This is a genomic window from Alkaliphilus transvaalensis ATCC 700919, from assembly GCF_000621485.1.
GTDB lineage: Bacteria > Bacillota > Clostridia > Peptostreptococcales > Natronincolaceae > Alkaliphilus > Alkaliphilus transvaalensis.
This window is the reverse complement of sequence record NZ_KK211286.1, coordinates 57,672-173,014: the sequence shown is the minus strand read 5'-3', so window position 1 is coordinate 173,014 and position 115,343 is coordinate 57,672. Positions and strand designations below refer to the sequence as shown.

At 33.3% G+C, this 115,343-nt stretch carries 99 protein-coding genes (2 of these 99 cut by a window edge); 13 read left to right on the top strand and 86 right to left on the bottom strand.

What is annotated here, in order from left to right; all coding sequences use genetic code 11:
* The 3 genes from vorB to buk form a co-directional block, all read right to left on the bottom strand.
* On the bottom strand, positions 1 to 838 hold the 5' portion of the coding sequence (vorB, locus tag T335_RS0116230) for a 3-methyl-2-oxobutanoate dehydrogenase subunit VorB (RefSeq protein WP_026478473.1). The gene continues 233 nt to the left of window position 1, outside the view; only the first 838 of its 1,071 coding nucleotides appear in the window; it begins with the start codon at positions 836 to 838; its stop codon lies beyond the left edge, outside the window.
* 28 nt (positions 839 to 866) lie between these two features.
* Positions 867 to 1,070, bottom strand: a complete 204-nt coding sequence (locus T335_RS0116225; protein ID WP_026478472.1) for an indolepyruvate ferredoxin oxidoreductase subunit alpha — start codon at positions 1,068 to 1,070, stop codon at positions 867 to 869.
* A gap of 74 nt (positions 1,071 to 1,144) precedes the next feature.
* Positions 1,145 to 2,221: a butyrate kinase gene (buk, locus tag T335_RS0116220; protein WP_026478471.1), complete on the bottom strand. Its 1,077-nt coding sequence runs from the start codon at positions 2,219 to 2,221 to the stop codon at positions 1,145 to 1,147.
* Positions 2,222 to 2,433: 212 nt separating this feature from the next.
* Between buk and T335_RS0116215 the strand changes: the two genes are divergently transcribed.
* Positions 2,434 to 3,336 (top strand): LysR family transcriptional regulator, encoded by a 903-nt coding sequence (locus T335_RS0116215; RefSeq protein ID WP_026478470.1) that lies wholly within the window; start codon positions 2,434 to 2,436, stop codon positions 3,334 to 3,336.
* A gap of 243 nt (positions 3,337 to 3,579) precedes the next feature.
* Here T335_RS0116215 and T335_RS0116210 read toward each other — a convergent pair whose 3' ends face one another.
* From T335_RS0116210 to T335_RS0116095, 23 genes are all read right to left on the bottom strand, one after another.
* The gene (locus T335_RS0116210; RefSeq protein ID WP_026478469.1) at positions 3,580 to 3,978 is read right to left on the bottom strand and encodes an FMN-binding protein; all 399 of its coding nucleotides are present in this window, start codon (positions 3,976 to 3,978) and stop codon (positions 3,580 to 3,582) included.
* Between the two features lie 8 nt (positions 3,979 to 3,986).
* On the bottom strand, positions 3,987 to 4,580 hold the full coding sequence (locus T335_RS0116205) for a TetR/AcrR family transcriptional regulator (protein WP_026478468.1): 594 nt from the start codon (positions 4,578 to 4,580) through the stop codon (positions 3,987 to 3,989).
* Entirely contained in the window at positions 4,573 to 5,070 is a 498-nt protein-coding gene (locus tag T335_RS0116200; RefSeq protein WP_026478467.1) for a flavodoxin domain-containing protein, read from the bottom strand. The genes T335_RS0116205 and T335_RS0116200 overlap by 8 nt, the downstream gene beginning before the upstream one ends.
* Positions 5,071 to 5,358: 288 nt before the next feature.
* Positions 5,359 to 6,207 carry a homocysteine S-methyltransferase family protein gene (locus tag T335_RS0116195; RefSeq protein ID WP_026478466.1) on the bottom strand — a complete coding sequence of 283 codons (849 nt, stop codon included), beginning with the start codon at positions 6,205 to 6,207 and terminating at the stop codon, positions 5,359 to 5,361.
* A gap of 54 nt (positions 6,208 to 6,261) precedes the next feature.
* Complete coding sequence (locus T335_RS0116190) at positions 6,262 to 7,002, bottom strand: hypothetical protein (protein ID WP_026478465.1); 741 nt, start codon at positions 7,000 to 7,002, stop codon at positions 6,262 to 6,264.
* Positions 7,003 to 7,238: 236 nt separating this feature from the next.
* Positions 7,239 to 9,119, bottom strand: coding sequence for an ABC transporter ATP-binding protein (locus tag T335_RS0116185; protein WP_026478464.1), 1,881 nt, complete (start codon positions 9,117 to 9,119; stop codon positions 7,239 to 7,241).
* Positions 9,116 to 10,843 (bottom strand): ABC transporter ATP-binding protein, encoded by a 1,728-nt coding sequence (locus T335_RS0116180; protein ID WP_026478463.1) that lies wholly within the window; start codon positions 10,841 to 10,843, stop codon positions 9,116 to 9,118. The genes T335_RS0116185 and T335_RS0116180 overlap by 4 nt, the downstream gene beginning before the upstream one ends.
* A 112-nt stretch (positions 10,844 to 10,955) precedes the next feature.
* A complete protein-coding gene (locus tag T335_RS0116175; protein WP_026478462.1) occupies positions 10,956 to 15,251 on the bottom strand; it encodes a 2-hydroxyacyl-CoA dehydratase in 4,296 nt (1,431 codons plus the stop codon).
* A 125-nt stretch (positions 15,252 to 15,376) separates the two neighbouring features.
* On the bottom strand, positions 15,377 to 16,012 hold the full coding sequence (locus T335_RS0116170; protein ID WP_026478461.1) for a TetR/AcrR family transcriptional regulator: 636 nt from the start codon (positions 16,010 to 16,012) through the stop codon (positions 15,377 to 15,379).
* A 246-nt stretch (positions 16,013 to 16,258) separates the two neighbouring features.
* Positions 16,259 to 16,723, bottom strand: coding sequence for a hypothetical protein (locus tag T335_RS0116165; protein WP_026478460.1), 465 nt, complete (start codon positions 16,721 to 16,723; stop codon positions 16,259 to 16,261).
* A 458-nt stretch (positions 16,724 to 17,181) separates the two neighbouring features.
* Entirely contained in the window at positions 17,182 to 17,748 is a 567-nt protein-coding gene (locus tag T335_RS0116155; protein WP_156943709.1) for a hypothetical protein, read from the bottom strand.
* 68 nt (positions 17,749 to 17,816) lie between these two features.
* The gene (locus T335_RS0116150) at positions 17,817 to 18,335 is read right to left on the bottom strand and encodes a hypothetical protein (protein ID WP_026478458.1); all 519 of its coding nucleotides are present in this window, start codon (positions 18,333 to 18,335) and stop codon (positions 17,817 to 17,819) included.
* Positions 18,336 to 18,371: 36 nt separating this feature from the next.
* Positions 18,372 to 18,872: a GNAT family N-acetyltransferase gene (locus tag T335_RS21050; RefSeq protein WP_051569357.1), complete on the bottom strand. Its 501-nt coding sequence runs from the start codon at positions 18,870 to 18,872 to the stop codon at positions 18,372 to 18,374.
* 170 nt (positions 18,873 to 19,042) lie between these two features.
* Positions 19,043 to 19,426, bottom strand: a complete 384-nt coding sequence (gloA, locus tag T335_RS0116140) for a lactoylglutathione lyase (RefSeq protein ID WP_026478457.1) — start codon at positions 19,424 to 19,426, stop codon at positions 19,043 to 19,045.
* Between the two features lie 194 nt (positions 19,427 to 19,620).
* The gene (locus T335_RS0116135; RefSeq protein ID WP_026478456.1) at positions 19,621 to 20,472 is read right to left on the bottom strand and encodes a GNAT family N-acetyltransferase; all 852 of its coding nucleotides are present in this window, start codon (positions 20,470 to 20,472) and stop codon (positions 19,621 to 19,623) included.
* A gap of 20 nt (positions 20,473 to 20,492) precedes the next feature.
* On the bottom strand, positions 20,493 to 21,611 hold the full coding sequence (locus tag T335_RS0116130) for a nucleotidyltransferase domain-containing protein (RefSeq protein WP_156943708.1): 1,119 nt from the start codon (positions 21,609 to 21,611) through the stop codon (positions 20,493 to 20,495).
* Between the two features lie 498 nt (positions 21,612 to 22,109).
* Positions 22,110 to 23,474, bottom strand: a complete 1,365-nt coding sequence (locus T335_RS0116125; protein ID WP_026478454.1) for a B12-binding domain-containing radical SAM protein — start codon at positions 23,472 to 23,474, stop codon at positions 22,110 to 22,112.
* Positions 23,475 to 23,677: 203 nt separating this feature from the next.
* Positions 23,678 to 24,994, bottom strand: coding sequence for a B12-binding domain-containing radical SAM protein (locus T335_RS0116120; RefSeq protein ID WP_026478453.1), 1,317 nt, complete (start codon positions 24,992 to 24,994; stop codon positions 23,678 to 23,680).
* Position 24,995: 1 nt separating this feature from the next.
* Entirely contained in the window at positions 24,996 to 26,366 is a 1,371-nt protein-coding gene (locus T335_RS0116115; RefSeq protein ID WP_026478452.1) for a B12-binding domain-containing radical SAM protein, read from the bottom strand.
* Positions 26,332 to 26,994: a class I SAM-dependent methyltransferase gene (locus tag T335_RS21045; protein ID WP_051569356.1), complete on the bottom strand. Its 663-nt coding sequence runs from the start codon at positions 26,992 to 26,994 to the stop codon at positions 26,332 to 26,334. The genes T335_RS0116115 and T335_RS21045 overlap by 35 nt, the downstream gene beginning before the upstream one ends.
* The gene (locus T335_RS21040) at positions 26,987 to 28,312 is read right to left on the bottom strand and encodes a B12-binding domain-containing radical SAM protein (protein WP_051569355.1); all 1,326 of its coding nucleotides are present in this window, start codon (positions 28,310 to 28,312) and stop codon (positions 26,987 to 26,989) included. The genes T335_RS21045 and T335_RS21040 overlap by 8 nt, the downstream gene beginning before the upstream one ends.
* A gap of 10 nt (positions 28,313 to 28,322) precedes the next feature.
* Positions 28,323 to 29,303, bottom strand: a complete 981-nt coding sequence (locus T335_RS0116100; protein ID WP_026478451.1) for a GNAT family N-acetyltransferase — start codon at positions 29,301 to 29,303, stop codon at positions 28,323 to 28,325.
* A 13-nt stretch (positions 29,304 to 29,316) separates the two neighbouring features.
* A complete protein-coding gene (locus tag T335_RS0116095) occupies positions 29,317 to 30,393 on the bottom strand; it encodes a hypothetical protein (protein WP_026478450.1) in 1,077 nt (358 codons plus the stop codon).
* Between the two features lie 269 nt (positions 30,394 to 30,662).
* Between T335_RS0116095 and T335_RS0116090 the strand changes: the two genes are divergently transcribed.
* From T335_RS0116090 to T335_RS0116075, 4 genes are all read left to right on the top strand, one after another.
* A complete protein-coding gene (locus T335_RS0116090) occupies positions 30,663 to 31,640 on the top strand; it encodes an ABC transporter ATP-binding protein (protein WP_026478449.1) in 978 nt (325 codons plus the stop codon).
* A complete protein-coding gene (locus T335_RS0116085; protein WP_026478448.1) occupies positions 31,637 to 32,440 on the top strand; it encodes an ABC transporter permease in 804 nt (267 codons plus the stop codon). Before T335_RS0116090 ends, T335_RS0116085 begins: the two co-directional genes overlap by 4 nt.
* A gap of 4 nt (positions 32,441 to 32,444) precedes the next feature.
* On the top strand, positions 32,445 to 33,227 hold the full coding sequence (locus T335_RS0116080) for an ABC transporter permease (RefSeq protein WP_026478447.1): 783 nt from the start codon (positions 32,445 to 32,447) through the stop codon (positions 33,225 to 33,227).
* Positions 33,228 to 33,467: 240 nt separating this feature from the next.
* The gene (locus T335_RS0116075) at positions 33,468 to 34,985 is read left to right on the top strand and encodes a bifunctional metallophosphatase/5'-nucleotidase (protein WP_026478446.1); all 1,518 of its coding nucleotides are present in this window, start codon (positions 33,468 to 33,470) and stop codon (positions 34,983 to 34,985) included.
* Positions 34,986 to 35,066: 81 nt separating this feature from the next.
* Here the strand turns inward: T335_RS0116075 and phnE (T335_RS0116070) are convergent, their stop codons facing one another.
* From phnE (T335_RS0116070) to T335_RS21030, 17 genes are all read right to left on the bottom strand, one after another.
* Positions 35,067 to 35,927: a phosphonate ABC transporter, permease protein PhnE gene (gene phnE / locus T335_RS0116070; protein ID WP_330371264.1), complete on the bottom strand. Its 861-nt coding sequence runs from the start codon at positions 35,925 to 35,927 to the stop codon at positions 35,067 to 35,069.
* Between the two features lies 1 nt (position 35,928).
* Positions 35,929 to 36,774, bottom strand: coding sequence for a phosphonate ABC transporter, permease protein PhnE (phnE, locus tag T335_RS0116065; RefSeq protein WP_330371263.1), 846 nt, complete (start codon positions 36,772 to 36,774; stop codon positions 35,929 to 35,931).
* Between the two features lies 1 nt (position 36,775).
* Complete coding sequence (gene phnC / locus T335_RS0116060; protein WP_026478443.1) at positions 36,776 to 37,540, bottom strand: phosphonate ABC transporter ATP-binding protein; 765 nt, start codon at positions 37,538 to 37,540, stop codon at positions 36,776 to 36,778.
* Between the two features lie 196 nt (positions 37,541 to 37,736).
* Complete coding sequence (locus T335_RS0116055) at positions 37,737 to 38,783, bottom strand: phosphate/phosphite/phosphonate ABC transporter substrate-binding protein (RefSeq protein ID WP_026478442.1); 1,047 nt, start codon at positions 38,781 to 38,783, stop codon at positions 37,737 to 37,739.
* A 238-nt stretch (positions 38,784 to 39,021) separates the two neighbouring features.
* Positions 39,022 to 39,954 (bottom strand): YfbR-like 5'-deoxynucleotidase, encoded by a 933-nt coding sequence (locus tag T335_RS0116050; protein ID WP_156943707.1) that lies wholly within the window; start codon positions 39,952 to 39,954, stop codon positions 39,022 to 39,024.
* 91 nt (positions 39,955 to 40,045) lie between these two features.
* A complete protein-coding gene (locus tag T335_RS0116045; protein WP_026478440.1) occupies positions 40,046 to 42,010 on the bottom strand; it encodes an elongation factor G in 1,965 nt (654 codons plus the stop codon).
* 356 nt (positions 42,011 to 42,366) lie between these two features.
* Positions 42,367 to 43,002, bottom strand: a complete 636-nt coding sequence (locus T335_RS0116040) for an HAD-IA family hydrolase (protein WP_026478439.1) — start codon at positions 43,000 to 43,002, stop codon at positions 42,367 to 42,369.
* Positions 43,003 to 43,233: 231 nt separating this feature from the next.
* Positions 43,234 to 45,063, bottom strand: a complete 1,830-nt coding sequence (gene recQ / locus T335_RS21035) for a DNA helicase RecQ (protein WP_034328779.1) — start codon at positions 45,061 to 45,063, stop codon at positions 43,234 to 43,236.
* A gap of 164 nt (positions 45,064 to 45,227) precedes the next feature.
* The gene (locus T335_RS0116030) at positions 45,228 to 46,736 is read right to left on the bottom strand and encodes a DUF1846 domain-containing protein (RefSeq protein WP_026478438.1); all 1,509 of its coding nucleotides are present in this window, start codon (positions 46,734 to 46,736) and stop codon (positions 45,228 to 45,230) included.
* A gap of 176 nt (positions 46,737 to 46,912) precedes the next feature.
* Positions 46,913 to 47,230, bottom strand: coding sequence for a YbjQ family protein (locus T335_RS0116025; RefSeq protein ID WP_026478437.1), 318 nt, complete (start codon positions 47,228 to 47,230; stop codon positions 46,913 to 46,915).
* Complete coding sequence (locus T335_RS0116020; RefSeq protein ID WP_026478436.1) at positions 47,211 to 47,438, bottom strand: hypothetical protein; 228 nt, start codon at positions 47,436 to 47,438, stop codon at positions 47,211 to 47,213. The genes T335_RS0116025 and T335_RS0116020 overlap by 20 nt, the downstream gene beginning before the upstream one ends.
* A gap of 158 nt (positions 47,439 to 47,596) precedes the next feature.
* Positions 47,597 to 47,989, bottom strand: a complete 393-nt coding sequence (locus T335_RS0116015) for an OsmC family protein (RefSeq protein ID WP_026478435.1) — start codon at positions 47,987 to 47,989, stop codon at positions 47,597 to 47,599.
* Positions 47,990 to 48,325: 336 nt separating this feature from the next.
* Positions 48,326 to 48,748: a PPC domain-containing DNA-binding protein gene (locus T335_RS0116010; RefSeq protein ID WP_026478434.1), complete on the bottom strand. Its 423-nt coding sequence runs from the start codon at positions 48,746 to 48,748 to the stop codon at positions 48,326 to 48,328.
* Positions 48,749 to 49,108: 360 nt separating this feature from the next.
* Entirely contained in the window at positions 49,109 to 49,957 is an 849-nt protein-coding gene (locus T335_RS0116005) for a GNAT family N-acetyltransferase (RefSeq protein WP_026478433.1), read from the bottom strand.
* Between the two features lie 245 nt (positions 49,958 to 50,202).
* Positions 50,203 to 50,361, bottom strand: coding sequence for a hypothetical protein (locus tag T335_RS22355; RefSeq protein WP_156943706.1), 159 nt, complete (start codon positions 50,359 to 50,361; stop codon positions 50,203 to 50,205).
* Between the two features lie 668 nt (positions 50,362 to 51,029).
* Complete coding sequence (locus T335_RS0115990) at positions 51,030 to 51,866, bottom strand: sugar phosphate isomerase/epimerase family protein (RefSeq protein ID WP_026478432.1); 837 nt, start codon at positions 51,864 to 51,866, stop codon at positions 51,030 to 51,032.
* A 121-nt stretch (positions 51,867 to 51,987) separates the two neighbouring features.
* On the bottom strand, positions 51,988 to 53,382 hold the full coding sequence (locus tag T335_RS21030; RefSeq protein WP_034328777.1) for an MATE family efflux transporter: 1,395 nt from the start codon (positions 53,380 to 53,382) through the stop codon (positions 51,988 to 51,990).
* 196 nt (positions 53,383 to 53,578) lie between these two features.
* Here T335_RS21030 and T335_RS21025 point away from each other — a divergent pair, with 196 nt between their 5' ends.
* Positions 53,579 to 54,424 (top strand): AraC family transcriptional regulator, encoded by an 846-nt coding sequence (locus T335_RS21025; protein WP_051569354.1) that lies wholly within the window; start codon positions 53,579 to 53,581, stop codon positions 54,422 to 54,424.
* A gap of 47 nt (positions 54,425 to 54,471) precedes the next feature.
* On the opposite strand, the gene T335_RS0115975 is transcribed toward T335_RS21025, so the two are convergent.
* From T335_RS0115975 to T335_RS0115895, 17 genes are all read right to left on the bottom strand, one after another.
* Positions 54,472 to 55,959, bottom strand: coding sequence for a UxaA family hydrolase (locus T335_RS0115975; protein ID WP_026478431.1), 1,488 nt, complete (start codon positions 55,957 to 55,959; stop codon positions 54,472 to 54,474).
* The gene (locus T335_RS0115970) at positions 55,959 to 57,407 is read right to left on the bottom strand and encodes a tagaturonate reductase (protein WP_026478430.1); all 1,449 of its coding nucleotides are present in this window, start codon (positions 57,405 to 57,407) and stop codon (positions 55,959 to 55,961) included. Before T335_RS0115970 ends, T335_RS0115975 begins: the two co-directional genes overlap by 1 nt.
* Positions 57,408 to 57,807: 400 nt before the next feature.
* Positions 57,808 to 58,815, bottom strand: a complete 1,008-nt coding sequence (locus tag T335_RS0115965; RefSeq protein ID WP_026478429.1) for a LacI family DNA-binding transcriptional regulator — start codon at positions 58,813 to 58,815, stop codon at positions 57,808 to 57,810.
* A 300-nt stretch (positions 58,816 to 59,115) separates the two neighbouring features.
* Positions 59,116 to 59,499 carry a VOC family protein gene (locus tag T335_RS0115960; RefSeq protein WP_026478428.1) on the bottom strand — a complete coding sequence of 128 codons (384 nt, stop codon included), beginning with the start codon at positions 59,497 to 59,499 and terminating at the stop codon, positions 59,116 to 59,118.
* An 11-nt stretch (positions 59,500 to 59,510) separates the two neighbouring features.
* Entirely contained in the window at positions 59,511 to 60,473 is a 963-nt protein-coding gene (locus T335_RS0115955; protein WP_278246906.1) for a sugar kinase, read from the bottom strand.
* Complete coding sequence (locus T335_RS0115950) at positions 60,460 to 61,482, bottom strand: sugar kinase (RefSeq protein ID WP_026478426.1); 1,023 nt, start codon at positions 61,480 to 61,482, stop codon at positions 60,460 to 60,462. The genes T335_RS0115955 and T335_RS0115950 overlap by 14 nt, the downstream gene beginning before the upstream one ends.
* A 383-nt stretch (positions 61,483 to 61,865) precedes the next feature.
* Positions 61,866 to 62,642, bottom strand: coding sequence for a 2-dehydro-3-deoxy-D-gluconate 5-dehydrogenase KduD (gene kduD / locus T335_RS0115945; protein WP_026478425.1), 777 nt, complete (start codon positions 62,640 to 62,642; stop codon positions 61,866 to 61,868).
* Between the two features lie 17 nt (positions 62,643 to 62,659).
* Entirely contained in the window at positions 62,660 to 63,493 is an 834-nt protein-coding gene (gene kduI / locus T335_RS0115940; protein ID WP_026478424.1) for a 5-dehydro-4-deoxy-D-glucuronate isomerase, read from the bottom strand.
* A 35-nt stretch (positions 63,494 to 63,528) separates the two neighbouring features.
* Positions 63,529 to 65,088, bottom strand: coding sequence for a glycoside hydrolase family 28 protein (locus T335_RS0115935; protein ID WP_026478423.1), 1,560 nt, complete (start codon positions 65,086 to 65,088; stop codon positions 63,529 to 63,531).
* 55 nt (positions 65,089 to 65,143) lie between these two features.
* Entirely contained in the window at positions 65,144 to 66,067 is a 924-nt protein-coding gene (locus T335_RS0115930; RefSeq protein WP_026478422.1) for a carbohydrate ABC transporter permease, read from the bottom strand.
* Positions 66,067 to 66,942 carry a carbohydrate ABC transporter permease gene (locus tag T335_RS0115925; protein WP_026478421.1) on the bottom strand — a complete coding sequence of 292 codons (876 nt, stop codon included), beginning with the start codon at positions 66,940 to 66,942 and terminating at the stop codon, positions 66,067 to 66,069. The genes T335_RS0115930 and T335_RS0115925 overlap by 1 nt, the downstream gene beginning before the upstream one ends.
* Positions 66,943 to 67,109: 167 nt before the next feature.
* A complete protein-coding gene (locus tag T335_RS0115920) occupies positions 67,110 to 68,414 on the bottom strand; it encodes an ABC transporter substrate-binding protein (RefSeq protein ID WP_242837315.1) in 1,305 nt (434 codons plus the stop codon).
* 223 nt (positions 68,415 to 68,637) lie between these two features.
* Positions 68,638 to 69,711: a glycoside hydrolase family 88/105 protein gene (locus tag T335_RS0115915; protein ID WP_026478419.1), complete on the bottom strand. Its 1,074-nt coding sequence runs from the start codon at positions 69,709 to 69,711 to the stop codon at positions 68,638 to 68,640.
* Positions 69,712 to 69,742: 31 nt separating this feature from the next.
* Positions 69,743 to 70,867 (bottom strand): ABC transporter ATP-binding protein, encoded by a 1,125-nt coding sequence (locus T335_RS0115910; protein ID WP_026478418.1) that lies wholly within the window; start codon positions 70,865 to 70,867, stop codon positions 69,743 to 69,745.
* Between the two features lie 31 nt (positions 70,868 to 70,898).
* The gene (locus T335_RS0115905) at positions 70,899 to 71,543 is read right to left on the bottom strand and encodes a bifunctional 4-hydroxy-2-oxoglutarate aldolase/2-dehydro-3-deoxy-phosphogluconate aldolase (RefSeq protein WP_026478417.1); all 645 of its coding nucleotides are present in this window, start codon (positions 71,541 to 71,543) and stop codon (positions 70,899 to 70,901) included.
* A gap of 482 nt (positions 71,544 to 72,025) precedes the next feature.
* On the bottom strand, positions 72,026 to 72,787 hold the full coding sequence (locus T335_RS0115900) for an IclR family transcriptional regulator (RefSeq protein WP_026478416.1): 762 nt from the start codon (positions 72,785 to 72,787) through the stop codon (positions 72,026 to 72,028).
* Positions 72,788 to 72,905: 118 nt separating this feature from the next.
* Positions 72,906 to 73,169 (bottom strand): hypothetical protein, encoded by a 264-nt coding sequence (locus T335_RS0115895; RefSeq protein ID WP_026478415.1) that lies wholly within the window; start codon positions 73,167 to 73,169, stop codon positions 72,906 to 72,908.
* Positions 73,170 to 73,329: 160 nt separating this feature from the next.
* Between T335_RS0115895 and T335_RS0115890 the strand changes: the two genes are divergently transcribed.
* From T335_RS0115890 to T335_RS0115870, 5 genes are all read left to right on the top strand, one after another.
* Entirely contained in the window at positions 73,330 to 73,797 is a 468-nt protein-coding gene (locus tag T335_RS0115890; RefSeq protein WP_026478414.1) for an MFS transporter, read from the top strand.
* A 319-nt stretch (positions 73,798 to 74,116) separates the two neighbouring features.
* A complete protein-coding gene (locus T335_RS0115885; RefSeq protein ID WP_026478413.1) occupies positions 74,117 to 74,425 on the top strand; it encodes a hypothetical protein in 309 nt (102 codons plus the stop codon).
* 315 nt (positions 74,426 to 74,740) lie between these two features.
* A complete protein-coding gene (locus T335_RS0115880; protein WP_207640685.1) occupies positions 74,741 to 76,249 on the top strand; it encodes a spore germination protein in 1,509 nt (502 codons plus the stop codon).
* A gap of 6 nt (positions 76,250 to 76,255) precedes the next feature.
* Positions 76,256 to 77,341 (top strand): GerAB/ArcD/ProY family transporter, encoded by a 1,086-nt coding sequence (locus tag T335_RS0115875; RefSeq protein ID WP_026478411.1) that lies wholly within the window; start codon positions 76,256 to 76,258, stop codon positions 77,339 to 77,341.
* Positions 77,338 to 78,438 (top strand): Ger(x)C family spore germination protein, encoded by a 1,101-nt coding sequence (locus tag T335_RS0115870; protein WP_026478410.1) that lies wholly within the window; start codon positions 77,338 to 77,340, stop codon positions 78,436 to 78,438. Before T335_RS0115875 ends, T335_RS0115870 begins: the two co-directional genes overlap by 4 nt.
* Before the next feature lie 72 nt (positions 78,439 to 78,510).
* Here the strand turns inward: T335_RS0115870 and T335_RS0115865 are convergent, their stop codons facing one another.
* The 4 genes from T335_RS0115865 to T335_RS0115850 form a co-directional block, all read right to left on the bottom strand.
* A complete protein-coding gene (locus T335_RS0115865; RefSeq protein ID WP_026478409.1) occupies positions 78,511 to 79,920 on the bottom strand; it encodes an MATE family efflux transporter in 1,410 nt (469 codons plus the stop codon).
* Positions 79,921 to 80,080: 160 nt separating this feature from the next.
* On the bottom strand, positions 80,081 to 81,163 hold the full coding sequence (locus tag T335_RS21020; protein ID WP_034328772.1) for an FAD:protein FMN transferase: 1,083 nt from the start codon (positions 81,161 to 81,163) through the stop codon (positions 80,081 to 80,083).
* A 317-nt stretch (positions 81,164 to 81,480) separates the two neighbouring features.
* On the bottom strand, positions 81,481 to 82,587 hold the full coding sequence (locus T335_RS0115855; protein ID WP_026478408.1) for a hypothetical protein: 1,107 nt from the start codon (positions 82,585 to 82,587) through the stop codon (positions 81,481 to 81,483).
* A 334-nt stretch (positions 82,588 to 82,921) separates the two neighbouring features.
* On the bottom strand, positions 82,922 to 83,710 hold the full coding sequence (locus T335_RS0115850) for an EFR1 family ferrodoxin (RefSeq protein ID WP_026478407.1): 789 nt from the start codon (positions 83,708 to 83,710) through the stop codon (positions 82,922 to 82,924).
* A 307-nt stretch (positions 83,711 to 84,017) separates the two neighbouring features.
* Here T335_RS0115850 and T335_RS0115845 point away from each other — a divergent pair, with 307 nt between their 5' ends.
* Entirely contained in the window at positions 84,018 to 84,737 is a 720-nt protein-coding gene (locus T335_RS0115845; RefSeq protein ID WP_026478406.1) for a phosphatase, read from the top strand.
* A 140-nt stretch (positions 84,738 to 84,877) separates the two neighbouring features.
* On the opposite strand, the gene T335_RS0115840 is transcribed toward T335_RS0115845, so the two are convergent.
* The 3 genes from T335_RS0115840 to T335_RS0115830 all read right to left on the bottom strand — a co-directional run bounded on the left by T335_RS0115840 (position 84,878) and on the right by T335_RS0115830 (position 88,816).
* Positions 84,878 to 86,041 carry a metallophosphoesterase gene (locus T335_RS0115840; RefSeq protein ID WP_051569353.1) on the bottom strand — a complete coding sequence of 388 codons (1,164 nt, stop codon included), beginning with the start codon at positions 86,039 to 86,041 and terminating at the stop codon, positions 84,878 to 84,880.
* Between the two features lie 305 nt (positions 86,042 to 86,346).
* Positions 86,347 to 86,862, bottom strand: coding sequence for a hypothetical protein (locus T335_RS0115835; RefSeq protein ID WP_026478404.1), 516 nt, complete (start codon positions 86,860 to 86,862; stop codon positions 86,347 to 86,349).
* A 151-nt stretch (positions 86,863 to 87,013) separates the two neighbouring features.
* Complete coding sequence (locus tag T335_RS0115830; RefSeq protein ID WP_026478403.1) at positions 87,014 to 88,816, bottom strand: flavocytochrome c; 1,803 nt, start codon at positions 88,814 to 88,816, stop codon at positions 87,014 to 87,016.
* Positions 88,817 to 89,083: 267 nt separating this feature from the next.
* On the opposite strand from T335_RS0115830, the gene T335_RS0115825 reads away from it, so the two are divergent.
* Positions 89,084 to 89,668 carry a TetR/AcrR family transcriptional regulator gene (locus T335_RS0115825; RefSeq protein ID WP_026478402.1) on the top strand — a complete coding sequence of 195 codons (585 nt, stop codon included), beginning with the start codon at positions 89,084 to 89,086 and terminating at the stop codon, positions 89,666 to 89,668.
* 127 nt (positions 89,669 to 89,795) lie between these two features.
* On the opposite strand, the gene T335_RS0115820 is transcribed toward T335_RS0115825, so the two are convergent.
* The 19 genes from T335_RS0115820 to T335_RS0115725 all read right to left on the bottom strand — a co-directional run.
* Positions 89,796 to 90,467 (bottom strand): SurA N-terminal domain-containing protein, encoded by a 672-nt coding sequence (locus T335_RS0115820; RefSeq protein WP_026478401.1) that lies wholly within the window; start codon positions 90,465 to 90,467, stop codon positions 89,796 to 89,798.
* Between the two features lie 360 nt (positions 90,468 to 90,827).
* Positions 90,828 to 91,712, bottom strand: coding sequence for an aminoglycoside 6'-N-acetyltransferase (gene aac(6'), locus T335_RS22070; RefSeq protein ID WP_084281421.1), 885 nt, complete (start codon positions 91,710 to 91,712; stop codon positions 90,828 to 90,830).
* A 54-nt stretch (positions 91,713 to 91,766) separates the two neighbouring features.
* Positions 91,767 to 93,092: a helix-turn-helix domain-containing protein gene (locus tag T335_RS0115810; RefSeq protein WP_026478399.1), complete on the bottom strand. Its 1,326-nt coding sequence runs from the start codon at positions 93,090 to 93,092 to the stop codon at positions 91,767 to 91,769.
* 302 nt (positions 93,093 to 93,394) lie between these two features.
* On the bottom strand, positions 93,395 to 93,688 hold the full coding sequence (locus T335_RS0115805) for a hypothetical protein (RefSeq protein ID WP_026478398.1): 294 nt from the start codon (positions 93,686 to 93,688) through the stop codon (positions 93,395 to 93,397).
* 69 nt (positions 93,689 to 93,757) lie between these two features.
* Entirely contained in the window at positions 93,758 to 94,255 is a 498-nt protein-coding gene (locus tag T335_RS0115800) for a prepilin peptidase (protein WP_026478397.1), read from the bottom strand.
* Between the two features lie 134 nt (positions 94,256 to 94,389).
* Positions 94,390 to 97,239 (bottom strand): CARDB domain-containing protein, encoded by a 2,850-nt coding sequence (locus T335_RS0115795; protein WP_026478396.1) that lies wholly within the window; start codon positions 97,237 to 97,239, stop codon positions 94,390 to 94,392.
* Between the two features lie 27 nt (positions 97,240 to 97,266).
* Complete coding sequence (locus tag T335_RS0115790; RefSeq protein ID WP_026478395.1) at positions 97,267 to 98,061, bottom strand: stalk domain-containing protein; 795 nt, start codon at positions 98,059 to 98,061, stop codon at positions 97,267 to 97,269.
* A gap of 28 nt (positions 98,062 to 98,089) precedes the next feature.
* Positions 98,090 to 99,142, bottom strand: coding sequence for a hypothetical protein (locus T335_RS0115785; protein ID WP_026478394.1), 1,053 nt, complete (start codon positions 99,140 to 99,142; stop codon positions 98,090 to 98,092).
* Between the two features lie 12 nt (positions 99,143 to 99,154).
* On the bottom strand, positions 99,155 to 100,093 hold the full coding sequence (locus T335_RS21760) for a copper amine oxidase N-terminal domain-containing protein (RefSeq protein WP_051569352.1): 939 nt from the start codon (positions 100,091 to 100,093) through the stop codon (positions 99,155 to 99,157).
* Entirely contained in the window at positions 100,090 to 100,329 is a 240-nt protein-coding gene (locus T335_RS0115775) for a TIGR04540 family protein (protein WP_026478393.1), read from the bottom strand. The genes T335_RS21760 and T335_RS0115775 overlap by 4 nt, the downstream gene beginning before the upstream one ends.
* Positions 100,330 to 100,511: 182 nt before the next feature.
* The gene (locus T335_RS0115770) at positions 100,512 to 106,733 is read right to left on the bottom strand and encodes an S-layer homology domain-containing protein (protein WP_026478392.1); all 6,222 of its coding nucleotides are present in this window, start codon (positions 106,731 to 106,733) and stop codon (positions 100,512 to 100,514) included.
* Positions 106,734 to 106,756: 23 nt separating this feature from the next.
* Positions 106,757 to 107,701 carry a radical SAM protein gene (locus T335_RS0115765; RefSeq protein WP_026478391.1) on the bottom strand — a complete coding sequence of 315 codons (945 nt, stop codon included), beginning with the start codon at positions 107,699 to 107,701 and terminating at the stop codon, positions 106,757 to 106,759.
* Positions 107,701 to 108,537: a hypothetical protein gene (locus tag T335_RS0115760; protein WP_026478390.1), complete on the bottom strand. Its 837-nt coding sequence runs from the start codon at positions 108,535 to 108,537 to the stop codon at positions 107,701 to 107,703. Before T335_RS0115760 ends, T335_RS0115765 begins: the two co-directional genes overlap by 1 nt.
* 1 nt (position 108,538) lies before the next feature.
* Positions 108,539 to 109,552 carry a radical SAM protein gene (locus T335_RS0115755; RefSeq protein ID WP_026478389.1) on the bottom strand — a complete coding sequence of 338 codons (1,014 nt, stop codon included), beginning with the start codon at positions 109,550 to 109,552 and terminating at the stop codon, positions 108,539 to 108,541.
* Positions 109,533 to 109,733, bottom strand: coding sequence for a hypothetical protein (locus T335_RS0115750; RefSeq protein WP_026478388.1), 201 nt, complete (start codon positions 109,731 to 109,733; stop codon positions 109,533 to 109,535). Before T335_RS0115750 ends, T335_RS0115755 begins: the two co-directional genes overlap by 20 nt.
* On the bottom strand, positions 109,734 to 111,161 hold the full coding sequence (locus T335_RS0115745) for a radical SAM/SPASM domain-containing protein (RefSeq protein WP_026478387.1): 1,428 nt from the start codon (positions 111,159 to 111,161) through the stop codon (positions 109,734 to 109,736). It lies immediately after the preceding gene.
* Complete coding sequence (locus tag T335_RS0115740) at positions 111,161 to 112,228, bottom strand: radical SAM protein (RefSeq protein WP_026478386.1); 1,068 nt, start codon at positions 112,226 to 112,228, stop codon at positions 111,161 to 111,163. The genes T335_RS0115745 and T335_RS0115740 overlap by 1 nt, the downstream gene beginning before the upstream one ends.
* The gene (locus T335_RS0115735) at positions 112,225 to 114,525 is read right to left on the bottom strand and encodes a preprotein translocase subunit SecA (protein WP_026478385.1); all 2,301 of its coding nucleotides are present in this window, start codon (positions 114,523 to 114,525) and stop codon (positions 112,225 to 112,227) included. Before T335_RS0115735 ends, T335_RS0115740 begins: the two co-directional genes overlap by 4 nt.
* A 449-nt stretch (positions 114,526 to 114,974) precedes the next feature.
* Positions 114,975 to 115,343, bottom strand: partial view of a hypothetical protein gene (locus T335_RS0115725; protein ID WP_026478384.1) — the 3' portion only. The gene runs 174 nt beyond the window's last position; only the last 369 of its 543 coding nucleotides appear in the window; its start codon lies off the right edge, out of view — the gene reads right to left on this strand; the stop codon is at positions 114,975 to 114,977.

Below are 115,343 nucleotides of genomic sequence, written 5' to 3'. Positions count from 1 at the left end.
TTGGACGGATTAATCCTAATTTAATACCTTTTTTACGGGCATTTAATACAGTACTCTTACAAATTCTCGCTGTTGTACCAAAACTTACTAATAGGTACTCTGCATCTTCTGTATGGAATTCTTCCCATCTTTGTTCAGTTTCTTGGATATGCTTGTATTTAGCTTCCCAACGAAGGTTGTTAGCTTCACCAATTTCATTTGTTAATGAGTAGCTAGCAAGGATTCTTTTCTTTCTTCCTTTTGCGCCATCAACTACCCAGCTTCTGTCTGTTTCTGGAGCTTCTGGTCTTTCCTTTAATACTACTGGCTCCATCGTTTGTCCTAAGAAACCATCTGTGTGTAGTAACACTGGTAGACGGTGCTTATCAGCTAAGTCGAAAGCTAACATTGTATAGTCATAAAGCTCTTGCGCTTTTGAAGGTGCTAAAACGATTGTACGGTAGTCCCCATGACCACCACCTCTTGTTGATTGGTAGTAATCAGATTGAGCTGGCCCTAATCCACCTAATCCTGGACCACATCTGTTAACGTTTACAATTACCATAGGTAGTCCAACTGCAGCACTAAAGGAGATTCCCTCTTGCTTTAAACTTACCCCAGGACTTGATGATGCAGTCATAACTCTTGAACCTGTACAGGCAGCGCCATAACACATATTGATCGCACCAATTTCGTCTTCAGCTTGTAAAACTGTCCCTCCAACTTTAGGGAATTGTGCAGATAGATATTCTACTATCTCTGTTGATGGTGTAATCGGATAACCGAAGAATAATCTACATCCTGAACGTATTGCTGCTTCTCCTATTACTTCATTACCTTTTAATAATACTTTTTCCATCTAATTTTCAACTCCTTTCATAGGACTATTATTTATAAACCTCGATTGCCACATCTGGACAGACAGTTGCACATAAAGTACATCCGATACATTTATCTTGGTCTGTACAAACAACTGTAAAGTAACCTTTTTCGTTTGATTTATCTCCGATGGCTAGAATCTTTTTAGGACAAATATCGATACAAAGTCCACAGCTCTTACAATACTTACTTATTATATTTACCTTTGCCATATTGAGCCCTCCTTTAATAATTTTCTCTTCCTTAAAAGATATATATAAACTTATTTAGTGAGTTAATCACTAAATTAGCTATAAATCACAGCTTCTTCTTCCCCTCGAATAACCCTTAAAGCACCGAAGGCTAAAGATTCTAATTCCTCTTCTCCCGGTACAATTTCAACAGGAGCAATGAATTTTACACGTTTAATTATATCATTAACAATTCTTTTTGAATAGGCAATTCCACCCGTTAAAATAATTCTATCTACTTCACCTTCTAAAACTGCCGCCATAGCACCAATTTCCTTGGCTACTTGATAAGCTAGAGCATCTAACACAATATCCGCCTTTTGGTTGCCTTCAGCTGCCATTGCTTCTACTTCTCTAGCATCTTTTGTTCCAAAATAGGAATAGAAACCACCTTTACTGCTAAGCATTTCCTTTAATTCACCTTCAGAATATTTTCCTGAAAAGCAAAGTTTAACTAATTGATCTGCTGGTAATCCACCACAACGATCTGGAGAGAAAGGACCCTCTGCCTTAGCATTATTTACATCTATCATTTTGCCATTCTTGTGGGGAGTAACTGAAACTCCTGTCCCTAAATGCACTACTACGAAATTTACTTCTTCATATTTTTTACCCATTTCCTTAGCAACTTTTCTAGCTACTGCCTTCATGTTTAACGCATGGGATAAACTGATTCTTTCTAAATCAGCTAAACCAGATATTTTAGCTACTGGTTCCATTTCGTCAACAGAAACGGGGTCTACAATAAAGGAGGGAATACCTAATTGGCTTGCTAGATTATAAGCCATAACAGCTCCTAGGTTAGAGGCATGTTCGCCACGCTCTGCTCTTTGTAGATCACTAACCATCTTTTCATTTACTTGATAAGTTCCTCCAGCCAATGGCTTAAGTAAGCCACCTCGACCTACGATTGCTGATAAAGAACCTAATTCAGTATTTTCTTCTTCTAGGGCTTGTAGCACTAAATCTAGTCGGTATTGGTACTGATCAAACACTTTTGGGAACAATTCTAAGTCGTATACGGAATGCTCAACAGTCTTTTTGAATAGCAAAGCTTCATTTTCATATACTGCTATTTTAGTAGATGTTGCACCCGGGTTGATTGCTAAAACTCGTTTTTGCGATTGCAGCATTTGGATACCTCCTTTAATAATATAAAGTATTGTTACTTTTTTTTAAGTAATAAAAGTTTTTATGTCTATACTAATAGAATACAGAATATTACCCTGATTGTGAAATATTAGAATGCTATATCAGTAATAAGTAAAAGTGATAACATTTGATATAATTCTTACTAAATGTTATTATTAATACATAATAAATTTTAATTACTGGGGGAATTCCTATGGATATTAGACAGCTTCGTTACTTTATTTCTGTTGCTGAACATTTAAATTTTACTGAAGCAGCTAAACATCTCTTTGTAGCTCAATCTGCTGTTAGTCAACAAATTGCAGACTTAGAGAAGAAATTAGGAGTTCAATTATTTATTAGAAATAAACGGCAAGTTAAATTGACTAATGCTGGGGCAGTACTATTAAAGGAAGCTAGATATTTAGTAGATAAATCTGAGGAGCTTATTGAAAAAACCCGCCATGCTGATCTTGGCATTATTGGAGATCTTAAAATTGGTTTTTTAGGTTATACAGAAAGAGACTTCTTACCTCAACTGATTCGTCAGTTTCGCCGCAATTATCCTAAGATAGATTTGCATTTAAATCAATATAATCACGGAATGCTCATTGAATCTTTAAATACTGAAGCATTAGATATCATCTTTACTCTTTCTTTTGGGTTAAATAATATTGGTGGTTTAACAAAAAAGAAGGTTCTAACAGAGAAAATCTCAATTGTAATGCACTGCGAACATCCTTTTGCAAACAGGCAATGCATTAATATTAAAGACTTAGCCAACGAGAGATTTATTGCCCTTGATAAAAGAGAATCGCCCCAAGGTTTTAATAAAACATTGTTAATGTGTGCTAATAGTGGATTCACACCCAACATTGTCAGCGAACCAAGGTTAATTCAAACTGTATTGTTATTGGTAGATGCAGGTATAGGTATAGCGATTCTTCCTAAAAGTCTGCAGGCCAACGCTAGCCCAAGTCTTAGATTCATTGATATCGAAGGGGAACAAGCCGAAGATGAATTAGTAGTAGCTTGGAAGAAGGCAAATTCTAACCCATCTATTCCTTTATTTTTAGAGGAACTTGATAAAGTAGAATCACATAGACTAAAACGTTAAAATAATCATCTTTTAAAAATCAAATCTATAGAAATTGATTTATAAAAAATTTCCATAAAAATTCCCCTTCTATTAAGGAAGGGGATCATTTCTATTATGTACATTATCTTTATTATGGAGTATTGTATATTATTAAATTTAATCAAATTATATTATAATTTTCCACATTACTTATTTACTTTATAAGTTAATTGAAGTTTTCATTTTGCATTAATATAAATATAAATTAATTATGCAATTTCACTATTTAACAAAAGCACTCTCGATGGCTTTTAATAGCACTTTACTACTTCCTGTAGCACCACTAACAACATCAACATTAAGACTTTGATAATCTATTACTTGACTAAAAATTTCCTCTGCCTTTCCACCTAATCCATACTGATGTTCTATTACACTAATATTAGCTATCCGGTTATCCAGTATAGATATTTTTAGAGTAGCTCCTAGCATTTCATTGATATGGTACTCTCCAATATAGTCACCATCTTCAAACTCTGAAAAATTTATTTCATTAACAGCTAATTGGGCAATTTCTTTACTAAAATTCTGTAACTGCCTATAAATGAAAGTACCAAAGACCAAAATCAAAACAATAAAACCTATTAAGAACCCTTTTAAAATCCTTTTTTTACTTTTCATTTTAGTTCCTACCTTTCAATATTTAGCAAATATCGCATTTCATTTCTAATTGACATAATAATATTATCTACATTCTCTGTATTTCGGCCCTTAACATAAAATAATAATTTACCATGAATTGTCGAAGTGATGAGTTCTGCTAAAAGGTCTATATTCTCATTTTTTATATATCCCTTTAATGCGCATTCCTCTAATAGATTTTTTAATAATAGGGCAATAGATGGCACTACAGGTCTCTCTTCATCATTCTGGGGTAATCCTTCTAAAGTTTCTAGAAAAATTAGTTGAAACATTTGAGGATTCTTTACAAAAAACTTAAAATACTCTGTACCACAATCAATCACTTGATCTCTTAAGTCATCCTCTACATTCCTAAGATTCATGACATGTTTATAACAATCTTCTAAAAAATCTAATACACAATGTATTGATAGGCAATTTAAATCACTAAAGTAATTATATATAGTAGCATAGGAATAGCCTGCTTTGTTGCCAACCTTTCTAGCAGTTAAGTTCTTCACGCCTTCTTCTAAAATGATTTCCTTAGCTGCATTTATGAAATATTCCCTCATACGTTGCCTTTGTATTTCTTTACTATCCATTTGCTACATCCATTTCATTAATAATGTTTGATACCCTTTTGATTCCTTCAAGATTGATTTGTGAATAACTTTCTTTTACCTTTAATATTCTCTTTAATAAGAACCTTTCAAAGAAATTCATCTTATCAAATTTTACTTCGTGGCCTAGATACTCCTTAATAAAAGCTTTTTTAATCATTTCTTCAGGTAAGTTTAACTTTAAGTATTCAGTAATCTTTTCAGGATTTTCTTCTTTACAACAGACAAACACGCCAATATTTTTATTCATGATTTGATCCTTATACGTTGTTGTAAATTTACTTATTTCTCCCTGCATTCTTCCTGCATAAATTGAACTGGCTAATAACACTGTATCAAATTCTTCAATAGTTGATGGAATCTCTTCTTTTAAGTTTATCAGCTTTACTTCTCCCTTAAGTTGTTCTGCCATCAGTTTAGCGGCTTTTTCTGTTGCTCCATATTTTGATGCATATAATAGTACTACTTTCATATAATCATCCTCCAATATTTATTTCTCTTAACTTTATTTTACGCAATAATTTCTCATTACTAATAAAATTACCAGCTTTATGTATTTAACTTAGTTAATAATATTAACAATGTTAATACTATTATATACCCCCTATAAAATAAGTCAAGAAAATTTTACCATATCTTATTCAAAAAATCCTGAACCAATAATTTATATTACTTCAGGATTCATAGCAATTTAGGTATTTTGTATTCGGAGCTTCCTTAGACCACCGTAACCAGTTGATCAATGTTAAATCTTTAAGCCTTAGTCTTTTATCGCTGTAATTAGTGCATGTATGTGGGCAGGGGTAGTTCCACAACAACCACCAAGAATCCTTACACCTAATTCCTTCATCCTGCTACCGTAAAAACCAAAGGTCTCGGGATCTATAGTGTATTGGGTAGTTCCCTCCACTTTTGTTGGTAGTCCAGCATTTGCTTGTACCATAACAGGAATTTTTACACCCTTCATGAAGTTTGGCAGAATGTGCAAAATCTCCTTAGGCCCTAAGGAACAATTGATCCCTAACGCATCGACACCTAAACTTTGAAGCTGATTTGCTATGTGGCCAGCCTCTTCCCCAGATAAGATTCTACCCTTTTGATCAAATGTCATCGTACAGAAAATTGGTAAATTACTATGATCCTTTGCAGCTAAAATTGCTGCTTCTACTTCCTTTAAATTGAAAAAGGTTTCAAGCAAAATACAATCGACACCTATTTTAGCCCCAACAGTTACCTGTTTTTTAAAAATACTATAGGCTTCATAAAAGGATAGATTTCCCATTGGCTCAACTTTTCCTATGGGCCCAATATCCTGAGCAACATATTGACTGCCGCAAGCCTTAGCTAATTTAATTCCTGCTTCAATGACCGCTTCAATAGAATAACCATAGTCTTTCAATCTTAGTTCATTAGCTTGAAAAGTATTCGTTGTGATTACTTGCGCTCCTGCTTCTACATAGCTTCGGTGGATTTTTTCCACCCTAAGAGGGTCTTCTATATTGCATACATCTAAGGGTTTTTCAAGGTTCATGCCCGACTTCAATAACATAGTGCCCATTGCACCATCAAAAAATACTAATCCTTTTTCTATAGCTTTTAATAGCTTCATATTGCCTTCCTCCCCCACGTCCACAAAAGATGTTTTATATTAATTATGTAATTTCTATTTATTAAAATAAGTGTCTATTATATTTGTCATTCTTTCTTTGCCTTCCTTAAACTGTTTTAAACGATGTCCATTTGCCCCCGAAGGATGAGGAAAACCTACTAAACATTGTTCTCGATCAATTTTACCTTCCCCAATTAAGGATAATAGTACCTCCTCAACAGCCCTTCCCAAAGGAACAATTAAGGGTCTTTTTAAAGGCTTCAGGTCTTTTTCAACTGTCAAATTAACATATTTCATAAGAAACTTAGAATTAATTATTTTAGGTGAATGTCCTGTATAGTTCTTTCGATTAACAAAGACAGGATAGGGAATTAAGGATACCGTATGAAGATATGGACAATGGTCGTTAAAAAGTTCTTTATTATTTTTCATTCCTAAATATTCATGTAACCTTAGTTCGTCTAACATATTTATGATGTTCATCCTCATTGTACCATAGAACCGACTTTCCTTTTTACATATTCTAGCTGTTTCTTCAAGGGACCGTCCTTCTATTAGGCACTTTCTTGCAGTACGAATGGACTTTTCCATCTGAACCCAACCTGGAGTTATCCCTATAATTAATATTTTAGCTTCGATATTAATGAATTCATTATGGGTAGCATAATAAATTTGCAACTTCCCCTCTTCTTCTATTAATAAATCTGGAATCAGTAAATCTGATAATAGGTATTGATCTTTCTCTGGCAAGCTAGTAATGATTCTTTCGTAGTCTTTTAGTAAGTGTTTTCTCATAGAAACCCCCAGCATCTTTTTTCTAATTTTCCCTTATCACCTACCACTATACGCCTTGACTTTATATAAAGGGCTATTTTACCATGCCATATAGTAGAAACACATATTCTTGCTGCAGATTTAGCAGGGTTAAGGGATTACTAAAATAAGTTTTTCCTATTCTGCCAAAAAATTAACCGTAGGGAGGTTAAACTCCAATACGGTTAAGATGATTAGTTTTGATAATTAATAAAGATTTATCCTGCATCCTTCATGGTGTTATCAGTAGAAGCTTGCCCCACAGTAAATTGACTATTATAAAGGTCTGCATAGAAGCCCTTCTGTTCAAGCAGTTGTTGATGATTTCCTTGTTCAATAATATCCCCATGATTCATCACTAGAATCATGTCTGCATCACGAATCGTAGAAAGTCTGTGGGCAATTACGAAATTAGTTCTGCCTTCCATTAGTTTAAGCATTGCATTCTGTATATAGGCTTCGGTTCTTGTATCGACATTACTTGTAGCCTCATCTAAAATAAGAATGGTTGGGTCTGCTAATATTGCCCGTGCAATAGTTAAAAGCTGTTTTTGCCCTTGGGATATGTTTGAAGCCTCTTCATCAAGAATCGTATCATATCCATCTGGTAATGTTCTGATGAAATGATCTGCATGGGCAGCTTTAGCAGCTTCAACTATTTCCTCTTCTGTTGCCCCCATCCGACCATAGGCTATATTATCCCTAATGGTCCCGTTAAATAACCATGTATCCTGCAATACCATTCCAAACATACTGCGGAGATTTTCTCTTTTAACCTTTCTAATATCTACTCCATCTATTGTAATTACTCCATCATTAATTTCGTAGAATCTCATCAACAAATTAACTAAAGTTGTTTTGCCTGCACCTGTTGGTCCTACAATTGCAACTGTTTGTCCCTTTTTAACTTCAATGTTCATGTTTTTGATTATCATTTCATCTTCATGATATCCAAATTTAACCTTATCAAATTTGACATTTCCTTTAGGCATATTAATAACAGTTGCATCAATAGCATTTGATATTTCTTCTGTTTCATCTAATAATTCAAAAACCCTTTCTGCTGAAGCAACAGTTGACTGTATGATATTTGATATATTGGCAGTTTGTACAATAGGTTGTGTAAACTGTCTTGCATATTGAATAAAGGCTTGAATGTCTCCAATTTGAATTCTTTGCATTGTAACAAAAATACCACCAACAACACAAATTAAGACGTAACCTATATTACTTACAAAGTTTAAAAGAGGCATAATGATCCCAGAAATAAAGTCTGCCTTCCACCCAGTTTCATATAGTTGATTATTAATATCATCAAACTTTCCAACAGATTTTTTCTCATGTCCAAAGGCCTTTACTACCCGATGTCCTGTATACATCTCTTCTACATGTCCATTTAAATCCCCTAAAATTGCCTGTCTCTTTTTAAATAATACTTGAGACTTTGATGCAATTGTCATCGTAACGATTGCTGAAAGGGGTACCGTTATCACTGCGATTAAAGTCAAGGAAGGACTTATGGTAAGCATCATAATCATGATCCCCAACAATGTAACAATAGAGGAAATTAACTGGGTCAAACTCTGCTGCAACGTATTTGCTACATTATCTAAGTCATTGGTAATACGACTTAGGATTTCTCCATGGGTTCGACCATCAAAAAACTTAAGGGGTAACTTAGATAATTTAACATTTACATCTTTTCTCATTACATATACTGTTTTTTGGGCAACCCCCGACATAATATACCCTGTTGCCAAATTGAAAAAGGCACTTAAAACATAAAGTATAATTAGAGTGACAATAATCTGTTCTACGGCGTTAAAATTAATCCCCACTGTAGGATTTGTTAGACCCGCCACTAGTTCATTAGTTGCTTGCCCCATAACCTTAGGACTAAAAATATTAAAGGTTGTACTTAAGATTGCCAAAAAGAATACAAAAATTAATTTTAATTTTTGAGGCCTCAAGTAACCAATTATCCTTTTTAGTGTTCCTTTAAAATCCTTTGCTTTTTCAACAGGTCTTCCTATGGCCATTCCTGCACCGGGACCTTTGGGAGGAGTATTAGACCGTTTGTTTTTATCTTCTTTCTTCATGCTAATTCCTCCTCACTAAGTTGAGAAGCAACAATTTCTCTATAGACTTGACAAGAATCAAGTAACTCTCTGTGCTTCCCTAACCCTACAATTTTTCCTTCATCTAATACAATAATTCGGTCGGCATCCATGACTGTTGTTACTCTCTGAGCTACTATTAATACTGAAGACTCTAAGGTTTCCTTTTTAAGGGCTGTTCTTAACCTAACATCGGTTTTAACATCTAAGGCAGAGAAGCTATCATCAAAGATATAGATTTCTGGTCTTCTAACCAATGCTCTAGCAATGGCAAGTCGCTGTCTTTGTCCTCCAGAGACATTGGTTCCACCTTGGGCTATAGTATAATCATAACCCTCCTTCATCCCATTTATAAATTCTGTAGCTTGGGCAATTTCCGCCGCCTTTTTAATTTCTTCCTCACTGGCATCTTCCTTACCAAACCTAATGTTTTCAGCTATACTTCCAGAAAAAAGATAAGCTTTTTGTGGCACAAACCCAATTTTAGAACGAAGGGCCTCCTGTTTCATTTCTCTAACATCTACTCCATCAATTTCTATAGCTCCCGACTGAATATCATAAAAACGAGGGATTAAATTAATTAATGTAGATTTACCCGAACCTGTTCCTCCAATGATAGCTGTCACTTCTCCTGGTTTTGTAGTAAAGGAGACATTATTTAAAACTGGCTTTTCTGCACCTGGATAACTAAAGGTGACATTTTTAAACGCCAACATACCTCTAGTAGACTCTTGAAGTTTTTCCTTTTCAGGGTCTACAATTTCTGCTTCAACATCTAAAATCTCGTTAATCCTAGTTGCCGATGCCTGTGCCCTTGGAAGAAATGAGAACATCATAGACATCATAATAAGTGACATCATAATCTGCATCGCATACTGTAGAAAAGCCATCATATCACCCACTTGTAAACTTCCCATATCAATCCGCTTACTTCCAAACCAAATAATAGCTACACTGGTTAAGTTCATAATAATCATCATCATAGGCATTAAAGTAGCCATAATTTTATTAGCTTTAATTGCTGTACTTGTTAAGTCAGCATTGGCTTCATCAAAACGCTTTGCTTCCTTATCAATCCGATTAAAGGCTCTAACTACCCTTATACCCGTTAGGTTTTCTCTGGCTACTAGGTTTAATTGATCTACCTTTTTCTGAATCGATTTAAAGATAGGTAGTATGTGACGTGCCACAATACCTATCCCTATGGCTAAAACCGGAAGAGAAACGGCTAAAATCATAGCCAACTCACGATCTTTAGAGATAGCCATAATCATTCCTCCAATTCCCATCATGGGGGCCATAATCATCATTCTAAGCATCATCATTACAACATTTTGAATTTGGGTAATATCATTGGTGGTTCTAGTAATTAACGATGCAGTACCAATTTTATCAAATTCATGCAAGCTAAAATCCTCTACCTTTGAAAACACACGACTACGGAGATCTCTTCCATAGGCCATTGCTATTCTAGACCCTAAATACGAAGCAGTTACGGCAGCTACAACACCTCCAGCTGCCACCAGTAGCATCATACTACCAACCCGCCAAATATAACCTGTGTTTCCCACTAACATTCCATTGTTTACTATATCTGCCATAAGGGTAGGCAAATATAGATCTCCAATAGATTGTAGGAAAACAAGCACTAAAACTGCTACAATAACTAATGCATAGGGCTTTAGATACTTAAATAATTTTATCATTTGTTCATCTCCTATCAGTCAAAACTTATGACTAGCTTCAAGCTATCAAACAGCTAAATTTAGATTAAGAACTTCCATAGTAAGGATACAGTCTAATTAACGTGCACTTTCATTAGGACACACTCTCATCTGCCAATTTTTTATAGATTTCTTCTGTGTCTTGCTGTTTTGGCGTTTTAACTTCCTCTAGCTGATCGAAGGCAACAGAAAGCATTAGTTTAATTCTATTCAGTTGATTTACTTCACTAGCCCCTGGATCATAGTCAATTGCTACTATATTTGCACCAGGATAAATTCGCTTTAACTCCTTCATCATTCCCTTACCAGTTACATGGTTAGGTAAACAAGCAAAGGGTTGCATACATACTATATTTTTCACACCACTCTCGATAAGCTCTACCATTTCTCCTGTTAAGAGCCAACCTTCCCCTGTTTGATGCCCTAAAGAAACCACCTTAGATGCCCCCTCAGCTGTTTCTTTAATGGACTGAAGGTGCCCAAACCTTTTACTACTACCAACGGCTTCTCTGTAGGCTTTTCTGAAGAATTCTATTGCAGAAATAATAACATCACCTATTATTTTAGACTTTCTACTACCTGATAAATATCGGTATTTAAAATCATTTGTATACATGCTATACAAAATAAAATCTGTAAGGTCTGGTACTACAGCTTCTGCTCCTTCTGCCTCAATAATATCGACAATGTTATTGTTAGCAATTGGATGGAACTTTACCAATATTTCTCCAACTAAACCAACCCTTGGTTTCACTTCATCAGTAAGCTCCAACTTATCAAATTCTTTAACAATACTCCTTATATTACGATTAAAGGTTTTTCGACTGGCAGACTTAAGGGAGTCTATACAAACCTGATTCCATTTTTCATATAACTGATTAGCCGAACCCTTTACCTTTTCATAGGGCCTTACACGATACAATACCCTCATTAGTAGGTCCCCATAAATTAATGCCATAAAGCTTCTGTTTAAGAGTTGGAGACTTAAGGTAAACCCAGGGTTTTTCTCAAAGCCTTGAGCACTTAATGATATCGTTGGTATATGGCTAAAACCAGCATCGACTAAAGCCTTTCGTAAAAAGCCAATATAGTTGGTGGCTCTACAACCTCCTCCTGTTTGACTAATAATGACTGAGGTATTATTTAAGTCATATTTTCCAGACTTTAAGGCTTCAATTAATTGACCTAAGACGATGATTGCTGGATAACAAGCATCATTATTTATATATTTAAGACCTTCATCAACTGCCTTTTTATCGTTGCTAGGAAGTACAACTAGGTTATAACCTGATAATCTAAAGGCCTCTTGTACTATCTTAAAATGGATTGGAGACATTTCTGGGGCTAAAATCGTATGGTTTTTCTTCATTTCCTTTGTAAAAGGAATTTTAACATACTTTCTTTCTACTCCCTTTGGTATATGAGCACCATTGTTTTCCCTTTCGAGAACAGCCGCCTTTAAAGAACGTAGACGTATTCTTACTGCCCCTAAATTATTACCTTCATCAATCTTTAAACAAGTATAGACTTTAAATTTATTCTTTAAGATCTCTTCGACTTGGTCGGTGGTAACGGCATCTAGCCCACAACCAAATGAGTTTAATTGAACTAATTCGATATCCTTTTGTAGGGCAACATAACTGGCTGCTGCATATAATCTCGAATGATAGGCCCATTGATCCACTACCCTAAGGGGTCTTTCTACTTCCCCAAGATGAGCAACAGAATCTTCTGTTAATACTGCCATCCCTAGACTATTAATTAATTCTGGAATACCATGGTTAATCTCTGGATCAATATGGTAGGGTCTGCCGGCTAAAATAACACCCTTTAATCCTTGTTCTCTTATTTGAGAAACCGTCTCTTCCCCCATTTTTCTAATATCTTGTTTAAAATCCTCTAGTTCCTTCCATCCTTTATCTACAGCCTCAATAACCTCCTTCTCTGTAACCATAAATTGACCCATCTCTTCATATAATCTTTTCGCTAAGCGTTTTTTATTATTAAAGGGTAAAAAGGGTTTTAAGAAGGTAATATTTTCCTCTCTTAATTGGTCAACATTATTTTTAATTACCTCTGGATAGGAGGTTACAATTGGGCAATTGAAGTGATTATCAGCTCCCTCTTGTTCCCGTTGCTCATGGGTTATAGAAGGGTAGAAGATCACCTTCACGCCCCTTTCAATTAGGCTTATCACATGGCCATGAACTAGTTTTCCAGGATAGCATACTGACTCTGAGGGGATGGTTTCAATCCCTTTTTCATAAACCAGCTTAGAAGAACGTTCTGATAGCTCTACACTAAAACCTAGTTCTGTTAAGAAGGTAAACCAAAAAGGATAATTTTCATACATATTTAACACTCTAGGGATTCCTATTAAACCCCTCTTAGCTTTACTTTTTTCCAATGGTTGATATTGAAACAACCTATCATACTTATATTGATAAAGGTTTGGAAGAGTCAGTTGGTCTTTAGACTTGCCTGCTCCCCGCTCACATCTGTTTCCAGAAATAAACTTTTCTTTATTTCCAAACTTGTTGATGGTTAACAAACAATTATTTAAACATAGGCCACATCTAACCATCCCCGTTTGGATTTGAAGATCATCAAGTTCTCCTACCTTAAGAAGAGTTGTTTTATAACCATCGATATATCTTTCTCTTGCGATTAAGGCTGCTCCAAAGGCCCCCATAATCCCTGCTATATCGGGCCTTACAACTTCCTTTCCAGATAGTATTTCGAAGCTTCTTAGAACTGCATCGTTATAGAAGGTTCCACCTTGTACAACTACATTATTTCCTAACTCTTCTGGTGTTCTAACTTTAATTACTTTATAAAGGGCATTTTTGATGACTGAATAGGAAAGACCAGCAGAAATATCTCCAACTGTAGCCCCTTCCTTTTGAGCCTGTTTTACCCTAGAGTTCATAAAAACAGTACATCTAGAACCTAAATCAACAGGTTTTGAAGCAGTAATGGCTTCCTTTGCAAAGGCTTCTATTGTCATGTCTAAAGATTTAGCAAAGGTTTCTAAAAAAGAACCACAACCAGAAGAACATGCTTCATTTAATAGAATACTGTCCATTATCCCTTCGTTGATTCTAAGGCACTTCATATCCTGCCCACCGATATCTAGAATAAAGTCTACCCCTGGACTAAAGAAGGCAGCAGCTTTATAATGGGCCACCGTTTCAATTTCTCCAATATCCACCTTAAGACCAGCTTTTAGCAACCCTTCTCCGTAACCTGTTACTGTAGAGTTGACTAAATGAGCCTTAGGTGGCATTTTACCATAGAGCTCCTTTAATACCCTTATGGTAGACTTAAGAGGGCTCCCCTCATTACTTCCATAATAGGTATAAAGTACTGCTCCTTCATCATCTATTAAAGCTGCCTTTGTAGTTGTAGAGCCGGCATCAATACCTAAGTAGCAACGGCCCTCAAAGGTAGCTAAATCTCTTCTCACAACTGAATGTTTGCTATGTCTTAATCTAAATTCTTCTAACTCCCCTGGGTTAGAAAATAGTGGACTTAGCCGTTCAGATTCGTCAATGGAAATTTGTTTTACTGTCTCTAGCAGGTTAATTAACTTTGTAATGGTAAAACCCTCTTCTTCAACAGATGCAAGGGCAGCACCTACAGCGTTAAAAACCTCAGAATGTTCAGGGAAAATCACTTCATCCTGCATTAAATCCAAAGTTTCAATAAATCTTTTTCTAAGCTCCGATAAAAAATATAGAGGTCCTCCTAAAAAAGCAACCTTTCCTCTTATTGGTCTTCCACAAGCTAATCCGCTAATGGTTTGGATCACCACCGACTGAAAAACTGAAGCTGCTATATCCTCCTTCGCTGCGCCTTCATTTAAAAGAGGTTGAATATCTGTTTTAGCAAAAACCCCACATCTGGCAGCGATTGGGTAAATTGTTTTAAATCCCTTTGCCAACTCATTTAAACCTTGGGCATCGGTTTGTAATAATACTGCCATTTGATCAATGAAGGAACCTGTCCCCCCAGCGCAAGTACCATTCATCCTCTGGTCTAATCCATCCTTTAGATAGGTTATTTTAGCATCTTCGCCACCTAATTCGATGGCAACATCAGCTTCTGGATAAAATCGATTAATCGCTTTAGTACCTGCTATTACCTCTTGAATAAAGGAAACCCCCAAACTATTAGCTATTGAGATTCCCCCTGAGCCAGTAACCATTAAAGTAATTGCACTTTCTTTAAAGGATCTATTGGCTTCTTTAAGAAGCTCGGCTACGGTTTTCTTTATATCTGAAAAGTGCCTTTGATATTTACTATAAACCACCTTCATTTCTCGATTTAATACTACAACTTTAACTGTAGTAGAACCAACATCAATTCCCATATGCAATAATTGGCCCATATAAATTCCCCCATTTGATTAGAATATTCCTCATATATTTTAGATCCTTCGACATTCTGAAGGTTTATTTGCGGATATTACATTATTCAAATATAATTTCATTGGAATAGTATTATGCAATTTCCTCAGTTATTTGAATGACGATTATTTTCACTGGAAATACCTTTTTTAATCATATCGATTTCAATTTTATATATTTTTATGGCTTCTTCAAAGGATAGATTCTTTGCAAAAATTTGAATTAAATTATGCATCGTAATGGCCATCATGATTTGAAGAACGTAGGGTACTTCCTCCTTGCTATTTATATTTAGTTTACTTAGATCAACTAAGCTTAAAAACTCTCTTCTTTGTTCCATTGCCTTTTCTTTACATATATTAGGCGTAAAGGTTTTTTCTATTCTGTGATTCATATTCAAAAATGTATTTTTGAAAAAGTCAGCATTTCCTTTGTCTTTAAAGCACATTAAAAGATGTTTGAACATCTCTTCAAAAGCACAAAATAAATCTCCATTAAATTCTTTTAAACCATATATAAGTTGTTGTCTTATATCCATCGAAGAATCCGAAAGAACAAACAAAAATAAATCTTCTAAGTCCTCAAAGTATTGATAAAAGCTCCCCCTTGGAATCTCTGCTGTCTTTATGATATTCGAAATGGAAGCTTTATACAATGGAACCCTAGAAAATTCTTTTTTCGCTGCAGTAATCAAATTTTCCTTCTTTTCTTGGGGTAAATTAAAAAAAGTTTGCTTAGGCATCTTCTTCCTCCATAATCATAGTTTATGACAGCATGTCATATCTTATTTTATCGTGACACTGTGTCATATGTCAATATCACTCTAGTAAAGTTAATAATAAATTAATCTTTATTAAATAATAGTTAATATTATTCTTAGTTTTGTTGATTCATTACTAAATAGTTGGCATTAGGGCTCCCTTAAGAAAAATCAAAAAATAGAATAAAAACCAAGTTTGAAACCTATCTAATCCTTGGTTTTTATATATTATCTTTCCTTATTAATTAATTTATTTATACTTGATGCTTGTAGCCCTTCGCTAATTAGTATTTTAATGTTGAAACCTGTTTTACCATAACTTAATCGATACCAGTAATAATTGATTAGCTCAATAAGGGCGAATACATATATTAGTATTGCAATTACAAGATCCTTTAAGTCTCTCTTGACTATTAACATACTGATTACAACAACGACACTAATGACTAGGTTAAGTTGTTTAGCTAGCTTCAAAATTTTTATAGCACCATTACTAGGGGGTCTTCTTGCCACAATTAATTTATATCGATATAACCAGTAAGTACTTCCTTGTAATAGTAAAAATATAAGAAATGCAAAGGCACCAAGGCTTGCAGGGCCCAGATTAAATGTTCTGAAGGCATAAATAAAGACCATGATGGCTGCAAACTCGCCTATTGCTAGATTTAAGAATTGTTTTTTAAGATTTTTCATTTTTTATGCTCCTGTATGTATCTATCTATGTATGTATGTTTTTAAGGGCTGATTTAGCTTTCATGCTTCTTTAATAACAGAAGCATTTCATTCAATAATTGATTATTCTTCTTTAAATAAAGTGTATAGTCTGATTTATTAATTGCCAGTACAATTATATTATATAGTACAATGCAAATAATTAAAAAGGCAATGATATACATAATTTTCTTCCTTCCTTAGCTCTAGGCTTTTATGTAAAGGTTATAACTATTATCAAGAAATAGGATTAACATTATAACAATAAGCATTCGATGGTATAATTGCTCTCTATAGCTTTTGTTCTTTTTACTTATATAATAAATATTGCCTGCTGATATGATCATAAAAACTATTGACTGTGGGCTAATCTTAAGCAACAAACTCACTTGCCTAATACAAAGAATATCAAGATTATATCTAGTTATTAATTTGTAATCTTATTGGATTAATTGGGTTTTATATAGTAAATTTACATTTTCAGCACGCAATATAACTTCTTCAAAATAGTCTGCTTCAAGATTATACCTTCCTTGTTTTGGATCAAAAATGATCGTATCTGAAATAAGTTCCCCAAAATCATTTAAATGTATAACTATAGCCTGAAGAAAAGCCTGCATTTCTAAATCTAAAGCAAGTCCATCTAAGGATTCATTTCGTTTATTATAGGATATATTACTTGACGATTCAATGCTTGAAATGAGATTAGTTACTTCCGAAATAGCTCTGGTTAATTCATTAAGCTTTCTCTCTTTTGAGTTTATTGGCATTTTTATTAATTGAAGATTCGATACTAATTCATATGCTACTAAATTCCATTTGTTTAACTGATGGTGATGATAATTAAATGATTCATTTTCTTTTTTCATTAAACCATCTAGATCTTCACTATAGTTGCTTATATAGCCTCCTAACCTCATCATGTTGTAGTAATTATGTTGTATTTGTGCTTTTCTAATTTGATAATAATTAACTGTAGAAACTAACATTACTATAAATATCAGCATGATTAAACTTCTTCTTAAATTAGTTTTCATATTTGCTCTCTCCGTAAAATATAGGTATCGTTTATAAATTAATCTATCTCATTTCTACCTGTCATTTTAATAATTATATCCCTAGCTTCTTTTCCATTGTTTGCAGGCGCCGTAAAAAATATCGAATTATCCCCATAGGCTTTTCTCAATTCCTTTGAATACCCATATAGACTTTTAAAGTCCTCCGTAATATTTATCACAGCAATTGTTTCAGCACTGCTCCCTTTATACTTTATTTCACTTAAGTACAATTGTTTTATTCCATTATTTAATCCCTTTTTCTTTTTAAAAAATCTACCTACACTAATATCTGATTTTGGTGACTGTACCGACATTATTATATCGTCTAAAATTACTTCCCCTTTAAAAGTCCTCTCAGAAAATAGATTTCTAGATAACTCACCTATTATTTGTATTTTTGATGAATCCTCTATATTTTCATTATCATAAGAAAGAATATACCCATCATAGAAGGTGATATCTATTTTTATTGGTCTATAAAAGAAAATTGCCATTAATAATATGAAAAATATAAGAATTATTTTTACATACCTCAAGCAACCACTCCCATTTTAAATAACTTAAAAAGCAAGTTAGCTAATTTGATAAACACCCAAATAAATTTTCTCTACCACTTCTTTTTCCTCTCCTAATCCTATCAACTTGGGATAAGACATCAATTTCATTTCTACCGGATCTTTGCCGTTTCCATAAGAAGGCTGTAGATAATCAAAGGCATTTAATTGAAAACCTAGCTTTTCATAGAACTTAATTCTTTTTTTACTGATTTCATCTGTAGGAGGTTCCACCTCTAGAAGAAAATAATACTCTTTAAAGCTTTCCATGAGCTCCTTCATCATTTTCCCTCCATAGCCACCTCCCCTTTGGGACTTCTCTATAGCTAAATGTTCAATAAAAAGAATTTTACCCAAGTCCCAATAGGTAATAAACCCTACCAGACCATTCTCTCCATAAAAAGTCTTAAGGTAGTATTCTTCCCTCTCCATTATTTTTAATTGAGCCTCTATGTCCCGTCGTTCATCAGGTGGAAAGGCTTCTTCATATATAGTCCAAAAGTCATCGAAACTCATCATATCCCCTCAATCTCCTTATCTCTAAATTGTCCCCAAATTATTATGAATAACAGAGAAAGATCCATTATACTACATTGGTCTTAACTTTTAATTTCATCTATTATCATTTATCTAGATAAAAACAAAACACCCCAAGGCGAAGTGTTTTGTTTTTTTGCTATTTTGCTATATTAGCTGGCCCTAATAACCTCTACATCATATCCATCTGGATCTGTTACAAAGTAGTATCTTGGCGGACTACCAGGTAACCCCATTAGTTTTGTTACCTCATAACCCATTTCCATATGCCTTTCTCTTGAAGCTTCTAAATCTTCAACAGATACTGCTATGTGGCTAAATCCGTTTCCTATTACATAGGGTTTTTCTGGATTATAATTGTAAGTTAATTCAACTTCATAATGGCCATCTTCATCACTTAAGTAAACTAATGTAAATTCATGTTCTGGAAAATCTTTTCTTCTAGTTTCCTTAAGACCAAGGGCTTCTGTGTAAAACCTTAATGATTTTTCTAAATCCATCACTCTAATACAGGTATGTAACATTTTGAATTTCAACTAAACCACTCCTTTGATAAGATTTATAATATGTTAATTATATCAAATTCAAAAGGAAATATCCATAAACTAGTAATTTTTATTAAACTAAATTTAGTAAAGATAATTTAAGAACAATCTATATCTAGTTTTACCCAAATGAATGTTCTACTATCAAAATAATGAATAATAGTAACTTAAAGTTAAATTCTTTACTAAGTCCTAATCAGTCTTGGTATGATATAATTTTTGTCTAGATCAATACCACCTCTAACAAATAAGGTCGAATTTTCTACTTTAACATCCTCAAAGGAACATTCTAAATCTAACCATTCTGGATTAAAACCAAATTTAATAGTATCTACTCCTTCGAAGGAAAGATGAGTTAATATTTCTGAGAAGTCAACAGGTTTTTCCCCTATAATATCATAAATCATTAAAGTTCTCTCCATCTGCTTAATCACCAGCATAAGGTCCAGTTCTGGTATTTCATAAATGTCCTTATGATGTATGTTGATTAAATGAAACCAATTTATTGCAAAGTGATTTTTACAATCTAGAACATTAGAGAATCGCTTTTTATTTTTTAAATAATCATTAATTTTAGAATCAGTTATCTCCATTCTAATCAAAGATTTATTGTTCCTTTGAAGATTCACTTTTATATAAGGCTGTTTTTCAGAGGTTGGGACAAAATCAAATTTAGGATAAAAATTTAAAACACTGTCATTTGCCCATAGCCATGCAGGTGTATTAGGGTAAATTTTAAAGATATGCTCCATAATTTTTCTAGATAAGCCTTTTCCACGATCCTCTATTCTAGTAGCAACTGCTCCAATTTGAATAAACTCCTTATCTATGCCATTTACAATCATCTTCATTTTGTATACACCAACATTTGAAATGATTCTTTCCTCTTGAAAAATTGAGTAAACCTCATAGTTTTCATCCCAAACATTTAGTTCGAACCATTTTTCAAAACTAAATCCAAATACCTCTAACACTAAATCGTTATATTGCCTCTTAAATTCTTCCGTTGCTGTTAAACCATTATTCATTTTAATCATTATATTGACCCCTTCATAACTTAATAATTCTCCCTTAAATGTAATCCATAGTCTTCTACATTATTAAAGCGATTAACTTTTAACCCGTTCTTAATTAATAGTTCTACAAAAGCACTTTCAAACCTACAAACCCCTTCTTTTATTTCATCATAATTATTCGGATAACAGATTTCAATCAAATTGGGAAGTCCATATTGAATCATAACATCTTGATATGTACGATAGGTATTTAACGAATCAAACCTACAGATTCCTTGTGCCTCTAATAGAAAACTTGCGACTTCCTTTTGTAAATTTACGGTGGCAAAAAACACAGTAGGATAGTCTTCTTCATCACAAGCTCTTATAATCTTATTAAAATAAGATTTCATTTCTTCATAATAACCATTAAACCCATTAAAACTGATTTCATTTGTTGATAATATCTCTTCTTCTTCAATCAATAATTCCTTAGTATTTTCTACTAAAGTTTTACAGTAATCAACCATCGTTTCGCTACATGTTTCCCTTATAATTGCATCAATCAAATCTTTAAAACCCTTTGGCTTTTTTTCAAAGGTTAATATTTGCTCTAGGTTTTTACCCCATCCCTTTTTCAAATAGCTTTGGTTTAAAAGGGCAACGGTTTCACTTACTGTTGTAACTATATTAAATGCCTCAACCCTTTCAGCAGTAATATCCTTACTATACTTAAGTTCTTCTAAGTAATATAGACTTTTACAGACTCGATTAAATACTTCTAGGGCTTTATTAATTGCTACCTTCCTATTTTCTTCCTTAGAGAAAAGGTTTATTTTTTCCCTTAAGGCATCGAATCTAGCTAAATCTTCCTCCGAAGCAGCATACAATACTTTACTATCTGCTATAACCGAGACAATTACTTCATTAAAGGCAGCAATATTCTCAGCTCGCTTCCAGCTTATAGGAAATAGATCAATCCCTACATCCTCTATTATGAAAGAGTGGCCTAGCCCTCTTCCTTTTTCAGTATTAGGAATAAAGAAAATGTCTAGGTCTGACTTTTCCCTTTGGCTACCGTCAGCATAAGACCCATAGTAACCTATAATAGCTACATCCTGTGGATAATCCTGTTTAACCTTTTCTACAAATAATTCTGCAACTCTAAATAAGTTTTCCATAATTTTTAGTCCCCCTTGGTCTGTTATCACTCTTTTCCCCTAGTATTTATTCTTTTTTAGTACTTCTTCTTAAAACTCCATAAAATAACAAAAACTGTAAAAGAATATAGTCCTTCTACAGTTCTAAAAGTCAATTTTAATTATACTAATTAAATAGGTACAAAAACATAACCTATTTTGTTGGACAGATTTGGGTATCGTTAATAAGCCAATAGATGGCGAGGATATCCCCCTTATCTTTAGCATAATTCTTTTAATTTGAGTTTTAGTTTAAAAAACGACTATTTCTACCTACTAAGTCAAAAGAAGTACGTCAAAAAAACCTAAATAACCAGGGTGTAATCACTTCTTTTGTTCAATTTTCACTTAGAAAATTAAATTAGCAAGTAGTTGTCATCATTTTCTAAACCTCCCTTACGTTTCTTTATTCAATTATACCCAAAAAATGAAGGTTAAACAAGATTTTTTCATTAACATTCTAAAAATTTAAAGATTTCTTTACTTTTCCTTCATTAGCTTAAGATACCTAATCATAAGTTTAATAGACCCTTTAGAGAGTCTCAAAATTGTCGAAAGACCAAAACGTTTTACCATATATATTAGATCGTTACCAAATAAGTTTATATATAAGTGGGTCTTTAATATTTCGTAATAGTAACGTCTTAAACTCATTTTCGAAGGTCTTATAGTTACCTGCCCAAAACTCCATTGTTCGTAGTTTTCCTTCTCAACCAAAAGCCTTTCTTTATAAGCCCCATATAAAGGTAGGTTAGGAAAGGGGGTTAGAGGTGAAAATGTGGATATTTCTGGGTCTAGCTTTGTTAAGTATTTTCTAAAACTTTTGAAGTCTTCTTTGCTCCAATCGGGATGCAGCATAAAAGAAGCCCAAACATCCAATTTGATTTCTTTAAGAAAACGACTAGCTTCAAAATTGTCTTCAACACTAGATTTTTTCTGATATTTTTTCAATTCCTCTTCTTTAAAGGTTTCATACCCCACTAATACTGCCGACAACCCTAGTTCTTTAAAACGTTTTATTTCTTTTCGATTATTAATAATACTATCAACACTGGCATAACAGATAAATCTTTTTCTAATATTCTCTCCTTCTAAGAAATTGCAAAGTTCTTCAAGACGTTCCCCATTATGAAGAAAGTCATTATCGATAATCATAATTGTCTCTTCTTTGATGTTTTTGATCTCTTCCTTTACGAATTCCATTGGGAAATAATGTTCTTTATGACCCTCCATACGCCATCTTAAACAAAATCCACATGTTTTAGAACAACCTTGGGCTGTTCCAATGATGGCAGCTGGCCTATAGCCAAAATAAGAATATTGATGTCTATACTTTGCTGTGGATTCTCTATTAGGTCTAATATATTCGTTTCTTCCACAGACATTTGTTGTTTGATAATCATTTACCCTACTATAAATTCCATCAATTATTGTAGGGTCTTCTCCCTTTTCTAGATACTCAAATAGTTCTATCATATTCTTACTAGTAGTAAATTTCATGATATGATCTATTTCATCAATAAAGAAGGCTTCATGATTAAAGTAAGCTTGAGTACCCCCTACTAGGGTAATGATACTAGGGTCATATTTCTTAACATCTTTGGCCAAAGCATTTACAGCCAATACATCGATACACAAGGAAGTAATGCCTACCACTTGTGGTTGAAATTCCTTCAATTTTTCTTCTATATTTGTCTCTTCAGACATCATATCAAAAATTTCTACTTGATGATCCTTCTCTAAAAGTGTATAGACCATTTCCAACCCGAGGGGTTCACTATACATAAATTCACCAAGGGTAATGGCTTGTTTTATTCTAGCTGTTCTAACTAATAGTACCTTCATATTTGTCTCCTTATTTAACGAGGAAATGCATATTATCATCTTAAGACTTAAATATTCCATTTAGTCATATCCAAGCTGATCCTCCATTTATTGTTCAATGACTTATCTCTTATCATCTTAAATCTATTTCCATTAACCATTTAGAATAGATGTTTTTTATTTGCATGACTATAAATCTATAAGCAAATATTTAATTTCCTCTTTTATATAATATTAGGGGTAATTTTTCGCTTTATTTGGTATCGATAATATAAATTAATCACTAAATAAAAAAAATAACGGTCAAATTTCCTGAAAATTTCTTTATGAAAAAGAGTTCTTTTGAATATAGATTTTAATGAAAACACCTCATTGTACAGTTCCCAATAGGCAACCGTCAATTCTTCTGGTGTCATATTTTTTGGTAGATGGACAGCTTCACTACCGTTGTAGGAATACATATCTTCAACATAGATTCTACCCTCTGCCTTCATTTCATCATAGTACTTTGTTCCTGGGATAGGGGTTAATATATAAAACCTTGGTACAACTATCCTATTATCTTCAATAAACTTGGCTGTAGCCATTATAGACTGTAGGGTATCACCATCAGCCCCTACCACCATCTCTGTCGATACATCGATACCAGCCTCTTGTATTTTTTTAATCAACCGAGGGTATTGATCTACCCTTCCCCAAGATTTATCCATAGATTGCAAACTTTCTTGAGAGATGCTCTCTAACCCAAAACTTAAAGCTGTACATCCGCTCTCTGCCACAATCTGAAGTAGTTCTGGGTCATCTGCTATACTAATAGAACATTGGGAGGTCCAACTCATCTTTAACTTTTTGATTTCTTTACAAAGGGTAATCATATAATCTCGATCCGCTATAATATTATCATCTAATAATAGAAACTTTTTAAAACCTAATTCCTTCACTTGAATAATATCTCTAACAACCTCAGAAATTTCCCGTTTTAAATATTTACTTTTATATAAACAAGATACTGAGCAAAAACTACAGACATTGGGGCAACCCCTTCCTGCTTGTACAGGTAAAAAATCTCCGATTTTTTTATTCATAATCAAGTCAAAACGAGGTAAAGGAGTCGATAAGTAATGCACTTCTTCTTGGTAGAAATCCTTTAGCTCACCAGCTTCGTAGTCAGCCAGTACCTTATGCCAAACTTCTTCGGCATCACCAATAACAACACTATGGCAATATTTCTTAGCTTCTTCTGCCATTAGACTTACCATATAGCCCCCTAAAATTACTTTTTTACCCCTTCTTCTAAATTCCTTTGCAATATCTATAGAGCGGATTACAGCATGTCCCATACTACCAATGGCAATTAGGTCAGCATCAGTATCAAAGGGAATATCCTCTATTGTTTCAAGAATAATCTCTACTTCCCAATTTGAAGGAGTTAATGCCGCTAACAAAGGGAGTCCTAACCCGACAAAATAAAGTTTACTCTTTTTAATGGGCTTCCTGTTTGAATCATAGGGGGTCGATTGTATTAATAATAGCTTTTTCACCTTATTCACCCCTTATCATTTTGATAAAATATTGTTGAGTTACTCGACTACTACCGACAGAAAGCTTTAGGACTTCCCTCAGTCCATACTTCCTAATAAGCTTTACAACATTTTTGGGTCTCATGGTAATTTTATAATATAATTTAATCATTTCAAAATAGTAACGCCTTATGGTCATCTTTTGAGGTTGTAATACTAGATGGGCTAAGTCCCATTTTTCATACTCATCCTTAGAAATAATAAAATCCTTTTTATAGGCATCATAAATTTCTGTCCCGTCTAAGGGTGTTAAAGGTTGAAGATTCACAAAAGTTAAATCTAGGTTTTTTAACCAAGTATATAGGTTTTTAAAATCTGCTACCGAAAAGTCCATATCTAATATTAGTGTTGCATAGGGTTCTATACCATATTTTTGAAGGATCTTGATGGCCTGCTCATTCTCTAGTATACTTGTCTTTTTATTATATTTATTTAAATTTTCTTCTTTATAGGATTCAAGCCCTACGATTACAGAACGTAAACCATGGTCTCGAAAGCTTTTGATGATGTCCTCATTCTTACAGATAAAATCGGCCCTACCATAGACAAGAAATTTCTTTTTTAAGTCGTTTTCCTTAAGTTTTTGACAAAATTCTAAAATACGATCTCTATTAAAGAGAAAATCATCATCTACAATGTAGATTTCTTCTTCAGGGATTCCCCTTAGTTCTTCTATTACCGAGTCAATACTTCTAGTATAATACTTGCCATCGGTAATCTCTTTACAAAAACAAAAGCTACAACTATAAGGGCAACCAAAGGAGGTTTTGATTAAAGCACAGGGATTATGAAACATATAATAGTATCTGTCTCGATATCGGGCAACTTTGCTTCTGTCGGGGATTTTGTAGCTAAAGGAGTTTTCCTTTAGGCTTTTCTTTCCCCTTCGATAGGTCCCTTCTAACTCCATTGGATCACTGGGAGAAAAACTACCCTTTAGGGCTTCAATAATCCGATTAAAGGTTTTAATGCCATTTGCTTCTATAATATAATCTATGTTTTGATCGACAAAGTCTTGGGGCATCACTTCTGCATGGACACCCCCTACAGCAATTTTACAATCATCTTTTACCCTCTTTATTTTTGATGCATATTCTTTAATGACATTAACATGGGTAATATATCCGCTCATTCCAACTAAGTCAGGTTGGTATTTTAGAATAAAGTCCTCTAAGGTTTTTTTCTCAAGAATCATATCAATTATTTCAACTTCCACATCACTACAGTCAATATTACCCGCAATATACTCTAACTCTAGAGGTTCACAAACCATCACGTGCTGTAAACCGATGGTTTCTTTATGGGGTCTTGGTCTGATAAGTAGAATCTTCATGGTGGTCTCCCTTCAGTAAAAATAAATAGATTGAGGGCATAAAAAACCTTTCCTTTATTCGTATCGTATCTTCGATACTAAATTGACTTGAAACCATTTGACTTATTTCTTTTACACTGGGGTACTTAGCTTTACCTGTAGTAAATTTTACAAAAAACATTGCTATCTGATCGTAGAAATTATTTTGGGAAGCTTGGGCCAAAATTAGAGATCCATCTCCCTTTAAAAGTTGTTTAAAATCAGTAATAGCCCCTTCTTGGTTTTCATAATAGGGAAAAGAATGGGTACAAATAATAATATCAAAGGAACTATCTAAAGTATCAATTTCATTTACATCTAGATGATGATAAACAATTGTATCCCTCGACACCTTGGCCCTTTCAATCATTTCCTTAGAAAAATCTACCCCCACCAGTTCTAAATCAAACCCTTCAAAGTGATCTTTTATTTCCCTTAAAAGCTGACCAATACCACAGCCAACATCTAGTATTTTATACTGATTACCCTTCTTTAAGATACCCTCTAAAAGTTTTATTACTTCCCTTCTGGTTGGTGTCAATGATACTTTTTGAACCCACAATTTCTCATAATGCAAAGCCCAGAAGTCCCATAATTTTTGTCTACTCAAGGTGTCCTCCCCCTTTAAACATTTCCTTAATGTTCTTTAATACAAATCGTCTAATATACTTACTTCTAAAAAACTGTTCCACATAAATATAATAAAATTCCATATAGAATCGTAATTTGCTGATTTTTTCAGGCTTTAGGGTTAGATGTAAAAAGTCTATTTTGTGATAATCCTTTACCTGTATTTTTTCTTCATAGTCCTTATATTGAGACGTCCCCTTAATGGGAGTAAAAATCGACACTGTATAGCTTTCCAATGCCATTTCTTTTATCCATCTTCTCATATTTCTAAAATCCGATGAAGTAAAATTGATCCCTGCAATAAATAAGGCTGTTAGGGTAATGTTATGTTTCTTTAGAATCTCTACCGTTCTAATATTTTCATAGGCAGAGGCATTTTTATTAAAGTTTTCTAGTTGGCAGTCCTCTACTGCCTCCATACCGACAATTACTTCTATTACTCCGATACTGGCTAGCTTTTCTATTAGATCTTCATTATTAGCAACAAAGTCTACCCTCGAATAAACAATATACTTCTTTTTAACTTCCTTTAGCTTAACCATCCCAATAAACTGAAGAATCCGATTTCTATCCAGTAAAAAACTGTCATCTACAATCCAAACATAGGGTGCATCTATTTTTTCAATTTCTTCTACAACCGCTTCAATACTTCTAGTGGAGTATATTCCTTGATTCAACATTTTGCAATAGCAAAAATTGCACTGATAAGGGCAGGAAAGGGCTGTTTTAACAATTGCTAAAGGGCTATAATTCATATATTTTGTTCTATGTTTATACTTATTAAAATAGCTTCGGTCTGGCAGGGGAATTTCGGCTGTATTAGTCACTCTTTTTTCATTTACCTGCCATTGGTCTTTCTTTTTAAAGGCAATCCCCTTAATCATCACTGCCTGTTCTAGATCAAAATTAATATTTAGTAGCTGCTGCAATCCATTTAATCCATCCGAATGGACAATGAAATCTATTGTATCAGCAAAAAAATCTTGATAATTAACCTCGGCGTGGACCCCACCTACAACCACTTTAACTTTAGGGTTCTTGTCTTTGGCATATCTAGAATGAGCAATGATAACCTCAACAGCAGTAATGTAGCCGGTAAGAATTAGAACATCAGGTAAATATTCATGAAATACTTCATGAAAGGATTTGCCTTCAAGTAGCTGGTCATAAATACGATAGTTTATTCTATCCTTGTTAAGAATTGTGGCTAGATATTCTAGTTCAAGCGGTTCTGTGATAATCGGTTCTATTTTTGAGAATATGGTTTTTTTATGACACTTCACCAATAATACTTTCATTTTCTATCCCCTACTCTTTAAATACTCGATGCTTAACATCATATTCCATATAAGAAAAAATCCCCACCAATCTTTTTAAAAAAACATTTACAAACCTGTTACTATGATGCAAATACATCAATTTATGTTGTTGTTCAGACCCCAATTTAAGCTTGGTTTCTTCCGCTGTTTGACCAAAATCAATATATTTAAAGTTTCTATTAACTGCATATTTAATTATTTCCAGCAGCATATTCATATATAGGTCGTACTGTCTATTAAGCTGGTCTTCAAACCCTCCGAAAAGAAAAACCAATGTGTCTTTATGTTCATATAGCTGTATAAAGGCTACCCTATCTCCATGAATGGAAAAGGTCATAATCTTAGCGGGAAAACGACGAAAAAAATCGATGGTAAGCTTCTCTAATTTTTCTTTAGAATTATCATATACCTTCTCATATAACTGGTACAGTCCTTCGTCAAAATCCTTATTATCGACTAATTCTTTAACTTCAATTAAAGCTCCTTTTTCTAGGGCTTTTCTAACCCGATACCGATAGTGACTCCTCAAACTGTTTATATAAGCCTCTAGAGAATTCCACCTTACTTCAAATCTACAATTGGGTAAGGTATTTCCTTTTACTAAGGGCAACCGATGGTCACAGTTTAACATAAGATAAAATCCCTTTAAAGATTTAATATACTTAGTAATCTCATTTATTTCTCCCTCTTGATTACCTATTGCATAGCCTCGGTAGGATACAGACATAGGGATTCCTATAATTTTTATGGGTAGCTTTAGAGAGTAAAAGCTAGTAAAAGAAAAAAGGTCAATCTTTAGTTGATAGGAGACAAGTAGCATCCTTCCATCCAAATTGATGTGGTAACTCTGCTGACAGGGGTTAACCTCCTCCAACATCTTTAAAGTTTCCCTTTTAAGAAATGGCTGGTTTTCAGCAATTTCATCCCATAATTGAGGTATATGGTCCACTTTTTTATATACCTGAAACATTCATTCAGTCCCCCTAAAGGTTTATTAAAAATACCTTATATTGTTTGTACTCTTCATCGGCCCATCGAATTCCAAAACCTTTTGAAGCGTAGTTCTCTTCAAGAATCCATCCTGCTTCACAATACTGATATCGTCCCTTTGTTAGCCCATGGCAGAAGAGAAATAGGGATAAAACTGCCCCTGTTTTCTGATACTCTGGCAACACTCCTATTTCTACAATTTTGAATCGGTTAATTTTATTAGCAAATAATTTACTTTTAATTAGGGTTTTTAGTCCAATACTTTCCTGTGGCTTCATCAGCTGATTAAAATCGGGATACCATAGCATAAAGCCGATGGCCTCGCCATTATACTCTAAAAACAAGAGATTTTCTTCTTTTAAAAACAGCTTAAATTCTTGAAAGAGTTCTAAATCTTCTGCTAGCCTTCTTTCGTAATAAAATCTATGGTTTTTAAAGGCACGATTATTGATCTCAGTATAAATAGCAGCTTCTCTTTTCAAATCTTTAAAATTTGCTTTTCTTACTTGATATTTTGCTGTTACCTTATTTAATAGGCGTTCTTTTATTTTAAAGTCTAAATTTTTCATTTCTTTTAAATAGGACATTAACTTGATTTCTTCGTGGGCATATTTAGAAAAATAATCTATATAATAGGGTGGATTATAGGCGCTTCCAAAACTCTGTAATTCATCATACGAACTTGCCAAAAGACCTAAGCCGTAATTAACATGGAAATTTAGCCCCACTAAAATTTGATTTATTTGATGCTTTAATGCAACTTTCTTACCATATTCCATTATAAAATCAACAGCCTGCTCCTGCTTTTCTAAGGCTTCGAAATAGGCTATTTGTAATACATCCTTCATACGATCAACTATTGCAAAGGTACAGACAGCAACAATACGGCCAGATTCAATTACCATAATAGGTTCAATGGTTGTACTTTTGCAGATTTCTGCTTTACCTAGTAAAATTTCCTTAAGGGTACCACTCATAATATCTCTATAGTTTTCATTGTCTTGATAAATACCTTTACAAAAGTCTATATAGTCTTTGACAGTTGTTTTATCAACTATTTTAATTTCCATAGTTCACCTCATTAATCAACTTATCTATTGAATGATTATGTTTAATTGTTCATTATCATTATATCACATGATGTATTAATAAAAGGTAACCTTTGTTAATAATAGAATTTAGTTAAATTTTTAACGAATAACTGGTATAAAAAATTGTTTAAGAACTATATTGACACCCCTATTAACAAGAGATATAATTTATATCTACGCATATTTTGGTTTTTATATCAAATTTTTCCTCTTAAAACTAAATACTGACCTTTCAAAGGAGTGATTTCATGATTGAAGTAGAATCCCTATCTAAAAGCTTCAAGGTGGCAAAAAGAAGTGCTGGCATTGGATCGGCAGTAAAATCCTTATTTAATCCCCAATATTCAGTTGTTAATGCTTTAGAAGACATCTCTTTTCAAATTGATGAAGGTGAAATTGTAGGCTACATTGGTCCCAACGGTGCAGGAAAGTCTACAACCATTAAGATCATTAGTGGGGTTTTAGTTCCTGACAGCGGTAAATGTAAGATTTTAGGCAATACGCCATGGGAAAACCGAATCAAACATGTTAAAAATATTGGTGTTGTTTTTGGACAACGTTCACAGCTTTGGTGGGACCTACCAGTAATAGATTCCTTTAATCTATTAAGGGATATCTATAGGGTTCCTGAAGGAGAATACCGAAAAACCCTCAACCTACTAATCTCAATCTTAGACATCTCTTCTCTCTTAACTACTCCAGTTCGTCAATTAAGTCTTGGTCAAAGAATGAGATGTGAAATAGCCGCTTCTCTACTCCATAATCCGAAAATCCTTTTTTTAGATGAACCAACAATTGGACTTGATGCTGTTTCGAAAATTGCAGTTAGGAACTTTATAAAAACCATTAATCAAGAAAGAAAGCTGACAGTAATTTTAACTACCCATGATATGAATGATATAGAAGCGCTGGCAGAGCGAATTATATTAATAGGTAAAGGCCAAATCCTTTTAGATGGTACCTTAACTGACCTTAAAAAACGCTTTGCAAGCCATAAAATCGTGAAGGTTGACTTCACTGAAAACACTAAATCAATTAATATCGAAGGTGTAAAAATTTTAAACCGATCCAAAGAAAGCATGGCTTTATCGGTGGATTTAGATGTCATTAAGGTTTCCGATGCCATCGGTTTTCTAGCTAAAGATTTAGATATTCTAGACGTTTCGGTCCATAGTCGCCCAGTTGAAGAAATTATTGTAGATTTATATAAGGTGTATCAAATATGAGGGCCTATTATTCTTTATTCAAAATGAGGGTTCTTAAAGGATTGCAATACCGAACAGCCGCCATAGCAGGAGTTTGCACTCAATTCTTTTGGGGAATTATGTACATTATGATCTTTGAAGCCTTTTATAAGTCTTCAACTACACCTCAACCCATCACATATAACCAATTGGTTCAAGTAATTTGGCTTCAACAAAGTTTTTTAGTTTTGTTTATGCTGTGGTATCGAGATAGTGAACTATTTAATCAGATCACTAATGGAGATATTGCCTACGAACTCTGTAGACCTTCAGACTTATATGGTCTTTGGTACGCTAAATTAATTGGACAACGGCTTTCAGGTGCTATTTTAAGATGTTTTCCTATTATATTGATTGCAGCCTTTTTACCTAAGCCCTATAGATTTTCTTTACCAGCAGATGGTATTTCTTTTATTCTTTTTCTAATTACTATTACCCTAGCTTTACTATTAATTGTTGCAATATCTATGTTAATCTACATTTCCACCTTCTACACGATGTCCCCTACAGGCTCTTTATTAATGATCGCTGTTGCGGGAGAATTTTTTTCAGGTTTAATCATTCCTGTTCCCCTAATGCCCTCAATCTTAAGAAAAATAGTTTATCTACTACCCTTTAGATATACCTCTGATCTTCCCTTCCGTCTTTATGCAGGAAATATTGGGTTAAAGGAAGGACTTCTCAGCATAGGGGTACAATTAGTGTGGATTCTTATTTTAGTTTGGCTGGGAAGATTCTTAATGAAGAGAGCCTTTAAAAAAATCGTAGTACAGGGAGGTTGATGGCATGAAACTCTATCTTCGTTATGTATCAGTCTTGCTCAAAAGTCAAATGCAATACCGTACTTCCTTCATATTAGTAACAGTAGGTCAATTTTTCATACCATTCTTTATGTTTATTTCAGTTTTATTGCTATTTCAACGATTCTCTACTATTGCTGGCTGGACCCTTTATGAGGTAGCCCTATGTTATGCAGTAATCAACATCTCCTCATCCCTAAGTGAGTGTTTTGCAAGGGGTTTTGATACCTTCTCAATGCTGATTGTCAGGGGAGAGTTTGATCGAATTTTAGTAAGGCCCAGAACAACTTTATTACAAATCTTTGGTACTAAATTTGAGTTTTCTAGAATAGGGCGTCTAAGTCAGGGTTTTATTGCATTAATCTTTTCCTTAATGTATCTGGATGTTTCATGGGATTTATATCGTGTTTTAACCCTTCTACTTATGATTTTAAGTGGTACTTTTATATTCACTGGTCTATATATATTAGGGGCAACCCTTTGTTTTTGGACAGTTGAAGGACTTGAAGTTGTTAATATCCTGACTGATGGTGGAAGAAACTTTGCCCAATATCCCCTTAGTATTTATCAAGAATGGGTAAAGAAGTTTTTTACCTATGTTATTCCTTTTGCTTCTGTTAACTACCTCCCCCTTCAATATCTGTTAAACAAAGCTAATGGTAACCTTCTAGCTCATATGCTGGCCCCCATTTTAGGAATCTTGTTTATTATTCCCTGTATCTTAATTTGGAATTTTGGCGTTAAGCATTATAAGTCAACAGGTTCTTGATGGTTAAAACCCTAAAACCCTTGTAATTACCCCTCTATACCTTTTGAGAGGGGTTTACAATTTCCAATAAATATCATAAAATTAGATAATAGTTGCAAAGTATTTTATTAGTATTATGAACACTAACCGATTATGATCTTATCTAGGTTTAGTTATTGCTAAGGAATCTTTATTATAGAGATTTCCATCAGGGTAATAGGGTAATAAAGATACATAATAAATTTTTCTTGGAGGTATTTTATGAAGAACTTAAAAATTTACTTTACTTCGGATATTCATGCCTATGTCTTCCCAACAGATTATCGTGACCGTCAGGAAAAACCCGTTGGGTTATTAAATATGATGTCGGAATTTACTAAAGATGAAAACACCTTAATTATTGACGGTGGTGATACCATTCAAGGGTCTTCCTTTGCATCTTACCTTTCAAATAATGGAATTGGAAATGAAATTATCGCTGAAATTATGAATGAAGCGGGCTATGACTATATTACTTTAGGTAACCATGACTTTAATTATGGCTATGACTATTTAAAAAACTATATTAACCATTTTCAAGGTAAATGTTTATGTACCAACGTAACAGACCATACAAACGGCATTAAAATTTTGCCCTACGATATTAAAACCTTAGGTAATGGCCTAGTTGTTGGTGTTATTGGCTTTACAACAGACTTTATAACAACATGGGAAAAGAAGGAGCATTTAGAGAACTTTACAATAGATAACACCTACGCCTCTGTTGTTGAAACTTATCAATTATTAAAACCACAAGTAGATGTTTTAATCGGGATTTATCACGGTGGGTTCGAATACGATCTTCATAGTCATAAAAAACTTAGCCCCACATCAGAAAATATCGCCTATACAATTTGTAAAGACTTCGAATTTGATATTCTTTTAACCGGACATCAACATATGGAGATTTCAGGACAGGACCTTCATGGTACCTTTATCGCCCAGACTCCTGAAAATGGGAAGAAGTATATTGAAATGGAAGTTCTTTTTGAGGGAAGTAAAATTAAAGAGATTAGATCGGAGTTAAAAACACCAAAGATTAATCCTAATAAAAAGTTATATGAGAAACTTTTACCTATTGAAAATCAAATTCAAAATTGGTTAGACCAACCAGTGGGGTTTTTAGATGTTCCACTACAACCTAAAAGCCATATAGAAATGGCCCTAGAGGGTTCTTATATTGTAAATTTTGCAAATCAAGTTTCTTTAGAGGTCAGTGGTGCCGACCTAGCCTGCTCCTCATTAGGTAATTCGGTAAAGGGTTTTCATCAAGAAGTGTCTATACGAGATATCGTTTCAACCTACATTTACCCAAACACCTTAGTGGTGCTAGAAGTAACGGGAAAACAACTGTTATTAGCCCTCGAGAGATGTGGAAGTTATTTTGCCCTAGAAGATGGTAAGCCTACTGTTTCAGAGTTATTCTTAAAACCCAAGGTAGAGCATTATAACTATGATTTCTTTTCAAATCTATTTTATAGCTTTGATTTAAGAAAAGAGGCTGGAAATAGAGTAACTTCTGCTAAATTCAAGGGAAGGGATATTGAAGCTGAAAAAACCTATACCTTAGTCATGAATAATTACCGTGCAACTGGTGCAGGTGGCTATGACTTCTATAAAGAAGCTAAGATTGTTAAAGAGATTCAAGTAGAAACTGCCGAGTTAATTATCGACTATTTTAAAAAGAATCCCAATGTAGTTGTTGATAAAACTAAGTATATCGAAGATGTTATCTACTAGAGCACGAGGCCCTTCACCGGAAGAATGTTTGGTAGGCTATGTATTATAAAAAAACAAGGATGAAAATCTCATCCTTGTTTTTTATCCTCTAGCTAGTTTTGTTCTAATAGCTGTTGAGAAGTATTCTACGATTAAAACTAAAATAATTAGTCCTACTAATATAGCGCCTACTTCCCTCCATCTGTAAGCACTCATGGCAAAGATCAATGGAGCACCAATCCCACCAGCCCCTACAAGACCTAGAATAGAAGCATTTTTAATATTAATTTCATAACGATAAATTACTGTCGAAACGAAATTTGTCATTAGCTGAGGTAAAATACCATACCTAATTTTCTCTATCGTATTACATCCTGATGCATCAAGGGATTCTAATATTTTTTTATCTATATCCTCTATTGCTTCGATATACAGTTTAGCGATCATCCCTATTGATGTAATGGCTAATGTTAAAACCCCTGCAAATGGCCCTGGCCCAGTTACACGAATAAACATGATTCCGTAGACAAAGGGTGGGAAAGTTCTAATTGCAGCAATAATAAATACCCCTAACCAAGTAAAGTGTTTAGATACCATATTACTTGCGGAAATAAAGGCTAAAGGAATTGCTAAAATTGCCCCAATAAAGGTACCTAAAAATGCAATGGCTAGGGTTTCCATTAGTACAAAGGGAATCCCTTGTCTAGTCAAATTAAGCAACAAAGACCAATCGGGGTTAATTAACCCTGTAAAAATATTTTTAGCAATGACTACCCCATTACTCTGAATACCTCTAAAATTAATAGCCCCTTTAGACCAATACATAATTGCTAAAACAATAAATGTTGCAATAAGGTGAATGATCCATACCTTAGGTTCATTAGCTAAAGTGTCCATGATAATTTTATTAGGTTTTGATTCTATCATTTCTTGTTTTGATAATTTTTTAGTAGAAGTTTTCATATTATGCCAACCTCTCTCTTAAATACCGACTTATACTTTCAATAACAACTACCGTAATAAATAAGGTAAATAATATTACCCCTGCTCGATCATAGGCTCTCCAACCAAATTGTTCATCTAAGATTAGCCCTAGCCCCCCTGCTCCAACATAACCTAATATTGCAGCGTTACGAACGTTAATTTCAAAATTATAAAGGGAAATTGATAAATATGAAGGCAATACCTGGGGAACAATGGCACTTGCAAAAGCCTGTATCTTATTGGCACCTAAAGCTTCCATTGCAACAAAGGGTTCCATATCTACTGTCTCAATTTGCTCATAAAGCATTTTAGAAACAATACCAAAAGTAAATATGGTGATTGCTACTGTACCCGCAAATGTACCTATATCGAAAATATAGGTGGCAATTAGGGCAATAATTAGTGTTGGCATTGTTCTTACAATACTTAAAAATACCCTTGTAATATTCAAAGTAATCTTTGAACTATTAATGTTTGTTGAAGAAACAATTGCAAAGGGAATCGCTAATGCACATCCAATAATTGATCCTAATACTGACATTTTTATTGTGTCAAATAATGGCTTCCATACCCTTGGCATAAAGGCCCAATCGGGGGGATACATTCTTCTTAGTATAACAAGAAATTGATTTCCCCGTTGTATAATTGTAGAGAATTTAAAACCTGTCAACTCTACAGAGAAATATGTTACTATAATAAGTGCAATAACAATGTAAGGTGTAATTGGCTTTGGTGGTTTTACAACCTTACCGTTGCTTAACTTAATATCATTAGGAATAAATATACTTAAGACGGGTTGAAAAATGTTTTTAAGAATATTCATCATTTTACGCCCCCATTAATTCATCTTCTGATATTTTTCGGCCATAAATTTGAGTTAGTATTTCTTCGGTCACTTCTGTTGCTGGACCATCATAAATAATTTCACCTGCTCTAATTCCTACTACTCTCTCTGCATATTTCAGTGCTAAATCAACATGATGAATATTGATAATAACAGAGATGTTCATTTCTTTATTAATTCTTTTGAAGTCGTCCATTACTTGCCCAGCCGTAACCGGATCTAGGGCCGCTACTGGCTCATCTGCTAAAATAATCTCTGGGTTTTGGGCTAAAGTACGGGCTAAGGCCACCCTCTGTTGTTGTCCACCAGAGAGTTGATCTGCTCTAATATAGGCCTTTTCTAAAATACCCACTTTATCTAAGGCTTCTAAAGCAATGATCTTATCCTGCTTAGAATACAAGCCTATAAGTGACTTCCATAGTGGTAGGTCTGGTACTCTCGAAGTTAATACATTTTTAATTACTGTAATACGAGGCACTAAATTAAAGGATTGAAATACCATTCCGATTTTCCTTCTAAACCTTCTTAAAGCTTTACCATTTAGTTTGTTTACCTCATGACCATTTACAGTTAATGAACCCGATGAAATATCATGCATTCTATTGATTGTTCTTAATAGGGTTGATTTACCAGCACCCGACAATCCAATGATGGCAACAAATTCACCCTGTTCTATTTTTAAGGATACATCCTTCAGGGCTTGAACACCGTTGGGATATACTTTAGATACTTTATTAAAGTTGATCAAGTTATACCTCCGTTCAATAGCAAGTTAATATAAACAAATCTCTACTTCCATATCAAAATCTTCCTTTAAAAGATATAAAGACTGACTTTATCTTTAGATAAAGAAACTAAAAAATGAAATTAACATATAGGAGAGGGTTTCCCCCCTCCTATAAAATTAATTTCTATTAATCTTGTCTATGTTCAAACTAATTAAATTAATTAAAGCTTCTTAAAATTCTTTGTGCTTCACGCTCATTGTCATAATCTGAGCTTTTAGCAGGCTTATAACCTTCATGACTGTAGATTGCAATTACTTCTTTACCTTCTTCTGTAGCTGCAATATTAATGAAGGCATTTTGTAATGCTTTAATTAAGTCTGCATCCATTATATCAGCAGATTTACTTACAGAAATTGTATCATTATAGATTCCTGGTGTAACAGCAATTACATTTGTTTCATCCCAAATAGATTCTGTACGTCCATATTCAGTAACCCAGTTATTTTCATAGTCACGACGTGCATCTGCGAAAATTACACCAACGTCGATTTGTCCAGAAGCTAAACGAGCCATTGTACTTCCGTAAGAATCAGTCTGAACTATGTTAGATAGATCTGTAAGGGCTGCCCCATAATTTTGTTGTAACCAAATTGATGGATAAATATATCCTGCTGAAGAAGATGATGAACGAACTCCCCAGTTTAGAGCATCTAAATCTTCTAAAGTGATTTCTTCGCCATTATTTACTTTAGCAGAAATTGCTTGACCTTTTTCAGAAGGACCTGCAACTAATATAGAGCGGTAATAGGTTACTTGATCAGTAGTTCCTTGTGTTGGTTGACCATCATTCCAGTCTATAGCTTTTTCAGAATCTTTATTAAGACCTGCACGAGTCGCTGTTAAGATTACTTCTGCACTATCATCATATAATACATAAGTTCCTCCAGGAATGAATCCTACATGGGCAGTACCAGCACCTAGTGCCTCTCCCACTGCTTCATAACTTGTTCCTACTTCAATAATGATATCATCAAAATTATAACCTTCTTCTAATAATGCATCTTGTAATAAATCTTTAAGGGGACCTGTTGCAGCAATAATTTCTGATGGTTCTCTTGAAGGTACAAAATATACTACCAATGTTTCATGATTAATAATACCGTCTTCATCCTTCTCTCCACTTGTATTGTTGCTACTTCCACAACCTGCTAATAGAGAAACAACTAACAGAATAGACATTGCAAGAATCAACATTTTTTTCATCTCTCATTCTCCCATCCTTTAAATTTAATAACATAATAAAAATACCATTATTTAGTGAAACATTCAAGTAAAAAATACGTAAAATTATTGATATTTCTGCTATACATTTTGGTTACACTTCCACAAACCTCTAAATTACAATCATTAGAGTTATTAGCAAATGTTACAATCTATGAACAGATTTGCCAGCGAAAATTTATCCTTTTAGCCTTTTGTTATTTTATTGTTAATTCTTTGTTCAACCCTTGAATATACTATAGTTTTCATCCCTAGCAATTTTACTACCATTAACTTTAAAAATTGTTCGATCTAAGGGATTAACAAATAATTCCAAGGATATCACTTCCTCTTCAGATAGTAACTTATTCGTCTTCAAACACATAATTTTAATGTTATCAGAATTGTTTTTCAACTCTTTAATGTTCGTGTTTTTGTCATAACCTATTACCTTTATAACTTCTACTTCTTCTGGAACTGAATTTGCATTTTCAAAAATAATCTCATCATAATGTAAATCTGCAATATACCCTTTAAATGATTCGGAATAGTATTGATGTAAATTTAAATCATTAAGAGGATACTTAAGAAAATACTTACAACTTTCTAAGTCAATAGACATCAGTTTTTCTAAAGAACTTATTAATATCTTCTCAAATGGATCTTTGTTGTGCCTAATCACTTCCTCTCTACACTCAAAAATGACATCTAAGGTGTCTGCTGCTTCCAGAATTTTTCCTTCTATCGTGTCATCTTTAGGATTCAAGACAAATTGTCTTAACTCCCCAAGCCATGAAGTAGGTATGTCCTTCCTCATTCCACTCTCAAAAAAGCTCTCTTCTGTTAATCTGACAGCCTCCATCATTTCCGGCACTGTTCTCTTAGTATAGGACAAAATATCCCCTGTCCAGGCCTCTATTCCATCATGAAAAGTACAACCATAGAGTTTTTTCCAGTTTACTCTATTTCCAAACTTTCTTTCCTCCCACTTAGCTAATACATAACATAATTTCATCACAAAATCACTATGTTCTGCAACGCTCCTTGGCACTAAGTTTCTTTCCACTTGATAACGTTTAATATTTTCTGCTTTCTTTAACTTTAACAAAAGCTGTCCTATCGGCATAACCATTATCCCCTTTGTACAACCAATATTAGTTCGTTTTTTGTTCAATTCAAGTATCTACAGTAAAATATGATGCTAAGTAAATAATTATACTGAAAAGTCTTCAATATCCTAATTTTTGTATATTTTTACAAATGGTTTATGGTCTTTTAGTGCAATGGAGATGATCTTCTACCTCCTGCCATTCTACCCTGTAACCTTGCCCCTTCGAACAAAAAATTGATGTTGAAGAATACTCTGGATCTTTGTTTTTATCATAATTAGTCTCTTCTATCACCTCCTCTTCATTATGACAGGGGTAATATCCTGCATAAATTAAGTTAATACTACCTTTTCCTTGAGTAAAGGCGGCTAGTTCCATACTATAGCTCATAATTGTCTTAACCGGCGCTTTTCCTGTCACTACTGCTTTATTACCTGATATATTTGGTGGATCAAATGTTCCATAAAAGCTTTGTAGGTCGGAAAGCACTCTACCTATATGGTCAATATCAACTTTAATTGTAAAGTAATAGTAGGGCTCTAAAATAAGGTTATTAGCCTTCTCAAGTCCTTGTCGAAGGCCTCTGTAGGTAGCTTCTCTAAAATCCCCACCACTTGTATGCTTATTATGGGCCCTTCCTGTTAAAAGGGTTATTTTAATATCTGTAAGGCTACCACCAATTAAAATTCCCCTATGACTTCTTTCAAAAATATGATGCTTAATTAAATTCTGGTGACCTATAGTAAGATCATCGGCGTGACACTTATTTACGAAGCTAATCCCACTATTTCTTTCTCCAGGCTCCAGCTTCAAATGAACCTCAGCATAATGCCCTAGAGGTTCAAAATGCCCATAACCTTCTACTGTATTTTCAATTGTTTCTTTATAAATTATTTTAGGTTCTCCAAAGGAAATTTTGACCTTAAATCGATCCATTACTAGTTTTTCTAATACTTCCAGTTGAATAACCCCCATAACATGAAGATGAATTTCTTGAAGTCCTTCTTCCCAGGTAACGTTAAGGGAGGGGTCTTCTGCCTCTAAAATTCTAAAGACCTTCAACACATCTTTAATATTAAGGGTACTATCAAAAATGACTTTTGTTCGTAGAGTAGGGATCAAATCATAATCAATTTTTTCCCTTAAGCCACCTATACCTGTTCCCACCTTAGCTTTTGATATGCCCACTACAGCAAATAACTCTCCAGCTGATACGTGGTCCACAAGTTGATACTTATTACCATTATAGCGACGTATTTGGGTTATTCTTTCGCTAGTTTCCTTACCATCATCATCTAAATAACTGATAAACTCCCTTAGCTTGGTTGTTCCTTGTAATGCTTTAATATAGGTTATTCTTACTTCATTTTCATCATAGCGTATTTTATAAACCCTACCAGCAAATTGACTACTATTCTTATAGCTTGTCTCAGTTAATTTGTCTAGTTTCTCTAAAAACTCAATAATACCCTTTCCTTGTAATGCAGAACCATTGCAGCATGGGAACACAATCCGCTTAGTAATCATCTCCCTCATTTTATTTACCCATAATGTCTTCTCATAACCAACATTCATATATGTTTCTAGTAGAAATTCATCTCTTTCTGCTATTGACTCAATTAGCTCTTCTGTTAGCATACTGTCCCTAAAAGAATTATTGATATCGATGACATCTGCCGTAAGATTAACACGAATATCTTCTAATACTTGCACAACATCAGCACCAACCCGATCTATTTTATTGATGAAAAAGAAGGTTGGTACCTTATGTTTCTGCAAAAGTTGCCAAACTGTTTCAGTATGTCCTTGAATCCCTTCTACTGCACTTATTATTATAATTGCATAATCCATTATTTGAATTGCTCTTTCCATCTCAGGTGAAAAATCCACATGACCAGGAGTATCCACCAAATAGTATTGTGAGCCATTGTATGTAAATGAGGCTTCATCTGAAAAAACTGTTATCCCCCGCTCTTTTTCTATATGGTGACTATCTAAAAAAGCATCTTTATGATCTACCCTACCTTTTTGTCGAATACTCTTTGTAATATATAATAATTCCTCTGCAAAGGTGGTTTTCCCTGCATCAACATGGGCTAATATACCTATGGTTTTTTTCATTTCTTCACCCCTATATTTCTATTAGGTCTATTATATCAAAAATATTTATAGACTTTCTTCTAGTAAGTAAAACTTTTCTAATGGTTTTTCCACTTTCCCCTATGGTCATTGATCAATGTTCTAACAAAGCAAATTCTTCTTTTTGAAAGATTTATAGGTTGACTTTAGATGAAGAAACTGTAAGCTTACACAATTTAATCCAATTAAACTAGTTATCTCCTTATGTTGAAACTATGTTGAAACTCATTACATAAAGTTCCCTTATTTTAAAATAATTTAAGTGTAGCATTCCTATTCATTAAAAAAGCCCTTATAGCAAGCAGTTATTAACTTAATCTGTTTGCTATAAGGGAGTTCTATACATTTAGTGTTTTTACAATATCAAAAATTTCTTGAGGTTTTTCAACAACATAGTCAGGACCACCACTCTTCAACAACTCTGATAAATCATAACCCCATGTAACTGCAATCATTTTAACCGATACTCGTTTACATGCTTCAACATCTCGAAGTTCATCACCTACATAAACAATTTCATCTGCTTTAAGGTTTGTTTGCTTAAGATACTTCTTTATGGTTTTATCTTTACCAAAAAGATTATTAGAAGAGATAATTCTATCGAAAACATCAATTTCATTATTTCTTAAAAAAACCTCAATGTTTTCTACCGAATTAGAAGATATAATAGAGGTACTAAGACCATCTTTTTTTAGATTAGCTACCAGTTCTAGTATATGATCAAATACCTTAATATTACCAATTAATTGTCTATATTTTACCGTACACTCTAGTAGAATTTTAGGCACCTTATAAAAGGGAATTCCTACTTTCTTTAGCCTTTGTTTAATCGGAAGATTCATGAGACCTTTTAATTCCTCCATAGTTACTTGTCTATAATGATATTTTTGTGAGTATTCATTATAAATTTCAAAAGCTAACCCCAAAGAATCTGCAATTGTACCATCAAAATCAAATACAACATGTTTTATCAAAACATTTCCCCCTAATTACAATCTATAAATATACAAATTTCCTTTAGCTTAAAAATAATTTAATCATTTTTCTGTCACAAAGTCAATTACATTATTTAATTATTCTACAATAATTTTTATCTGCAATATTATCTATTTAATCAGTTAAAAAATCCACATATAAATGTTAAAAATATAGAAAAAAATGTATATTATATCTAGTCAGCTGAGAGATCACACTAACCCTATTATCTAAGTTATTTTATTTTTACTACAGTAATCCTCAATAAGCTGGATAAATCGATTTCCATAGTTCTCAAACTTCTTTAACCCTACTCCATCAATTGTCAGTAGGGATTCTTTTGTCTTAGGGAACACAGCTGCCATTTCCTTTAGTGACTTATCATGAAATATCATAAAAGGTGGTAGTTTTTTTTCCTTAGAGAGTTCTCCCCTTAACTCCTTTAAAAGGTGATATAAATCTTCATTGTAATCTTCTATAGGTCCTTTAACTCCTGTAGCTTTTTTCTTAGCAGAATTCATTGTCTTAGCTTCAACTAGTGCTTTTTTATGCATCACCTTAACATCACCTTGTAATACTTCTCGGCATTTAGCTGTAAGCTTCAATACGGGAAATTGATCTGCGGTAACATGAATATAGCCTCTAGAAACTAAAGTCATAATTATTTCCCTTACTGCCTCTTCACTGTATTCCTTCATGATTCCGTAGGTAGAAACTAGGTCTAATCCCTGCTGAGTCAATTTTTTACTCTTTGAACCCCTTAAGACCTGTATTACAATATTTATACCATAGCGCTGCTTAACTCGATAAATACAAGATAGGACTTTTTGTGCTTCTAAGGTAATATCCACCATCTCTGACTGATCTAAGCAGTTACTACAATTTCCACAGTATTCCTCCATTACCACTTCATCAAAATATGTTAATATCTTATTTCTTAAACAATCATTGGTATGGCAAAAATCAATTAAATATTGAAGATTTTTATATTGTAGTGCTAGTCTTTCTGGTAATATGTATTCACTTTCCATAATTAATTTTTGCTTTACTACATCAGATGGTGAATACATTAAAATACACTGACTATCCTCACCATCTCTTCCAGCCCTTCCTGCTTCTTGATAATAGGCCTCCATATTTTTTGGCATATTAAAATGAATTACAAACCTTACATCAGGTTTATCGATTCCCATACCAAAGGCATTGGTTGCAACTATCAATCGAGCTCTATTATACATGAAGTCTTCTTGGGTTCTTTCCCTACTTTCAGCATCCATCCCCCCGTGATAACCCCTAACTGAAAATCCACTTTCCTGTAGCTTTGATACTAGGGATTCAACTGTTTTTCTAGTAGCACAATAAATAATACCTGGATCATTTTGATAATTTTCCTTTAAATAATTTATTAAATAACTATTTTTGTTCCCTACTTTAACTACTCGGTAGAATAAATTAGGTCGGTCAAATCCCGTTGTAATCTCTAGTGGATTAATTAAACCAATTAGTTTCTTAATTTCTAATGTTATTTCTTGGGTTGCCGTAGCAGTAAAGGCGGCTACAACAGGCCTAGAGGTAAGACTTTTAATAAATTTAGGAATTTCACTATAACTTGGTCTAAAATCATGGCCCCATTGACTAATACAATGGGCTTCATCTATGGCAATAAAGGATACTTCAATCCCTTTGATGATATCAAGAAACATTTTAGTATTTAGTCGTTCTGGAGCAACGAATATAATCTTATATTGATTTAACTTAATTTCATTTATTCTCTGAATAAAAGAATCTTGATCTAAGGTACTATTTAAACTTGTGACTGGTATACCTATTTCATTTAAGGAGTCTACTTGATCCTTCATGAGGGAAATGAGGGGCGAGATAACAATTGTTATTCCCGTCATCATAACTGCAGGTAATTGATAGCACAAAGACTTACCACCACCAGTTGGCATAATTCCTAAAACATCTTTTCCCTTTAGTATCCACTTCACAATTTCCTCTTGTCCCTGCCTAAAGGTATCATACCCGAAGTACCTTCTTAATTCATCTTGTATATTCATGGTTTCTCCTCACTTTAAATCTGCATTTATTCAACATAAATTGTTATCCGACTCTAAAATAACTTATCATATAATAAAAGAAAAAGCAAAAACCAAAAGAAGAAAAACAGCAGCACAACGTCTAATTAGTACGTGGCGCTACTGTTTATAATTGGAGAAAAAATCTAATTATTATAGTATAAATTTTCTGTTGAATAGTAAGGATCACTAGTAATATCTATGCCTAAGTTTCTAAATGTTTCTTCGTCACTTAAACTTAAGATAGTTGTTGAATGGGCCTTACAATCTTTAAGGAATGCCAGCTTGTCCATCGCTACTTGAGCGGTAGGGTTTGTTGCAGCACAGATACTTAAAGCAATTAATATCTCTTCGCAATTCAATGCTGGACTTTTACTTCCTAAAGTCTTAGACTTTAATTTTTTAATAGGTTCTAGAATTACTGGTGATAAAAGGTGGATCTCATCTGAAATATTAGCAAGATACTTTACTGCGTTTAATACTACAGCTGCTGTAGCAGTCATCAAATCTGAACCTTTTCCAGTTAAAATTGTTCCATCATGAAGTTCAATAGCTAAAGCAGGGCAAACTTCGGTTTTAGTAGACTCTTCTTTTAGTTTAACCGCTCTATCTCTAGCTGGTACAACAACTTTACGATCTTCTTGCTTCAGATTCAGTTCTTCCATAATAAGTTTTACTCTTTCAAAGGTATCTTTATCTACATAACCTTTTTTATATTCGCATTCTGTTTTAAAATATCTTCTAATAATTTCTTGTCTTGAAGCTTCTTTAACAAGTTCATCATCGGTAATTCCAAATCCTACTCTATTGACTCCCATATCTGTTGGAGACTTATAGATAGATTCTTTGCCAGTAATTTTTTCTAAAATTCTTTTAAGTAACGGAAACGTTTCAATATCTCTATTATAGTTAACAGTAATTTCATTATATGCATCTACATGAAAGGAATCTATCATATTAACATCTTTTAAATCTACTGTTGCAGCTTCATAGGCAATATTTAATGGGTGTTTTAATGGTACATTCCAAACAGGGAAGGTTTCAAACTTTGAATATCCAGCTACGTTACCACGCTTGTGCTCATGGTAGAGCTGACTAAAACAAGTTGCTAATTTACCACTACCTGGACCTGGAGCGGTTACAACAACAATTGGTTTGGAGGTTTCGATATATGGGTTCATACCGTATCCTTCGTCACTGACAATTGTATCAACATCGGATGGGTACCCCTTGGTTGCACGATGGGTATAAACTTTAATTCCTCTTCTTTCAAGTTTATTAATGAAGACAGTAGTTGCTGGTTGTCCATCATATCTGGTGATAACTACACTGTTAATGTCAAGCTCGAAAGATCTTAGATCATCTATAAGTCTTAGGGTATCTACATCGTATGTAATCCCAAAGTCTCCTCTTATCTTGTTTCTTTCGATATCACCTGCATATACGCAAATAATTACTTCAACTTTTTCTTTTAGCTTGTGTAAAAGCTTGATTTTAGCATTTTCGTCAAAGCCCGGTAAAACCCTTTTTGCATGTAAGTCGAACATTAACTTGCCACCAAACTCTAAATATAACTTATCATAGTGATTAACTCTCTCTAAAATATACTTCGACTGTTCTTCTAAATACTTTTCATGGTCAAATCCTATTTGCATATTAACTCCTCACTTTTTCAAATCATTTTTGATCACTTTTTAATGTATATAGTAACGATTTTATCGATTAAACCAATACATCTTAAAAATTCACGACTCTTTATTATGCCATATTTTCACCCTAAAGTAAATAGTAAAGACCCCCAAATACGGAGGTCTTGCTTTAATTTTTCTTTCTATTTATTAATAAACTTTACTGCAGTACCATAAGCCATTACCTCAGCTGCACCTTGAGCAACTGCCGTTGAAGCATACCTAATATTCACGATACCGTCAGCACCCATCGTTGCTGCTTCTTCAACCATTCTTTTTGTAGCCTTTGCTCTAGCTTCGTTTATCATTTCAGAATAACCCTTAAGTTCTCCACCAACTAATCCCTTAAATGCACTAGCTATATCCTTTCCAACATGTTTAGCCTGAATAGTTGAACCCTTTACCAGTCCTAAAGTTTCTAGTTCTTTTCCACTAATGTAATCAGTATTTACTAAGATCATCATCATCTTCCTCCTTGATTTCTTTTATTCTTTCAATATAAACTTTAATAAAGGTTATTAAAACAATCAATATCCCGCCACCAATTAAAATTCTTAATAGGATAAAAAGCTGGGAATAGCCTGGGATAAATAATACAGCCAATCCATAGATCGATAAGAATATAATTACTAAGAGTGCTATGATTGTTACCGCAATATATTTTCTCATTTTCTTCACCCCTTATATATTATATTACCTTATTTTCAGTATATTTCAACAAAAAAGAAAAGCATTTAAAAGAAACTTAAAAGCCCCATATAAAAATATGGAGCTCCCTATATAGAGAAGGTATTATACTAAATCAAATTAGTATTTATTGATTAGCACTAAATTGTTTTAACAGTAATCTCTGGCGGAGTCATCATATGCTTCTTTACTGCACATAAGTTAATTGAACGCAATATTGCTTCTTTATATTTAATCGGGAATCCATCTGGTAATGTTAGTTTTAAGTCGATATCGCTAATTAAACCTGTATCGGGGTTTTGCTGGATATCCATTTCCAACTTTAATCCTTCTGTATCTAACCCTTTGTTCTGACAAAATCCAAGGGCATAAATACCTGCACAGGTGGCGATGGATGATAAGAATAAGTCAAATGGAGTTGGCGCTGCCCCTTCACCACCACTATAGACTGGTTGATCTGTTTCAATGTTAAAACCCTTCATATGGGCATCTACTCGTTTTCCTCCTGGAAAACTTACTTCTATTAAAGCCATCTTCAATTCACTCCTTATTTTTACATTATGGTCATTTAGTCTTTCTTAATTATATTATATCACCCCTCCCCCACAGGGGAAAGGGTTTTGTAACTTTTTTTAAAATTTTATAGCTTTCTTCGGGAGATTTATAGGATGACAATAGGCAAAGATACTAAGCCACTTACACAATTAAACTCAATTAAAATGGTTATCTGCTTGTGTTGAAACCCATTATCTAAGTTCTCTTATTCTAATATAATTAAATTTGCCCTTCTAAATGTTAGAGCAGAAAAAAAACCACTATTCTATCATAGTGGCATTAAAAATTAAAATGAAGGATAATTGAAGGAAGATCTAATCAAAATGATAAAGGTTTAATCCAGCCTCTTCATTAAAAGCACGTTCTACAGTTCCTTCTATTGATTCTATTAAAAATTCTCCTGTTGCACTAATTACCCCTTCGTTAAGGTGTCCCCCATAGGTTTTGTATTCATTGTCGGATATATTGATATGAAGGTGTAGATAAACCTCTCCCTTCATAGTACTGATATTTCCTAATAAGCTGGTAATTTCAAAGTCTCCTTCTAATATCGTTGAATGATAGGCTTTAATTGCTGTCTCAAATAACCCTATCTTTACTCGATTAACTGCTCCAATTCCCTTTACCCAACCAAGGGTAATATTTTGATCTTGGCAAAACTTTTTTAGGGTTGCTACAATTTCTTCTGATTTGTCTAATCTTAAGATATACTTATTGCCAAATTGCTTAAATTCCATATTCTCACCCCATGTTTTAATTATTATACTCTATCTAAAATTAAACATTAATAATAGATTTCCTTCTAAAAATCATTAAAATAATGTTAATGTAATGCTTACCTATAGACTTGAGGAAATTACATAATACCATAACAATGAATTTATATTCGATTTATGCAAAAAATAAAAACTAAGTTGCCAATTGTGAAAAGCAGATGGCCGAAATCTTAGATTTCGAGGCAGTCGCTTTGTTATAAACTTTAATACTAATTACAAATGTTTATAATATTGAACTGTTAGTATAAAAGTTTCTAACATCATTTATATTACTCGTTGAACACTAAGCAGCGAAGTTTTTATTTTAGACCCATTAGATCACTAAAGAGTTAAGTACATTTCATACTGTGCAATTTTTTCTTTTTTAAAGTTAATGTGTTTAGCAAAACCTGCTAAGCTAGAATTGTTAGGAAAACTAATATTTAGTTTGTCTAGCCCTAGTTCCAATAGAGCCTTTACTAGTAAACTTTTGCCTATACCTCTATGTCTTTCACAGGGTTTAGTCCATAGAAAATATATCTTCCCACTGTTACTTATACTTATTCCACCTAGTAAGTTAGTCCCCTGATAGGCTCCTAGATGAAGTAATCCTTCCAGTTTTTTTATATAATCTATATCGTTCTGCCAATTCACATGGGTGTCTTTCATTTGATCTAGTTCTTCTATTTCCTTTATTGTTATTTCTTCTATCTTGATTGATTCATTTACAGTTTTACTTATATCTCCACTCGCCTCATAAGAATAGTAACTAATATCATATATTTTTTCGTATCCAAGGGATGTATAGAACCTAATTGCCCTATCATTGCCCACAATAACTTCTAAAAACATTTGTTTGCAATGGTTAGCATGGGCTACTTCCTTATGTAGTCGGTAGAGCTCTTGACTGATCCCCTTACCCCTATATTCTGGATGTACACATAAAACACCACATCTTAAGGTTTTTACACCCTCATAGTTTTTAATTCCTCCTAAAATGACCCCCACCGGATTGTTTTCATCTAAAGCTATATAGGAATATTTAAGCTCATTACCCTCTGGGCCAAAAAATCTCTTTATAAATACTTCCTTAGACATCTCTAATTTAATCATATAGTCAGAAAATCCAATTTTAAAGGCTTCATAGACTTCATCGATACTTACCTTATCACAATTTTCATATTTTATCATTACAATCTCCCTTTTCGATCTACTTTAGGATCATTTAGTGTAGTTTTTTATCCCGCTGAAATCAGTTCTGCATAACAAAATTGAGGCATTAACTAAATTTAGTATTGATGATACAATTTTCTTAGTTAGCAATCATCTTAACCAGATATTATGTAGTTAATTATCAAGGACTGGAATGTCATTAATTATTCGTTTTTTCATATCCTCAATGATTTTTCTTTTTTGGTCACTAAATAGATTAATGTCTAAGTGATTAAAACATACTCTTTTCCATCAACTCTTGTCTCAAAAACATTATCATTAAATCCGCCTAGCAATTTAATACTAGAACAATCGCCAATAGTCAATTTCATAGCTTTATCAACAACAATATTGCTAATCAGTCCAATCAACTCCTTTAACATTCCTACCTTTATCTATTGCCCCAAATTTCCTTTTATTTAATTTTTATTATTAGTAAGAAGGACATAATATTAATTTGAGGAAACCTTTACCTTTAACTAATTTTCAAAATATTTTCAGTATTGTATATATATTACCTAAGTTTTACTGACATAGCAACACTTTTAATATTTTTGATATTTTACTTTTACCTACTATCTACCGAGGTAATTGCATGATTAATGCGCATGCTAATTCTAATATTAATTTTAATTTTAATTAATGGAAAATAAAACTACCTTACTTGCCTTAAAAGATTAGTATAGTAATACTATAGTAGTTGGCAATTACTCACTCCTTATGGAGGAATTCCACTTACAATTTATATATAGAGGGACTATAATTCTGAGGTATGGGAGTATGGGTATGAAATTTCCACAATCATGCTTGTGGATAAAAAATGAAAAACTAAAAATAATGATAAGAAAATCCGCTGAGGGGGTTCAGCGGATTATTATAACTTTTGCTTGTTTATTTTCTTTTTTTATTTATCTTTATTATATCTTTTTATCTTTTTGACTACCTTTTATTTTTTTATTCATCTTTTTATTTTTTATTCTTTAATTTTTATCTTATAATATCTTTTAATTACTTTTAATTACTTTTAATTATCTTTTATATTTTATAATGATTATACCCTAGCATAGATATCTTCAATATACTTTTTACTTGCTTGTGCAGTATCTTCTGTTGCATTTTCTAGCAATACTTGGATATAGGGCTTTTGTACCTTCGTAAGCTTAATTAGTAGCTCATAATTTAACAGACCCTTACCAGTTTCAACTGTAACCATTTTTCCATCTTCAATGATGAAATCTTTGGCATGTAAAATTACAATTCGATCACCAAATAGTTCAAAGGATTCTTTAATAATCTCATCTTGATTTTGATAGTTTTCAATTGAAAGGAAGTTTACTGGGTCAAAAATTACCTGTAGGTTATTTGATTGTATTGTATCTAAAACCCGCTTCATTTTTTGAGGTGTAGAAACTGAATGTGAAGTTACACCTTCAATACATACTAGCACGCCAAACTTTTCTGCTTCTTCAACAAGTTCCTTCACACTTTCAATAAGGATTTGAAGGGCTTCTTCACTATGGGTTGCAGGGTTATAAGAGAAATCAGCATTCATAGAACCAGTTTCTGTACCAACGATACTACAACCAAAGTCTCTGGCATATCTGATATGCTCTTTAAAACGGTCTAAAGATTTTCTTCTTTCTACTGGATCAGGATGTATTGGGTTAATATAGCAACCCATTACTGCTACATGTATGTTTTCTTTATATAGGGTTTCTCTAATATAGTTAGCCATTCCTGGATTAAGCTTTCCTAAACTAGAATCTATGCCAGCAACTGCTTTACCTAGTGCTAATTGAATACAAGGAAATCCTTTGTTTCCAATTTTCTTAGCTAAATCTTCAATATTTTGTTTTCCAAAATCATGGGCTCTTACACCAATAATCATAAATATACACCACCTGTTAGTTTTTATTATTTCTATTTAGATATCTTTGTTATAAAGTAGTTTAATTATTCAGTTCTTCAACAGTCTTATAAATCCTTTAATCACTAGCAAACTTCTTTTTTTAGTTATCTGCAACTAAAGAAACATAGGCCTTCTTACCTTCTCTTTTCAATTTATGAATTACTACAAAACCAACTATTAAGGAGGTTACCCCCACCATTGCATTACTTACCATCATGGCAACACCTACACTTTCACTTCCCAAATTGGTGAAGTTTTGCATAATATAAAGGGTTGGAATTCTAAAGGCAAATAATCTTAGAAAGTTAATTACTAGTGTCAATCGGGTATATCCAAAGCCATATAGTAACCCCATAACTGCCGATGATACAGTGAGGGTCACCAATGCATAAATTTCATAGCTTAAAATCCCTTTTATCACTTTTGCAAACTCTTGGTCTCCAGATACAAATATACCGATCATCTGATCCATAAAAAAGACAGTAACCACTAAACCAAATATTCCTAACCCAATAGTGATGTAGAGGGTTTTTTTAAAGGCATCAATAGCTCTATCAATATTGTTATTCCCCAAGTTCTGACTTATAATTGCAGCCTCTCCATCTTGAAAGCCGTTGGCTGTACTGGTAATTATGCCTGCAATGTTATTTGATACCCCCAAGGCTCCCACCACCATACTTCCATAAAAAGCGCTCATGGAATTTACAATAACTTTCCCAAAGCTAAAGGAGAACTTCTCAAAGAAAATAGGTGAAGCTAAGGTGATAATCGGCATGACAGTCTCTTTTGATAAGTCTATACTTCTATAGGAAAGTCTAAACTCTCCAACAGTAGTCATCATATTATACAAGCCTATTACTGTTAATAAAGTATGGGCAATTAATGTTGCAACTGCCATCATTGTGATGCCATAATTAAATACATATACAAATAAAGCCGTTAAGATCAGCTTAACTAAAATTACTAGCATATTTAGCTTAAGGATAATCTTAGTATTTCCCTTCGCCTTTTCTATGGCTATATAGACATTATTAATAAAAATCGTGACAATCGTAAGTATTTCTACGATAAAGTAACTGGTCCCTACATTAATCAACTCTTCTGGAGTATTTGCAAGCCTTAGTATTGGTCTTGCAAAGGGTAATAGTACCACCAACAATAAGACCCCTATCCCAATTGCTAGGAATAAGACTGTATTAACATATTTTTTGACGTTCTTACTATCACCTGCTCCATAGAACCTTGCTATAATGATGCCCCCTGCCACAGCTAGCCCTGCTCCTACAGCTACAATCATTGTTTTTATTTGTGATAAATAGGCAACTGCAGAAACAACATCAGAACTGATGTGGGCTGCCATCATGGTATCCAGAAAGCTAAATAAATGGTTAAAGGTATTATAGATGGCTAGAGGCAAAGAAATTGATAAAACAACCTTCCAAATACTCCCCTCCAACACAAAACGTCTTCTTTTACTGTTTAAAATTGTACTCATATTATGTCCATCCTCGCTATTTTTTTTTATGTCCCTCACCCTTGCCGATTATGGATCGACCCTAAAGAACTACTATCCCAATTATACATTACCCTCCCGTTACATTCTGCACATTTATTGCCTATTAAGTAAATTTATATGCATATTTTGCTCTAAGCAGATATTCTTATGATATAATTATAGGGAGGTGATAATAATGAAAGAAAATAATATAGAATTTTCTTATCCTGATAATAGTTTTTACTTTTCCCATCGGGAAGTATATGGCCACTTTAACATGCTCTCCCACCATTTTCATAATACTTTTGAAGTATACTACCTATTATCGGGGGAACGATATTATTTCATAAAGGACAGGGTTTTTCATATTAAGCCTGGTAATTTAGTATTAATTAACGAGAATGATCTTCATAAAACCACTGATGCAGATACAAAGGATCACACTAGAATCCTCTTGAACTTTAGTAGAGACTACCTTATGTCAAATAGTCAAACAAACATACTATTAAAGGATCTCTTTACACAGAATATAAATGTAATTCCTCTTCTTCCTACAGATCAGCAGCATGTGGAGGCTCTGTTATATCGAATGAACCATGAAATTCAGCAAAAAACTATCGGTTACGAGATCTCTTTACAGTCACTATTGTTAGAGCTTTTAGTCTATACTAGACGTACAATAAAAGAAGACAATATCAACGGGTTAGATCATCCAAGCCCCATGCATGAGAAAATCTCTGAGATTGTTCAATTCATCAATAGAAACTATAGTAACCCCTTAACCCTGCTGTCTATCTCAAAACAGTTCTATGTTAGTCAATATTATTTAAGTCGAGCCTTCAAACAAGTAACAGGGTTTACTTTTATAGAATATTTGAATAGTGTACGCATACGGGAAGCTCAACTTCTTCTTCGACAATCTAACGAGAAGGTAATTAATATTGGTGAAAAGGTTGGTTTCCAAAATAACTCTCATTTCGGTAGAGTTTTCAAGGAAATTACTAATCTATCACCTCTTCAATATAGAAAGCTTAATAAGTGAAAAAAATGCTGTTATCGATCTCCTTCGAGAACAGCATTTTTTCATTTTTACAAGGTTACACCTGTTTTAAATATTGATATCTCTCTAAAGTTTTGCTTTTCATTATTTACATACTCACCACTAGCAACAGATATAACATACTGAACAAAATCGTCTAAAACTTCTTCCATTGTATGATCCTCCAATAATACACCTGCATTAAAGTCAATCCAATGGGGCTTTAAGTTATATAACTGAGAGTTTGTAGAAATTTTCATTGTAGGAACAAAACTTCCAAATGGTGTCCCTCTACCTGTAGTGAATAATACCATATGGCAACCAGCTGAACCTAAGGCTGTTGCAGCAACAAGGTCGTTTCCTGGTGCATTTAATAGATTTAATCCTTTTTTCTTAATTCTTTCACCATACTTTAATACATCTACAACAGTAGCTTCTCCACCTTTTTGAGTACAACCTAAAGATTTTTCTTCTAATGTACTGATCCCACCAGCTTTATTTCCTGGGGAAGGATTTTCATAGATAGGTTGCTCATGTTTGATAAAGTACTCTTTAAAATCATTAACTAAATTAACGATATTTTCAAATACTGTATCATCTTCAGCTCTATTCATTAGAATTGTTTCTGCACCAAACATCTCTGGTACTTCCGTTAAGATTGTTGTACCGCCTTCTGATATTAAGAAGTCAGAAAAAACGCCTAATAATGGATTTGCAGTGATTCCAGAAAAACCATCAGAACCGCCACATTTTAATCCAATTTTTAATTCTGAAATTGAAACATCTTCTCTTTGATCTTTCTTCATTGCTTCATATAACTCTTTTAGGTATTTAACCCCTTCTTCAATTTCGTCAGAAACCTCTTGAGAAATTAAGAACCTTACTCTTTCTTCCCTAAAATCACCAAGGGCCTTACGGAAGTCTTCCATATGGTTATTTTCACAACCTAACCCTAAAACTAGAACCCCACCACCGTTAGGGTGATTTACAACATCAGTTAAGATTGTTCTAGTATTTATATGGTCATCTCCTAATTGAGAGCAGCCATAGTTATGCTTAAAAACTTCAATAGCATCTATTCCCTCTGGCTGTACTTCTGCCTTAAATCTTTCAATAATTCTTTCAGCTATTCCATTAACGCATCCAACAGTTGGTACAATCCAAAGTTCGTTACGAATACCAACTTCACCGTTTTCTCTTCTATATCCTTTAAAGGTTAAGTTTTTATTTCTCACTTCTAGATCTTTAAGTTGTTGGCTAAATTGATATTCTATTGTACCAGAAAGGTTTGTTTTAATGTTATGGGCATGAACCCAAGCACCAGCTTTTATTTCTTCAACGGCATGACCAATAGGATATCCATACTTAATAACATTTTCACTTTTTCCTAAGTCTACAAGGGCAATTTTATGTCCTCGTTTAACATCCTCAAGAAGTACAAGTTCTTGGTCATCAATATTAATCATTTCACCTTTAGCTAAATCCACTAAAGCTACTACAACATTATCATTCTGATTAATTTTAATATATTTTTTCATTACATCATCTCCTGTAATGCTATTTTTAAGCCAGATTTTTCGATCTTAACTAATTGACTTGCAATTGCATCTGTTAGACCTTCTACTTCATTTAAATCCATTTTCCAGATTCTTTCTGCCCCTAAAACCTCCTTTGTAAGATTATATAGGGCTTCTTCAGAACCATCATTATTGTTCCAAAGCGTAGCAAACATTTCTAAAATATCTTGATCATCTGATAAAGCAATTGGAACCCCGTCTCTTTCTCCCTTATAGAAGGAAATTAAGGATGCCAATGAAAAAACTAATTTTTGAGGTAGCGCATTTTTTCTCTTCTTATATTCTAGTATAGATGGTAATACTCTAGTTTCAAACTTACTCATTGAATTTAAAGCAATACTCATTAAATAGTGCTTAATAAAAGGATTTCTAAAACGATCTAACACATCATTGGCAAATACATCTAATTCTTCTTTTGATAAGTCTAAAGTTGGAATAATCTCTTGGAATATTGCTTCTTTAATATATTTACCAATTACTTCATCTTCTACAGATTCTTTTACTGTTTCGCAACCATATAAATAAGCAACTGGCACCATAGTTGTATGGGCTCCGTTAAGAATTCTTACTTTTCTAGTTCTATATGGGGTCATATCATCAACTACTAAAACATTTAATCCAATCTTATGGGCAGGGAATATATCTTTAATCCATTGGGGTCCTTCAATTACCCAAAGATGGAATTGCTCTGCCTCTACTACAAAGTCATCTACGTATCCTAATTCCTTCGTAATCTCTTCCATTCTTTCCTTTGGTTTACCAGGAACAATTCTATCTACTAAACTATTACAGAAGGTATTTGCTTCATTAATCCAGCTGATAAAACCTTCTTCAAGATTCCATAACTTAGCCAATTTTAAGATGATATCTTTTAATTTTTCTCCGTTTTTATCTATAAGCTCACATGGTATAAAAACCATCCCCTTTGATGGATCTCCATTAAAGGTTCTATATCTATGGTATAAAAATGCAGTTAATTTTCCAGGGAAACTCTGTTGAGGTCGATCCTCTAATTTATCATTCTCATTAAATTCGATACCTGCCTCTGTAGTATTAGAAAATACTAGTTTAAGTTCTGGATTTTCTGCAGCAGCAAGATACAGATCATAGTTTGAAAAAGTATTAATTCCTCTAGTGATAGCGTTGTTTACAGATACTTCACTTAATACCTTTCCATCTTTTATTCCATTCATATAAAGGGTATAAAGTCCATCCTGACCATTAAGTCTTTCTGCTGAAGACCCATTACGAGGTTGGATTACTAAGACACCACTATCAAACCCTGCTTCTTTGTTTAACTTATCCACCATCCAATCAGCAAATCCTCTTAAGAAATTACCTTCACCAAATTGAAGTATCCTCTCTGGGTACTTTTTAAATTCTTTGTAAACACTTTGATTTAACTTCATTAATTTTTCCTCCTTGGGTCTTAAGTATTGTTAACGTGTGCAATTTTGTTAAAATCCCACAATAGATGTAATCTTAAAATGAGATTTTATTTAGGAAATTGCATCTTACCATGGTACTTTAAAAAATATTCTACTTTCTCTCAATACCAGTGCTTCAATAATGAGGCAATCTCCTATTAGTGTTCTATATATCTATTCATTTTTTGATTTTGTATATTTTTCAATATGTTTTTTAATATACTTTTTAATATATTATTTTATATATTTTTATGTTTTTTCAATGTTTTTTTATATTCTTTTATATATATTCTTTTATATAAATACACTTTTTTATATGCTTTTTTATAAATTCTTTTTTTATATTCTTTTATATATTCTTTTGAATATAACTTTACTTTCTTTACCTAACTAATAAATCTTTAACAGAATCTCTCACCTGTAACTCTGTTTTAATATAGATAGCTTCGTCACTTAATGATTTCCCATTAATTAAGTCTATTAATCTTTTAGCCCCTTCTTGACTAATTTTTTCAATTGGTCTTTTAATCGTTGTTAAGGCAGGTGTTAAAAAGGCAGAAAAAACGTTATCATCGAAACCGACAATTGATATATCTTGAGGTACGCTTATTTTCTTCTCTCCTAAAGCCTTCATTGCCCCCACCGCCATATCATCATTGGAACAAAAAACTGCAGTTGGTAATTCTTCTAAGTTAAGAAGTTGTTTCATTGCTTTATAACCACTCTCTAAATCATAGTTTCCTCTAACAAGATACTTTCTATCAAGGGAAATTTGATAATCCATTAAGGCTTCTAAATATCCTTCTCTTCTTTCATGGGTGGATTTAAACCCTTCTTGACCCTCAATAATTGCTATTTTTCTATGGCCCTTTTCAATTAAATGCTTAACGGCATTATAGGCCCCTCTTTTATCATCAGATAATATATTAACAATTTTTTCTTCATCAACTTCTCTGTTAAGAACAACAAGGGGAATATTTTTCTTTAAGACACTATAGATAAAGCTTTTGTCCTTCGTACTTTGACTCATCACGATGATCCCGTCAAAGGTATTTTTATTAATCTGGTTAAAATCTTGATAATCATCAATCCCTTTAACAACTAGGTTATATTGATCTTTAATAACCTCATTAACTCCCTTAACAACCTCATGAAAAAAATGTGATGAGGTTCCTTGTGTTATAGTGGAAAAAAATAGTCCAATATGGTATGATTTATCTAGTACAAGGCTTTTTGCATTGTAGTTAGGCGTATAGTTCAATTCCTTAGCAATAATTTTAATCTTTTCTTTTGTTTCAGAATTGATTAGTGGGCTATCGTTTAATGCTCTTGATACAGTCGTATGGGATACGTTCGCTATTTTAGCAATATCCTTTATCGTAACACTCATTAGTATCACCTCTAACTCTATCTTATCATACCCTGCACACGTTAACAATGCCTTTTTTATAGGTTTTTTATAATACATAGGAAATTATGGTTTTTTAATAGTTACAATCGTCTCAATTTTCCGTAATGCATCTCAACCCAAGCCTACCACTTAATCTTTGTAGGAAAAGCTTTGTTCCATTTTTGAGCACGGAGAAAGCCTGTTAACTTAGCGCGATTAACAGGCTTTTATAGAGTAAATGTTTAGGGGTTTGCAAATAAATAAATCTGAATTTTACACTTAATTTGTATTAATTTTTCTTTATATTAAGCTTTCAGGTCTTTGAATAAAGTGAATAATGTTACCTTCTGGATCCTTAAAGAAGGCTGTCTTAATCCCTTTAGGATTAGACTTAAGTTCATCTATAATTTCTACACCATGATCTAAAAGATTTTGATACTCTTTTTCGATATTATCGGTGGAGAAGGCTAAATGTCTAATACCTTGGTGTTTATTATCTACCGATTCTACTGAAGTCTCCGCTGGATAGATTTCTATCATATTGTTGTCTTCCATCAGTAAAAAATAGGTAGGTTGTTCTTTTTGATTATCATAAACAATTTTGAAATTGAAAAGTTTTATATACCAATCCTTTAATGCCACTGTGTCTTTAGCACATATTCCCACATGTTCTAATCCTAGCACATTCATCATCCTTATCTATCGATATATTGGTTAACTCCCATAAATTCTTTAACCTGAGTTAAGGTTGGAAAGCCCTCCATGTCTCCTCTTACTAGAGTAGCCATTGCCCCGACTGCATTAGCCAGTTTTGCACATCCATGTAAGCTGTCTCCCCTAAGAAGACCCGATAAAAATCCAGCAGCGAATCCATCACCTGCACCTACTGTATCTTCAGGTTTTTCTATTACATATCCTTCAACAAAGGTCTTTTCCTTTTGATTTGAAACGTAACATCCGTCTTTACCAAGTTTGGTAGCTATGGTTTTACATCCCATCCCATGAAAGGCTTCTGTTATTTCGATTGGATCTTCAAGTCCTAATAAAATACGTCCTTCGTCAATTCCAGGGAAAATGATATCTGCTTTTTTTGCTATATCTAGAAGTACTTCCTTTGCTTCATCAATAGACCAAAGTTTTAGACGAATATTAGGGTCAAATGAAACTAGAACATTATTTTTCTTTGCTATTTCTATTGCTTTATACACAGCTTCCCTTGCAGAAGCAGATAAAGCAGGGGTAATTCCTGTAATATGAAAAATTTTGGCTGATGAAATATAGTTATAATCTAGATCTTCTATTTTAAAAAGGCTTGCAGCAGAATGCTTGCGGTAGTAATAAATATTAGGATTAACATGGGCAAATCTTTCTTTGAAGAGTAACCCAGTACTTGCAGTTGAATCCGTTACTACTCTAGATACGTCTACTCCTTCACCTCTTATTACAGATTGAATATATCTACCAAATTCATCATCCCCTAGTTTTGAAAACCAACCCACTTGATGACCTAATCTTGCAAGGGCAATGGCCACATTTGACTCTGCCCCTGCAATAGACTTACTAAAATGATGGGCATATCTCAATGGTCCTGTTGTATCTGGATTAAATAAGACCATTGTTTCCCCAAAGGTGATCACTTCTCTATTATCGTTGTACACGACCTGAACCATCACCTTGTGCTAAAGTCATAACTTCTTCTACTGAAACAAGGTTTGCATCACCAGGGATTGTGTGTTTTAATGCAGATGCTGCTACTGCAAATTCTAATGCATCTTGTAAAGGCATTTCTGTAACTAATCCATAAATTAAACCTGAAGCAAAGGAATCTCCTCCACCAACACGGTCTACAATTCTTACATCATATTTTTTAGATAAATATGATTTTTCACCATCATATAATAATGCTGACCAACCATTATCTGATGCTGAGTAACTTTCTCTTAAAGTAGAAGCTACATATTTGAAACCAAATCTTTCAATTAACTTCTTAGCAACGTCTTCGTATGCAGCGTGGTTAATTTCGCCTTTAGTGATATCTGTATCTTCAGCATGAATACCAAATACCATTTCTGCATCTTCTTCATTTCCAATACATACGTCAACGTATTCCATTAATGAAGCCATAACTTCACCAGCTTTTTCTGGTGTCCAAAGTTTTTTACGGTAGTTTAAGTCCACAGAAACTGTTACTCCCATTTCTTTAGCAGCTTTACATGCTTCAAGGGTAACTGCAGCAGCCTTATCACTTAAGGCAGGTGTAATTCCTGTAAAGTGGAACCAATCTGCTCCATCAAATATTTCTTTCCAGTTAAAATCACTTGTATCAGCTTCAGCGATTGCTGCATGGGCTCTATCATAAATTACTTTTGAAGCCCTTTGAGAAGCTCCAGTTTCAAGGAAGTAGATACCTAAACGATCTCCACCTCTAGCAATATAATCTGTATCTACACCATATTTTCTTAAAGCATTAACTGCGCATTGACCAATTTCATGCTTTGGTACTTTAGTTACAAATCTTGCATCTAATCCATAGTTAGATAAAGAAACACAAACGTTTGCTTCTCCACCACCGTAACATGCATCGAAAGAATCTGCTTGAACAAATCTTGTATATCCTGGAGATGATAACCTTAACATTATTTCTCCTAAAGTTACAACCTTTTTCATTTGATAGCCTCCCTTAATTATTGGTAATATAACATTATTAATTATTAATTATTTGATATATTTCTAGTTATTGATTATTAAATAAATTTCTAATTATTGATTATTGCTGAATAATAACACGATAACATTATGTTTATAGTTTCATTATATGAAATTACGTTTCATAATTCAAAACCTAAAAAAAAGACAATAACATGAATGAGTCTCACTTTCTATGGTTTTTCATCATTTTTCTAGCTTTTTCTCAGTATTTATGTTTTTTTATATTGTATCTTCTCACAAAAGTTATTAAGGGCTTAGGGGGAATTAGACCCACTAATTTTCACCCCCTTAACCCTTAACTAAAATGGGGGAAAAAAATATATATCAAAATGATAAACGAATTATCTTACTAACCAACCGCCATCAACTGCTAAAATGTGACCGTTCATGTAGTTAGAAGCATTAGAAGCTAAGAAAACTGCTGCTGCAGCCAAATCTTCTGGTTGACCCCATCTAGCTGCTGGAATTCGTCCTAAGATTTCGGAATTTCTCTTTTCATCTGCTCTAATAGGTGCAGTATTGGCTGTTTCGATATATCCTGGTGCAATTGCATTAATTTGAATATTTTTCTCTGCTAATTCATTAGCAAAGGCTTTAGTTAAACCCGCAACACCATGCTTTGATGCTGTGTAGGAAGGAACAAACTTCCCACCTTGGAAGGATAACATAGATGCTATGTTGATAATCTTTCCAGATCCTTGTTCAGCCATGTATTTTCCTGCAACTTTTGAAATATAGTAAATAGAGTTTAGGTTAAGATCAATTACCTTTTTCCAAGCATCATTATCACCTTCTAATAATGGTGCACGGTGAATTGTACCTGCATTATTTACTAAGATATCAATTTTGCCATAGGCTTCAACACACTTTTCAACTGCTCCCATTGCATCTGCTTCTTCATCTAGGTTTCCTTGACCGAAGGCAATTTTTACTCCTAAAGCTTCTACTTCTTGTCTCATTTCTTCTACACCACGGTTAGAATGGGTGTAGATAAACAAATCAGCTCCTGCCTGAGCAAGACCTAATGCAATTCCTTTTCCAATCCCAGAGTTTCCTCCAGTAACCATTGCTACTTTACCCTTTAACCCAAAATTGTGATTAACGTAATTATTTTCCATAGTATCCCTCCTAAAGACTATAATAAATCTTTATTGTTAATAAAGTCCATATCAGTAAAGGTTTGATTTTCACCTACCATACCCCAAATAAAGGTATATTTCTTAGTACCTACTCCAGAGTGAATTGACCAAGATGGTGAAATTACCGCTTCTTCATTTCTCATAATAATATGTCTTGTTTCTTTAGGCTCTCCCATCATATGGAATACCATTGCATCTTCATCCATATCAAAATAGAAGTATACTTCCATTCTACGGTCATGGGTATGGGATGGCATTGTGTTCCATACTGACCCTTCTTCTAATAGCGTCATTCCCATTACTAATTGGCAAGACTTGCAAACATTTGGATGTACATACTGATAAATAGTTCTTTGATTAAGTTCAGCAGCTGTTCCTAAAACAACAGGGTTAGCATCTTTAATATTGATTTTAACTGTTGGATAAGATGTATGGGCAGGAGCTGAATTAATATAAAACTTAGCTGGTGTTTTTCCATCTACTGATTTAAAAGAAACTTCCTTTACTCCCATACCAACATATAATCCATCTCTTTTATCCATTTCATACTCTTGTCCATCAAGAATTACGATCCCTTTTCCACCAATATTAATGATTCCTAATTCTCTTCTTTCTAAGAAATACTCTGCACCAATTTCTTTTCCTGCTTCTAACTTTAATTCCTTCTCTACTGGGCACACAGAACCAGCAATCATTCGATCATAATGGGTATATACCATTTTGATTTCATCTGCTTGGAATAAACCTCCCACGTGGAATTCTTCTCTTAATCTCTCAGTATCATAATGCTTAGCATCTTTATTGCTTGATGCATATCTAATCTCTAGCATATTACTCCCTCCTAAATTTTAAATAATATATCTACTTAATTATTCAGCTGATCTACCTCTACATATGTAAAGGCTTCGCCAATAACATCATCTATAGAAACATTCTTTATTGTCACATTTGTGGCATTGCCAATGAAAAAGCCTGCTTTTACTTGCTTATCTAAGAAGCTCATCATTGCGGGGAAATCTTCTTTTGCATCTTCTGCAAAAGTAATTTCAATGTTTTCTAAGTGGATATTTTCAATTTTTCTCTCAGGTAATCCGTAGAAAAACCCTGCAGCGACTTCACTGTCTTCACATTTAATATCTTTATAATAGATATTTCTAATCGTTGGAGTGCCATCATCTACTGGTAGCTTTTCTTTACTCCATACATATTCTGTTTTACCATCTGGATCACAGAAGTAGAAGGCGTTAATAACAAATGGTGTTAAAACCTTTTTCATAAGGATATTTTCTGCAAAAAGACCATTAATAATACCGTCTTTGCCTCTTCCTCTTCGTGTTTTGACACGAATTCCTCTATCAGTTTCCTCAAATATACATTGACTAGCTACAATGTTCTTTATTCCACCTGCCATTTCACTACCAATAACAATAGCACCATGGCCAAATTTCATATGACTGTTTCTGATAATAATATTTTCTGACGGTGTTTTTAGTTTTCTTCCAAGATAAATTTTTCCTGATTTGATGGCAATACAGTCATCACCAACAGAAAAGTCTACACCAAGAATTAAGACATTCTTGCATGACTCAGGATTAATTCCATCGGTATTTGGTGAGTCTTTTGGGTTGATTACATTTAGATTAATAAATTTAATGTCTTGACAAAATAATGGATGCACTGTCCATGACGGAGAATTCTGTACTGTAACTCCTTCAACAAGTACATTTTTACAATCCCTTAGGAAAAGTAATCTAGGGCGCCATGCGATACGCTTAACTTTAGCATCCTCCCACCAATTTTCAAAGGAAGCATTACCATCAATCGTACCTTCCCCTGTTATAATTACATTTTCTACGTTAATTCCAGTAAGTAAGCTGGCAAAGCAATCCATAGGATCACCTTCCCAAGAACCAAGATAAAATTCATCTGTTCCATCATTTGTTTCAGTTAGTCCTGGTAATATAGGGTAATGCTCTCTTACAGTACTTCCCAGTAAGGTTGCTCCCTTTTGAATTTCTAAAGTCATATTGCTCTTTAAGAAGATGGGGGTCGATAGATACTTTCCTTCGGGGATCACTACCCTACCATTTGCTGGACAAGATAGTATTGCGGCTTGAATAGCCGCAGTATCATAGACTTCCCCATTACCTACAGCACCAAAATCCTTTACATTTAAAGTTACATATTCTTGATTAGTTCTAAAAACTTTGATATTACTAGTTGTAGTATCATCTAGAGCCTTAACGTATACTTCATATTCTTTGTTAGGCTCTAGATCATATATAGTGACAACATTATTTCTAGTAACCTTTGCAACTTGATTATTAACATATACTTCAAAATCTTTTACAGCATATACACACTGATTATTAGCTAATTCAATGGTTACGCTTCGGGATGTGACAGTTATAATTTCAAATTTCATTTTTTACCTTTCACCTCGATAGTAGTTTTTTCAGCAGTTATATGCTAATACTCTATTATCCCTTCATACCTGTAGTTGTTATACCATCTACAAAGTGCTTTTGTGCTAAGAAGAATACCACTAGTGAAGGAATTAATGCGATTACTGACATGGCAATAATTTGATTCCAATTTACTAGTGCACTGGCATCCATTGACATCTTCAATGCAATAGATACTGGGTATTTCTCAACACTAGATAAATAAATAAGTGGGCCTAAGAAATCATTCATTGTCCACATGAACTGGAATAATGCAACTGAAATCATTGCTGGTTTTAGCATTGGTATTAAGATATATACTAATACCTGGAAGGAATTACATCCATCAATTACAGCTGCTTCTTCAAGATCCTTTGGTAGACCTCTCATGAACTGAATCATCATAAATACGAAGAAAGCATCTACAGCAAAGGCTGCTGGCACAACTAGTGGTTTATAGCTATTTAACCACCCAAATTCCCTAAACATTAAATATTGAGGAATTCTTAATACAACATTCGGTAATAATAATGTTGCGATCAAAATTGAAAATAAATATTTTTTACCAGGAATTTTAAACCTTGCAAATCCATAGGCTGTTAACGTAGTTGAAATTACAGTTAAAATAACCTTAGGAATTACAATTTTGAAGGTATTTGCAAAATAAGTTGTAAAAGTATATTGAGTTGAAGTATTCCAACCTCTAACATAGCCAGAAAAATCAAAGCTACTTGGAAGGAAACCAATAGACGTAAATATTTCTGCATTTGTTTTAAAGGATGCACCAATTAACCATACTAAAGGATAAAGCATGAATAATCCAACAATAGCTAAAATAGTATATCTAAGGGCAGCATTTATTTTATTACGTCTAATTCTTCTCTTTCTTAAAATTAGATCATTTTCAGGTAGATTACTTAAATCAACATTAGATTTTTTTTGTTTAATTTCTGTTTTCATTATTCATCTCCCCCATCATAGTGAACCCAGTACTTTTCAGATTTAAAGGTAATTAGTGTAAATACCATGATAATTGCGAATAGGAACCAAGAAAGAGCACTACCATAACCCATTCTAAAATATTTAAAGGAGTTATCATAAATATATAATGGGAATAAATAGGTTGAATTTAAAGGTCCACCACCAGTAATGATATATGGTCCATTAAACTCTTGGAATGCCTGAACTAACTGCATAATAAAGTTAAAGAATACAATTGGTGTAATTAATGGTAACGTGATCTTAAAGAAGATATGAGTTTTTGATGCACCATCAATTCTTGCAGCTTCATATAATGATTCTGGAATATTCTTTAATGCTGCTAAGAAGATAACCATCGGTGAACCAAATTGCCATACCCTCAATAAACTGATGGTAAAGATGGCATACCTCGGGTTTCCTAACCAGCTGATTGGATCTACTCCGAAATTTCCGATAATCATGTTAATTAAACCTGTATCTGCAAATAAAAATCTCCATAAAACAGCGATAGCAACACTTCCTCCTAAAATAGAAGGTAAATAATATGCTGTTCTAAAGAAGTTAACACCCTTTAGTTTAAAGTTTAAGATATATGCTATAAATAAGGCAAAAGATAATTTTAATGGAACAGTAACAAATACATATATGAAAGTAGTTCTTAATGACTTCCAAAACAATGGTGTATCCATCATTGTTCTATAGTTACTTAAGCCAACAAAGCTTGGCGAAGAGATTAAGTTATAATCCGTAAAGCTTAAAACAAAAGATGCTATAAATGGAAATGCAGTAAATGCAATGATTCCTATAAGCCATGGTAAAATATAAAGTATTCCTACGTGCTTTTTAAGCTTCATAAATGCCTCCTTCTAGTATTAACAAAGTCTACCTAAGGACAATTTAAAGGGATGACTTTGTTGAAACTCATTACGTAAAGTTCTTTAACTTAAAATCATTAAAGTAGAACTTTCCTATTCGTTATAAATAAGGGAGAGAAATCTCTCCCCTATTTTAATTTACCTACTTATTTTGCTAATTCTGCTACTAAACGATTAACAGTGGTGATGATTTTTTCAGCTGCTTGTTGAGCATTGATTTGTCCATAACCATATTCTTCAATAACTTGTCTGTAGAATGCTTGTAATTCAGCATCTTCGAAGTATGGGCTGATACCAACTCCTAAGTTATCGATAACTTTTACGTTACCTTCATAACCTAAACCAGAAAGTAAACCTAAGTCTTGAAGTGTATCTTTAGCTGCTAAGTTAGCAGGAATTCCTCTTGTAGTTCCTAAGATTTCAGAAGCTTCTTTATCAGAAACTAAGAAGTTTAGGAATTTAGCTGCTGCTTCAGGATGCTTAGTGTTTTTGTTAATAGAGTATGCCATAGATACTTTTGCTAAAGCTGATGGATGAGATCCAATACCTGTTAAGAAGTCTCCTGTAACAATTTTTTGGTCTCCTTCAAGTGCTGCTTGGAACTTATCTATAGCACTATCCCACTCGTAAGTTCCACCATATCTACCTTGGATCCAACTTGGAGTTTGGTCAACTGGAACGTTACCTGCAGCTCCTCTAGATTCCATAGAAGGTGTAACCCCTGCTTCTACCATGCTGTTGTAGTATTCTAAAGCTTCAACTAATTGAGCTTCAGTATAAGCTACTTTGTTATCAACGATAAATGGCTTACCAGTTTGTTGCTCTAAATAATATAATAACATTAAAAATGCTCCGTATTGATCTAAATCAATTGGGTAGTAATCGTTTCCTAAAGTTGCTTGGAATACTTCTGCTGCTGCAAATAAATCATCAAATGTTTGAGGAATTTCTACACCAGCTTTTTCATAAGTTGATCCATTCCAGTAGAATACTTTACCACCAATACCAACTGGAAGACCATTTACTTTACCATTAATAGTTGTTTGGTCTAAGATCGCTGACTCGTAGTTGTCTAAGTTAATGTCTGCTAGAGTGCTTAAGTCATAGAAACCGTTACCATCTTTAGAGAAGATATATAACCAGTTCCAGTTTACTTGTAGAACATCAGGAGCTGTATTACCAACCATTTGAGTTGTTACTTTCTCCTGATGACCTTGCCAACCACCATACTCTGCTTCAATCTTAATGTTTGGATACTTTTCTTCGAATAATGCAATTGCTTCTAAAGTTGCCTCATGTCTAGCGTCTCCACCCCACCATGAGAATCTTAGTGTTACTTGCTCTTCTCCATCTGCGTTTGTTGCAGGCTTATTACCAGCACAAGCTGTTAATAACATTACTAATGTTAGTAATACTGCTACTACCTTTGCCATTTTTTTCATGTTTTTCATGTCCTCCCTTTATATATTCTTTATTCCCTTTTTAATAGCTTATATCTTTTTTCTTTTTTACCGCTATTAAATTAGGGTATAAAAAACTTGATTATTGGATAAATACTCCTACTAATGCAGTTATTACAGAGGCTCCACAGCATTTAGCTGAGTATTTACCATAACATCTAATGATGTTTATGGCAAGAGTCCAAATAACGGTAAAGCCTCATTTAATCTGTAATTAAGCCAATCTTAGAAATTCGCTGTAGGCCATTAGGAATGCCCCTACACCTTTAGGATCATTTGGAACTATTTTTTCTGAGATATAGTATTCGTAGCTTCCATCTCGATAAGGAACATTTCCTAAACCAGCAACGCCACAAATACCCCCAAGTTCGTTATTTACAGTATCTAGGTACTTATCCATGGTAGTTTTTAATGCTTTAACACCATTCTCCTTCATACTTTGTGGCAAATAACCTAATCTAACTCCCTTTAAAATAGAATAAGCAATCATTAATGTGCCAGATGTCTCTAGGTAGTTTCCTTCACGGTTACCTTGGTCTAAAACTTGATACCACATTCCACTATTTCCATCTTGGTATTTTACTAAACCTTCAATTGCTTCTACTAACATAGCTTGTAGATCTTTTCCAATATTAGAATCAGAACCTACTATTTCTAAAGTATCAACTAGTGCCATAACAAACCAACCCATAGCTCTACCCCAGAAGTTTTCTGACAAACCAGTTTCAGGATTACTCCATCTTTCTGACTTAGTTTCATCATAACCATGGTAGTATAATTCTTTACTTGCATCCCAAATTCTCTTCTTAACTGTTAAGAATTGTTGATGGATATCATCTAATCCTTTTGAACTATTGAAATCCTTTTCATACTTTGCGTAAAAAGGCATTGCCATATATAATCCATCTAACCAAACTTGATTTGGGTATATTTTCTTATGCCAGAAATTTTTCTCTTGAGTTCTTGGATGTTGTTCAAGTTGCTCTCTTAGAAGCTCTACTGCTTTTTTGTATTTATCCTCGCCAGTAGTCTCATAAACATCAAATAGCACTTTTCCAGCATTAACATTATCTATATTGAATTCATCTATTTCGTAGTTATTGATGTTACCATCTTCTGCAATAAATTCAGCTAACTTTCTAATGATAAAGTCAAAATAATATTTTTCGCCAGTTACTTTGTATAAATCTAAAGCGCCTTTATAAATACATCCATCTTCATAATTCCATTTTTCTTTATAGGCTGTATAATTGTCTAAATAGTTTTCTATAAATGTTTTAACACTCATGTTTAATCTCCTTAAATTTTATTTCTTTCTATTATAAAGAAATATTTTCTTCCGTTTCAAAATCAAATATATGACACTTATTTAAATCGAACCAGAATTTATAATCTTTACCTAAAGCAATTCTACTAATTTTCTCTGGGTTTAAACGAGAAATATATTGCTCTTCACCTACATTGAAATAAACAAACTCTTCATTACCCATTTGTTCTACTACAGTTACTGAACCATTTACGTAGTTTTCATTTTCTGATGGGTGAGTTTCAGCAGATCTAACATGTTCTGGTCTTATACCAAACCAGATCTTCTTACCTACATAATCTTTAACCTTCTTAGCTTTTTCCTCAGGTAAAATTAAAGTTTGACCACTTACTTTAACAACTACCTTGCCATTTTCAGAAACTAGTTCTCCTGGAGCAATATTCATCGCTGGTGCCCCAATAAAGGAAGCAACAAACTTATTAGCCGGCTTGTTATATAAGTTTAATGGTGTATCAACCTGCATGATTCTACCAAACTTTAACACACAAATTCTATCTCCCATTGTCATAGCCTCTACCTGGTCATGGGTTACATAGATCATTGTAGCTGGTTGACCTTCTGCCTTTAACTGTTGGTGTAGCTGGTTTATTCTAACCCTCATTGATACCCTTAATTTAGCATCTAAGTTTGATAAAGGCTCGTCAAACAAGAACACTTCTGGTTTTCTAACGATCGCTCTACCAACTGCTACCCTTTGTCTTTGTCCACCAGACATTTCTTTAGGTTTTCTGTCTAAAAGGTCAGTTATTTCTAACTTTTCAGCAGCATCTCTAACTCTTTTATCAATTTCATCCTTTGGTGTCTTCTGAAACTTAAGACCAAAAGCCATATTGTCATATACAGTCATATGGGGATATAGAGCGTAGTTTTGGAAAACCATTGCAATTCCTCTATCTTTAGGTGGCACTTCATTAACACACTTGTCACCAATCCAAATTTCTCCACCAGTTATATCTTCAAGACCAGCAATCATTCTTAGGGTAGTTGATTTTGAACATCCTGATGGTCCAACAAATACCATGAACTCACCATCTTTAATTTCTAAATCAATACCATGAACTGCTTTAAATCCATTAGGATATTCCTTTTCTACTTTTTTTAATATTACCTCAGCCATATTCTCGCTCCTTTTAACTTTGGTTTTTATGTTAAGGTCTAACCTCTTTCACTTTCTTTACAAATGCTTTTGCTGTTTCAGTTACTAATTCATAATTCCCAGTTTTTGCTCCAGCTGTAAGTTCTCCACCTACACCTACTGCTATACAACCATTTTTAATCCATTCCCCTACATTGTCTAGGTTAACTCCACCTGTTGGCATTAATACCGATTGAGGTAGTGGTCCTTTTACTGCTTTAATAAAATCTGGACCATATACACTTCCTGGGAATACTTTAACTACATCTGCGCCAGCTTCCATCGCCTTAACGATTTCAGTAATTGTCATACAACCTGGCATATATAAAACTTGATAACGATTGCACAATTTTGCAGTTTCTAAATCAAAGGCCGGACTTACAATAAATTCTGCTCCTGCCAAGATGGCAATTCTCGCAGTTTCGCTATCTAAAACTGTTCCTGCTCCTAAAATCAACTCATCAGATGTAAACGTTTCTTTAAGAGAAGCGATTACCTTATCTGCGCCTGGCACTGTAAAGGTAATTTCGATCCCAGGGATTCCACCATCTATACAAGCTTTAGCGATTTTTTTAGCCGTTTCTGCATTCTCTGCTCTAACTACTGCAACTACACCAGTATCAGCGATTCTTTTTAGGTTATTTATCTTAGGTATCACCCAAAACCCTCCTTCAATTTGTTTCAAATTATAAACTATAGTTTCATTATACGAAATTAAGTTTCAGAATACAATATGAATTTTAGCTAAATATCGTTATTATTCTTAATTTTTATAACCATACTTACTTTTTCATTATATTTCATTATTTTTCATATTTTTTTGGAAAATTACTCAAGTGAGTTATAATCTCATTTTAGCCCTGTAATAGTTTTTGTTGATAGCTAATTTCATATGTATTGATATAGATTTTTTCTTTTATATAGATTTTTTTCTTTGCGAATTAGTTTAAATTAGTTTAAAAAAATTCTTCCTTCTGAAGATTTAGATGATGACTTTAGGTGAATAAACTATATCACTTACACAATTTATCCATTGAATTGATTATCTGCTTATGTTGAAAATCATTACGTAAAGTTTTCTTATTTTAAAAATAATTAAAGACATACTTTCCTATTGGTATAAAAAAAAGCTTAGTTACACTAACCTCTGTAACCAAGCTCTTTTGAAATCAAACCACAATATTGAATTAATAACTTTGAGAAGGGCTCAACTTTATCTTTAGTCACCCTGATGGTAGGGCCAGAAATACTAATAGCACCAGCAATTTCTCCCGTGTGATTTAACACTGCACTACCTATACATCTTACTCCTAGTTCGTTTTCCTGTTCATCGATGGCATATCCCTGTTGCCTAACTTTTCGAAGCTCTGTCTCCATATCCTCAAAGCTTGTAATCGTGTATTCTGTATACTTTTTAATATCACTGGATTCCCAAATTTTCTTAATTTCCTCTTGGGGAAGGTATGACATTATAGCCTTTCCTACAGCAGTACAATACATGGAACTTCTTCTTCCAATTCTCGAGACCATTCTAATTGTATTATCAGACTCCATTTTATCAATGTAAACAATTTCATTCCCATCCCTAATTACAAGATGAATCACTTCATTGGTTTCATTTCTTAGCTCCTTAAGATAGGGTTTAGCCACACTGAAAATATCCATGGTTTCAATTCTTTTATTTCCTAGCTCGAATAGTTTAATTGTAATATGATATTTATTTGAATTAGGGTCTTGATACACATAACCTTTATGAATTAAAGTTGACAATAGACGATGAACTGTGCTTTTGTGTAGTTTTATTTTTGCACTTAATTCTGTAATCCCTAATCCTTCTTCGTAATCTGAAAGTACTTCTAATATTGTTAATGTTCTGTCTACTGACTGAACTATATCACTCATTTATGTAATCCCCTTTCAACGACCATTGAATATTTTCCTTTCTATATTAACACAAATAATTTTTAATATAAACATTTTTTTATTTCATGTTAATTTTACCCCTACTAAAACCAACAGTTTACCCCCTCAATTTCTTGATTTGACTCTGTATCGACTTCATATCATAATTTTTAAAATGTTTTTTCCCATTTATGATAATAGCTTGATCATCAATTCTGTGCTTAAGGGTAAAATATCTTTTCTCTGACACTTCCAATTCTTCATCAGTATTTGTTTTAAACTCTTCTATTTTCCATTTTCGACCTTCTTGCCAAACAACAAAGCTTTTGACACCTTCTTCAAGATCATTTTGTATCATTTCTACTAGTTCTTGTAGCTTCATAGCTGTTCCTCCTTCTTAGGTACATATTAGTTCTATCATTTCTAAATGATTTATATTAAATTATCTCCTTTAATTTACCATAACAAACTAGGATAAGCAAAGCTTTTATAAAACTACTATATTATTTATGATAAACCATGATTAAAACGAGATGACAGAATTGAAGAAAAAACTAACTCCAAAGCTATTTATTATTTTATTTTCTGGCATTACATCATTATCCTTCACATTAATTTTTACAGTAAGTAGTATTTATTATATTGAAGTTATCAAATTAGACCCTCTCCAATTGATTTTAGTAGGGACTTTATTGGAATCTGTCTATTTTTTATTTAAGATCCCTACTGGCATTATTGCTGATGTATATAGTAGAAGGCTATCCATTATTATAGGTACAGTATTAATTGGTGTTGCCTTTTTATTTGAGGGAATTATCCCCCTATATTTAGTTGTTCTTTTGTCACAATTTTTATGGGGAATCGGTGCAACTTTCTTAAGTGGTACAACTGAAGCATGGATCGCTGATTTTATTGATGACTATCAAATTGAAGTTAGGAGGTCTACAACCTATTTCATGGTTCGGGATCATCAATGCAGTCGGCGTAATTCTAAGTGCCCTACTCGTTAAACAAGTCGATCCCTCTGTCCTATCTACGGTACAATCAACAGAAGGTCAACTAAACTCATTGGGACAGATAATTGGAGAACCTATTATTGGATTAGTGGCTGCATAGGATCTATCTCTTCTGGTATAAAAGCTTCTAGTTTTCTTATGTTTCCTAGTTTGATATCATATTTAATAATTTACAGAAAAAATGCCTTTAGCAATGTATTAAGCAAAAATTAGTTCAACAAAGTTCTTTCTTATTAAAGGAAATAGGGATAAATTATTTTTTTCTAGTTAATATAATTCTATAGACTAAACCTATAGAAAGGATGTATATCAAATGAAATTACACCAAGAAATCACTTGCCCCCAATGTTTAAATAATGGCTTTACAGCTAAATACGAATCTACCTATGTTTATTCCTATAAGATAGAGGAACACAACCAAGGAAAGAAAAGTGAAGATGATGTACTCCCATTTTTATTTGATAATCGAGAACAAAAGGACGCTAAGCAGTATATCGAATGTGGCCATTGTCATGCCCAATATCCCTGTCGATTTACTTTAGATTCTAATCGGATTGACTTTACGATAGTTCAAAAGGCCCTTAGGGGAGATTATGCTAAAGAACCAGAGTTTTTTGGTTAATAGTAGGATGCTAAAGATTATTGAAGAAATTGCGTAATTGATATTATATTTATATTAATACAAAATAAAAACTTCGCTGCTTAGTGTTCAACGAGTGATATCAATGATGTTAGAAACTTTCATACTAACAGTTCAATATTATAAACATTTGTAATTAGTATTAAAGTTTATAACAAAGCGACTGCCTCGAAATCTAAGATTTCGGCCATCTGCTTTTCACAATGGGCGACTTAGTTTTTATTTTTGCATAAATCGAATATAAATTCATTGTATGGTATAATGCAATTTCCTCTATTATTATAAGGAGGAGAACTATTGGATCTAAGAAGAATATTAAAGAATTATTTTGCCAGCAAAAGCAACCCCCCTATAATAGAAGAAGATTTTTTATTACCTGAGTCTAAAGGTCCAATTACTAAAGAAAATATCATAAAGGAACTAATAGACTTAGATGATGCAGTAATCAAAGATATCACTGTTGCAGATGAGTCTGTGACTATTATCTATATGCATTCCTTAGTAGATTTATCTGTTTTACAACAGATTGTATTAGACCCTCTTTATAGGCAGGGGATCGAGTCTCTTGAATTAACTTTTCAGACTGCAAAAAAAATTAGTAATCAAGAACTTCCAACTTTAATTTTAGAGGTCTTAAAGGGTTCTACTATCCTTATTAACCTCAAAAGGAATCTTATTTTAAGTATCAATACCCTAAGTGCTCCAAATAGGGAACCTTCAGAACCAGAATCAGAAACAACGGTTTTGGGTCCACAATATGGATTTGTTGAGTCTCTTAATATAAATCTTTCTTTAATAAGAAGGGCAATTTGTAACCCCGCTTTGAAAAGTAAAATATTTCCACTTGGAACAGAAACTCGTAATGAGGTTTCTATTCTATATATGGAGAATATCGCTAACCCTGAAAATGTCGAGCGGGTGTTTTATCGTGTAAAGAATATAGAATTTCAAGGTTTTTTTGGATTGGGTGTACTTAAACAGATGTTGGAGGACAAACCCTATTCTCCGTTTCCTCAATTTGGTATTACCCAAAGAGTAGATGCCGCAGTTAGTGCTCTTTTAGATGGAAGGATTTTAGTTTTTTTAAATGGTAGCCCAGAAGCAGCTATATGTCCTACCTGTTTTACAGAAATGTTTATATCAACTGAGGATTATTATAATCGTTGGACAACTGGCTCTCTCCTTAGACTCCTTAGAATCTTAGGTTTTTTTGCAACAATCCTTTTGACACCCACCTATATTTCTATTTTAACTTTTCATCCTGAAGTATTACCGATAGAACTGATGACATTACTGACAGAGTCTCGGGCAAGAGTTCCTTTCCCTCCGTTGTGGGAGGTTTTAATTATAGAGTTAGTTATTGAAATTTTACGGGAAGCTGGGGCTAGAATGCCTAGTAAAGTAGGACAAACTTTAGGGATTGTAGGTGGTATTGTTATTGGTACAGCAGCAGTAGAGGCTGGTCTTGCTAGTAACATTCTTATTGTTCTTGTAGCCATATCTGCTCTACTTTCATTTATGCCACCAAACTTTTTAATGAGTAACGCCAGCCGTTTTGTACGATACATATTTATATTTGCAGCTGGTATCCTTGGCTTTTTAGGACAAACCCTAGCTTTTGCCTTTATGATAAACCACCTATTAAATATTACTTCTTTAGGGACACCCTACATGACCCCCTTTATCCCTAGATCAGGTACCGATTTATTTGATGGTCTTGTTAGAGCTCCGATTGGTTTTTTTACCAATCGCAAAGGATTTTCAAGGGCAAAAAAATCTTTTACCCGACCTTTAGATGAGGAGTGATATTAATTGGATCGAGGGAAATTAAAAAAATTAAATGGCTACCATGTTGTTTTTCTGGTTCAAAGTGCTATGGCCGGAATAGGTGTTCTGTCTTTACCTAATAGTCTTAGCCCAGTTGGCTATAATCAATGGATCATCGTTTTAATAATGGGAGTAATTGCTTCAATCACTTTATTTCCCATGGTTGCTTTGTGCTTAAAGTATCCAGAAGATACATTATTTACTATTCATAAAAAACTTTTAGGAAAGTGGTTCGGAAAGCTTGCAACTTTTATATGGATAATCTATGGTATTTTGGGTTTAGCTAGAGTGTCAAGGCATTATAGCTTTCTAGCACAAGCTGTTTTGCTACCAGAAAAAAGTATACTACTACCTCTGTTTTTGATATATACTGTATCCCTTTATATCGTTTTAGGTGGTATTAAATCTGTAGCAAGATTTTCTATTGCAAGCTTTTTTCTAACAGTATGGCTTACTTATTATTCCCAATGGCCTTTAGGACTAGGTAATTTTTATCATTTATTACCTTCTTTCGATTTTTCCTTTAAAGAATTTATAAATGCCCTCTTCAGTGGATATGATGCTATGTTGGGCTATGGTTTCATAATGATTTATTTTCCTTATATTATTAACCAAAAGAAAACCTTCAAGCATGGGTTATTGGGGGTATGGATTACAACAATTTTATACCTTCTCACGAGTGTTGCTAGTGTCGTATATTTTAGCAAGTGGCAACTAATAAATCTAACTTTCCCTCTTCTTAATCTATTAAAGGCTATTCAGTTATCTTTTGTTCAACGGATTGATACCCTTCTAGTAGGATTATGGGTTCTTTTAGTTCTTTCCACTATGGCTCCCTATCTTTGGGTAACTAAAAAAGCCTTTGATGTAGTACTAGGAAGTAAACGAAATTTACATTTATATGGAGCTGCTAGTATTTCATTCTTTATTTCCGTAGGACCAATAGCAGAAAAAGTTCGCGATATATTATTAGAACAAGTTAGTATTAATTTAGGGTATAGCATCTTACTTTGGCCCCTACCTTTGCTAGTGATTCACAGCATAAAACGGAGAAAGGAAAGAAAACAATGAATAAAAAACTGTTAATTCCATTAGCAATAATTATATTACTGGGGAATGGTTGTATTAGTCAGACTCGCCATCCAGCTATGGAGAACTTAGGCTTAGTAAGGGTTATTGGATTTGATCTAGAACCTTCAGGTAAAATGAAAGCTACCCTTGCCTTTCCACGGATGAAGTTGGACGAAATTCAGATCCACTCAGCGGTTGTAGATATTACACAGGAGGCAATTTGGAGTGCTTCAATGCATTCTAATAATGTAGTATCTTTTTCTCATTTGTCAGTAGTATTATTTAGTGAAGCCTTTGCTAGAGAAAGAGGTTTAAAAAAAGTTCTCATGGATCTCTACAGAAATGGCCGAGTTTCAGATAATGTCTTTCTTGCCATAGTTGCTGATTCTGCTGAAGAAGCTATTACAACCAACTATCCACGCAAGCCAGTATCCAGTCAATATATTTTTGAATTATTAAGACCTATGGGAGATCATAAATTTAATCCCTTTACTACAATTCACGGATTTATCTTTAACTTAACTGATGAAGTATCAGACCCAGTTGTACCTTACTTAGATCAAAGCGATCAACACTTAGGTCTTACAAAATTTGCTTTATTTAAAGATGACAAAATGATTGATGTAACAACTACCCAAGATGCAATCTTATTGGAAGGCTTAAGAAAAGAAAAAGATCTACCTGGTATAAAGTTTGAAACAGATGAGAAGGATGCAGATGGTAATCCGATTTATGCTTCTCTAGAATTTGTTCAATCTAAGTTAAAAATTACTAACAATAAAGATATCAATAATCCTAAGTTCGTAGTAGAAATGAGTCTAGCTGGAAGATTATTAAGCTACACTGGAGATAGGAACACCGAAAACACAAAAGAGCGTTTAGAGTTAGAAAAATTAGCCAGTACCCATGTGACTGATAATTTAAGTCAGCTTTTGTCTAAATTTCAATCATTGGAAATTGATCCAATTGGGATGGGAGAAACCCTAAGAATATATCATCGTGATTGGTCTAAAGCAGAATGGAATAAAACACTATCAAATGCAGAAATCCAAATTAAAGTAAACACAAACATTACAACAGCAGGTCCCTTAAAATAGCACTTTACTGCCTAAAGCTAAAAACCCTATGGACAGTTCTAAACTTGTCAGTATTGTCTATAGGGTTACAAATTAAGCTCCTTGTTTTTGGCTCTCTAATTTTACATACTTCCATGTTCCTCTCTTAAAGAGGTAATAGGTCATTAACCCAGAAATAATTGTTGATACACTAATTGCAATCCATACCCCTGTAGATTGTAGATTGAATACTAACGCCAAAAGATATGATAAAGTGACTTTTATAAAGAGCCAACAAATTACTGTAATGACAAAAGGATATTTAGTATACCCAGCCCCCTGCATAGTACGTGAATAAATAATTGTCATACCATGAAAGGGCTCAGATAATGCAATAATAAATAGATAAGCTTTTCCTATTCTTAACACATCCCCATTCGGTTGATCTAAAAAGAACTTGATTAAAGGCTCTGAGAAAACCACCGCTAATGCTGAGAAGGATGCCATTAAAATAGCACCTAAAATCGTACAAACTTTACCACTTTTTTCTGCTCTTTCTAATTTTTTTGCGCCAATATTCATTCCTGAAAGGGTCGCTGCTGCTGTTCCTATTGCTAGCCCAGGCATAAGGGCATATTGATTAAGATTTGTACCTATTACAAAGGCAGGTACTGCTGCTTCAGCCATCATCGTTCTTGCTAAAATTGCAAAGATAAAAAATGTACTAGCATTTCTTGTTAGTCCCTGTAAAGCAGCTGGAATACCTATTTTTATGATCTGCTTGGATTGTTCCCACTTGGGTTTAATCATATGGGAAAGGTTAACATGAAGAACAAACCTGCCACTAAGTAGTGCTCCCCATCCTATAGACGCACCTACAAATCTAGATATGGCAGTTCCTATAGCCGCTCCCATTACTCCCAATTCTGGAAAGATCCAAAATCCGAAAATAAATACATAATTAAAAACTACATTTACAATATTCATTAAAATATCTATTAATAAGGGGGTTTTAGTATCCCCCGCCCCTTGAAAGATAGCCCTTGCAATAAAATTAAGTAAAAACAAAGGTATCGTAATAAAAAAGACTGTCATATACCCTTGCGCTAAACTTAAAACATTTTCACCGACACCCAGAAGCTGTAAAACTTTAGTATTTGTTAACAGACCTAATGGAACCATAAATGCTGCTGCTAATAGACAAAGAAAAAAGGATTGACCAGCGCTTATGGATGCCCCTTCACGATCTCCCTTACCAATCGACCGAGCCACCATTGCAGTTGTCCCAGTTGAAATCCCTATTACTAAAACCATAATAATCATAACAACATTTCGCCCAGAGCCGACAGCAGAGATAGCATCTACCCCTAATGATCCTACCATTTTCATGTCTATTGTTCCGATTGAAACCTGTAATAATGATTGAATAACTACTGGCCATGCTAAATATATAACATTTTGATATAAATTATCATTATTTAAAAGAAAATCTCTTTGTTTGCTATAGGATACCCTACTTGCCATTAATATGCCCCCCCTTTTAACCTATTATAACATTTCGATATCCATATATCTAGGTTTACGAAATATGTTTATTGTTATAAATCTTCAAGAAAAAAAGATCAGTAAAAAATACTGACCTTATTATACCATAATTATTCTCATATTATTTTTATATTTCCTTTTATTTCTTATTTGTTGCACCATAACTCCCCAAGATTTCCTTCATTCCTTCCGAAATCTCTACTGACCCATCGGGCATAACCCATAATGCTTCCGCTTCTGTAATTTCTTCAATTAATTCCTTCCCTTCTTCAAAGGGTTTTAAAAATATTGCTGTTGATAAAAAATCTGCTAAACCAGAATCCTCAGCAACAATAGTTACTGCACGGTAATAATTTGCTGGCATAAGGGTTTTAGGATCAATGATATGATGAATTAATTCATCCCCCACATAATAGTATCTTTGATAGTCTCCACTGCTAACTACCGACCCATTATTAACAAATACACTATCTAAATTCTCATCTGAAAATATAGAAGCTCTAGGGTCTTGGATCCCTATTACCCATTGTTCTCTAACTCCGTCTAGAGGTTTTCCAATCGTTCGAATATTACCTCCAGCACTAATTACCCCTGAAATCATACCTTCTGCCATTATTTCTTGGGCTACCATTTCCGTTGCATAACCTTTGGCTATTGCTCCTACATCAAGACTCATTCTACTATCTTCTAAAAAAACAGTGTTATTTTCTACATCAATAATCACTTTATCAATATCTGTATGTTTCACTGCTTCTTCTAGTACTTCTATAGGTGGTAACTTAGACAGATTAGGATTATCGATTCCCTCTGTTCTATATTGATGCCATATTTTTAGAACTGAACCGAAGGCCACATTTGTGTCACCTCCGGTACGCTGACTCCACTCTCTTGCGTATAAAAGGAGATCTATTATTCTTTGGTCCACTTTTATTGGTTTGATACCAGCATGATCATTAATTGTTTTGACATTGTTTATCCCCTCATAATCATTGTATATATCATATAATTTATGATATTCCCCATAGCTTGTTTTAATTTTATTAAAATAGCCTTCAAATTCTTCTTCACTTTCAGTATATCCTACAACCACTATTAGTGTATTAAAGGTATCAAAAAAGCTATCGGTATATCTGGTATATTGGTTATTGTCTTGATTTGTTTTAAATTGACAACCAGTAATAACAATCATAATTGCCAATGCAAGTATCGTGATCTTTTTCATGTCAAATAACTCCTTAAGAATTATTAATATAAAACTCCATATATTAATTATACTTTTTTTCATTAATCAAAGAAATGAACATTTAAGAAAATGGTGGTTAAGATAATATTGGATTTATATAAATATAAAATAAATTTTGAGCTATATAAGTCATTTGCACAATTAATTTAATTACATATAATATATTAAGGCTCCTATAACTACTTTATGTTATAGTTATGATTTAACTAAGAAAGCCAGCATTTTACGCATTTCTACGCTATATTAGCTGGCTTTCTTACATTAATTCCTTAAAATTGATTTTTAGTTATTTCTTTTTATCTAGCTGTATTGTAAGCTTCCTCTACGGCAGCTACATAATCTTGAATTGTGATGGTTACTGATGATGTAAGCTCTGGAATATCTGGTACAGCTGGGTGGGCTGCATCTACTTCCTTAACTTTCATCCCTTTAATTTCTGCTACAGTTTTTCCTACCATCCATTTTTCTAGTTCTTCCATTTGTTCAAACCATTCTTTGCCAATACCCGATACTCTTGCCATTCCATAGTCATTACCTAATTCAGATTTTGTCTTAATTGTAGCAGATAAGTCATTTGTTATAGTACCTTCTGCATCAAAATTAATTCTAACCTGAGCGTTGTCAATTTGCGTTCCTACAACCTTTCCATCTTTGTCAAAGGCAGTAGCAGCCATTACTGTATCTACTTGTGCCAAAGGTAAGACTTCACTACCATCTTTATTGCTATATCCTTTAGATTTAGCAATTGAAACTTGATGTCCTAATCCTAATTTGTCAAAGCCTTCTACTTCGACTGCGTTATTATATGCCTTCTCTAGAGCTGCAACATAGTCTTGGATTGTTATTGTTACTAGAGAAGTAAGCTCTGGAACATCTGGTACTGCAGGATGAGCTGCATCTACTTCTTTTACTTTCATAGCTTTAATTTCAGCTACAGTTTTACCTACCATCCATTTCTCTAATTCAGCAATTTGCTCAAACCATTCTTTACCAATTCCAGATACTCTTGCCATACCATAGTCTCCTAGAAGCTCGGCTTTTGTTTTGATCTCAGCTGACAGATCGTTGGTGATTTGCATTTCATTATCGAAGTTTACTCTTGTTTGGGCATTATCAATAATGACACTTACAACTTTACCATCTTGATCAAAGGCTGCAGCAGCAATTACTGTATCAACTTGACCTAGCGCAAGGGTCTCTTTATCTCCCTCAAGGCTATAACTTTTAGATTTAGCAATTGAGTTAACTGTTCCAAGACCAACTTTAATTGATTCTTCACTCGGTGCACTTACATTGTTGTCTTCATCAACAGGGTCAACTTCTACATTAGTATTATTTGTACAACCTGCTAATAAGGAAAAAATTAATAATAAAGATAGTAAAACTGCAAAACTCTTTTTCAAAATAATCCCTCCCAAATTTATTTAGGTTAATTTATCTATGCAGGAATATATTAGCATATTGTTAAATAATATACAATACTGTTTTCTATATTTTTTTACCACCACTCCCTTTAGCTACTGTTATTACTCTGTTTCAATCTGTTGTCTTATATGTAAAATCCTGTATTTTTACTCATTCCAAGGGAATTATTACTTATTAGTTACTAAATTATTAACAATTTTTAATAAATAGAATCTATTAAGATTTACTCTATATTAATGACAAAAAGATACTTATTTGTAGTTAATCCCCCCACAAAAAGTATCCCTTAAAAATCATATTTCTATCTACTCGCTACATACTTAAATCTTTTATACTTACATTTGGATTGCGGTACCTTCCCTTTTTTATTGTTCCTTTACCATATTCAATTGCATTGACTGGACATAAATTAATACATGCTAAACATTGACTACACCCATTACCCCATCTAGGTTGATCAGTAACCTTAATTATTTTGGCATTACACACCTTTTCACAAATTCCACAGGAAGTACAATTTTCTTTTGCATAGAATTTTTTGGTATTCATCCCAAATTTCATTAAAAGCGGGTTTACAATTGGCGTTATGATAGTAGGTAGCAAACCCTTTTCTACCTGAAACACCTTTCTTTTTTCAGCTTTAACAACTGAAACAAAGTTTTCAACAATGGTATCCACTTTCCTTAACTTCTCATCGGCTTCTTCTCTTGTATCTACATCCATGCCCATTATCATATAATTATTTGGCATTTTGATAGAAAACCCACTATCTAACTTCAACATTTTCTTTTTCAAGTAATGATTTAACTGCTCCATAGTACCACCAATATTTTCACCACAGGTAGCAATACAATAAATAAAATGGTTTTTATAGTTAACAAGATCTAACTTTAAGATGAAATCTAAAACCATTTTGGGCGCCCCCCAAGCATATACCGGAAAAACAAAGCCAATTTTTTCTCCATCTTCTAAATAATACTCATATCCCCCCCCATCCTTTACGATAAATGAAGAGATCGATTCAATTTTGTCATTAAGTTGATGAGCCATCTTTTTTGCTATCTCTAAAGAGTTTCCTGTACCTGAAAAATAAAATATCATTCCTTATTCCTCCAATACTATAATTTATATTATACTGAACTATTGCAAGTATCTACTCATATACTTATGAGATGGCATAATTAATTTTAGATTTATATTATTGCAAAATGAAAACTTCGCTGTTTAGTGTTCAATGTACAACTCAGACTTCATCTTTGCATAAAACGTATTTAAATTTAGATTTATGCTATTATGCAATTTCCTACCTTAAATAGATAAGTCAATCCTACATTCATAGGCTATTATTTAACTAATAAAAAATATGTTATAATTGAAAAGATAATGTTTTTAGGAAAGGATTGACAAAATGAAAGAGTTAATAGATCTACACTGTCATACAATTTCCAGTGGCCATGCCTATAGCAGCATGGAGGAAATGATTAGGCAAGCACAAAATAAAAACTTGAGAGTTATCGGATTCTCTGACCATGGACCTGAAATGCCAGGCAGTTGTCATTTGTACCACTTTTTTAACTTATCCGTTGTACCAAGAGAAATTAACGGTACCATCATCTTAAAGGGTGTAGAGGCTAACATTCTAGACTATAATGGTACTATTGATATTCCTAAAGAGGCTTTGGAAAGATTAGATTATGCAATTGCTAGCCTACATCCCCCTTGTTTTAAATCTGGTACCATAGATGAAAACACAAATGCAATAATTAAAGTAATGGAAAACCCCTATGTTAAGGTCATCGGACATCCCGATGATTCTAGATATCCCCTTAATTATGAAAAGGTTGTTATGGCAGCTAAAAAAAACAATGTCGCCCTCGAAGTTAATAACTCTTCTTTAAGATCAGAAAGTTTTCGAGAGGGTGCGCAAGAAAACATAAGAAAGTTTCTAACCCTATGTAAAAATTATGGTGTTAAAGCTATTCTTGGCAGTGATGCCCATATCTCTTTCTCTGTAGGTGATTTTTCAAATTGCAAAAGAATTATAAATGAATTGAATTTTCCCGAAGAATTAATAGTTAATTATAGTAAAGATGCCATCAACGAATTATTGGAGATGGAAATCTTGTAAAAATAATTATAGTATAACTTTTCTATTCAATACATAAAAGACTCCCTTTATTTCTTCAATAAATTATTACTATAAAGGGAGCTCTTTTATTACCTATTTTGTCTATTACTGATGTGGTTTATATTATATTGTAAAGGTAGTTATTGAAATTTTATGCTTATACTTAGGATTTCTGATCTATGGCCTACACGAAGAGGTGGACCCCATGTCCCTGCACCTGATGTTACAATTACATGCAAATCTTGAAAGGTTTCATAACCCCAATCTACTTGAAAGAGTTTGCGTGTAAAAATTCTAAAGGGGAACAACTGCCCTCTATGGGTATGACCAGATAACTGAAGGTCAACACCAGATTCCATTGCTTCCTCAATATCTACTGGCTGATGATCAAGCATGATTATCGGTTTACTATTATCAACATTTTCTAATATTTCTGCTAGGCTTTTTCGACGGGTTCCTTGAAATCGTTCGAAGGACTTGTCTTCCCTTCCAACAATATAAAATTGCTCTTCAATTTTTATATGTTCATCCCTAAGTACATTTATACCTGCTTCATTAAAATATTTCTCTGCCTTTTCTATTTGTCCACCAATATATTCGTGATTTCCCATTGAAGCATATATTCCTAAATTAGATTTTAGTTTTCTAAATACTGACATCATATCTTGTTGTACAAAAGCATCAATGCGATCATCAATGATATCACCTGGCATCAAAATTAGATCCGCTTCTAGTTGGTTAATTTGATCCACAATTTTTTCCAATTGCTTTCGATTAACCAATCTACCCAAATGTAAATCTGATAGCATTACAATTTTTAATTCTTCATGTTCCTCTACTATCTTATCTAACTGGACTTCATAATGGATTATATGGGGGTTTCGAGCATTCCAGCTACCTACAAGTAAAATAATCAAAACCAAGGAAATAGCAATAACCCCTGATATAATAGAGAAATTTGGTTGATCTATTAATCCCGCTGGAATAAATTGAAGCCTTCTGTTTACAAGTAAAAGTATCTTGCCAATAAATAAAATCATCGTTAAATACGTCATGATTCCTAACCAATAAGCTCCAACAAGCTCTAATGAGTGACTTAACCAACTGGGCAACCATCGGTCTGCTCCCCTTGCAATAAAAAATGCAAATGCAATAAGACCCACTATAATCCAATAAATAATTGCAGAAGGGTTAAAACCAGCAGCAGTAAAAAAACGTAACCCCGCTAACCCAATAGAATAAGTTAAACCACCATAAACTAGTAATACGATAACGATCATAGCGATTATAAAAATAATATTCATATAGTTTCTCCTCTTACATCATGAAATTTAATAACTTTTTATTGGCGAAACCTAAGTAATCCCACCTGTATTACATTATATAGTAATATTAAAGTTATCGCTAGGTTCTAACCCCTATCAAAATTCTTAATTTTTTATAAAGTAAATAATCTTTTCCTAGTAAGATTTTATTTAATCAAAATAGTAGTCTGCATATCTTAAAACATATTTATATAAAGTTTTTTTACTCTTTTTAATTAAGGATGCCATTTCCCATTCATTATAAAAAAGCCTTAGTCAATTTGGGTAGACTTAGACTTCTATCATTATGCGCTTCTTTTATTATCTATTAGCTTATCTATCAATATTTTCTTTATGTTTCCTTCTAAAACCCCAATAATTGTTCCTTGAATTTCAACATATTGTTTTGGAAAATAAATCTTTAGCTGTCTCTTTAGATTTTCAAAATTTGTTACTTCATTTGTCAGATACAGGTAATCACCATTTTTCATGAAAATATGAATAACATTATGTATTTTTAGTCTTTGCCTATGGTTAACATTGAATATGTATTCGATCTCCTCTTTTTTATACTTCTTACTTTTACTACAATAATCAAAAGAAAATTCTATCTCATCATCTCTAATTACGATAAATTTACTTCGATACAGTTGTATTTTGTTCCAATACCAATCTATAAACAAGTAACACAATGCAATGTACCCTATATAAAAAATCCAATTTACACCTATATCATACAATAGATATACTCCATAAAAAGATATCAAAATAAAAAACACCATCCCTCCAATCCACTCTCTATAGGGATAAATATATTTCATCCTATCTCTTCCTCTCCTGATTTATTCTTTATTAAGTTAGTGTTAACAAAAGAATATTGAATATACCTAATGGAAAAGAAAAAAGGAATAACATATTATAAATTCATATAATAGTCATTCCTTCTTTTATTATAAACTTAATTTTTTATTTCTACTTTTTAGCTGCTGCACTTTCTCCTGCAATTCTTCCGAATACAGCAATATCAGCAAGGGCATTTCCACCTAGACGGTTACTTCCATGAATACCACCTGTAACTTCTCCTGCAGCATATAGACCTGGAATAATCTTTCCATTAACATCTAATACTTGGGCACTTGTATTGATTTCTATACCTCCCATTGTATGATGTACTGTCGGTACACGGGCACCTGCATAGTAAGGAGGACTATCAATTTTATCTGCAAATAAGGTTCTACCAAAGGCATCAGTTCCGCCCTTCTCTACAGTCTTATTAAATTCTTCAACTGCATTGATTAAATTATTTGCATCTACGCCTATTTCATTTGCAAGCTCCTCTAGGGTATCCCCTTTAAAGGCTCTTCCTTGGGCGATTAACTCGTCAATAGATTCATTAAAGTTGTTCTTCACATCTCCTGATGGATAAGAATGGGAATCTAAAACAACCCACATAAAGGCATCCTGTTGTTCAAGTAAAGCTTTTGTCATAACGTCTCTTCTTGCGCCTTCATCAACAAAACGATTACCATCTTTATTTACAAAAATACGATTTTCAACACCCTGTTCTATGTTACCACTTAAACTTCCTGTTTTAGGGTCTCCCATAGGTAATAATTGAATGTGTTCTAAGTCAATTAGATTTGCTCCAACCGCATCTGCCATAGCTATTCCATCACCCGTTGCACCAGGATGATTAGTTGTTTTAATCTGGGTAAGGGCTGGCCAGTTTTTATTGTATTGATCTCTCATTTCAACATTTGCACCGAATCCACCTGTTGCTATCACTACACCATTATTAGCATGTACAATTATTTCACCATTTAAGCCATTAGCCTTAACACCTACAACTCTTCCATCACTCATTAATAACTCAGTTACTTCTGCATCTAGTAAAATTTCAACACCTTCATTGGCATTAATATATGCTTCATATGTGTCAATAAATCCTGTTCCTAATGGGGTAGACGGCTTATGGGCTCTTGGCCAAAGTCCCCCTAAAACAGTAAATACTTCATCATTAAATTTCATTCCTAAGCTTTCAAGCCATTCTACTGCTGGGTAAGCATTCTCTACAAAGGTTCTAATTAAATCAGTATTACCTACTTTATCTCCACCTTCGTAGGTTTGAGTAAAGTGTTTATCAACTGAATCTTCAATACCTTGCTTAGTTTGTCTCACTGGATCAACTGCATTTAATGCTCCACCAGAAAGAATGGTATTTCCACCAAGTCTAGGCATTTTTTCAAGAAGAATAACTTCTGCTCCATTCTGATGAGCCGATACTGCTGCTGCAAGACCTGCACCACCACCACCAATAACAACAACATCAGTTGTATATTCAACAGTTTCTCTAGCTGTGTTTTCTCCTGCTTTTTTCTCACTTAATGCTTTAATATCTCCGCCAGCTAATTTAATTGCCTCTGTCACTGCAAGGATGATTGCATCACTAGTGATGGTTGCTCCAGAAATAGCATCTACAGCTAAGGTTTGTCCATCTATAATAGCCTTTGGTATTCTATCAATAGCAGGATCAGCAATACCTGGACTTTCGTTGTGTTCTAAAATTTTAATATCCTTAATTTCCATTTCATCAACTGTTACTTCTACTTTTATATCGCCATTATGACCAAGGGCTGTAGCTGTATACGTACCAGCTTTAAACATAGCATCTTCTGACGTTTCAGAAGTTTTACTTTGACAACCCACAACCGAAATAATTAAAATCATACATAACATAAAAGATAATACTCTTTTACTATTTAGTAATTGCTTCATCTTATACTCCTCCAATATTCTCTTTGATTTTCTTGGGGTTTACTTGGGATTTACTTCATTCAGCTATCGGCGCCATAATAGCTGTTATTTCATATCTGGTTTCGTAGAACGCATTCACCGAATATGTTCATTATATATTTCTGTTAATAAATTATCAACAAAGATTTTAAAGATGTTTATTTTTTTATTCCATTTCCCCATAATTTACTTTGAAATTTTAATTTGGTATAATTTATGTATATCTACAAAAGACAGGGGAGTTATCTAATGAACAAAAAACTGACAAGCCGACAAATACAAGCCCAAAATACTCAAGATAAAATCTATAAAGTTGCAGTAGATTTAATACAGAAAAAGGGGTTTCAAAATATAACTGTTGATGAAATATGTAAGGCTGCCGGTGTGTCGGTGGGGTCTTTTTATAATAGTTTTAGATCTAAAAACCAAATTCTTGATAGAATTTTCAAGTTGGCAGATGATTATTTTCAAGATGTTGTTGCCGTCAGCATAGTAGAAGGCCCAGCAAGAGATCGAATTGTTAAATTCTTTGATTATTATGCAACTTATAATCTCGAAAGAGGACTTGATTTTGTGAAACAGCTCTATACAGTTAAAAACAACCTATTTGCCACTAAAGGGCGTCATATGCAATCAGTACTAGAAAAGGTAATTGAGGAAGGACAACAAAGGGGTGAACTCTCAACTGAAATGACCCCTAATGAAACAGTTATTTTTCTTTTTATTGCTGTTAGAGGAGTTGTTTATGATTGGTGTTTGCATGATGGCAAATATGACTTATCTAAAGCTATTAACAGTTATGTTACTAAGCTATTGAAAGCTATTGTGATTTAATTACCTAATATAATTAATGCAGATAATTCTTGGGATTCTCTTATCATTTGAGAACCCTTTTTTTCTTCCTCTATATTTAGTAGTTATACAATAAAAAAACCCCACAATCTGTAGGGCCATACATTCATTATATTAATATTTCTATCTCGCTTTCATCCATTAATCTTTCAAGCAAGTCTTCTAAACCCATCATATATTTTTCGTATCTAACTTCATCAGCTAATTGATCCTTTACTTCATCAAACTCTGGCATATCTTCGACAAATTCACTATACTCATCATAAATTGCTAAAAGTTCCTCATCTGTTACTGTTAATTCTCCAATTTCTTCATGAATATAACGGGAAATAATGTTGTCATTATAAATCATGATCTCTAATTCTTCTAAAGTTAATTGATTTAGCTCTAATAGCTTTTCAAATTCTTCTTCGCCCTCTAATTCAGCCTTTAACTGTTCAATCTCAAAGGCTACATCTTCTTTTGTGTAATCAAAGGTTCTTTCAGAAGCCTTTTGTAAAAGTAATTCTTCTTGAATTAAATTATATAGCGCTTCTTCTTCTGCTACTTCCAACATATCTGCATGTTCTTCATTGTCAAAATCAATACCATATTGTAGATAGTTATTTTTTATACTCATTAATGCTCTATCAAAATCTTTTCGCATTATCTCCTTACTATTTACAATTGCTACTACATCATCTGGAGACTCATTTGTTAATGGTTCATTATTAGATGAACATGCTACAATAGAAAACAACAACATTGCTACCATTAAAACTAAAATTAATTTTTTAATCATTTTATAACCCCCTTCAATAATCACTACTTTTGTCTTTCTAGTACTTTTTATCGTCTTCATGTTACCACCAATATAGTATATCAGCTTTATGTGTATTCTAGGTGAACAAAATCTTAAATATTTCTTAAATAATCGTAATGCTTAATTTTACATCTATTTTTTATATTTATTGCCAATAAAATCCCTAGATATAACTCTAAGGATTTATTTTATCTTAGCTATTATATAAACACACATTATAATAACAATTGATATTTGAGGAAATTATATAATTTTTTGAGAAAATTGTATAATTAATTGTTATTATCATCAGCAGATTTAAATTCAAAGTTATGGTATTATGCAATTATCTCTTAAATTTTATAAATCTTTTATAAAGCAAATTAATTTGTTAGCCTCTTTAAAACCGACATTTGTATGAAAAACGTAACTTAATTCATTATGATATTCAATGTCCGAACCTATTTGAGTACAACCATTTTCCCTTGCCCACGCCTCGCCTTTTTCTAGTAGGGACTTAGCTATGTAATTTTTACGAAAGCTAGGTTCCACATAAATTCCTTCAAGATAACCAACTGGACTAGAGCTAGAACCTTCAACATAGTCACTTCGTAAGGAAAGGTTGATAAAACCAATATATTCTTCATCCTTTTTATATAAAAATGCCTTATTCTTAGGCAATTTCATCAATTGTCTAAACTCATCTTCCATATCTTCCCCTTTATTCGCTGGCCAAAGCTTAAGGCAAAGTGTAACCCACTCATGAAAATTCTCATCCTTCACTTCAACAATAGATCCATCAGTGCCAGATATACTATTTTTTAAATCTTCCTCTATTGTCACATCATGAATTAATTGATTCCAATCCCACTTAACCATTTTCGACTTAAAACAATCATACAACTGCTCAAAGGAATCTCTGTCAGCTGGTATCCAACGATATGCATCATGTTCATGAGAAAGTTTGATCTTCCCCTCCTTTAAGCTACATAAATATATTATTCCAGTAATCTGCCGATCCTCCCTTACTAAATTCCAAGTATCAAGGATCTTAACTGGCTCCACCACTAACCCCGTTTCTTCTTCTATCTCCCTTACTACTGTCATTTCTGCAGTTTCTCCAAACTCCATACGTCCACCTGGTAATTCCCATTGATGATCGTCTCCCTTTTTATGCATTACAAGGAAATGTTTATTTTTAATGATTAAACCTTTAACTGCAAACTCTATTACTCTCTTTCCCACCACTTGTCCCCCTTCATCAATTTACCTACTCTAATACATTCTCTAATGCACTAATTATGGTACTAGGTAGTTTTTAGAACGTATCATTTTACTGTATTCTCTAGCTTTTTTACGATCTCCAATTTCTATATAGTAATCAATATAGTATGAATTTAACTCACTAACTCTATTTTTAAGTTCCTTTTTAAAGATAATTTTCTCTACTTCATTTAGGTAAGTTTCAACTTTACAAAAATCCTTATACTGCATAAAAGCTTCAATTAATGCAAAGTGTATATCTACAATGAGGTGTTTATTCGGTACTCTTTCAACCAATTTTACTGCAAATTCCAATAATTCAAATACCTTTTTATGTTTCTCAAGTAAATTATAACATCTTGCTTCGTATAATAACAGAGCAGATTGTTGACTAATATCTATTTGCTCTTTTAAATTCTTTGCTTTAGCATTATATTCTAACCCTTTTTGTGCATTCCCTTCTTCCAATGCTAGCAATGTATAGTTTTGATATATTAAAAACATAGTCTCTAAATCTAATCCTTTTGCTTCTAAAAGCTTATCATAAATTGCAGCTGCTCTTATATAGTTACCAATGACTCTATAGGTATTAGCTTCTATCAATTCTAACCTGTCACTAAAAATTTTAAATTCAGGATCGTTCCAGTTTAGTTTTCTAAAACTATTTATATGGCTAAATATTAAGTCATGTCTTCTTTTGATTTCATAACAAATAACAAGATTAAAATTTGAATATGCCTTAATTTTTTCACTATCATATGATTCATTAATACAAGTAATATCAAGAGACTTAATAAAATGTATGATGGCAGTATCCACTAACGACTGCATTTTGTATGTTTTACCTATTAGAATATGAAGCCAAGCAACTTTATTGAAAGCTTTTATTTCATTAGCATAACTTAATGCATCTAAATAGTCTTTTAAAGCTTCTTGGTACTGATCATTATTATAAAAAAATGTCCCCCTTAATATTTTAAATTCCATCAACTCATCTTTAAAATTGAATTTAATTATACTCTCAGCCAATTGTTTAAAATTATGATGAATTAATTTTTCATCTAAAGCTCCTGTTTTGACAGCCTCTTTTAGTTCATCTATATTTTTCCTTATATCTTGTCTTGCATCATCTTCTTCAGCCCTCATAAGATACTCTGGTGTGATGTTTTGTCCTAATGTAGCGTAATATTTATTAAGATTTCTAGCTATTATATAGGCTGTTTTCCATGTCAAATTTCTTTTATTTGACTCAATCATACTTATTAGACTCTTAGTAATTTCATCACTTGTTAAATCATCTTGTTTTAAGTCCATTGCCTTTCGAAGCTGTCTAATTTTTTCTCCTGAATTTAAGTATGTCATAGCAACTATCCTCCCATAACAGAATTCTATCTTTATAAATTTAAACTTATATCTAAATTACAAAGATGCACTACATTTAGATTTTTTTAATACTTATTAGAACAATTTTGCAGTATAATTTCACAGCCTTATATTATCATAATAACAACAATAACTAAATTGTTAGACGCTTTTCCTCATTTTACCTGTATCATTATTTATTCTCCCATCCCCCTGTATGGCCTTAAGGGAAGATTAAAATCAATAAATTAATAATACCTATGCCAGTTGACACTATGTTCAAATACAACTATCAAAGATTATCATGATGCCTCATTTATGTACTCATAACGATAGATTCCTAAAATTATATCTGATTTGGAATAACACATAGAGTACGAGTAGTTTTTTCCTGTTACAATTAACTTCATTAACTTATCATTTGAACAACTAACAAATACCCCCTTAACTTTTTCAATTTTTTCATTCCCCAGTTTATCCCTCTGGTATATAAGCAATAACTTATTCAATTTTGGTAGTGGATATTTTCTTGTTGCAGCAATAGGTCTTATCTTTTTATGCCTATATTTATAACAATTATCCATGACTTCTTCCATAAAATGATCCTCCCTTTTTTACTAAACTTCCCATTGTAATTAATGTCTAAATATGTGTGAAAAGACAGATTATCTGGCAATTAAAAAATATATAACCGATATACTTATAAATAATCCATATGGAATTGTACTATCCTCCGACAGTATTTTTTTTATATAACTTACTAAAATACCAAATATCGTTGCAATTATAACTACCTTATAGATGGTGCTATATCCCAAAAACAAACCAAGTGCTAGTAATAATTTAAAATCTCCGCCTCCTGTTTCTCCATGGGTAAAAAGTACTGAGAAGACGAATAAAGCTATCATCAATAGAAGGCCTGTTAGATGATTAAATAAACTTACTTTTCCTATTATTAAATTCAATACACTAAATAATAGCAACAGTAAATTAAGTTGATTTGGTATCTTTCTGTATCGTAGATCTACTATAGCCACCAAAACTAATAGGATCGTCACTATTCCATATAATAGACTAGTAGCAAAAGATACTTGTCTGAATCCAACCATAAGTGCTAAATAAATTGATAATAGGTATGTAGTTAAATAAGTTTTTCTACCCAATCTGTACTCCAAAGACTGGAGAAAATAAAGTAGAAAATATATTGCAAATAAATATATAATTGTTAAAGTTAATTTCATATTCAACCCCAATTTAGTATTTTATTGAGAGAGGATTAAAACCTCTCTCATCATTATTATCTAATTCCTGTATGATCGTCTTCATACATCTGCCCATCAATCGTTATACTTCCTTCCATTTGTCTACAAAGGGCAACACTTGGCGTTACAGCATTTTGCATATCTAAACTTATTTTATATGGTCCATCGGGCCATTCTACAGGTATATAATGCCTTCTTTCCCTGAATACCGATTGTAGGTTCTGTGGTAGTATCCACTTGACCTTAGACAATGAACTTACATTCCCTTGAGGCTCCAACATAACAGGCGTATTTGAATCTGGGAAATAAGCATAGATAGACTGAGAATTTGTTAGCTTATAGGGCTTGTCATAATTAGTGGTAACCCATGTTTCAGCCTCTACCTCTATTCCATATCCCGCTTTTATACTATTGGGTGTTACCGTCATAGTTCCATTAAGTGTTGCTTGAAATCTAACCGTATAACCAACAAGCACATTAACGTAAACTGGTACAGGAATTTGACTATATATTGGATTCCCATTAGGGCCCGTACCAATCACGCCACCTTGAACATAGTTATAATGACTAAATCTTGATTCGTAATGTCTATTCACAATACTGCCCGATGTGTATTGGTCTACACTTCTATATTCCTCCCAGGTTGTCGATGAGTTAATACAGCCGGTGGAGGCAAAGGCATTAATGATATTAGCAGTTGCTTGTTTTCTGTTATTGGCATAGTTTGTTTCTGTATAGACTCTTGTATGATTTACCTCTGCTACTAGCACAAAAGACATTAATTGGTCTGGTACCTGTACTCTAAAACTCACCGTAGAGGTAGCATTAGGAGCTAGGTTGATTTGTTCTACTAATTCTACGTTGGTTCCTGCAATTTGTAGCCTAACAGGAACACTAGGGCTGGCAATAGTCTTATCAGAGTTGTTCTTAACATGAACATTAACGATTCCATACTGTCCTCTAAAAAACCGACTATGGGTTATTTTGCTAACTTCTAAATCTAATTCTTCTTGTTTCATAACATCCACCATAAGGGTAGCTATATTATCATCATAAGTTTTTTCATTAAGTGTTCTAGGAGTAACCATATTTAACTTAGCATCTAGCTTTAAATAATCCTTATCATAATTTAAAGGGATTGTATATTGGAAGTTTACCGTTATCCCATCTGCTCCAAAATCAATTCTACCCTCGTGGATTTTTTCATCATTAATCCAAAATTCGATAGGAATATTCTCTTGAAACTCTCCAGTATAATTTACAACATCTACTACAGCTTGGTATGTATTTCCTTTTTCCAGTAATTCACTTGAATTTTCAAAGTTTACTAGCGCTAGATTGTTCTCTTTTACTGCTGTATAGGCATGTAAGTATCCCCTACCATCAACAAAGATTAAATAACCTCCTCCATAGCTTAACTGAGAAGTTACTCCTCCAGTAATATGAAGACCATTAGTCGTATTAAATACACCAGAGGATTCTTCTCTTTGAAAAGCATAAGGGACAGAAATCGGTCTTTTAGTATTTGAATGATATTGGTCTAAATAAAACATTTGGATATTCTTAGTGCTGCTATTGGTAGATCTATTAGCAACCATGAAAACTTCCCTATAAATTACTTCTTTTATATTCCCAAAACTATCAAGTTCTTGTTCTGCAACAGAAACTGCAGTAGCTCCTGAGTAACTATGGGAATCAAAACTTTCTTCAAAGACGATGGCATCATTTGCTAATTTGTTTGTATCATATTGGGCTGCTTCAATAGCTCTTTCGTAATTGATGCTTACTATTCTAGACCTACCATTTTTTTCTTCTGCAAAGGTTACTAATAAATATTTACCTGCAATGGATATACTATTGATTGTGCTCGTCCCTACATACTTATCAACCATATACAGTAAAGCGTTATTAGACGTATCGTAAGCTACTATTCTACCTAGTTTATCCTGGGCTACTAACATCCCTCTTGTACCACCCGTTCCGATATTATTAATTACAGCATAAGCCATTGGCCCGATAATACCCTCCGTATGGAAGTCTTTAGTATTACCTAAGTTTAAGTTAAGTACCCCATTATGTACTGTACCACCTACAACCCCTCCCACATTCTTAGAAGGATTATTTGAAGGTAAAATGATATCAGCAAAGTTTCGATAAACGATTCCGCTACCACTTCCTAAGATACTATCAAATTCAACAGCCCCATTAACTACGGGTACTCCTGAAGTAGCATCTAGTACAACCATATGCCCTGTGTAAGTACCAAAACCTAGATAAGCTTTATTAATAGATGGATTTGCATCTTTTAAGACCGTTACTGAATTTGTTAGTATTTGAGAAACCGTTAAACCGGTTCGTTCTAATTTAGTTACATCCCATTGCCAATGTTGACTATAGCTTAAACCTACTATCCCCTCATCGTTATTTCTAACAACATTAGCCATAATACTAAGAATTTTACCGTCCTTTGATGGAGTGATCAACTGATATTTCTCATTTGAATGTTTTAGTACAAATAAATTACTAGAATTAAAATGGGGATATATCATTTGAATATTAGTTGTTCTAAGAATTTCCCCTGTTTTTTGATTTATTGCGGTAAGATTTTTGCCAGAAATAGTAAAGATAATCCCATCTACAATCAGGGGTTGTCCGTCTGAATGACCTACTTGAACAGGACTCCACGCCTCTGAGAGTGGAAATATAGCTGTTCCCTTTGAATAATTATCGTTCCATAGGTTTCCGCCGAAGGAGATTATTTCACCTTTAGTATTAATATAGTCAATACCCCCAAAATTGAGGTTTTGTGCATAAAGTATATTTGTACTGAGAAAGACTAATGTTAAAATCAGAACAATATATTTGTTTTTAGTGAAAATCTTCACTACTTTCCCCCCTATCTAAAAGTATCCTTATTTTCGAGTAGAGATTTTAACTGTTGAGATTGATTCATCCCACTCTACCTTGCAATCAAATAACTCAGCTATATATCGTACTGGAACAAAAGTCCGCCCCTCTTTAAGAATAGGTGGTTGGTCCATAAAAAGAAACCTGCCATCTTTAAAAATTCGATGGTCTCCAATATTTAAATCGATCTTTGCATCATAACGAATCATCCATACCACTTTTAATTCTTCATTTATAAAGTGATACCCAAATTCTGTGTCTAAGGCCTCCCCTATTGCTCTTAATGGCACCATAGCACGACCATTTTGAACAAAGGCATCTACATCTGAATTGATTAATTTCCCGTCAATTTCTACCTTTGCTGTTCTTATAGGAGCTTGGGGAGTATTAATTTTTCCTGCATCTGGATTTCTTTTAATCATGTCATGATTTTTTCCTTTTGCATAATCAGACTCTTCAGTCCTTACCTTCCTTCTATCTACAGTACCTGAAAAAGCACTATATTTAGTATTTTTTAAGGGCACTCCATTAATTAACAATATCTCTTTTACATTACTTTGTTGTTCATAGACAAACTCTATTGAAGAGTAAATTTGTCGCTCATCGTCGACAAAGGGACTTTGAAAAATATTATAAGTTTGCCTTGATCCATCCTCCATTACTAAGGTTAATTGTGCTAATATATGAGGGTTTGAAAAGTCGCCCTTTGGTATATCTATCACATTCCCATTAGCAAAGGTACTCACGGAAAATAATAGTACTAAAATTAGAGATAAAATTACTGATCTATCATGCTTCATGTACCTTCTCCTTTACCTTTTTTTAATCTTATGGATTCATAATTCGATATTCATAGTCTTCTAAATTGTGAAGCCCAAATCTACTTAAGTAGTCTAATATATTTGCATTTGGAACATAGTTTAATAACTGGGAGGTTGGATATAATTCTCCATCAGCTGTGGATTGATAATGTTGATAGTAGTAATATGTCCCATCATTCTGTTGTCTTGTATATCCTCTAAAAAACTGATTTTTAAAGGTATCAGAAAGGTCAGTACGTTCTTTACCTTTTCTCCAAACTGTTACATCAATAGGGGTCCCATCAGAATTAAATCCGATTATATTTAATTTTCTATTAGAATCGAAAATAATCTCTCTTAAAGGGTGTATTTCTCTTTCTAACCATCCCCCAGAAGTAAGTTTCTGCGATCTAATTTCTACAATAAAAGCATCTGAAGAGTCGCTATTATGGTACATCCAAAAGGTATGTTGATTCTTTGGAGCCTGTCTGTTGATTGTGTAGTTGTTGAAGGTTGACATGATGCTAGTCTTAGGGGCATTTGATTCAGCTTCTAATTCTACTTTAATCAGAATAGGCAGGTAAGTTCTATACCCTTCTACATTTTCATGAATTGCTTGGGTAGCTTCATCTGTAATTTCCAATGGTCTTTCTGCATTTAAATTAGCATTAACTGTTACAGTAAATGAGATCTCACCTGTTCCTATTCCATTCTGATTACTTGTTGTAGGCAAAACATTGGTAGCAGAGCTTCTTGCAAACACTGCCCATAGTTCATTTCTAGAGCTTTCTATGTACTCCTCCGGTTTACCATTATAAGCAGTAACTGTAACACTCTTTACTCTTCGTTCAGGAAAGTTAAAAGAATAATTTTGTGTCTTCGTTATAGGAGATTGTGTTACAGGGCTAATATTATTTTGCCATGTCTTCCCGTCAGCATGGATCCATGTATCAAAATACATCATACCTACAAAATACCTATCATTATCCCCTTCTCGATGAAAATTTACTGCATCTACTTTAAATGAATATAAAGAAATCGTTAATATTGTGCAAGTTAAAAATAATACGAGTTTTTTCACTGCTGCTCCTCCTTATCTCCAAGGATTTTCTAGTGCAATTGCTATATTGCTTTTTGCTGTATTGAAAACAATATACTCAGCTTGGTCAAGGGTATATTTTTCAAAGTTATCATCAAAAAACCTATCTGACCCACCGACCACAGAATACTCAACACTTCTTTGTCCATTTCCTAGGTCTCTCGTAAACTGTACATATGGTGTTCTATATCTTGAGCCTTTATCTTCATTATTTACAAGTAGAAAATTTAAACCTGTATCATTTTTAGCTGATGGTGGAGTATTTTGTATTACGCTTAGTGTTCTTTGATCGTTGATAGCTTCTATATCGTAAATGATAGTTTCTCCGATAGCAAAGGGTAACTGCTCTTTAGTAATAAAAACTACTTCTTGATAAAAAGGTAATAAAGCATTATTTCCTGTTCGTGTATTAACAAATAGATCTCCAAAAGATTCAACTTTTTCTACCTTAAGGTTAAGACTTTCTATTGTGTTATACTTTTCTTCAACAATCTCTCCACCTGTGTAGATGTCAACAACTGAAGTTTTGCTATTCCAATCTACCTTTGCCCCTAAAGCTTCACTAACAAACCTAAGAGGTACAAAAGTTCTTCCTCCCACTAATTTAGCAGGGACATCTAGGGTAATTGCTTGTCCGTTTACTAGAGGGCGAATATTACCTATTTCAAGTCTTATATCTTTATCTTCACCTTGAATAGTGACTTCCCCTTTTTGTCCATTCCAGTCAACTTTATGTCCTAACTCTTCTGCGATAAAACGAATCGGTACTAATGTTCTGCCACTTTCAATAACAGGTCGTTGGTCTGGGAACGATACCAATTTACCATCTACCCTGACTCGAACTTGGGTATTTGCATTTACAGATGTTGATAAAGTTGAAACTATACTTAAAGCTAACATGATCATTAATAAAGCAGCAACAAATTTTTTCATGATAATTCCCCCATAATTTTTGATATTAGTTCCATTCTTTTTTTACCTAAATCTTTACATATAGTGCTTCGAATCTTACCCTCTTTATAAAACTTCTTTTCTTCATTTACAAAATAATACTTCAATATTTTTTTAAACTCTTCTTCATTAATTTCTTTTTTCCAAAATGCATCACAGATCTTAATTAATTCTCCAATCATGACTTGACCTGTTTTAGGATACTTGTCAAACTCCATTACTATGCTCCCCTCTTGTCAGATAATAACTATTTATAAACATTATACTATTTTTACATAAAAATTACTTAATTCTCCCTGTAATATTTACATAAAATTCAAACTCTTCCACCTGATATCTACCTATTATAAGGGTTGTTTAAGCCTCCACATTAGACCTTCCATTATGGAGGCTTAAATTGTTATTCAAGCATATCAATTAACTTGCTAAATGTTACAACCAATTCTGCTCTAGTTAACGGTTTTTGGGGATTAAATGCCCCACCAAAGCCCCCCATAATACCCAACTCATTGACGGCTAATATTTGCTTATGAAAGGTTGAACTTAGGGTGTCAGTAAATATTTCCCTTTGACTTGAGTTAGGTAATTTTAGGTCTAAAGCTAGTAAAGCAGCTACTTCTTCCCTAGTTACCATCTGATTTAATGAAGGAGTCTTTCCAAATAAATGCTCTACCTCAAACATTGAAATGTTATTTAGAGCCTCCATGATATGGTGATAATTAATATCCTCTTTGTTAATTTCTAGCGCCAATACATTACGTCTTTGGATAGCGTTATCCCTTAAATAAACCTTTAGTTGACTATAATATTTTAATAACTCTTCTCTAGTAACAAATTCATTAGGTCTGAAACTTGAAGTATTTAAATCTTCTAACAGTCCTCTACTTAAAATATTCTTTATCTCTTCCTCTCCCCAATGTCCGATAATATCTTGAGGTTTAATTTCATGTTCTTGTTTTTCAGTTATGGCAATTACTCTAAAATCAATAATCTCCATTTTTTGAGTAACCAGATCAATAACATTAATACGAGCCAATCCTTCCTTTACTGCTCTTATTTCAGTTCCTTCTACAATTGCAGAATTATTTGTAGTTTCAATGATTAAGTAATCTGTGTTAGCCGAATCAAAATACTCGTTGTAGAATACTGAAATATCCTTTGCATCTACTACATCTCCTTCTTTTACTACAAATGCCAGCTTTGTAATCATTCGCTCAATGTTTGATTCAGGGAATTTGTCATTTACTATAATTACATATACCGGTACTTTCTTCCTTCCATTGGTCAAAATAAGCTGTGCCAATCCTTCCTGATCAAATGCAGTATAAATTCTATCTTTATTATCTAACTCGATTATTTCTCCTAATTCTTCATTTATATTAATAATGTTGTGTAATTCTTCTCCGAACTCCCGCTCAATGACTTGAGAGAAGGCAAGATCTATATTGGTTTCAGAATTGGTTTGAATTATAATTCTTCTATCAAAATGCTCTACATCTGAAACATAAATACCATATTTGTAAAGGGTGCCTGTTTGTTTATCTCTAAAAGTAACAACTAAATAACCATTACCTCTTGTAACTAATCTTCCATTTTCAAAATAAGCTAATGATGGATCGCTTAACCTTATATCAAAATCATCTAGATTAATTTCATTAATATTCAATGGGTTGTCTGGATTATTTTGATTATATTTATTAATTAAATCTGCTAATATAGCTTCTAATTCTACTGATTGATTAGGTTTTAAATTAAGTGGTTGATTCCCATTTACAGTATCAAAGAAGGTACCGTTAGCATTAACATCAACATCGGTGATCGTGTAGTTATTGGCATGGTCTCTTACTGTTATTCGTACTCTAGTTCCTACATCTAAACCAGATAGACGAGATTCAGAAGTCCAAGCTTGATGATTCCAATTAGATGCTAGTATTGAAGCCAAATCAATAGATACAACTTCCATCCCATTGATTTTCTCATGCCCGAATGGGTTAAATACTATAGTAGAGCCTCCCATTTGCAATTGGTATTGATATGCTGCATCATGTAGCGCAATATTATCTGTCGCAAATACCTGTAGCATACCGTTACTAATTATTACCTTTTCTATTACAGGTGGTGTAGCATCTCCTGTTTGTTTTTCAATCTCTTTAAAAGCTAATCTAGTTCCATCATGGACTATACTAACTCGTACAATATACGTGGTAGAATCTAATAATCCAGGAATGACAATATTTGAAATATCATCAACCGTATTTGTATAGACTAGTCTATTTACACCCTTTTCAATTACATCAATTCGGTAGTATAGTTGTCCTTTGTAGTTATGCTTATTTAAACTCTTCTGCAATTCATCAATATATTTTCCCGTTTGTACCTGCAAGCTACCAGTACCCGAATTTGGTGCACTCGGCATAGGATCTACTTTTAAGTTTCCATCTCCTAAGACATTTTCTATTATTGTAATGACTTCTTGTGGTAATGGAGTTTCTGTCACTACTGAAGATGGCGGTCTCGATGGAGCCGACGGTGGATTATTAGCATAGTTTATTTGATTTATAATCTCTTGTGGTACCACGCCATATACGACTTGATTTGCCCTATTTACCTCTAATTCCATTTCTGTATTGTTTAGGTAATGGTCAATCACCTTAACAATTACTGTTTTAGGAGCTGCTACCTGAATGTTATTGTCAGCGATGAAATTAGTATTGGTTACACTCTGTCCATTGTCGGAAACTAAAATGATACTACCATAAGGATCTTCTTGGACACTTAACATTAATGTTCCATTACCTTCATTCAGTATAGTAAAGCCATAGGGAGTATTGTGAAGTTTATAGTTATCAGTAGCTAGAATATATAATTTGCCACCAAGCATATAGGCCCCCTCAATTACAGGTGGTGTTATATCGATGACTGTATAGTTGATAGTCTTTTCAGCCAATTGAGTACCATCACAATCTACAACCTCAAACTTTATATCATAATCATGCCCTTCTAGTAGATCCTCTAAAGTTATACTACCACCCTCAACAGCTTCAATAATAACTACTTCATCTGATGGTTGATGGGTAACAGTAATAATATAGCTTTGTCCTGGTTCTAATTCTGGTAAGTCAATAGTCGGTACTGGAGTATCGGTTGGAATGACAATATCTTCTAATCTCTGCAGTGGAGATTTTTTAATCAATAATTTAAAGGAAACAGATTTAGAAGAATCAAAGGCATCGGTTATCATGATCATTGTCGCGCCCAGTCCAGTTGAAGTAATCTCCTTACCATTAATATCTACAAGACTGTCATCATCTGCTGTAATATAGAAATATGGATAGTTTTCATAGAGGGTTCCATCTTCTAAAGTGGCATCCACATTTATAGTAATGCTATCTCCATAAATCAATTCTAGGTCATTTAGCATTATGAAGTTTTCTACAGGTTTTAAAATTTCAATTTCCTTTTCAAAGGTGAGTCCAGTCAAGTGATCTGTAACTGTTATTACAAGGTCTCCTATCTCCGAAGCAATTAAATTTACCCTGCCTGTATCCCCTATTGGTGTTAATGTTGCAATAGAAGAATTAGATATCTCCCAAGTTACGTTTGGATATAAACTCATTGTCGTATCATCAACAAAAGTAGCAGTTACATTTAACTCGATTTCTTTGTTATAGCCTAATATGATTCTGTCATTAAACATCATAATATCTCCAATAGAAATGATTTCTAAGTCTGCTATCTCCTTTCGTACAGTAAGTTCTAGAGATTTTATAGTAGATTCACCTTCTAAAGGATAAGCCCTTATATTTCCTGCAAGGTCTTCAATCTCAAAGTAGATTAGATACCCTTCATTATGTTGATATTCTGCAATATAATAGTCTATAAATAACTTGTGTCTGTCTATTTCTTGATGATTAGGGTCAAATATACTCTCTGCTACTAACTTAAAATCAACCTCCCCTACCTTTTTTTGATAGATGCGATAGGTCAAAGTATCTTCAGCCAATTCTGTATTTATTTCACAATCACTAGAGAAGTTATATTCTACTAACCCTTGTAGATATCCATCTGTTAAGGATAAATTAACATCATTTACTGTAGGCGCTGTGTTGTTAAACTTATAAACCTCACTCCATGCTTGAGTTTCATTTCCAGCCTCGTCAATTACTTTAATATATACATAATAGTGTTGTAATCCATCAGTACCATCCCCTGTATAGGTAATGCCTTCGTCGGTATCGAATGAATATACCTCTGTTGGAACTTCCCCTTGTGTAGTAACAACACCAAAATATCCAGTCAGTCCAGTATGATCTTCTAATAATAAATCTAAATTTATTTCATTTACATACTTATAGATATCTGAACCTGTCCCATTTTCGCCAATAATCGTTATGCTAGGTGGAACTGTATCCCTTTGATATGGGCCATATACACCCTTAATGATTGTTCCTGCTTCGTTCTTAACCATGTAATGTATAAAATAACTGCCATCAGTATCAATAGTTATTGAATCAGTATAGTCTAGCCATTCGGCTTCTTCAATATGGTTAGTATTAGCATGATCGCTAATAAAGTATTTAGTAGATGCTATATTACTTAGACCATTTTGAAGATAGGTTAAATTAACTTCTATATCAGTATTCTTCCAATCGTAGTCCTCGTTGTCTGTCACTACTGAAGGAGCTTGCTTATCAAGTCTATAAGGACCATATAGCTCATAGGCTTCATTCCCTGCATTATCAATTACTTTAATATGTAAGTAATATTGACCATCAATGTCGATAGCAAGCTTATCTACATAAGGAGCCCATCCATCAGCTACAGGAATATCGCTATCAGATATAGCATATTCAAAGGACTTGATACCACTAAGACCGATTTCATCAATAGTAATATTAATTTCTAAGTTTTCATTAGTCCAGTCATAATTTAAATTGTCATTAGTAAACTGAGGTAATATCGTATCTCTTTGATATGGACCAAAGTAGCCCTTTTGTTCATTACCAACTCGATCTACTGCCCTATAATGAATATAATATACTCCATCAATATTAATATTTATTGCACCTGCATATGTCAGCCATTCATTAGGCTCTGTAGCATTATCGGTAATAGCATATTCTGTAACTCCCATACCTGTTCTATCATCTGTATAGGTTAGGGATACATCGATATCTTCTTTCTTCCAATCATAATCTTCATTATTTGATACTACATTAGGCTTAACTGTATCTATATGGAAAGAGAGATTGGTTAGTTCACTTGCAGAAATCGTGTGTAGCGTAATTACTTCACCTGCAGGGTTGGTACATGCTTCATTCATAAAATCTTGAACCGCCACAACTACCTTAGCACCTTCAAGTTTAAGCACCTCATTCACAAATTTATCTTTAGCAATAAAAGCATATCCATTTACAAAACTACCATTAGATCTCGCAACTTCGCCCGAATCCCACATAATACTAACTCTTGTTCCTGCTATTTCTTGATTGTTTGAATCAACTAAGTATGTCCAACCTTTTTGCCAGTTGTCTGTATCATTATCCTTCATTTCAACTGACACAAAAATTCCTGCTTGTTGTTCTCCAGAAGCTTCAGTATAGAGGGTATCCGTATATGAAATGAATCCATCATTAACATCTATTGCTCCATCTGGTCCGAAAATAAAGTTAATAAACTCGTTTCCATTTCTAACCCTTAGCTCAGGAGCCATATTCTGATTAATAACAATCTCAATAACCTTTTTCTCACCTACATACTGCTTTGCAACTCCATTTTGACTGCGAGGATCATTAAGTCCCCAGACCTCTAGTTCATAAATACCATCATTTAATCCTGCCCCTAGAGGGTTTTTAGTATTTAATTCGAATGTGTTATTAGTAGAATTAGTTAACAGGTTTCGCCACGCAGATACAGTTGGTGTACCATCGAGGTTTTTCACCTTTCTAATTCTTAAGTTGTACTTTATTGTTCTACTGGCGGCATCTGTAGACCCCGCTGGTTTAACATTTCTGTCATAGCTGAAGATTCCAATTGTAATTGTATCCTTTACCCTATCAGTATGGTCTAACTGAAAAAGTTCAGGAATTGTTGGGATGTAGTTTTGGTGGTCGAAGCCTGTATTGTTATGAGTCACATTACTATGTCCTGAGTTATTATGGTAATAACCATTGTCGTGAGGACTGTTGTTGTTGTGAGGTGAGGAAGTGTTGTTGTGATTTCCTCCTGAGTTTGAGTGGGGAGCAGAGTTATAATGACCGCCACCATCTTCATGTACTCTTATACCATTATGGTGACCTCCAGGATACAAAGGCCCTGTATAATTAGAGTGTACCGCAGGATAATTATGATGATCATGCGTTCCATTGCTATGCGGCCCTGTACCATTAGAATGTGGACTTCCACTATTACTATGTCCCCCGCCACCATTAGAATGCCAATACCCATTATCATGGGGACTATTATTCCCATGATTATTAGCATGTGGATTGGTATTATTATGGTTTGTAGTATCTAATAAGTGATTAAATTCTACGTCAGATTTACTGTTTTCTTCTTGTAGCCTACTGTTAATCCAATCATTAAAAACAATAGGATTAAAAGCCATTGTAACATTTAACATAATTTTTTTATCCCCCTTTCAAACTAATTAATAATGTCCGTTTGTTTTCTTTTTAGTATTTGTAAATGTTTTGCATCAATAGAACAATCGTTAACTAATATATCTAATTTGTTCTCAATAACATATTTCATAATATTCAAAGTGATTATTCTACTGTAGACAGGTGCATAGGTGTTTTGAAATTTAGAGTCATAATGATAAACATCTTCTCCGGTAGCGTAGATCTCCCAATTAATAGGTTGACTTAGTTGAAGTTCTGCTAAATTTAATTGTTCTACTCCCATGCTAATTATTTCATCAAAAACTTTATCTCCTATAAGGTTTTTGAAAGTAATGGGTATTGAAGGCACTTCTACTGTTACTTTTCCTATTACTTCTCTTATTAAGGAAAGCTTTTTTATAACACCAACATCAAAATCAGTAGCAGCTAAATCAACTCTCACTTCTTTAATCCCGCAGTCCTTTAGTCTAAGTAATTTTTCTTTGTTTATTAGTTTGCCATTGGTATAAACCCATTGATATGTGTCTTCTTTAGTTTTTACGATATGCTCTGCAATCTCTATAATTTTTTCTAAGTATAAAAAAGGTTCTCCTCCAGAATAGCTAACGCCATTAATGGTATTGATATACTCGTTGAAATAAAATTTCACATCATCTATCCAATAGTTTGTTATTGTTCTTGGATGTGTCCAACGCTTTAAATTCTCTTCCTTTTTAGATTGAGGACAAAACTTACAAGTAGCATTACATTCACTCCCCATAAATAAACACCACCAAGTACCTGTTTTACAGGCTTCACAACCTTTAGAAAGTTGATGAGATGATTTCGTTAATACTGTCATACCACTATCTCTAAAAACTAAATCCTCTTTTATTTCACTTTGCATCTTTTCAAAGACCGCTTTAAAATCCATTCTATTTAGCATATTGTTAATATCAAACATATTGCCGTTAAATTGGAATTCCACTAATTCGCCCCACTTTCTTCTAGAACATTCACAATATCCTTCATTTGAATATAGTTGTTCTCATTAAGTATCTTAACTACTTCGTGAGGTAAATTAGGATAGTCTTTAGGTTCAATATTTTTAATAAAATTAAATACTTTGTATTTGTAATCAATGATCTTCTCCGTAACATTATCTTCATCTAATAGAAATGGCCAAGGCTCATAAAACTTTGGTGTAAAGGGTGTATCAAGATTATAGTCATTAAGTACTTTGCTAATTTTATCCCTAAAGTGATCTGGTTTCTTATGTAAAATTTCGATTAAGTATTCCTTTTGTAATTCTCCTATTACAGTCCCTTCTTCATTAGTTACAATGCCATCCTTACCTACAATAAGCTTAATGATAAAGTCTCCTTCACTAAACTGTAAAGTAGCTACTGGCAATTCAAAAATTTCATTGATAATTTGTAATTCTGTGTAGCCTAAGTCTTGAATAGTTATTTCTTTTTCTAAAAATTCATTCGACCATGGTATAACATTCAGTCCATGGGCCCTATATAATTCTGTAAACATAACGTTGACTGCATTATCTCCACTAAATTTCACCAGTACATTACTCCTAACCTCTATTAAATCAAAGACTAAATCCTCTAATAACTCCTCATCTTCACTATTATATAAGTTTAAATCAATCAAGAAAGCATGGGCCTTGATCTCCTTTATCGGGATAGTTGTAGTGTAAGGAATTTCGTAAAGCAGAAAACTTCTATTGCTTAATCGAAATACATCTATAGATTGATATATATTTCTTAAAATTTCTCTATTTTCTATCCCTTGCAATTTAATATAATACATCCTATGCCACCCCCTTGTTTAACTCTTCATTTGTAATAGGCGTAAAGCCATCTTCACCAAACATTTCTATCGATTCAAACCAAACACCTAAACAACACTTTGAGTAGGCACAACTCGAGCAAACAGCTGCTTTCTTATGCATATTAGCATAGGATTGTATAAAATTATTATTTGTGCTCTCTGGGTAGGTAACTGTCACATTTTCATTCAATCCATGTTCCATACTTCCTAAGTTGTCTAAAGATGCTAGTAGACCATTTTTTTCATCTCGCCACATACAGGCTGGTACCTTCTCAAAATGTAGATATAAGTTAGGTCTCTCTTTAGCATAACGGTATACCTCTGGTAAAACCTTCTTTAACTCCCCGTAGGAGAAACCAATTTTCTGAGCATAAACAGGGTCATCAAGATAAAAGCCATCTAAATGAGGATAAGAAACCCCAATATTACATATATCATTCTCATAAAGTTCTTTTATTGTGATAGGAAGGTTATATAGATTTAAAGAGGATAATACGATCTCAATTCTTGCAACTTTATTAAAACCTCCATATACCCTTTTTATTTCTTTCAAAGTCTCCCACGTCTCTTTAAAAGGACTACCGTTCACTTGCTTACAATCGGTTATTCTATTATGAATATCTTCAGCGGTTGAATGTAGTGCTACCACATAAAAGACATTAGCACCCATGTTTTTAATCTCTTCTACATAAGATTTTAGCAATCGACCATTGGTTTGAATTGCTATTCTCTTTTTAGGAAAATGACTATGAATGTACTTTATAATTCTCATGAAATCTTTTCTTAAGGTGATCTCCCCACCAGTTAAAGTCACTTGTTCGGAATTAATAAAGTCACTACTATTAAATAGGTTAATAATCTCTCCATAGGTCAAGTCCATACTTTTATCTTCATGCTCTACTTTATATTTTTTCTTGTTAGGCTCCACCACACAATGAAAACAATAATTATTGCAGGTATAGCCAACCTTTAAGTCATAGGTTCCTCCAGTCACTAAAGTCTACCTCCTCTCGACTTAAATAATCCCTAAGCTTAGCTATATTAATCTGCTGGTTATAGATACCATCTTTTTTCCTATTTCCATTACTAACATTTTGGTGTTCGCTAAGCGTTATTCTATTACTACCACAGACTTTTCTAAAAAGGTTTAATTCCTCTACCTTCTTTAAGTTCATTTAGCCTACCACCCTTCTAAATTGTTTTCCTATCAGTTCTTCAATGGTTTCAATGTTACAGCTATAGATTTCCTTTAATACCTCTAATCGTTTAAGTTTTAAGCTATTAAAGTCATTGCAATTACAACTATCAATAGGATAATTTACATGGTCTGTATGTCCATCTAACTTTGTACCTTTATAGATATTAAAAACCCTAAAGACCTTAAATTCTGTAGACTCTAGTAACAGCTTTTCCTCTGTTGAGTAGTCCCATGAGGTGTCGTATCCTAATCTTGTTAAAAACTGTTTAATCTCGACAATAGGAAAAAAGGGATGGGTTGCAAACAAGTTATATAGGTTGAAGTTTAATTGATCTTTATATAAATCAACTTTTCTTAGTTCGTCGTAGACAATATTAAACTTCTGTCTAAACATAGTACAATAGGTTTCATCTATTCCGGCTGCACTCCCCGACGATTCTACTGAATTGGCATTACACCCACCTTTGCAATACGCTAAATAACCACAAGGCTCGCAATGATTTTTAAACCTTTCTTCTACTTCTACATAATACTTTCTAAAGTTTTCACTCTCATAAACCTCTTGAATAGAGTTATAGTCCATTATATTACCCAGCACATAATTCTCATTAAAGTTACGGTCACAAGGTTTTATTTCACCTGTAGGGGATATCCCTAACCAGCTGTGCCTGCAATCTGAATGGGTACATACCACTTGTCTGTCACCGATCACATGACGTGTTACCGACATAACGGTTCTTTCCGAACGGGCATTTGTTGATTTGTCGTATAACCAATATCTATAAAAATTTCTAAAAGCTTCTCCATATTGATCAGTCGATATGGTTAATCCATTGGCTATAGCATCTTCTGTATTGAAAATCTGGTTAAATGAAGGGCTTAAATCAAAGTTTTTCTTAAAGTATTCGTAAAGTTCAATTTGTCGATTATAATTTTCGTTGGTAATTACTGCAATAACACCAGCTCCGTCACCTGTTTCTTCTAGCAACTTAATATTATCAAAGACAGAATTGTATTGAATGTCCCTAGTCTTTTGAGTAAAGGCATCAAAGGATATTCCAATATGTATATCATAATCATCAATCAGCTGAAACCAGTCTTCATTAATTAAAGTCCCATTGCTCTGCATACTTTGATCAAACTTAGTACTATAATGTTTATAAAAAGCAGGTTGTACATTTCTATACCAATCTGGTCCAACTAAGGTAGGTTCCCCACCATGCCATATCCATTGAATTTGATTAGCATGTTGATCACATAATTTTGCAATATGGGCCACCATTTCGTACTCCATAACTTTTCCGTGGTTTTTCTTCCGTTCTTCACTGGCAAAACAATATTCGCATCTTATATTACAATCAGTAGTTGGTTTTACTAACAATGACCAATTAGATAATTTCTCCACTACAATACCTCCCTCATTACTGGCTGCCAGTCTCTATTTTCCAAATTAAAATAATGTTGTCTCCCTAAGTAACTATAGGGCTGCCTTCTGCCATATCCCCCTATACCTAAAACATTTTGATCTTGAAGATGCCAAGGATAAGAAGAACAACTAAATTTATGGAAATGTTGAAATTCCTCAACCGTAAATCTACCTATATAATAATCATCTAGTATATTGCTTAAAATATCTTCATCGTGTAGTCTGATTTGCCCACTCTTTAAGATGTTATAGTCTTGAACTTTCCTTACTTGTCTCATAATACCCTTTCTAAGACATCGAATCTTTTCTATTCCATCTAATTTTTCTTCTTCTGTATAGCTGGAAAAATCAGTATAATTACCTCCTGAAAAACCTTGATACTCTGGGTATATTGTTATTAAATTTGGCTTATATTCCTCCATCAGTAGCTTTATATCTCTGGTTAGTATCTCAACATCATCAACTGTCCCTTTATCTATAAATGTTAGTAGATCGCAGTTTACATGAATGTCTAGCTCATCTTGACAGTACCTAATTAACTCCTTAAGTTTGGTAGGGTTATGGGGAATACGGTTTTTTCTCTTCAGAAGGTCATTATCTAGTGTCTGTAGCCCTAAAGAAATATAACTGAAATTATACTCCTTAAGAATATCCAATTTCTCCTTAGTCATAAATGCTGGATGCCCCTCTATCACCTTATAGGGAATCTTCTTCATGTTTGGTATTCTAGAAAATATGTCCCTCATAATTTCTGCTGTCATTAAGTTTGCAGTTCCACCGCCAAAATAAATTGAATCTGCTACCCTTAAATTTATAATATCTTCGTATTCCTTTAATAGATAAGGCATGTACTCTTTATAGTACTTGTTATAAATAGGGGAATTGATTGCTACTTTATCACCATAATGGATACAGAAGTTACACCTTTGAGCACAAAAGGGACCATCTACATAAAGATTAAATTTATCTCCTTCGTTCCACTTTTTACTCAACCATAATGACTTGAAATACTCTAATGTAACTTCTTTATGATTAAGGTTAGTCATAGATTAACCACCTGCTTTCTCTCTGGCTTTGCTATTAGAAAATAGTCTAGACTCTTTAAAGTAATATAGGAAAAAAATGTTTTTAGTAATTGATCTGATTCTCTAATAAAGGTTTGAAGTTGTTGCTTAAGATCTAGAGCCCTACCTTGAATATTGTATTTAAGATCAGTAAGTTCTGTGATGAGCTCATTAATATTCGTATCAACTTGTAAATGTAGTAGGGATTTAATTAAATCTTTTGACATATCTCCTATGAAAGTAGCCTGTTTTTCATATCTAAGCATTGTTATATTTAAGTTCTCTTCATAACTTAAATTTTTATCAATCCTATGACCAAGAAAAACAATGGGTGCTTCCTTTATCTCAGCCATACATTTATCTAGCTCTATTGCAATGATATTAAATACATTTTTTTCTAAATCACTGATAAAGACCTTGGGGTATCGATAGATGTATTGCTTTTGGTAATAAATGATCTTATCAAACTCGTAATTTTGCTTGCGTATGATGAAATACATACTATTTATATAATTTTGTAAACCCACTAATAAATTCCTTAAATATATTTGATACTTCATAGAGTAGAATTTTCCATAAGAAGTAGTTATCATTCTTGAATAAATAGATGTATCTAAATTTGACCATATATCATCATCTAAAGATGATAGTGTTTGTGTAATCCCCGGTTGACCTTGTCGACCTGCTCTCCCTTTTACTTGATGATCTACCCTAATACTATTAAATTTGTTTAAGGACAGTACCACCAGTCCGCCTTGCTGAACTGACAGATCATCAATAGAGATATCTGTTCCTCTACCAGCCATATTAGTCGTTATTGTAATCGTAGAGTTAGTTCCTGCATTTCTTATGATTTGTTCTTCTTCCTTAGCAGTTTGATTAATTAGGATTTGAGTCCTATATCCAAGCACTACTAATTTATGATAAACTAACATTGATTCTGATTCTGTATCCGTTACAATCAAGATAGGTTGTTTATTCTTGTGATATTTAGAGACTTCAAGAAATAAATAGTCATATTTTTCATGCTTATCTATGAATACTTTTATTGGCAGATCTATTCTCTTAGAAGCCCTATGGGGTGGTACTATAAAAATAGATAGGTTAAATATGTCCTTAAACTCGTCCTCCGCTTCATGAACTGTTCCACTCATACCCGTTAGCTTTTTATACTTATTAAAAAATAATTGATAAGTCATGCTACTACCATGAGGGTTTTCTCCAGTTACCTGAAGTTTTTCTTTTATTTCAATTGCCTGCTGCAAACCAAATTCTTTATGGCTATTATTCATTATCCTTCCGTTGGAATCACTAATTAAGCAAATTTTCCCATTACTTATAATGTAGTCCACATCTTTTTTGTATAAGACATGGGCCTCTATTGTGTATAGTATCGCTTGGTATATAACCAAGTGACTTGTTAAATGAGACACGCCCATTAGGTCTTCAAATTTATTAATCCCTCTTTCAGTTAATTCAACATATTTTTCATTTTTTGAAAAAATATAATCTACTTCTTGTAAACACCCTTCATCAATAACTTTTGTAAAGCGATTATTAATTTCACCACCGACTAAGTTTTTAAAATAATAATTTATAATTTTATAAATACTTAAATATTTAAAAGGTCTAGTCGTACCTTCTGAAACTGTAAAATTAGAGTTTGCATTATCCAGTAGTATAAAATCAATCTCATCTAAAATAGCAGTATCTAATTGAACTATAGGCTTATAGCCTTCCTCTTTTCTTTCTTTAATCTCTTCAGTTAAAAAATCGAAGATCAACCTGCTACTAGAAGTGTACACTACCCTGGCGCCATAGATTTGGTTTTTCGGTCGATTATTTGTATTTGCTATACAGCTAATCTTAAAAAAATCATATATTGGCACCATCTTCATATAGTCTCTTTCTGCTAAATAATCATTTACTGTAACAACATGTACTTGCCCAGCTAAAGAATATAAAATACTAACAAATACCGCTGCAACTGTCTTGCCTTCCCCTGTTTTCATTTCTGCTATGTTATCCTCAGACATTGCTATTGCGCTCATTAACTGTTCATCATAGGGTACAATATTTAATTTTCGAATAAAGACCTCCTTGACAAGAGCATAGATATTATTTCTAATATTGTCTAAAGAATCAAAATTTCTACAGATCTGCTCAAATACTTCAAGAAGTTCATCATCGGTGTACCGAGTTATGTTTTGATGCTCTCTATTTATCTTATTTAACATTCTATTTATTTTTCTATAGGATAATTTTGCTATGTTAATCACCACCCTATCAACTTAAGTTAATGCCTATAATAAACATATTAATTATTTTTAAGTATGATGTTTATCGGTATAAATTGAAAAAAACTATTAAATATGAACAATATTAATAAAATGACAGTAAAAAATTTCTTAAGTGAGGTTTTCTTATCTTTTTGAGGTATTGGTTCTAACCTTTTTATCATACATAACCCTCCATATTTCATCTAATTCAGTTAACATTTTTTTGTAAACTTTTCCTTAACATATAAATACCCCCTTAGACAAATTTCCTAAGAGGGTGTAAATAATATTATCATATAATTTATTATATAATTAATTATGTATTTTTTGCAACAATTTTTATGAAAATTCTACTATTTTTTACATTTTTTTAGCGTTTTTATTCAATAATATTTATGGGGGCTTAAACTTATTACTTTTGATGTTTTATCCAACACTCATATACAATACTAATCATACCTTCTATTTTCAATAAACACATTAAATCCAACCTCTACAAATCTGTATTCTTCCGGCAAGAAAGGAACCAAGACTAATTTCTGTTGAGTATAACCTTTTAAGTAAATTGAAGGATACTCTGTATTATAATATCTTGTACCATTATGGGCATATCTACCTTCTTCTATAAATATAGACTCGATAACCAATTGAGTTTGTAGTAAACTAGGTTTTCGAGGGGACAAAGAAGTATCAAGACCTAATTCATCCTGCAATAGTTCCCATAAAGTGGCCTCGGTCTGAGAAACATTAACACTACTTATCCGTTCTCTTCTAAATTCATCTAACATACTTAGCTCCAGAGCATCCTGGGCAGCTAT

What these genes read in the sequence shown, in the direction of transcription:
- T335_RS0115830 (WP_026478403.1), bottom strand. Translation starts at nt 88,816, where the DNA reads ATGAAGCAATTACTAAATAGTAAAAGAGTATTATCTTTTATGTTATGT.
- T335_RS0116085 (WP_026478448.1), top strand. Translation starts at nt 31,637, where the DNA reads ATGAGGGCCTATTATTCTTTATTCAAAATGAGGGTTCTTAAAGGATTG.
- T335_RS0115825 (WP_026478402.1), top strand. Translation starts at nt 89,084, where the DNA reads ATGAACAAAAAACTGACAAGCCGACAAATACAAGCCCAAAATACTCAA.
- T335_RS0116185 (WP_026478464.1), bottom strand. Translation starts at nt 9,119, where the DNA reads ATGAAGAAAGAAGATAAAAACAAACGGTCTAATACTCCTCCCAAAGGT.
- T335_RS0115970 (WP_026478430.1), bottom strand. Translation starts at nt 57,407, where the DNA reads ATGAAGTTAAATCAAAGTGTTTACAAAGAATTTAAAAAGTACCCAGAG.
- T335_RS0116080 (WP_026478447.1), top strand. Translation starts at nt 32,445, where the DNA reads ATGAAACTCTATCTTCGTTATGTATCAGTCTTGCTCAAAAGTCAAATG.
- buk (WP_026478471.1), bottom strand. Translation starts at nt 2,221, where the DNA reads ATGCTGCAATCGCAAAAACGAGTTTTAGCAATCAACCCGGGTGCAACA.
- T335_RS0115850 (WP_026478407.1), bottom strand. Translation starts at nt 83,710, where the DNA reads ATGATATTTTATTTTTCAGGTACAGGAAACTCTTTAGAGATAGCAAAA.
- T335_RS0115820 (WP_026478401.1), bottom strand. Translation starts at nt 90,467, where the DNA reads ATGATTAAAAAATTAATTTTAGTTTTAATGGTAGCAATGTTGTTGTTT.
- T335_RS0116195 (WP_026478466.1), bottom strand. Translation starts at nt 6,207, where the DNA reads ATGAAGCTATTAAAAGCTATAGAAAAAGGATTAGTATTTTTTGATGGT.
- T335_RS0116030 (WP_026478438.1), bottom strand. Translation starts at nt 46,736, where the DNA reads ATGCAAATAGGATTTGACCATGAAAAGTATTTAGAAGAACAGTCGAAG.
- T335_RS0116020 (WP_026478436.1), bottom strand. Translation starts at nt 47,438, where the DNA reads ATGAGAAAATATATTGCGGTAACAATCATAGCACTCTTAGTAATTATA.
- T335_RS0116135 (WP_026478456.1), bottom strand. Translation starts at nt 20,472, where the DNA reads ATGATTAAAATGAATAATGGTTTAACAGCAACGGAAGAATTTAAGAGG.
- phnE (WP_330371263.1), bottom strand. Translation starts at nt 36,774, where the DNA reads ATGATGAATATTCTTAAAAACATTTTTCAACCCGTCTTAAGTATATTT.
- recQ (WP_034328779.1), bottom strand. Translation starts at nt 45,063, where the DNA reads ATGAATATACAAGATGAATTAAGAAGGTACTTCGGGTATGATACCTTT.
- T335_RS21030 (WP_034328777.1), bottom strand. Translation starts at nt 53,382, where the DNA reads ATGAGTACAATTTTAAACAGTAAAAGAAGACGTTTTGTGTTGGAGGGG.
- T335_RS0115810 (WP_026478399.1), bottom strand. Translation starts at nt 93,092, where the DNA reads ATGACATACTTAAATTCAGGAGAAAAAATTAGACAGCTTCGAAAGGCA.
- T335_RS0115835 (WP_026478404.1), bottom strand. Translation starts at nt 86,862, where the DNA reads ATGAAATATATTTATCCCTATAGAGAGTGGATTGGAGGGATGGTGTTT.
- T335_RS0116095 (WP_026478450.1), bottom strand. Translation starts at nt 30,393, where the DNA reads ATGGAAATTAAAATAGTTGATAAAACAACTGTCAAAGACTATATAGAC.
- T335_RS0115965 (WP_026478429.1), bottom strand. Translation starts at nt 58,815, where the DNA reads ATGAGTGTTACGATAAAGGATATTGCTAAAATAGCGAACGTATCCCAT.
- T335_RS0115920 (WP_242837315.1), bottom strand. Translation starts at nt 68,414, where the DNA reads ATGAAAAACATGAAAAAAATGGCAAAGGTAGTAGCAGTATTACTAACA.
- T335_RS0116225 (WP_026478472.1), bottom strand. Translation starts at nt 1,070, where the DNA reads ATGGCAAAGGTAAATATAATAAGTAAGTATTGTAAGAGCTGTGGACTT.
- T335_RS0115990 (WP_026478432.1), bottom strand. Translation starts at nt 51,866, where the DNA reads ATGATTATTGGTGTAAGAGCCCATGATTTTGGAAAACAAAATATTGAA.
- T335_RS21050 (WP_051569357.1), bottom strand. Translation starts at nt 18,872, where the DNA reads ATGATGAGTTTCGATGACTTTTGGACTATATATGAAGAAGCCTTTCCA.
- T335_RS22355 (WP_156943706.1), bottom strand. Translation starts at nt 50,361, where the DNA reads ATGTTAAAGGAGTTGATTGGACTGATTAGCAATATTGTTGTTGATAAA.
- T335_RS0115760 (WP_026478390.1), bottom strand. Translation starts at nt 108,537, where the DNA reads ATGTATTATATTAAATTGCAAGGGATAGAAAATAGAGAAATTTTAAGA.
- T335_RS0116210 (WP_026478469.1), bottom strand. Translation starts at nt 3,978, where the DNA reads ATGAAAAGTAAAAAAAGGATTTTAAAAGGGTTCTTAATAGGTTTTATT.
- T335_RS0116075 (WP_026478446.1), top strand. Translation starts at nt 33,468, where the DNA reads ATGAAGAACTTAAAAATTTACTTTACTTCGGATATTCATGCCTATGTC.
- T335_RS0115950 (WP_026478426.1), bottom strand. Translation starts at nt 61,482, where the DNA reads ATGAAAAAGGTTGTAACTTTAGGAGAAATAATGTTAAGGTTATCATCT.
- T335_RS0115740 (WP_026478386.1), bottom strand. Translation starts at nt 112,228, where the DNA reads ATGACTAACCTTAATCATAAAGAAGTTACATTAGAGTATTTCAAGTCA.
- T335_RS0115770 (WP_026478392.1), bottom strand. Translation starts at nt 106,733, where the DNA reads ATGTTAAATGTTACAATGGCTTTTAATCCTATTGTTTTTAATGATTGG.
- T335_RS0116005 (WP_026478433.1), bottom strand. Translation starts at nt 49,957, where the DNA reads ATGATAAAATATGAAAATTGTGATAAGGTAAGTATCGATGAAGTCTAT.
- T335_RS0116125 (WP_026478454.1), bottom strand. Translation starts at nt 23,474, where the DNA reads ATGAAGGTACTATTAGTTAGAACAGCTAGAATAAAACAAGCCATTACC.
- T335_RS0116045 (WP_026478440.1), bottom strand. Translation starts at nt 42,010, where the DNA reads ATGAAAAAAACCATAGGTATATTAGCCCATGTTGATGCAGGGAAAACC.
- T335_RS0116130 (WP_156943708.1), bottom strand. Translation starts at nt 21,611, where the DNA reads ATGGAAAACTTATTTAGAGTTGCAGAATTATTTGTAGAAAAGGTTAAA.
- kduD (WP_026478425.1), bottom strand. Translation starts at nt 62,642, where the DNA reads ATGGAAAATAATTACGTTAATCACAATTTTGGGTTAAAGGGTAAAGTA.
- T335_RS0115885 (WP_026478413.1), top strand. Translation starts at nt 74,117, where the DNA reads ATGAAATTACACCAAGAAATCACTTGCCCCCAATGTTTAAATAATGGC.
- T335_RS0116015 (WP_026478435.1), bottom strand. Translation starts at nt 47,989, where the DNA reads ATGGCTTTAATAGAAGTAAGTTTTCCAGGAGGAAAACGAGTAGATGCC.
- T335_RS21020 (WP_034328772.1), bottom strand. Translation starts at nt 81,163, where the DNA reads ATGAAAAAGATCACGATACTTGCATTGGCAATTATGATTGTTATTACT.
- T335_RS0116170 (WP_026478461.1), bottom strand. Translation starts at nt 16,012, where the DNA reads ATGCCTAAGCAAACTTTTTTTAATTTACCCCAAGAAAAGAAGGAAAAT.
- T335_RS0115870 (WP_026478410.1), top strand. Translation starts at nt 77,338, where the DNA reads ATGAATAAAAAACTGTTAATTCCATTAGCAATAATTATATTACTGGGG.
- phnE (WP_330371264.1), bottom strand. Translation starts at nt 35,927, where the DNA reads ATGAAAACTTCTACTAAAAAATTATCAAAACAAGAAATGATAGAATCA.
- T335_RS0116115 (WP_026478452.1), bottom strand. Translation starts at nt 26,366, where the DNA reads ATGAAGATTCTACTTATCAGACCAAGACCCCATAAAGAAACCATCGGT.
- T335_RS0115900 (WP_026478416.1), bottom strand. Translation starts at nt 72,787, where the DNA reads ATGAGTGATATAGTTCAGTCAGTAGACAGAACATTAACAATATTAGAA.
- T335_RS0116090 (WP_026478449.1), top strand. Translation starts at nt 30,663, where the DNA reads ATGATTGAAGTAGAATCCCTATCTAAAAGCTTCAAGGTGGCAAAAAGA.
- T335_RS0115935 (WP_026478423.1), bottom strand. Translation starts at nt 65,088, where the DNA reads ATGAAATTTGAAATTATAACTGTCACATCCCGAAGCGTAACCATTGAA.
- T335_RS0116175 (WP_026478462.1), bottom strand. Translation starts at nt 15,251, where the DNA reads ATGGGCCAATTATTGCATATGGGAATTGATGTTGGTTCTACTACAGTT.
- T335_RS0116025 (WP_026478437.1), bottom strand. Translation starts at nt 47,230, where the DNA reads ATGATCTTAGTAAATACTGATTACATTAGTGGAAAAGAACTAGAAACT.
- T335_RS0116190 (WP_026478465.1), bottom strand. Translation starts at nt 7,002, where the DNA reads ATGAGAAAACACTTACTAAAAGACTACGAAAGAATCATTACTAGCTTG.
- T335_RS0116155 (WP_156943709.1), bottom strand. Translation starts at nt 17,748, where the DNA reads ATGCTGATATTTATAGTAATGTTAGTTTCTACAGTTAATTATTATCAA.
- T335_RS0115750 (WP_026478388.1), bottom strand. Translation starts at nt 109,733, where the DNA reads ATGAACTTAAAGAAGGTAGAGGAATTAAACCTTTTTAGAAAAGTCTGT.
- T335_RS0115790 (WP_026478395.1), bottom strand. Translation starts at nt 98,061, where the DNA reads ATGAAGCATGATAGATCAGTAATTTTATCTCTAATTTTAGTACTATTA.
- T335_RS0116205 (WP_026478468.1), bottom strand. Translation starts at nt 4,580, where the DNA reads ATGGATAGTAAAGAAATACAAAGGCAACGTATGAGGGAATATTTCATA.
- T335_RS0115915 (WP_026478419.1), bottom strand. Translation starts at nt 69,711, where the DNA reads ATGAGTGTTAAAACATTTATAGAAAACTATTTAGACAATTATACAGCC.
- T335_RS0115910 (WP_026478418.1), bottom strand. Translation starts at nt 70,867, where the DNA reads ATGGCTGAGGTAATATTAAAAAAAGTAGAAAAGGAATATCCTAATGGA.
- T335_RS0116100 (WP_026478451.1), bottom strand. Translation starts at nt 29,303, where the DNA reads ATGTTTCAGGTATATAAAAAAGTGGACCATATACCTCAATTATGGGAT.
- T335_RS0116200 (WP_026478467.1), bottom strand. Translation starts at nt 5,070, where the DNA reads ATGAAAGTAGTACTATTATATGCATCAAAATATGGAGCAACAGAAAAA.
- kduI (WP_026478424.1), bottom strand. Translation starts at nt 63,493, where the DNA reads ATGCTAGAGATTAGATATGCATCAAGCAATAAAGATGCTAAGCATTAT.
- T335_RS0116215 (WP_026478470.1), top strand. Translation starts at nt 2,434, where the DNA reads ATGGATATTAGACAGCTTCGTTACTTTATTTCTGTTGCTGAACATTTA.
- T335_RS0116180 (WP_026478463.1), bottom strand. Translation starts at nt 10,843, where the DNA reads ATGATAAAATTATTTAAGTATCTAAAGCCCTATGCATTAGTTATTGTA.
- T335_RS0115845 (WP_026478406.1), top strand. Translation starts at nt 84,018, where the DNA reads ATGAAAGAGTTAATAGATCTACACTGTCATACAATTTCCAGTGGCCAT.
- T335_RS21025 (WP_051569354.1), top strand. Translation starts at nt 53,579, where the DNA reads ATGAAAGAAAATAATATAGAATTTTCTTATCCTGATAATAGTTTTTAC.
- T335_RS0115775 (WP_026478393.1), bottom strand. Translation starts at nt 100,329, where the DNA reads ATGGAGTTTGACAAGTATCCTAAAACAGGTCAAGTCATGATTGGAGAA.
- T335_RS0115805 (WP_026478398.1), bottom strand. Translation starts at nt 93,688, where the DNA reads ATGGAAGAAGTCATGGATAATTGTTATAAATATAGGCATAAAAAGATA.
- T335_RS0116055 (WP_026478442.1), bottom strand. Translation starts at nt 38,783, where the DNA reads ATGAAAAAAATGTTGATTCTTGCAATGTCTATTCTGTTAGTTGTTTCT.
- T335_RS0115975 (WP_026478431.1), bottom strand. Translation starts at nt 55,959, where the DNA reads ATGAAAAAATATATTAAAATTAATCAGAATGATAATGTTGTAGTAGCT.
- T335_RS0116010 (WP_026478434.1), bottom strand. Translation starts at nt 48,748, where the DNA reads ATGGAATTTAAGCAATTTGGCAATAAGTATATCTTAAGATTAGACAAA.
- T335_RS0115930 (WP_026478422.1), bottom strand. Translation starts at nt 66,067, where the DNA reads ATGAAAACAGAAATTAAACAAAAAAAATCTAATGTTGATTTAAGTAAT.
- T335_RS0116165 (WP_026478460.1), bottom strand. Translation starts at nt 16,723, where the DNA reads ATGAAAAATCTTAAAAAACAATTCTTAAATCTAGCAATAGGCGAGTTT.
- T335_RS0115895 (WP_026478415.1), bottom strand. Translation starts at nt 73,169, where the DNA reads ATGAAGCTACAAGAACTAGTAGAAATGATACAAAATGATCTTGAAGAA.
- T335_RS0115925 (WP_026478421.1), bottom strand. Translation starts at nt 66,942, where the DNA reads ATGAAGCTTAAAAAGCACGTAGGAATACTTTATATTTTACCATGGCTT.
- T335_RS21760 (WP_051569352.1), bottom strand. Translation starts at nt 100,093, where the DNA reads ATGAAAAAATTTGTTGCTGCTTTATTAATGATCATGTTAGCTTTAAGT.
- T335_RS21040 (WP_051569355.1), bottom strand. Translation starts at nt 28,312, where the DNA reads ATGAAAGTATTATTGGTGAAGTGTCATAAAAAAACCATATTCTCAAAA.
- T335_RS0115840 (WP_051569353.1), bottom strand. Translation starts at nt 86,041, where the DNA reads ATGAATATTATTTTTATAATCGCTATGATCGTTATCGTATTACTAGTT.
- T335_RS0115865 (WP_026478409.1), bottom strand. Translation starts at nt 79,920, where the DNA reads ATGGCAAGTAGGGTATCCTATAGCAAACAAAGAGATTTTCTTTTAAAT.